Origin of the sequence: Sphaerotilus uruguayifluvii, from assembly GCF_013294065.1 — a bacterium.
Taxonomy (GTDB): Bacteria; Pseudomonadota; Gammaproteobacteria; order Burkholderiales; family Burkholderiaceae_C; genus Sphaerotilus; species Sphaerotilus uruguayifluvii.
The window spans coordinates 157,347-242,799 of sequence record NZ_JABSNM010000006.1 but is presented as its reverse complement, the minus strand read 5'-3'; the positions used below and the strand labels follow the sequence as shown (position 1 = coordinate 242,799).

The window sequence follows — 85,453 nt, the reverse complement described above, 5'->3', positions numbered from 1 at the left end:
CCAGTTCGTCGTGCGGTACTTCGTCCGCTTCTTCTTGGCTTCGCTCACCGCGTCAGTCTACGAGCGCTCGGACGCTCGCTTTGTGCAACAGAGCCGTTCCGCTGCACTCATTTCTTGATACTTCGCATCAAATGATAAGCGCAATATGGGCTGTCGATTTCAATGGCTGCGGCGCAATTGGAAATTCACAGCAATCTGCTGTAATTCATAACCCGTTTGCGCTGAATCCAATTCAAACAGGATTCCTTCCGTCTGATGAAGAATTTCGTGCAGTTGAATTTGACGAGAATACATGGAAAATTTCCATTGTTTGATTGGAAAACCATCGTATTCCGTCACACCTCCAGCCACTCCCGCCTCACCCCCGCATTGGCGCGCAGCTCCGCCGGCGTGCCCTCGAAGACGATGCAGCCGTGGCCCATCAGCAGGCAGCGCTGCGAGACTTCCAGCGCGATGGTGAGCTTCTGCTCGACCAGCAGCACCGCGACGCCGCGGCGCTGCAGTTCGCGCAGGTAGTCGGCCACCAGTTCGACGATCTTGGGCGCCAGGCCCTCGGTGGGCTCGTCGATCATGATCAGGTCGGGGTCGCCCATCAGCGTGCGGCACAGCGTCAGCATCTGCTGCTCGCCGCCGGAGAGCACGCCGGCCTCGGTGTGCTGGCGCTCCTTCAGCCGCGGGAACATCGCGTACATGTCGTCGAGCTGCCAGCGCACGCCGGGCGTGCCGCCGGCCTTCTTCTGGCCGAGCAGCAGGTTCTGGTGCACGGTGAGCCGGGGGAAGATGTCGCGGCTCTCGGGCACGTAGCCCAGGCCGTGGTGCGCGATCTGGTGCGCCTTCAGCCCGAGCAGCTCGCGGCCGCCCCAGCGCACCGAGCCGCTACCCTCGACCAGGCCCATGACGGCCTTGACGGTGGTGGAGCGCCCCGAGCCGTTGCGCCCGAGCAGCGCGACGATCTCGCCGGGCGCGATGCGCATCGTCACGCCGTGCAGGACGTGGCTCTTGCCGTAGTAGGCGTGGAGGTTGTCGATTTCCAGCATGGGGGGATGAGCGGGGGGTGGGTTCCCGCCTTCGCGGGAATGACGGCAGGTGGTCAGTGGCCCTGGGCGAGCACGGAGCCGAGGTAGGCTTCCTGCACCCGCGGGTCGGCGCGCACGCGCTCGGGCGTGTCGAAGGCGATGACCTCGCCGTAGACCAGCACCGCGATGCGGTCGGCCAGGCCGAAGACCACGCCCATGTCGTGCTCGACGGTCAGCAGCGTGCGGCCTTCGGTGACCTCGCGGATCAGGCCGATGAAGCGCGCGGTCTCGCTGCGGCTCATGCCGGCGGTCGGCTCGTCGAGCAGGATCACGCGCGCGCCGCCGGCGATCGTCAGGCCGATCTCGAGCGCGCGCTGCTCGGCGTAGGTCAGGTTCATCGCCAGCACGTCGCGGCGGCGCTCCAGGCCCAGGCGCGCCAGCAGCGCCTCGGCGCGTGCATTGGTGCCGCCCAGGTCGGCGAGGAACTTCCAGAAGGCGTAGCGGTGGCCCTCGCTCCAGAGCATCGCGCAGCGCAGGTTCTCGAACACGCTCAGCTTCGGGAACAGGTTGCTGACCTGGAAGCTGCGCGCCAGGCCGCGGCGGTTGATCTCGTGCGGCGCGCGGCCGTCGATGCGCTCGCCGAACAGGCGGATCTGCCCGGCCGAGGGCGCCAGCCGGCCGCTGATCAGGTTGAACAGCGTCGACTTGCCGGCGCCGTTGGGGCCGATGATCGCCACCCGCTCGCCCGGACGCACCTGCAGCCGCGCGCCGCGGATGATCTCGGTGCGCCCGAAGGACTTGCGAAGGTCCTCGATCTCGAGGGCGAAGCCCGTGGCCGGGGCGTGCCGGGGCGTGTCGCTCGTGTCGCTCATGTCGCGGTCTCCCGGCGGCGGATGTCCTTCTCGATCGCTTCCTGCGTCTCGTCCCACTGGCGGCGGAACTGGCGCCGCGCCAGCTCGAACAGGCCCGCGCCGGTCAGCAGCACCAGCACGGCGCCGGTCCAGGCGTCCGGCGAGGCGCTGTCGAGCGTCAGGCCGAGAAAGCGCAGCTCGCTGCCCATCGCCGCGTCGAGCTGGCGGTGGTAGAGCATCTCGATCATCGCGGCCAGCCCCGCCAGCCCCGCCAGCGCCGCCAGCGCGGTGCCGGCCAGGCCGATCCAGGCGGCACGCAGCGGCCGGAGCCGCCCGAAGGCCGCCACCCGCAGGTTCATCATGATCAGGCTGGCCAGACCGCCGGGCGCGCTCGTGACCATGAACATGAAGACCAGCCCGAGGTAGAGCAGCCAGGCGCGGGTCCATTCGGACAGCAGCACCAGCGCGATCACCATCAGCACCGCGCCCAGGATCGGCCCGAAGAAGAAGGTCGCGCCGCCGAGAAAGACGAACAGCAGGTAGGCGCCGGAGCGGTGCGCGCTGACCACCTCGGCGGTGACGATCTCGAAGTTCAGCGCGCCCAGGCCGCCGCCGACGCCGGCGAAGAAGCCCGCGACCATGAAGGCCAGCCAGCGGATGTGGCGCGCGCTGTAGCCGACGAACTCGACCCGCTCGGCGTTGTCGCGCACCGCGTTGAGCATGCGCCCCAGCGGCGTGCGGGTGAAGGCGAACATCAGCGCGGTGCAGACGAAGCAGTACAGCGCGATCAGGTAGTAGAGCTGGATCTGCGGCCCGAAGGTGATGCCCAGCACCGGCGCGCCGACGACGCGGTTCGACGAGATGCCGCCCTCGCCGCCGAAGAACTCCGGCAGCATCAGCGACATCGACCACACCAGCTCGCCCAGCCCCAGCGTGATCATCGCGAAGGTGGTGCCGGACTTGCGGGTGCTGGCCAGCCCGAACAGCGCCGCGCAGGCCAGGCCGCCGAGCCCGCCCACCAGCGGCACCAGGCTGACCGGCAGCGCCAGGGTGCCGGCGCCGACCTGGTTGAGCGTGTGGATGGCCGCGTAGGCGCCCAGGCCGCTGTAGACCGCGTGGCCGAAGCTGAGCATGCCGCCCTGGCCGAGCAGCAGGTTGTAGGACAGGCAGACGATGATCGCGATGCCCATCTGCGACAGCATCGTCAGCGCGAAGCTGCTGCGCCACAGCAGCGGCGCGAGCAGCAGCACCAGCGCGAAGCCGCCCCAGGTCAGCCAGCGGCCGAGGTTCCAGGGCCGGAAGCGGAAGCTGCGCGGCGGGCGCGAGGGGCTCGCCGACGGACGGGCCGGGCGGTCGGAGGAACGGGTGCGAGGCAGGGACACGACGGCCATGATGTCAGCTCTCCCGGGTGCCGAGCAGGCCGCGCGGGCGCAGGATCAGCATCAGCACCAGCAGCAGATAGGGCAGGATCGGCGCGGCCTGCGCCAGCGTGATGCGCAGCAGCGGCCAGCCGGGCGAGTCCGGGCCGATGCCCGCGCCCAGCAGCCGGTTCAGCAGCGTCGCCAGCGAGGCGTCGATGGTCAGCGGCAGCGTCTGCAGCAGCCCGACCAGGATGGAGCCGGCAAAGGCGCCGGCCAGCGAGCCGATGCCGCCGACCACCACCACCACGAAGATGATCGAGCCGACCACCGCCGCCATCGACGGCTCGGTGACGAAGGTGATGCCGCCGATCACCCCGGCCAGGCCGGCGAGCGCGCAGCCGCTGCCGAAGACCAGCATGAACACCCGCGGCACGTCGTGGCCGAGCGCCTCGGCCATCTCCGGATGCGTCAGCGCGGCCTGGATCACCAGGCCGATGCGGGTGCGCGTCAGCAGCAGCCACAGCGCCACGAGCATCAGCAGCGCCACCGCCATCATGAAGGCGCGCGTCAGCGGAAAGCGCGAGCAGGCCACCTGCACGCCCTCGGCGGCGCGGCACATCGCCTCGGGCGCGGCGCCCCAGACCAGCGAGAGCCCGTCGCGCGAGGACTGCACCAGCGTGAAGGCCGGCCCCTGCAGCTGCTGCGGCGGCGCGAACGGCACCGAGCTGCGGCCCCACACCAGCTGCACCAGCTCCAGGATCACGTAGGACAGCCCGAAGGTGATCAGCAGCTCGGGCACATGACCGTGATGGTGCACCCGGCGCAGCACGCCGCGCTCGAACAGCGCGCCCAGCCCGCCCACCGCCAGCGGCGCGAGCACCAGCGCCGGCCAGAAGCCGACCGCGCCGGAGATCATGAAGGCGATGTAGGCGCCCAGCATGTAGAAGCTGGCGTGGGCGAAGTTCAGCACGCCCATCATGCTGAAGATCAGCGTCAGGCCCGAGCTGAGCATGAACAGCAGCAGGCCGGAGCTCAGGCCGTTCAGGAGGTTGATGAGGATCTGGTCCACGTTGGGTCCACGGTGCGAGGGGGTGTTGCGTGCCAGGGATCATCGCGCAGGCGCGGCGTGGGCCCTCGCCTTCGCGAGGGTGACGGCATCCTTCGTGTGACGGCGCCCTGCTCCGTCATCCCCGCGCAGGCGGGGATCCACGCCGGGCACCGCCGGCCTTCACCCCGGCCGCTTCATCTGGCACGAGGTCGGCGTGCTGGCCACGTAGGCCTCGTAGGTGGCCACCGGCGCGAGCGTGTAGCCGGTGTTCTCCGGCGAGTACGGGAACTTCGCGTCGGCCTTCTGCCAGCGGGTGACGAAGAGCGTCTGCTGCAGCTGGTGGTCGGTGCGGCGCATCTCGACCTCGCCGTTGAAGCTCTTCGTCTTCAGCCCCTCCAGCGCCGCGGCCACCTTCACCGGGTCGGTCGACTTCGCCTTGGCCATCGCCTCGCCGAGCAGCGTGTAGATGTGGATGACGCTGCCGGTGTAGAAGTCGGCGTTGAACTTCTTCTGGAACTCGTCGCGCCACTTCATCATCTGGCCCGGCAGGTGATAGTGGTTGTAGGAGACCTGGAAGACGCGGCCGTCGCCCTGCCCGCCCAGCGCGGTGGGCGTGCCGGTCACGCCGGTGTAGTAGGTGTAGAACTTCGCCGTCAGGCCCGCCTCGTTGGCGGCCTTCAGCAGCAGCGACAGGTCCGAGCCCCAGTTGCCGGTGATGACGGTGTCGGCGCCGCTGGCCTTGATCTTGGCCACGTACGGCGCGAAGTCGCGCACCTGCGCCAGCGGGTGCAGGTCCTCGCCGACGAACTGCACGTCCGGGCGCTTGCGGCCCAGGATCTCCTTGGCGTACTTGGCGACCTGGTGGCCGTGCGCGTAGTTCTGGTTCAGCAGGAAGACCTTCTGGATGTCCTTCTGGTCCTTCATGAAGCTGGTCAGCGCCTCCATCTTCATGGAGGTGTCGGCGTCCATGCGGAAGTGCCAGTAGCTGCACTTGCCGTTGGTCAGGTCGGGGTCCACCGCCGAGTGGTTCAGGTAGACGACCTCCTTGCCGGGGTTGCGCTCGTTGTGCTTGTTGATCGCGTCGATCAGCGCGGCCGCCGCGCCCGAGCCGTTGCCCTGGGTCACGTAGCGGATGCCCTGGTCGATCGCGGCCTTGAGCTGCGTGAGCGACTCGGCCGGGCTGAGCTTGTTGTCGAAGGGCACGACCTCGAACTTCACGCCGGCCGGATTGCCCGCGCCGCTGAACTTCTCGGCGAAGAAGCGGAAGCTGTTGACCTGGTTCTGTCCGACCGGCGCCATCAGACCCGACAGCGGATCGATCCAGGCGATCTTCACCGTCTCGCCCTGCTGCGCATGCGCGCCGGGCGCGAGCAGGGCCAGCGCAAGCAGCGCGGCCCCTCCGGGAAGGACAGAGGAAGCGGATGAGCAAGAAGCGGGGCTGCGGACCATCTCGTCGTCTCCTTTCATGTCGCCGGTCGGGCCGGTCTGGAAGTGAAAGGATGGTGGGGCCGCGGCGCCGGCGCCGTGTGAGGGATGACCACTATCGGCTGTCGCCGCCGGGACAAGCCCGCCAGCCCGCCCGGTCCGGCCTGCGCTCAGCCGCCCGCGAAGGCCTGGCGCAGCGCCGCGCCCAGCGCCTGCTGCGCCCGCCGTGCCTCGGGAATCGCCCGGCCCATCTTGATGAAGTCGTGCGTGACGCCGCGCCAGATCTCCAGATCGACCGCCACGCCCGCCAGCCGCAGCCGGTCGCCGTAGGCCACGCCCTCGTCGACCAGCGGATCGCACTCGGCCAGGCCGATCCACGCCGGCGCCACGCCCTCCAGATCGTCCGCCTCCAGCGGCGCGAAGCGCCAGTCGCTGCGCTGCGCGCGGTCGATGTACTGGTCGAAGAACCAGTCGATGCCGGCCTTCTCGAGCAGGAAGCCCTCGGCGTAGACCGCGTGCGAGGCGGTGTCGGCGTGGGCGGTGGTGCCCGGCGTGATCAGCGCCTGCAGCGCGAGCTTCAGGCCGGCGTCGCGCGCCAGGATCGCCACCACCGCCGCCAGCGTGCCGCCGGCGCTGTCGCCGCCGACTGCCAGCCGGGTGCCGTCCAGACCCAGCGCCGCCGCGCCCGGCCCGGCCAGCCACTGCAGCCCGGCCCAGGCATCGTCCACCGCGGTCGGAAAGCGGTGCTCGGGCGCGAGCCGGTAGTCCAGCGCCACCACCGCCGCGCCGCTGTGCAGCGCGATCTGGCGGCACAGGCTGTCGTGCGTCTCCAGGCTGCCCACCGTGAAGCCGCCGCCGTGCAGGTAGAGCAGCACCGGCAGCCCGGTCTCGGTCGACGCGGCATAGAGCCGCGCCGCACGTGCCACGCCCGGTGCCACAGGAACATGCAGGTCCTCGACCCGCGCCAGCGGCGCGCGCGGCAGGTCCAGGATCTCGGCCGAGGCGTCGTAGTGGCGGCGCGCGTCGGCGGCGTCCATCAGGTGCATCGGCGTGCGGTTGGCGCGGCGGATGCGCTGCAGCAGGTCGCGCATCGCCGGGGTCAGGCGGTGAAAGGGCATGTCTGGGTGTCAGGGAGAGTCGGATTCCAGCGCCTCGACCCGGTCGGCCGGGCAGCCGTCGTCGAGCCATTGCGCGAACTCGTCGGCCAGGCGCCGGCTTTCGCCCACCGCGGTGCGCCAGGCGCACATGCGGCCGGCGACATCGTCGCGCCAGGCCTTGAAGTCCTGCCGGTCGGGCAGCTTCGCGCCGGGCAGCGTCGCGATCCAGGCGAGGCTCGGCGCCAGCACGATGACATTGTCCAGCGCCGGCGTCGGCCGGTGGCGCCAGCGCAGCGCCTTGTCCAGCCAGCCCGGCACCAGCCGCGACTGGAAATGCGGATAGAGCACCAGCCCGGCCGAGTCCGGCTGCGCGGCGATCTGCTGCCAGGGCCAGTGCAGGTGGTAGTCGGTGATGCCGCCGTCCCAGTAGGCGCCGCGCGGCGCGCCCTCGATGTCGTGCACCGCCTCGAGCCAGAACGGGATCGAGCCCGAGCCGATGATGCTCGGCTGCAGATTGGCCGGCGTCAGCGCCACCCGGCGCGTGGGCAGGTCGGACAGCGTCAGCGGCAGCGCCTCGCGCGGGTCCGAGAACACCACCCGCTCCAGCCACAGCCCGAGCGCGCGCCGGTGCAGCAGATTGCAGCCGAAGGCGGCCAGATAGCCCGCATGCGTGATCCCGGGTCGCTCGCGCCGCAGCAGGTGGCGGCCGCGGCTGGTCAGCACATGCAGCCGCAGCCGCGGGTGCGCCAGCAGCTCCGCCTGACGCCCGCCGAGCTGCGCCTCGAGCAGCAGGGCAAAGCGCTGGCTGATGTGGTGCGCCGACTGGCGCTCGCCGGTCGGCGGCGCGTAGCTCTCGGCGATGTAGTCCTCGGCCAGCCGCGCCAGCGCCGCATCCGCATCGGGCAGACAGGCGCAGGCCAGCCGCCACGCGCCGATGCTCGCCCCGGCCAGATGCACGCTCGGTCCCGGCCCGGTCAGCCAGTGGCCGAACAGGAAGCGGTCGAGCGGATTGAGGATCAGCCCCTTCGGGCCGCCCGCCGCGGCAGGAACGGCCCGGATGTCGGTCGCGCGCAGGCCGTGACGCGCCACATGCGCCCGGGCCCGCGGGCCGGCGAGGATTCTCAGCGCGGGCACGATCCGCCAGCCCCTGCGCTCAGTGCCCGCCCTGCGCGATCACGCCGCAGGCGATGCGGGCGCCCGAGTTGCCGGTCGGCTGCGTCTTGTAGTCGTCCGGGCCGGCGTGGACGATCAGGCCCTTGCCGATCAGGCTGGTCGGACCGTCCTTCAGCGTGACGCCGCTCAGGTGGAAGACGATGTCGGCGTTGCCGCTGGCGTCGGCCTTCAGCGCGGGCATGTCGCCGGCGTGGTGGTCGGCGTCCTGCGGGCCGTGCGGCTTGGCGGTCGGGTTGAAGTGGCCACCGGTGCCCATGCCGTCGCCGCTGGAGCAGTCGCCCTTCTCGTGCACATGGAAGCCGTGCTCGGCGCCCGGCTTCAGGCCGCTGACCTTGGCGTGGACCATCACATGGTCGCCGTGCTCATGGAACATCACCATGCCGCTGACGGCGTTGCCGCGGGTGGGTTCGAGCTTGGCCATGGCCATCGGGCCGTCGCCATGCCCTGCGTGGCTGCCATGACCGCCATGGCCCATCATGCCGGCGCAGCCGCCCAGCGCGAGGGTGGCGGCCGCCACGGCGATCAGCTTCGGAAGAGAGGAACGCATCATTCGAGGTCTCCAGGCAGGTTGAGGATCTTTCATCCTAAGCCCTGCCCGGAGGCTGCGCATCCCCGCGCGATCAACGCCCGGACTTCAGCTTCGCGAAGGCGGCGGCCATCGCGTTCTGCGAGGCGGGCGCCGGCGCCCCCCGACCGCCCTGCCCGCCGCGCTGCGGCTGCTCGCCCCGACCGGCCGGGCGGAAGCGGTTGTCGGCGCCCCGCTCGGCGCCGCCGCCCTTCTGGGCCGGCGCGTCGAGCTTCATCGTCAGCGAGATGCGCTTGCGCGCCACGTCGACCTCGATCACCCGCACCTTGACGATGTCGCCGGTGCGCACCACCTCGCGCGCGTCGCTGACGAACTTGTTGGAGAGCTGGCTGACATGCACCAGCCCGTCCTGGTGCACGCCCAGGTCGACGAAGGCGCCGAACTGCGCGACGTTGCTGACCGTGCCCTCCAGGACCATGCCTTCCTTCAGGTCCTTGATGTCCTCGACGCCGTCGTTGAAGCGCGCGACCTTGAAGTCGGGGCGCGGATCGCGCCCGGGCTTGTCCAGCTCGGCCAGGATGTCGCGCACCGTGATCGCGCCGAACTTCTCGTCGGCGAAGGCTTCGGGCTTCAGGCTTTTGAGCACGTCGCTGCGGCCCATCAGCTCGCCGATCGGGCGGTTGACCGCCTTGAGCATCTTCTCGACCACCGGATAGGTCTCGGGGTGCACGCCGGTGATGTCGAGCGGGTTGTCGCCGTCGCGGATGCGCAGGAAGCCGGCGGCCTGCTCGAAGGTCTTCGGCCCCAGGCCGGTGACATCGAGCAGCTGGCGGCGGTTGCTGAAGGCGCCGTGGGCGTCGCGCCAGCGCACCACGCTGGCCGCCACCGACGCGCTCAGGCCCGACACCCGCGACAAGAGCGGCGCCGACGCGGTGTTCAGGTCCACGCCGACCGAGTTCACGCAGTCCTCGACCACCGCGTCGAGCGTGCGCGCCAGCTCGCCCTGGTTGACGTCGTGCTGGTACTGGCCGACGCCGATGCTCTTCGGGTCGATCTTGACCAGCTCGGCCAGCGGATCCTGCAGCCGCCGCGCGATCGACACCGCGCCGCGCAGGCTGACATCCAGATCGGGCAGCTCCTTCGACGCGAATTCCGACGCCGAGTAGACCGAGGCGCCCGCCTCCGACACCACCACCTTCTCGATGGCACGGTCGGGCGCGAGCTGCTGCAGCCGCTTGATCAGGTCGCCGGCCAGGCGGTCGGTCTCGCGGCTGGCGGTGCCGTTGCCGATGGCGATCAGGTTCACGCCGTGCGCGGCGCAGAGCTTGGCCAGCGTGTGCAGCGCGCCTTCCCAGTCACGGCGCGGCTCGTGCGGGTAGACGGTCGAGGTGTCGAGCACCCGGCCGGTGTCGCTCACCACCGCGACCTTCACGCCGGTGCGGATGCCCGGGTCCAGCCCCATCACCACCCGCTTGCCGGCCGGCGCGGCCAGCAGCAGGTCGCGCAGGTTCTCGCCGAAGACCTTGATCGCGGTCGCCTCGGCCGCCTCGCGCAGCCGGGTGAACAGGTCGCGCTCCAGGCTCAGACTCAGCTTGACCTTCCAGGTCCAGGCGATCGTCTTGCGGATCAGGTCGTCGCTGGGGCGCTTGGCGTGGCTCCAGCCCAGGTGGACCGCGATGCGCCCTTCGGCGATCGTCGGCTGGCCCGGCACGACCTCCTCGTCGACGACGAGCTTGACGTCGAGCAGATCGAGCGTGCGCCCGCGGAACACCGCCAGCGCGCGGTGCGACGGCACCCGGCCGATCGGCTCGTCGTAGTCGAAGTAGTCGCGGAACTTGGCGGTGTCGGGGTGGTTGGCGTCCTTGCCGTCGAGCAGCTTGGAGCGCAGCAGGCCCTCGCCCCACAGCCATTCGCGCAGCAGGCCGACCAGCGCGGCGTCCTCGGCCCAGCGCTCGCTCAGGAGGTCGCGCACGCCGTCGAGCACCGCCAGCGCGTCGGCGAAGCCGGCCTCGGCGTTGATGAAGGCGGCCGCCTCGGCCTTGGGATCGAGCGTCGGGTCGGCGAAGAGCCTGTCGGCCAGCGGCTCCAGGCCGGCCTCGCGGGCGATCATGCCCTTGGTGCGACGCCTGGGCTTGTAGGGCAGGTAGAGGTCTTCCAGCTCCTGCTTGGTCGGCGCGGCCAGCACGGCGGCGCGCAGCTCGGGCGTGAGCTTGCCCTGCTCGTCGATGCTCTTGAGGATGGCGTCGCGCCGGCTCTCCAGCTCGCGCAGGTAGGCCAGGCGGCTTTCCAGCTCGCGCAGCTGGACATCGTCCAGGCCGCCGGTGGCTTCCTTGCGGTAGCGGGCGATGAAGGGGACGGTGGCGCCGCCGTCGAGCAGCTCGATGGCCGTCTGCACCTGGGCCGGGCGGACCTGCAGTTCCGCGGCGATCTGCTGGAGGATCTTCTGGGCGTGTTCCAAACCGGGGGACGCCGCAAGGGCGTGGCAGTTGCGGGAGGCGGCGGAGTTTGCCACAGACCCCGCGCGACTCCGCCCTGTACCGTGCCGGCCCTCAGCCGCGCATCTCCGGCACCGGCGTCATGGCGCCCTGACCGGTCGCCAGCAGGCCGATCAGGTTGTCGGCGGCCAGGTTGGCCATCGCGCGGCGGGTGGGCTCGCTGGCGCTGGCGATGTGCGGCGTGAGCACGGTGTTGGGCAGGTCCAGCAGCGCCGGGTGCACCGCCGGCTCGCCCTCGAACACGTCCAGGCCGGCCGCGCCGATGTGGCCCGAGCGCAGCGCCATCGCCAGCGCGGCGTCGTCCACCACGCCGCCGCGCGCGATGTTGACCAGCACCGCGCCACGCTTCATGCGCGCGAGCTGGGCCGCGCCGATCACATGGTGGGTCGCCGGGCTGTAGGGCACGACGATGATCAGGTGGTCGCTGCGCTCGAGCAGGGCGTCGAGCTCGACCCGCTCGGCCCCGCCCAGCGCGGCCTCGGTGTCCTGCGGCAGGCGCGAGCGGTTGTGGTAGATCACCTTCATGCCGAAGCCCAGCGCGCCGCGTCGGGCGATGGCCTGGCCGATGCGGCCCATGCCGAGGATGCCCAGCGTCGCGCCATGCACGTCGGCGCCGGCCATGAAGTCGACCGACCATTTCGTCCATTCGCCGCGGCGCAGCAGCCGCTCGGCCTCGCCGACGCGGCGCGCGGCCGCCAGCAGCAGCGCGAAGCCGAAGTCGGCGGTGGTCTCGGTCAGCACGTCGGGCGCGTGGGTCACCATCACGCCGCGCGCCTGGCAGGCGGCCACGTCGATGTTGTTGTAGCCCACCGCCATCGAGCAGACCGCGCGCAGCTCCGGGCAGGCCGCCAGCAGCGCCGCGTCGATCGGCTCGGCGGTGGTGACGAAGGCGCCGGCCTTGCCCTGCAGCCGCGCGATCAGCTCGTCGCGGCTCCAGACGGCGTCGGCCTCGTTGGTCTGCACCTCGAAATGCTCGCGCAGGCGCGCGACGACCTCGGGAAAGACGCGGCGGGTGATCAGCAGGGCTGGGCGTTGCTTCATGGCGTGGACGGTGTGGCGTGGACGACGGGCTCCGCGTGATGCGGCGTGATGCGCTCAGCGGAACCAGATGAAGGACATCAGCACGAACAGGGGCACCAGAATGCCCACGCTCCAGGCCATGTAGCCGAAGAAGCTGGGCATCTTCACGCCGCGATCTTCGGCGATCGCCTTGACCATCAGGTTGGGCGCGTTGCCGATGTAGCTGTTGGCGCCCATGAAGACCGAGCCGGCCGAGATCGCCGCCAGCACCGGCGCCAGCGTCGTCATCAGGGTCTGCGGATCGCCCCCGGCCAGGTTGAAGAAGACCAGGTAGGTCGGCGCGTTGTCCAGGAAGGACGACAGCAGGCCGGAGGCCCAGAAGTACATCACCGGCAGCGGCTGGCCGTCCGGCCCGGTAACGGCGCGCACCACGGCCGCGAAGGCGCCCTGCTCGCCCGCCTTGAGCATCGCCAGCACCGGCGCGATCGTCAGGAAGATGCCGGCGAAGAGCTTGGCCACCTCCTGCATCGGCGCCCAGTTGAACTGGTTGGCATGGCGCGCCGCCTGCGGCGTCAGCTGCACCGACAGCAGCGTCACGACCAGCAGGCCGGCATCGCGCGCGAGCTGCTCCAGGCCCAGATGCACGCCGGCCACGTCCAGGCCGGCGCCCGGCTTCCACAGGCCGCTCATCAGCACCAGCGCGACCACCGCGCCCAGCAGCGCCAGGTTGATGCCGCCCTCGACGCCGAAGCGGTGATCGTCCGGCGTCGGATCGGCGCGGGTCACGCCCTCGCGGCGGTAGATCACCGTGTCGACGGCCAGGAAGATCGCCAGCAGCGCGCCGATCAGGAACAGCGTTTCCGCGAAGACATGCGACAGCGTCCAGAAGAAGTCCACGCCCTTCAGGAAGCCCAGGAAGAGCGGCGGATCGCCCAGCGGCGTCAGCGAGCCGCCGGCATTGCTGACGATGAAGATGAAGAAGACGAAGACATGCGCGTTGTGGCGGCGGTTGTCGTTGGCGCGGATCAGCGGGCGGATCATCAGCATCGACGCGCCGGTGGTGCCCATGACGCTCGCCAGCACCGCGCCGATCAGCATCAGCAGCGCGTTGAAGCCCGGGCTGCCGTGGAAGTTGCCGCGGACGTGGATGCCCCCGGCCACGGTGTAGAGCGCCGTCAGCAGGATGATGAAGGGGATGTACTCGGCCACCAGCGCGTGCACCAGCGTCACGCCGGCCAGGCCCGGCCCGAAGACCGCCGCGAACGGCAGCAGGAAGGCCAGCGCCCAGCCCGCGGCGATCTTGCCGTAGTGGTGATGCCAGACCGAGGGCACGATCAGCGGACATAGCGCGATCGAAAGCAGCAGCCCGGCGAAGGGCACCGCCCAGGCCGAGGACAGCGCCGCGCCGTCGATCTCGGCGGCATGGCAGAGGCCCGGCAGCAGGGCCGCCAGGACGGACAGGAGCAGGCGCGGGACGCCGCGCGGCAGGGACGGAGGGCGCATGGTGGAATCGGATCCGAGGTCGCGGTGGCGCGCGATCGTAACGGTTCCACGCCTGCGGTCCGATCGGCTTCGTCCCCTACGTGTTGTTGCCGAGCCGCGGCGCCCGGCGCCTCATGCCCGGCGTCTCATTCGTGGAAGCGCGTGAACTCGGCCACCGGCGCACGCTCGGTCACCAGGCGGTTCTCGATCGCGTCCGGATCGGCCCGGCCCAGCGCCATGCCGCAGACCACCATCTCGCCCGCGTCCAGGCCGAGCTCCTCGGCGATCAGGCGGTGGTAGGGCGTGAAGGCGGCCTGCGCGCAGGTGTCGAGGCCGCGCCCGCGCGCGGCGATCATGATGTTCTCGAGGAACATGCCGTAGTCCAGCCACGAGCCCTGCGCCATCACCCGGTCGATGGTGAAGATCAGGCCGACCGGCGCGTCGAAGAAGGCGTAGTTGCGGCCGTGCTGTGCGTGCATGCGCGCCTTGTCGGTCCTGGCGATGTCGAGCAGACCGTAGAGATCCCAGCCGACCTTGCGGCGGCGGTCGATGTAGGGCGAGACCCACTGCGAGGGGTAGTAAGCGTATTCCTCGGTGTGCGGGCCGCTGGCCTGCGGGTCGTCGTGCGCGGCCAGCAGCCGCTCGCACAGGCGCTGGCGCGCCGCGCCGGTCAGCACATGCACCTTCCACGGCTGGGTGTTGGTGCCCGACGGAGCCCGCGCAGCCACCTGCAGGATGGCCTCGATCGTCTCGCGCGGCACCGGCTCGGGCAGGAAGGCACGGATCGAGCGGCGCGAGGTGATGGCCTGGTCGACCGCGGCGCGGCGTTCGTCGTCGGTGAGCATCGGGAACGGTCCTTTCCTGGATTCATTGAGGAAAACTCAGGATGCATCATTGACGCACCGCAGCATCATGGACAACTGGGGTTTGCAGGAATGGTCGAAGCCCGTTCCGAGGAAGGCTCAGATCAGACGGCTTGCCCGGTCTCCCAGGCCTGGAGCGCGGCGCGAAAGGTGCCCATCTGCACCTCGACCGTCTCGGCGATCACATGGCCGTAGCCGCCGCCCATCGTCAGCACCACCGGAATGCCGCGCTCGCGGCAGGCGGTGAAGACGCGGCGGTCGCGCTCGGCCAGGCCGGCGGCGCTGATCTTCAGCCGACCGAGCCGGTCGCCCTCGAACGGATCGGCACCGGCCTGGTAGAGCACCAGGCCCGGCGGCGTGTCGCCGTGCGCCTGCCACATCGCCTCCAGCGCGCGGTCGAGCGCCTCCAGGTAGGGCGCGTCGGTGCAGCCGTCGGGCAGGTCGATGTCGAGGCAGGAGGGCACCTTGCGGAAAGGGTAGTTCTTCTCGCCGTGCATCGACAGCGTCCAGACGCTGGCGTCGCCCCGGAAGATCGCCGCGGTGCCGTTGCCCTGGTGCACGTCCAGGTCGACCACCGCCACCCGCAGCGGCTGGCGCGGATGCTGGCGCAGCCACTCGGCCTGCATCAGCCGGGCGGTCACGGCCAGATCGTTGAAGACGCAGTAGCCGCCGCCGGCGTCCGCGCTGGCGTGGTGCGTGCCACCGGCGAGGTTGGCGGCGATGCCCTCGGCGAAGGCCGCGCGGGCGGCCTGGATCGTCGCGCCGACCGAGCGCCGGGCGCGCTCGGCCATCATCGGCGTCCAGGGAAATCCGATCTCGCGCTGCGCGGCGGCCGGCAGCGTGCCGTGGAAGATGCCGTCGATGTAGGCCGGCGCATGCGCCAGGGCCAGCTCGCCGCGGCTGGCGGGCAGTGCCTCGGCCAGCCGCACCTGCGGCAGCTCGGCGGCGATGCGGTCGCGAAGCAGGCGGTACTTCTCCATCGGGAAGCGGTGCCCGGCGGGCAGCGGCAGCACGAAGTGGTCGGCATAGAAGGCTTGCATGGGGCCGGATTGTCAGGTCTGTCACGCCCGGGTGTCGCTCGCGGGCTGATGCGGGTCATGACGGCATGTTGTCCGACTTGTCATCCGGCGCGCCTGCCTCTACAGTGCGCCGCAATCCGGCAGGATGCTGCACAGCAGCATGCCGGCGCCCTTCCCCCTCGCCCCCTCCATTCACATTTGCCCGTCCCTCGGCGCATGGACATGCGCCGCGACGGGCCTGACGGAGCGCATTGCCATGTTGACCCCCGAGCAGCTGGTTGCCGCGAACAAGGCCGGCCTCGACGCCCTCGTCGAGCTGACCCGCAAGAGCTTCGAAGGCATCGAGAAACTGGTCGAGCTGAACCTGCGCATGGTGCGGGTGACGCTCGGTGACGGCGCCGTGCAGGCGCGCGCGCTGATGACCGCGTCCGATGCCGCCTCGCTGGCCTCGGCCCAGGCCGGGCTGGTGCAGCCGGCCGCGGAGAAGGCCGGCGCCTACAGCCGCGAGCTCTGCGAGATCGCCGTCAGCACACAGCGCGAGGTCAACCGCCTGGTCGAGGCCCAGCTCGCCGCGGCGCAGCAGCGCATCCTGGCGATGGTCGACACCGCCGTGAAGAACGCGCCGGCCGATCCGGCCGATTCCGCCGAGGTGGTGCGCACCGCGGTCACTGCCGCCAGCAGCGCGATGGAGATCGTCCAGAAGGCCGCGCGCGAGGCGGTGGACCACACCGGCGCGCAGGTCGAGGCGATCATGAGCCCGCAGCACGACGAACGGCCGGCACGCCGCCGCGCGGCCGCCGCCTGATCCAGCTCAAGCCGACCGGACCCGGCGGCCCGGAAAATTCACCGCATCGGCCATTGAACTTTCCTGGAGCGGACCCATCTACCGATGGCACGCTTCCTCTCCGGGAACGTGCGACTGGTTGTCTCCTCGGTACCTCCAGGAACATGCGAACATGATCCAGGTACCTTCACTCCCGGTGGATCCGTCTCCACCGGGTTTTTTTTGTCCGCATGGCGCTGCCCGGGCGCCGGGGATCAGGCCTCGTCGCGGGTGCGGCTGCGCGTCATGCCACGCGGCATCTCGCCGGCGACATAGACCAGCTGCGCGCTCAGCCGCACCCGGCGGCCGGCCTCGCGGCTGATCAGGCCGGTGCGGCGCATGCTCGAGATCACCCGCGAGACCGTCTCGGGCGCGATGTCGGTCAGCGCGGCCATGTCCGACAGGCGCGGCAGCTCGCAGCTCATGCGGTCGTCCTCGGCGCCGACCGGGGCCTGCAGCGAGCGCAGCGGCCCGTAGGTCGCCCGACCGGCCAGCAGCAGCAGCAGCGCGCGGATGCGCTCCGGCGCCGGGCCATAGCGCAGGCGGCCGAGCTGGGCGGCATGCTCCTGGCGCACGATCAGCCGGTTGACCAGCAGCTCGCGCCAGGCCGAGTCCGGCATCGGGCCCAGCGGCGCGATGATCGTCTCGACGATCGCCCGGCCGAAGGTCGACTGCGGGCGCCCGTGCAGCTGCTCCAGGCCCAGCAGGTCGCCGGGCAGCGCGAGCAGCACCGTGCTGTCGTCGGCGGTCGGGTGATCGATGCGCACCGCACCGTCGACCACCAGGAAGGGCGTGACGAAGCGACCCGGGCGGAAGATCAGCGCGCCGCGTGCATGACGCTCGTGCGCCGGCGCGACCGCCTCGCGCAGAGCGCCTTCGACCGCCGGAGCGGGGGCCAGATCCAGAGCGTCGATCAGGTTCATCGTAGACTAGCGGAATACCCTAATCCGTCAATTCTAGCTTCCGTGACTTCAGAAATTTCTGAAATTCAGGTACACAATTGATGGGAATCAACCCATTCCTTGACGGATCGTGACATGTCTGCGCTGATGAGCCCGCTGGTCCGCAGCTTCGTTTCCCACTTCGGCGAGATGGGCAGCCGCTGGGGCATCAACCGCACCGTCGGCCAGATCTACGCGCTGATCTACGTCTCGCAGCGCCCGCTCAACGCCGACGACATCACCGAGGCGCTGCAGATCAGCCGCTCCAACGTCAGCATGAGCCTGAAGGAGCTGCAGTCCTGGCGCCTGGTGCAGCTGCGCCACCTGCCCGGCGACCGGCGCGACTATTTCGAGGCGCCGGCCGACACCTGGGAGATCTTCCGCCGCCTGGCCGAGGAGCGCCGCCGCCGCGAGGTCGAGCCGACGCTGACGATGCTGCGCAACGCGATGCTGGAGGTGCCGACCTGCGAGGAGGACCGCCACGCGCAGGAGCGCATGCGCGGCATGCACGAGCTGATCGACATGCTCAGCACCTGGTTCGACGAAGTGCAGCACCTCGATCCGCGCACGCTGTCGCAGCTGATGCGCATGGGATCGCGCGTGGGCCGGCTGCTCGAGATGGGCTCGGCGCTGCGCGCCCTGCCCGGCCTGTCGTCCAGCGAGACCGACCGGGACCGCGACTGACCCGAACCGGTACCGGCTCCATCGTGATGAAAGTTCAATTAGGGTTTGCAACCTAATGATGTTGCAGCGCAGCATCGATGCTTGAAATCGTCGCTGCCGCTCCTATACTGGAGTCATGCTGCAGCGCAACAAAGCGCGATGCGGCAAACCATGAGGCCAGCTTCGGCCCGCTCCGGTTTCCGACCGACTCATCACGACCAAGGAATCGCTCATCATGATCAACACCGAACAGTTCACCGCTGCTGGCAAGGCCAACCTGGACGCCGCCGTCGAGATCGGCCAGAAGGCCTTCGGTGGCGTCGAGAAGCTGGTCGAGCTGAACCTGCAAGTCACCCGCGCCGCGCTCGACGAGTCGGCCGCCCACGCCAAGGCGCTGCTGGCCGTCAAGGATCCGCAGGAACTGCTGGCCCTGCAGTCGGGCGCGCTGCAGCCGGCCGCCGAGAAGGCCACCGCCTACGGCCGTCAGGTCTATGAAATCGCCACCTCCACCCAGGCCGACATCAGCAAGCTGCTGGAAGCCCAGGTCGCCTCGGCCCAGGAGAAGTTCCAGGGCTTCGTCGAATCGGCGATGAAGAACGCCCCGGCCGGCAGCGAGAACGCCGTCGCGATGATGAAGCAGGCGATGAGCGCCACCACCGCCGTCGTCGAAAGCGCCCAGAAGGCCGCCAAGCAGGCCGTCAGCACTGCCGAAGCGAACATCCAGTCGATCACCAAGGCTGCCTCCAAGGCGGCCTGAGATCCCGTCGAGGGACCTCTCCAGGTTGTCTCCTCGGTACCTTCGCAGAGAAGTGGTCTTTCAGGTACCTTGACCCGGCGCTGACCCGCCGGGTCTTTTCTTTTTCGCGGCTCCTTTCAGCGCCGCTTCAGTCCGCGACCGACGACCGAGGCCGACACGATGCCCAGCACCATCGCCGCGGCGGCGCCGAAGAAGATCGCGCCGTCCAGATGGTGGTCGAGCAGCAGGCCGAAGACCGGCGCGGCCAGCGCGAAGCCGGTGTCCAGCCCCGAGTAGACGGTGCCGTAGACGCGGCCGGTCGCCCCGGGCGGCGCGGCGCGCTTGATCAGCATGTCGCGCGACGGGCCCGCCAGGCCGGTGCCGAAGCCGGCCAGCGCGACCGACGCCGCCGCCGCCATGCCCGGCAGCCAGCCGGTGCCCGCCAGCATCAGCAGCAGCCCGGCCAGCGCCATGGCCGCGGCGATGGTGCGCTCGAGCTGCTCGACGCGCGCCACCAAGAAGCCGCCGATCACCATGCCGCAGGCCCCGCACAGCATGTAGCCGGTCACGACGAAGGCCGTCAGCGTCTCGGGCAGGCCGTACATGCGGTTCAGCGCCGGGCTGGCGAAGCTCTGCACCGCGCTGAGCGCCGCGGTCGTCCAGAAGAAGAACGAGAAGCACAGCCAGACCGAAGGCAGCTTCAGGAAGGCCATCGGGTGCTCGTCGGCCACCCCGGCCGGCCGCGCGGCCGCCGACGCGCCGCTCGCGCGGTCGTCCAGGTCGGCGCGGCGCAGCCACAGCACGACCAGCACGACGACCGCCACCAGCGCCGAGCCGAGGTAGGCCGCGCGCCAGCTGCCGAACACGCCGCTCAGGCCGATCAGGAAGACCGGCGCCAGCGCCCAGCCCAGGTTGCCGCTGATGCCGTGCACCGAGAAGGCATGGCCGAGCCGCTGCGGCGAGACCCGCCGGTTCAGGATCGTGAAGTCGGCCGGATGGAAGGGCGCGTTGCCCAGGCCGGCCAGCGCCGCGGCCAGCACCAGCCCGCCATAGCCCTGCGCGCCGGCGTCCGCCAGCGAGGCCAGCAGGAAGCTGACGATCGCGCCGAACAGCACCGGCCGCGCCCCGACCCGGTCGACCAGAAAGCCCGACAGCGCCTGGCCGACGCCGGAGATCACGAAGAAGACCGTCACCAGCAGGCCCAGCTCCGAGTAGCTCAGCCCGAAGTCGCGGATGAAGGCCGGGAACAGCGGCGGCAGCAGCAGGTGGTGGAAATGAGAGGTGCCGTGCGCCAGGCCGATCAGGCCGATCGTGCTCACGTCGCGTCGCAACCGCGCGCGGTCCTCCTCGGGGCGGGCGGCGGTGGGGGGAAGCGTGGTCGAATTCATCCCGACACTGTACGAAGCGGGCGCGCGGCATACTTTCGGCAACCAGACAAGTTCTGTCGAGATCACGCCAACCCGCATCCCGTCTTCCTGCCTCCGTCCATGGTCACTGCCGCCTCGCCGTCCGTCCCGCCCCCCATTCCGCCGCTCGACCCCCAGCGCTTCGCGCCGCGCGCGGGCTGGCCGGTGCGTGCGAAGCTGCGCGTGCTGCGGGCGAGCTCGCGGGTCGAGTCCCACCGGCATGACTGGGCGCAGGTCTCGTTCTCGCTGACCGGGGTGTCGCGGGTGGTGACGGGGCAGATGACCTGCATCGTGCCGCCGACGCGCGCGGTCTGGATCCCGCCGCGCATCGAGCATTCGGTGGCGGTGCTGCGCGACGCGGAAATGCTGACGCTCTATCTGCACCGGCCGCCGGGCGACGAGCCGCACTGGCAGCGCTGCCGGGTCGTCGAGGTCTCGCGCCTGCTGGCCGAGCTGGTGCGCCAGACCGCGCAGGACGATCCGGCGCAGGCCGGGCCGGCCGCGCTGCCGGCCACCCTGCCGCCGCGCGCCCGTGCGATGGCCGATCTGATCGTCGACGAGCTGCTGCGCGCGCGCCCGCTGCCGCTGGGCATCGCGCTGCCGCAGGACAAGCGGCTGCGCGCGCTCTGCCAGGCGCTGCTCGACGAGCCGACCCGCCACGAGCGGCTCGAGGACTGGGCGACCGGCACCGGCGCCAGCCCGCGCACCATCGCGCGGCTGTTCCGCGAGGAGCTCGGCACCAGCTTCCAGCAGTGGCGTCAGCAGGTGCTGCTGGCGCGTGCGCTGGTGCTGGCGACCGAGGGCCGGCCGATGGGCGTGATCGCCGCCGAGCTGGGCTATGCCAGTCCGAGCGCCTTCAGCGCGATGGTCACCCGCACCGTCGGCATGGCGCCGGGCCGCTTCTTCGCGCCGGGCGGCGCCGCCGCCGGGGTCGGGCTCAGCGCAGCAGCCAGCCCGCCGCGGTGATCGCGCCGATCAGCACCGGCTGGTGCAGCATGTACCAGGACAGCGCGTGCCGGCCCATCCAGGCCAGCGTGCCGGTCGTCCGTCCGGCCATTCGTCCGGCCGGCAGCGGCCCCTGCAGCAGCGCGGGCCAGCGCGCCAGCAAGCCCAGCCCGATCGCCTGTCCCCAGGCGGCCACGCCCAGCCAGGGCAGCAGCGGCACATAGTCCTGCGTCACCGGCAGCCGCGTCACCAGACCGATCCAGTTCGTCCAGCGCCCGTCGAACCAGGGATGCGCGACAAAGGCCGGCAGCAGCAGCGCGACCGTGCCCAGCAGCGCCCAGCCGACGGGGCCCAGCCGCAGCCCGCGCAGCAGCGGCAGCATGACCGCGACCGCATGCAGCACGCCGAAGCTGATCCAGCTGCGCGGAAACATCCACATCGAGCCCAGGCTGACCAGCACCGCGCAGCCGGCGATCTGCAGCCAGCGGCGCAGGAAGCGCCGCGTCGGCACCCGGGCCTGACGCGCCACCGCCTGCGACAGCCCGACGCACAGCACAAAGGTGCTGACGATCACCAGCCGCTGCCCGGTCCAGAACGGATCGTCGACGAAGCTCTGGCGCGGCTGCAGCCAGCCGGCCTGGTTCAGGTCGAAGCAGAAATGGAAGACGGTCATCCAGACCATGGCCAGGCCGCGCAGCGCGTCGAGGCGGAGGAATCGGGGGGACGAAGTCATGGCGGGCAGGATTGTCGCCCGAGGTTGTCGCCCGAGGGCCGGCCGGCGCGGGCAAATGCCGATGGGCTGGCACCGCGGTGACAGGCAGGCTGGGGCGCACCTTCCGACAATCCGATCTCATGAGCCCTGCGCACGCCCCCTCCTCTCCCGCGGCCCGCCGCGATGCCGACGAACAGGCCCGGCTGCACCAGGCCGTCACCGAGCTGTGGGAACAGCGCCTGAGCTTCAATCAGCTGCTCGGCCTGAAGGTCGACTCGCTCGAGGCGGCCGCGCCGCGGCTGCGCTTCGACATGCGCCCCGAGCTGGTCGGCCACTATCTCTACGGCCGGCTGCACGGCGGCGTGATCTCGGCGGTGCTCGATGCCACCGGCGGCTTCGCGCTGACGCTGGCCCTCGCCGAGAAGCACGCCGACGAGAGCGCGACCCAGGTCATGCACCGCTTCGGCCGCATGGGCACGATCGACCTGCGCGTCGACTACCTGCGCCAGGGGCTGGGGCGGCATTTCGTCGCCTCGGCCGAGGTCACCCGGCTCGGCGGGCGGGTGGCCTCGACGCTGATGCGCCTGCACAACGACGAGGGCGTGCTGATCGCCACCGGCGCGGCGGCCTACATCGTCAGCTGAGCCGGCGCGCTGCGGCGCTTTCCGGCCGGATTGTGCTGGCGCAAGGCCGTCCCGGGGGAGCGGGCCGACGATGACGCCCAGGAGGACATGCCGTCATGACCCGCATCCTGCTGATCCAGGGCCACCCGGATCCGGCCCCGACCCATTTCGGCCATGCGCTGGCACACGCCTACCGCGACGGCGCGATCGAGGGCGGCCACGAGATCCGCCAGATCGAGGTCGCCGCGCTCGATTTCCCGCTGCTGCGCACGCAGCAGGAATGGATGAACGAGCCGGTGCCGCCGGCACTGCGGCCGGCGCAGCAGGACATCCTGTGGGCCGAGCATCTGGTGCTGTTCTTCCCGCTGTGGCTCGGAGACATGCCCGCGCTGCTGAAGGGCTTCCTGGAACAGGTGGCGCGCCCGGGCTTCGCGCTGGGCCGGGCCGCCGGGCATGACATGCCGGAAAAGCTGCTGGCCGGGCGCAGCGCGCGGGTGGTGGTCACCATGGGCATGCCGGCGCTGGTCTACCGCTACTACTTCCGCGCGCACAGCGTGAAGTCGCTCGAGCGCAACATCCTGGGCTTCGTCGGCATCGCGCCGGTGCACGAGACCCTGATCGGCCAGGTCGACGCGCCGGACGCGGCGCGCCGCGAGCAGCACCTGGCGCACCTGAAACGCCTGGGCCGGCGCGCGAACTGAGCATCGCGATGACGGGGGGCGCCGCCACCGCCATGAAATCCGTCACGCCGATGATGAAACAGGATGTATCCTTGCGGGCATCGGTGACATTGACGAAGATCGATGCGGGTCTCCATCCTGATCAGCAGCCATGACTACGGCCGGTTTCTCGGCGAGGCGATCGACAGCGCGCTGGCGCAGCACGACGGCGGGCCGGACGGCCTGCCGGTGCCCGAGGTGGAGGTGGTCGTCTGCGACGACGCCTCCGGCGACGGCTCCGACGAGGTGATCCGGCGCTACGGCACGCGCATCCGCCACTGGATCAGCCCGGACAACCGCGGCCAGGGCTCGATGATGAATGCCGCGATGGCGCTGGCCACCGGCGACTGGGTGCTCTTTCTCGATGCCGACGACCGGCTCGAGCCGCAGGCGCTGGCACGCTGCCTGGCACGCCTGCAGGCCGAGCCCGACGGCGGACGTGGCGTGGCCAAGATCCAGTTCCGGCTGCGCTGCATCGACCGCGAGGGCCGCTGCATGAGCCGCACCATTCCCTACCTGATGCATGACGGCGACGTGCGGCCGCTGATCCGGCGCTTCGGCAGCTATGGCGGGCCGCCCTCGAGCGGCAACCTCTACCGCCGCAGCGCGATCGCGCCCTTCTTCCCGCTGGTCGAGCGCGACTGGCGCCGCGCCGCCGACACGCCGCCCTTCCTGCTCGCGCCCTTCCAGGGCCGGGTGCTGGGCATCGCCGCGGCGCTGGGCGCCTACCGCATCCACTCCGGCAGCAACCGCGCGCGGGGCTGCTTCGGCAACATCGCCGCCCGCCATGCCGACACGCTGCGGGTGGACCAGCACCGCCGCGAGGCCTCGCTGGCGCTGCTGGCGCAGCACGGCGGCGAGCATGTCGAGGGCCCCTTCCTGCCGGCGCCGTGGAACCTGCGCACCCGCGCGCTGTCGCTGCGCACCGAGCCGCAGCGCCATCCCTACCGGCATGACGACGCGCTGCGGCTGCTGCGGCTGCAGGCGCGCGCGTTGCAGGCCTGTCCGGGCTACACCCGCCCGGAGCGCTATGCCTCGCAGCTGTGGCTGCTGGCAATGCTGGCGGCGCCGCGGCAGCTGGCCGGACGGCTGGCGGTGACCAACACCTCCGGACGGCTGCGGCGCTGGCTGCGCCAGCTGCGCACCGGGCCGGCGGCCGCATGAGCGCGGTCCCGGCCGCCGCGCCCGGTCCGCTCGACCGGCTGCGCCATCTGGGCCGGCGCCTGCGCGGCTGTCGCCGGCCGGACCTGTGGCTGGCGCGCCGGCTCGGCCGGGTGCTGCCCGACCGGCTCTATCTGGCCGTCGGCCATCTGATCTACTTCGGCCGCTGGCCCGACTACCGGCAGCCGCGCAGCTTCAACGAGCACATCCAGGCCTACATGCTGCGCTGCCGCTCGCCGCTGCTGCAGCTCGCCGCCGACAAGGCCGCCACCCGCGCGCATGTGCTGCAGGAGGCCGGGCCGGACCATGTGCTGGCGCAGCTCGGCCTGTGGAGCCGCGCCGACGCGGTGCCGCTGCGCACGCTGGCGCGTCCCTGCGTGCTCAAGCCGACGGTGGGCAGCGGCCGGGTGATCTTCCTGCGCGAGAACGATCCGCCGCTGGATGGCGCCGCCGAGGCCGCGCTGCGGCTGGAGATGCAGCGCTGGCTCGACACCGACTTCAGCCGCCAGAGCCGCGAGTGGTGCTACTCAGGCCTGCGCGGGCGCATCCTGGCCGAGCCGATGCTGAGCGATCCGCGCGAACCCGGCGGCATCCCGCCGGATCACAAGATCTACGTGATCGGCGGCGCGGTGCGCTTCATCCAGGTCGACCGCGGCCGCTTCGGGCGCCACACCCGCAATCTCTACGACACCGACTGGCGGCTGCTGCCGGCACGGCTGACGCTGGACAACCATGCGCCGGACCCCCGCCCGGCCGAGCTCGACGCGATGATCGCGCTGGCGCTGAAGCTGGCCGCGCCCTTCGAGTTCCTGCGCGTCGACCTGTACCTGTGCGACGGGCGGCTGATCGTCGGCGAGCTGACCAGCTATCCCGGCGCCGGCTTCGAGCGCTTCATCCCGTCGGACTTCGCGCTCGAGCTGGGCGCGCACTGGACCCGCTGGCGCTCGGCCGCTGGCCGGGCCGGAGCTCAGTCCGGCTGAACGGCCGCGGCCGGCACGATGACCGGGCGGGTGTGCCAGATCTCGTGCGCGTACTCGGCGATGGTGCGGTCCGACGAGAACAGGCCCATGCCGGCGATGTTCAGCACCGAGCGGCGGCTCCACTCGTCGGCGTTGCGGTAGAGCGTGTCGACCCGGTCCTGCGTGGCGACGTAGCTGGCGTAGTCGGCCAGCAGCAGGTAGTGGTCGCCCCAGTTCACCAGCGCGTCGAAGATCGGCTGATAGCGGCCGGGATCGTCGGGGCTGAAGACGCCGTCGCGGATCGCGTCGAGCACCGCACGCAGCTCGGCATCGGCCTCGTAGATCGCGCGCGGCTGGTAGCCCCGGGCGCGGATGTCGGCCACCTCGGGCGTGGTGTGGCCGAAGATGAAGATGTTCTCGTCGCCGACCTGCTCGCGGATCTCGACATTGGCGCCATCGAGCGTGCCGATGGTCAGCGCGCCGTTGAGCGCGAACTTCATGTTGCCGGTGCCCGAGGCCTCGGTGCCGGCGGTGGAGATCTGCTCGGAGAGATCCGCCGCCGGAATGATGACCTCGGCCAGGCTGACGCTGTAGTTCGGGATGAAGACCACCTTCAGCCGGCCGCCGACGCGCGGATCGTTGTTGATGACCTTGGCGATGTCGTTGGTCAGCTGGATCACCAGCTTGGCCATGCGGTAGGCCGAGGCCGCCTTGCCGGCGAAGACCACCACGCGCGGCACCCACTGCGCATCCGGATTGGCCAGGATGCGCTGGTAGCGGGTGACGACGTGCAGCAGGTTGAGCAGCTGGCGCTTGTACTCGTGGATGCGCTTGACCTGCACGTCGAACAGCGCATCCGGGTTCAGGTCGACGCCGAGCTGCTTGAGCACCAGGCGGCCGAGCCGCTCCTTGTTCTGGCGCTTGACCTTGCGCACCGCGCCCAGGAAGCCCGGCAGGTCCAGCGCATGGCGCAGGCCCTCGAGCTGGTCGAGGTGGCGCCGCCAGCCCCGGCCCAGGCGCTGGTCGAGCAGCGCCGCCAGCCCCGGGTTGGCCTGCGCCAGCCAGCGCCGCGGCGTGACGCCGTTGGTCTTGTTGTTGAAGCGCTCGGGCCAGAGCTGCGCGAAGTCGCGGAAGATCGAGGCCTTCATCAGGTCGGAGTGCAGCGCCGAAACGCCGTTGACCGAATGGCTGGCCACCACCGCCAGATAGCCCATGCGCACCCGGCGCTCGCCGGTCTCGTCGATCAGCGAGACGCGGCGCAGCAGGTCCGGATCGCCGCCGCCGCGCTGCGACACGCCGCCGAGGAAGTGCGCGTTGATGTCGAAGATGATGCGCAGGTGGCGCGGCAGCACCCGGCCGAGCATCTCGACCGGCCAGGTCTCCAGCGCCTCGTGCATCAGCGTGTGGTTGGTGTACGAGAACACCTTCTGGCAGAGCTGCCAGGCGTGCGTCCAGGGCACGCGGTGCTCGTCGACCAGCAGGCGCATCAGCTCGGGGATGGCCAGCACCGGGTGGGTGTCGTTCAGGTGGATGCTGACCTTGTCGGGCAGCGCCTCGAAGCCGGTGTGGGTGCGCAGGTAGCGGCGCAGCAGGTCCTGCAGGCTGGCCGAGACGAAGAAGTATTCCTGGCGCAGGCGCAGCTCGCGCCCGGAGGCGGTCGAGTCGTCCGGATAGAGCACCCGCGAGACGTTCTCGCTGTGGTTCTTGGTCTCGACCGCGCCGAAGTAGTTGCCCTGGTTGAAGGCGCGGAGGTTCATCTCCTCGGTGGCCTTGGCCGACCACAGCCGCAGCGTGTTGGTCGCCTCGGTGCCGTAGCCGGGAATGATGGTGTCGTAGGCCATCGCCAGCACGTCGTCGGTGCCGACCCAGCGCACCGTGTCGCCGTGCTGCTCCAGGTGGCCGCCGAAGCGCACGCGGTACTGCACCTCCGGGCGAGGGAATTCCCACGGGTTGCCGCCGGTCAGCCAGTAGTCGGGCACCTCGACCTGGCGGCCGTCGACGATGGTCTGGCGGAACATGCCGTAGTCGTAGCGGATGCCGTAGCCGAAGCCCGGCACGCCCAGCGTCGCCATCGAGTCCAGGAAGCAGGCCGCCAGCCGCCCCAGGCCGCCGTTGCCCAGCGCCGCGTCGGGCTCGAGGTCGAACACCTTGTCGACGTCGACATCGAGCTCGCCGAGGGCCTGGCGGATCACCGGCATCAGCTCGAGCGCCAGCACCGCATTGGTGAAGGTGCGCCCGATCAGGAACTCCATCGAGAGGTAGTAGACCCGCTTGACGTCCTGCGCGTACTGCGCGCGGGTCGTCTTCATCCAGCGCTCGACCAGGTGGTCGCGCACCGCGTGCGACACCGCGTGCAGCCAGTCCTCGGGACGGGCCGACACGGGATCCTTGCCGACGGTGTACATCAGCTTGGTCGAGATGGCGCGCTTGAAGGCGCCGACGTCACGGGCGAGCTGCTCGTACTGGTGCTCGAACTGGGTCAGGTCCATGGGAATGATCGGGCGAAGGGGTCGTTCTGGGGCGGTCGTCGGAGGCGGCGTCAGGCGCTGACCTGGCGGTACAGCGCCTGGTAGTGGCGCGCGGCGGCCGTCCAGCCGAAGTCCTGCCGCATCGCGCGCTGCTGCACGGTACGCCAGTCGGCCGGGCGGCGGAACAGCGCCGCGGCCCGCTCGGCGGCCCACAGCAGCGCGCCTGCGGAAAATTCGTCGAAGACGAAGCCGGTGGCGTCGCGGTCGAGCGTCTCGAGTCGCGTGTCGGCCACGGTGTCGGCGAGACCGCCGACGCGGCGCACCAGCGGCAGCGTGCCGTACTTCAGGCCGTAGAGCTGGGTCAGGCCGCAGGGCTCGAAGCGCGAGGGCACGGCGATCGCGTCGCTGCCGGCGATCAGCCGGTGCGCGAAGCGCTCGTCGTAGCCGATGCGCACCGCGACGTCGTCCGGATGGGCGGCCGCGGCCTCGGCGAACGCCGTCTCCATCCAGGCGTCGCCGCTGCCCAGCATCGCGAACTGCCAGCCCAGCGCGCGCAGGCCCGGCAGGGCGTCCAGCACCAGGTGCAGGCCCTTCTGCTCCGTCAGGCGGCTGACGATGCACAGCAGCGGCCGCGCCGGATCGACCGCCAGGCCGAGCTCCTGCTGCAGCGCCGCCTTGCAGGCGGCCTTGCCGTCGAGCGCGTCGACGTCGTAGCTGGCCGGCAGCAGCGCGTCGGTGGCCGGATGCCAGACCGCATCGTCGACGCCGTTGAGAATGCCCGAGAGGTCGACGCCGCGGGTGCGCAGCAGCCCGTCGAGGCCGCAGCCCTGCTCGGGGCCCTGGATCTCGCGCGCGTAGGTCGGGCTGACGGTGGTGATGCGGTCGGCGAAATACAGCCCGCCCTTCATGAAGCCGATCTGGCCGTGGAACTCGACGCCGTTGACGCCCCAGAAGCCGCTGGGCAGGCCCAGCTCCTGGAAGTGATGCCCGGCGAAGCCGCCCTGGTAGGCCAGGTTGTGCACCGTGAAGACGCTGCCGGCGAAATGCTGGTGGCGCGCCTGCTGCGCCGCACGCAGATAGACCGGCGCCAGGCCGGCATGCCAGTCATGCGCATGCAGCACCGTCGGATGCCAGAAGGGGTCGAGCCCCTGCGCCAGCTCCGCGGCGACCCAGCCCAGCAGCGCGAAGCGCAGATGGTTGTCGCCGTACGGGTGGCGGTTGGCGTCGGCATACGGCCCGCCCGGGCGGCGGTAGTAGCCGGGCGCGTCGATCACATAGGCGGTGACGCCCTCGCCCACCGCCGGCAGCCGGCCCCACAGCAGCCGCGTGCCGCCACTGCCCCAGTGCAGCGCCGGCGGCGGCTGCAGCTCGGCCACGACCACCGCCTCCTGCAGCCCGTCCAGGATGGCGTCGAAGCCCGGCAGCAGCACCCGCACCTCGTCGCCGAGCGCGGCCAGCGCCGGCGGCAGGGCGCCGGCGACATCGGCCAGACCGCCGGTCTTCAGCAGCGGGAAGATCTCGGCACAGACCTGCAGGACTCTCATAGCGCGGCCAGCATCCTGCGGGTCACCAGGACCACGCCGTTGTCGGTGCGGAAGAAGCGCTGGGCATCCAGTTCAGGATCCTCGCCGATGACCAGGCCGTCGGGCAGCCGGCAGCGCCGGTCGATCACCACCTTGCTCAGGCGGCAGCCGCGGCCGATCTGCACGTCGGGCAGCACCACCGCCTGGTTGATCTCCGAGAAGGAGCGCACCAGCACGTTGGAGAACAGCACCGAGTTGCGCACCGTCGCGCCCGAGACGATGCAGCCGCCCGAGACCAGGCTGTTGATCGCCTGGCCGCAGCGGCCCGGCTCGTCGTGCACGAACTTGGCCGGCGGCAGCTGTTCCTGGTAGGTCCAGATCGGCCAGTCCTTGTCGTACATGTTCAGCTCGGGCGTGGTCGAGGCCAGATCGAGGTTGGCCGCCCAGTACGCGTCGACCGTGCCGACGTCGCGCCAGTAGGCGCGCGAGTACGGCGGGTTGGCGATCGCCGACATCGAGAACGGATGCGCCAGCGCCTGGCCTTCGGACACCGCCTTCGGAATCAGGTTCTTGCCGAAGTCGTGCTCGGAATCCGGATCGGCCGCGTCCTCCTCCAGCAGCCGGTACAGGTAGTCGGCCGTGAAGATGTAGATGCCCATGCTCGCCAGCGAGGTGTCCGGGTCGCCGGGCATCGCGGGCGGATCGGCCGGCTTCTCGACGAACTCGATGATGGCGCGGCTCTCGTCGATCGCCATCACGCCGAAGCCCTTGGCTTCCTCGCGCGGCACCTCGATGCAGCCGACCGTGACGCCCCGGCCGCTGGCGGCATGGTCGGCCAGCATGATCGAGTAGTCCATCTTGTAGATGTGGTCGCCCGCGAGCACGACGATGTACTCGGGCGGGGTCGAGTTGCGGATGATGTCGAGGTTCTGGTAGATGGCGTCGGCGGTGCCGCGGTACCAGGATTCCTCGTCGACGCGCTGCTGCGCCGGCAGCAGGTCGACGAACTCGCCCATCTCGTTGCGCAGGAAGCTCCAGCCGCGCTGCAGGTGGCGCAGCAACGAGTGCGACTTGTACTGCGTGATGACGCCGATGCGGCGCATGCCGGAGTTCATGCAGTTCGACAGCGCGAAGTCGATGATGCGGAACTTGCCGCCGAAGTGCACCGCCGGCTTGGCGCGCCGGTCGGTCAGGTCCTTCAGGCGTGAGCCGCGGCCACCGGCCAGGACCAGGGCAAGCGTGCGACGTGCCAGCGTGCGGCTCTCTGTGTAGCGGGTGATGTCCATGAGGCAGGTCTCCTTGTGCTCTGCTTGCTGTGTGCGGGTGGGCGGGAATCTCAGGTGATGACGGTCGGCGCGGTCTGGCCGGAGAGCTCGCGGATGCGCGCCACCGTGTCGGCCAGCGCGATCAGGTCGGCCAGCGCGTCCTGGGTCGGGCGGTCGTGGTCGCCATCGGCCGGCTCGAAGCGCTCGAGGTAGACGCGCAGCGTCGCGCCCTCGGTGCCGGTGCCCGACAGGCGGAAGACCACCCGCGAGCCGCCGGCCAGGATCAGGCGCACGCCCTGACGGCTGGAGACGGAGCCGTCGACCGGATCGGTGTAGGAGAAATCGTCGGCCTGCGCGATCTCCAGCGCGCCGAAGCGCCGGCCCGCCAGCGTCGGCAGCTGCTCGCGCAGCGCCGCCATCAGCGCGTCGGCGCGCTCGGTCGGGATGCCCTCCCAGTCGTGGCGCGAGTAGTAGTGGCGGCCGAAGCGCTTCCAGTGCGCGCGCACCAGCGACTCGACCGACTCGCCGGTCGCCGCCAGCAGGTTCAGCCAGAACAGGATGGCCCACAGGCCGTCCTTCTCGCGCACATGGTTGGAGCCGGTGCCGTAGCTTTCCTCGCCGCAGAGCGTGGCCTTGCCGGCATCCAGCAGGTTGCCGAAGAACTTCCAGCCCGTCGGCGTCTCCCAGGCCGGAATGCCCAGCGCCTGCGCCACCACGTCGGCGGCCTGCGAGGTCGGCATCGAGCGGGCGATGCCGGCCAGGCCGTCGCGGTAGCCCGGCACCTTGGTGGCATGCGCGGCCAGCAGCGCCAGGCTGTCGGAGGGCGTCACGACGAAGTCGCGGCCCAGGATCATGTTGCGGTCGGCGTCGCCGTCCGAGGCGGCGCCGAAGTCCGGGGCGCCGGCGCCGCTCATCGCGGCGATCAGCTCGGTGGCATGGGCCGGGTTCGGATCGGGGTGATGGCCGCCGAAGTCCTCCAGCGGCTCGCCGTTGACCACCGTGCCGGCCGGCGCACCCAGCAGGCCTTCCAGCACCGCTCGGGCGTAGGGACCGCTGATCGCGCCCATCGAGTCCATGCGCATGCGCCCGCCCCGGGCGAACCAGGCGCGCATCGCGTCGAAGTCGAAGAGCTTCTGCATCAGCTCGGCGTAGTCGGCCACCGGGTCGATCACCTCGACCGTCATGCCGGCCAGCGTGGTGGTGCCGAGCCGGTCCAGGTCCAGATCGGCAGCACCGGCGAGCGTGCGGTACTCGGTGATGTCGCGGGTGCGGGCGTAGATGGCCTCGGTGATTTTCTCCGGGGCCGGGCCGCCGTTGGCGATGTTGTACTTGATGCCGAAGTCGCCGTCCGGGCCACCGGGGTTGTGGCTGGCCGACAGGATGATGCCGCCGTAGGCGCCGTGCTTGCGGATCACCGCGCTGGCCGCCGGCGTCGACAGCAGGCCGCCGCGGCCCACCATCACGCGGCCGACGCCGCCGGCCGCGGCCATCTTCAGGATGGTCTGCACCGCCACGCGGTTGTGGAAGCGGCCGTCGCCGCCCACCACCAGCGTCTGGCCGGCCAGGGGGCCGACCTGCTCGGGCAGGATGTCGAACAGCGCCTGGACGAAGTTCTCGAGGTAGTGCAGCTGCTGGAAGACGGTGACCTTCTTGCGCAGGCCGGAGGTGCCGGGGCGCTGGCCGTCGAACGGCCGGGTGGAGACGATCTGGACGGTCGGTGCGGTCGGAGCAGTCGAGGTCATGGGAGCGTTCGGACTCATGGAATGGAGCTGGAAAACATTGTGCGCGGAGGCTGTGCGCCGCGAACTGCGGCGATCCCCGATGCGTTCACCGATCTGCGGCCTCGCTGCGATGGATCAGCAGCGCGCGTGCCGGCAGCACCGCGACCGCGCCGGCAGCCAGCGCAGCGGCCTCGGGGTCGGGCGCGCCGCCCGGGCGGCTGCTGTCGAAGAGCGCGACCCAGCGCCGCCCCGGGCCCGGGTCGGGCAGCCGCGCCTCGCGGGCGATGTGCTGAGGATGCACCGACACCAGCACCGCGTCCTCGTCGGCCGCCGCCTGCAGGCGGATCAGCAGCGTGCGGTCCTGGGAATCGCCCCAGTCGCCGTCATGCATCGCCCGACCGGCCGGATGCCACCAGAGCACGTCGGTGCAGCCCTGCGCATCGGGCGTGCCGCGCAGCCAGCGGCCGATGCGCAGCGAGGCCAGCGTCTGGCGCCAGTGCCCGAGCCGGCGCGCGGTGGCCAGCAGGTCGTCGTCCTGCTGCGGCCAGTCCAGCCAGCTGATGGCGTTGTCCTGGCAGTAGGCGTTGTTGTTGCCCTGCTGGCTGTGGCCGATCTCGTCGCCGGCCAGCAGCATCGGCGTGCCCTGCGACAGCCACAGCGTCGCCAGCAGCGCCCGCTGCAGGCGCGCGCGCAGCGCGAGCACCGCGGCATCCTGCGTCGGCCCTTCCACGCCGCAGTTCCAGCTGCAGTTGTGGTGGTGGCCGTCTCGGTTGTGCTCGCCGTTGGCGTGGTTGTGCTTGTGGTCGAAGCTGACCAGATCGCGCAGCGTGAAGCCGTCGTGCGCGGTGATGAAGTTGATGCCGGCGGTCGGCGCGCGGTGCTCGTGGCGGAACTGCGCGCTCGAGCCGGCGAAGCGGTGCGCGAAGATGCCGCGGTCGCCCGCGCCCCGCAGCCACCAGCCCCGCATCGTGTCGCGGTACTGGTCGTTCCACTCGCTCCAGCCCGGCGGGAAGGCGCCGAGCTGGTAGCCGCCCGGGCCGATGTCCCAGGGCTCGGCGATCAGCCGCACCGAGGCCAGCACCGGATCGGCGCGCAGCGCGGCGAAGAAGCCGGCCTCGCGGCTGAAGGCGCCGTCGCGCCCGCGCGCCAGCACCGGCGCCAGATCGAAGCGGAAGCCGTCGACGCCATAGGCTTCGACCCAGTGGCGCAGCGAGCCGGCCACCAGCTCGACCATGCGCGGCTCGGCCAGATTCAGGCAGTTGCCGCAGCCGGTCCAGTTCTCGTAGAGATCGGCGCGACCCTCGGCCCGGCGCAGGTGGTAGGCGCGCGCATTGGCCAGCCCCCGCAGCGACAGCGTCGGGCCCAGCTCGTCGGTCTCGGCGCTGTGGTTGTAGACCACGTCCAGCACCACCTCCAGGCCGGCGGCGTGCAGGTCGCGCACCATCTGGCGGAACTCGCCCTCGGGCGTGGTGCCGGGGCGGCCGCTCCAGTAGCGCGGCTCCGGCGCCAGGAAGCCGATGCTGGAGTAGCCCCAGTGGTTGGACAGGCCCAGGCGCTGCAGCCGCTCCTCGTCGGCGCGTGCGTGCACCGGCAGCAGGCTCAGCGTGGTCACGCCCAGCGCCTGCCAGTGCGCGATCATCGCCGGATGTGCCATCGCGGCGTAGCTGCCGCGCAGCTCGGGGGGAATGCCGGGGTGGCGCATCGTCGTCGAGCGCACATGCGCCTCGGCGATCACCACCCGGTCGACCGGATGGCGCGGCCGCTCGGCCGGATCGACCTTCGGCGCCGGTGCGACCACCCGCGCCTTCAGCGCGACCGCGGCGTTGTCGCGCGGGTCCGGATGGCGCGTGTCGGCATCGGCATGGCCGTGGTAGAGGCTCAGGTCGACGCCCGCACCGCCATAGGTGCCGACCACCGCCTGCGCCCACGGGTCGAGCAGCACCCGGGCCGGATTGAAGCGGTGCCCCTCCTCCGGCGCCCAGGGCCCGTGCGCGCGCAGGCCGTAGACCGTGCCCGCGCCCAGACCCTCGCCCAGCAGCCGGCCATGCCAGACGCCGTCGGTGCAGCACGGCAGCCGCACCCGTGCCCGCTCCGCCTGGCCGTCCGCATCGAACAGGCCGACCTCGACCGCCGTCGCGTCCGGCGCCCACACCGCGATGTCCAGCCCGCCCGCGACCGGCGTCGCGCCCAGCGGCGCCGGCCGGCCCGCCTCGATCCTCACGACCTTCATCACCCGATCCGACCGATCCGTCAATCGATCACCAGCATCACGGTGGCCAGCGGCGGCAGCGTCATGACGATCGACTGCGCCTGGTCCTGCCACGGCAGGGCCTCGCTCTCGAGCAGGCCGTTGCCGACGCCCGAGCCGCCGTAGACCGCCTGGTCGGTGTTGATCAGCTCGCGCCAGGCGCCGGCCTGCGGCACGCCGATGCGCCAGCCGTGGCGCACCACCGGCGTCAGGTTGCAGATCACCAGCACCCGCGCGGCGTGGCCCGCCTCGTCGGGCGCGGCACGGCGCTCGAACACGATCACCGAATGCTGCGCATCCTCGTGGCTGACCCACGCGAAGCCCTCGGGCTGCACGTCGCGCTGGTGCAGCGCCGGGTAGTGACGCAGCACCGCGTTGAGATCGCGCACCAGGCGCTGAACGCCGGCATGCGGCGCCTGCTCGAGCAGCGGCCAGTCGAGCTGCGCGGCCTCGTTCCACTCGTTCCACTGCGCGAACTCGCAGCCCATGAACAGCAGCTTCTTGCCCGGATGCCCCCACATGAAGCCGAGGTAGGCGCGCAGGTTGGCGAACTTCTGCCAGTCGTCGCCGGGCATCTTGCGGATCAGCGAGCCCTTGCCGTGCACCACCTCGTCATGCGAGAGCGGCAGCACGAAGTTCTCGCTGAAGGCGTACATCAGCGAGAAGCGCAGCTGGTCGTGGTGGTGGCTGCGGTAGACCGGATCGCGCGAGAAGTAGGCCAGCGTGTCGTTCATCCAGCCCATGTTCCACTTGTAGTGGAAGCCCAGGCCGCCGGACTGCAGATCCTGCGAGGGCGGACGCGTCACCAGCGGGAAGGAGGTCGACTCCTCGGCGATCATCACCGCCTCGGGGCGCTGCGTGCCGACGATGAAGTTGGCGCGGCGCAGGAACTCGATGGCCTCGAGGTTCTCGCGGCCGCCGTGGCGGTTGGGGATCCACTCGCCGTCGCGGCGGCTGTAGTCGCGGTAGAGCATCGAGGCCACCGCGTCCACCCGCAGGCCGTCGATGCCGAAGCGCTCGATCCAGTACAGCGCGTTGCCGACCAGGAAGTTGCGCACCTCGGTGCGGCCGTAGTTGTAGATCAGCGTGTTCCAGTCCTGGTGGAAGCCCTCGCGCGGATCGGCGTGCTCGTAGAGGTGCGTGCCGTCGAACTCGGCCAGCGCGAAGGCGTCGGTCGGGAAGTGGCCCGGCACCCAGTCCAGGATCACGCCCAGCCCGGCCGCGTGCGCCGCGTCGACGAAGGCGCGGAAGTCCTCCGGCGTGCCGAAGCGCGAGGTCGGCGCGTACAGGCCGGTCGGCTGATAGCCCCAGGAGCCGTCGAAGGGATGCTCGTGCACCGGCAGCAGCTCGATGTGGGTGAAACCCAGGTCGCGCACATAGGGCACCAGCTGCTCGGCCAGCTCGCGGTAGGTCAGCCAGCGGCCGTCCTCGCCACGCCGCCACGAGCCCAGATGCACCTCGTAGATCGACACCGCTGCGTCCAGCGCATTGGCCTGGCGGCGCGTCTCGTCGATCGCCACGCCAGGCAGCAGGCGCTGCACCACCGAGGCGGTCTGCGGTCGCACCTCGGCGCGGAAGGCGTAGGGGTCGGCCTTGACCCGCACCACGCCGTCGGCGCCCAGCACCTCGAACTTGTAGAGATCGCCCTCGCCGACCTGCGGCACGAAGATCTCCCACAGCCCGCATTCATGGCGGCGGCGCATCAGGTGGCGCCGGCCGTCCCACTGGTTGAAGCTGCCGACCACCGAGACGCGGCGCGCGCTCGGCGCCCAGACCACGAAGCGGGTGCCGCCGGTGCCCTCGTGGATCTGCGGATGCGCGCCCATCCACTCGTAGGGCCGGTGGTGCGTGCCCTCGGCCAGCAGATAGAGGTCGGTGTCGCGGATCAGCGGCGCGAAGCGGTAGGCGTCGTCGACCACCACCGGCTCGAGCGCGCGTCCCTCGGCGTCGGTCCAGCGGATGCGCAGCCGGTACTCGAACGGATTGCGCCGGCGCGGCACCGCGCCGGTGAACAGCGCGCTGTCCTCCTGACGGGTCAGCGCGCACAGCCGCCGGCCCAGCGCGTCGAGCAGCTCGACCTCGGCCGCGCCGGGCAGCAGCGCACGCACCACCAGCGCGGTGCCGGTGTGATGCATGCCGAGCACCGAGAACGGGTCGCCGTGGTCGGCGCGCATCAGCGCGTCCAGCGTCGCGGCATCGACCCGGCCGGTCTCGGGCACGGCGACCGCCGTCGGGGAAGTCTTCTTCGCGGGGGCGGCCGGAGCCGGGGACGGAGCGGAGGTCTTGCGGGGCATGGGGCGAGAAGAAGACGGAAAGTCCGGAGTCCAGAAGAAGGGAGTCAGCGCGAGCGGATGCCGGAATCGGCGGCATGGCATGCAATCGCCGCGCCAAGCGGATCGAGCCGCAGGCTCAGCCCGTCGGCCGACAGGTGGGCGCCGCCGCCCAGCGGCGTGTCGGCGCGCAGCCTTGCGCCCTGCCAGGCGGGCGGCAGCGGCACCTCGACCGGACGGTCGGCGGTGTTGAAGGCCAGCAGCATGCACTCCAATGGTGCGTCTGCAGCCTCGGCCGGGCCCAGCCGGCGCTCGAACATCAGCACCGATTCGGGTGCATCGACGAAGCGGATCGAGCCCTCGCGCAGCAGCGGCGTGGCGCGGCGCCAGGCCAGCAGCGCCTGCGCGGTCTTCAGCACCGAGTCCGGCGTGGCCTGCTGGCGGTCGACCGCGCGCGCCTGCTGCGCCGCACTGACCGGCAGCCAGGGCTCGGCGGTCGAGAAACCGGCCTGTACCTCGTCGGCCTGCCAGGGCATCGGCGTGCGGCAGCCGTCGCGGCCCTTGAACTCCGGCCAGAAGGCCAGGCCGTAGGGATCCTGCAGCCGCTCGAAGGGCACGTCGGCCTCGGGCAGGCCGAGTTCCTCGCCCTGGTAGAGGCAGACGCTGCCGCGCAGCGTCAGCAGCATCGCCAGCTGCAGCTTCGAGCGGCGGTCGTCGGGCTGGCCGTCGCTCGACCAGCGGCTGGCCACCCGCGGCACGTCATGGTTGGAGAAGGCCCAGCAGCCCCAGCCGCCGGTGCGCGCGATCTCGCGCTCGAGCTTCTCGACTTCGCCGCGCACATGGGCGGGCGCCGAGTTGGCCGTCAGCAGGCTGAAGCTGTAGGCCATGTGCAGGCGACGTCCGGCTTCGGTGTAGTCGGCCATCAGCGGCGGCGCGTTCTCGTCGCCGACCTCGCCGATGCTGGTCGCGCCGAAGGCATCGAGCACGCCACGCAGCCGCTCGAGGAACACCAGGTTCTCCGGCCGGCTCTTGTCGTGCAGGTGCTGCTGCATCGCGTAGGGGTTGTCGGCCCGCACCGTCGAGACCTCGCCGCCCTGCGCCGGCGGGTTGTCGCGCAGCTGCGCGTCGTGGAACTGGTGGTTGCAGGCATCGAAGCGGAAGCCGTCGACGCCCTTCTCGCACCAGAAGCGCACCTCGCCGAGCAGCGCGTCCTGCACCGCCGGGTTGTGGAAGTTCAGGTCAGGCTGGCTGGAGAGAAAGCTGTGCAGGTAGTACTGGCGCCGGCGCGAGTCCCACTGCCAGGCGCTGCCGCCGAAGACGCTGAGCCAGTTGTTCGGCGGCGTGCCGTCGGCCCGGGCATCGGCCCAGACATACCAGTCGCTCTTCGGGTTGTCGCGGCTCAGGCGGCTCTCCTGGAACCAGGCATGCTGGTCGGAGGTGTGCGAGAGCACCTGGTCGATCATCACCTTCAGGCCCAGCTGGTGCGCGCGCGCCAGCAGCGCGTCGAAGTCGGCCAGCGTGCCGAAGATCGGGTCGACGTCGCGGTAGTCGGCCACGTCGTAGCCGAAGTCCTTCATCGGACTGCGGAAGAAGGGCGAGATCCAGATCGCGTCGACGCCGAGCGACGCCACATGGTCCAGCCGTGCGGTGATGCCGGGCAGGTCGCCGATGCCGTCGCCGTTGCTGTCCTGGAAGCTGCGCGGGTAGATCTGGTAGATCACCGCGCCGCGCCACCATGCGCTGTCGGCGTGATCCGGCGTGCTCTGGCTCTGCGTGTTCGGGGTCATGTCTTTCATCTTGCCATGTAACCGTGACGGAACCCATCCTGCGGAAGACCCGCTGCTCCTGTCTTGTCGCAGCGCAGTATCTGCAAGATCCGCACCATTTGCCTTGATGCGCTCCCGCACCCGCGGGCACCAGCCAGGGGAGACGTGATCCACGCCACGGGCCGGCCGCCTATGCTGAGCCCGGCCTCTCCTTCCATCTTCCCCTCCACCCACGATCGCCGCGGATCTCCCCATGACAGCCAAGAAGGACACGCCCGCCCGCCAGGACTGGGTCGACATCGCCAAGGGCCTGTGCATCCTGGCCGTCGTCGGCCTGTGGGGGGCACGCAGCCTGATCGCCAGCGACGGCTCGGCCAGCTGGCTGGGCTACCTGAGCGCCTTTGCCCAGCCCTTCCGGATGCCGGACTTCTTCCTGATCTCGGGTCTCTTTCTCGGCCGCGTGATCGACCGGCCCTGGCGCGACTTCGCCGACCGCCGGGTGCTGCACTACCTGCATTTCCTGGTGCTGTGGGCACCGATCCTGGTCGTCGGCCAGTGGCTGCTGGGGCTGCAGCACCCGCAGGGCCCGGCCGACGCGCTCGCGCAGCTGCTGCTGGCGCTGTGGAAGCCGCCGGCGATGCTGTGGTTCCTGCTGATGCTGCCGGTCTACGCGCTGGTCTCGCGGGCTCTGCGCGGCGTGCCGCCATGGCATGTCGGGCTGGCGGCGGCGGTCATGCACCTGTTCCCGCTGCACACCGGCGTGCCGGTGCTGGACTGGTTCGGCGAGTTCTTCGTCTTCTTCCACGCCGGACATCGGCTGGCGCCCTTCTTCCTCGCGCTGGCGCGCTGGACGAGCGAGCGGCCGCGCCGGGCGCTGGCGCTGCTGGCGCTGTGGGCGCCGGCCAACGCGGTGCTGGTGCATGTCCAGCCGGCGCCGTGGCCGCTGCTGGCGCTGCTGCTGGGCATGGTCGGCATCGGCGCGGTGGTGATGATCGCGGCGCTGCTGCAGACCCGGCGCCTCGGCGCCGGGCTGCAGGCCGCGGGCCGGGATTCCATCGTCATCTACCTGGGCTTCTGGCTGCCGATGCAGGCGCTGGCACCGCTGCTGGCCGCCACGGGCCTGCCGCTGGCGCTGCGCGCGCTGCTGCTGCCGGCCGGCGCGATCGCCGCCGCGCTGCTGCTGCACCGGCTGGCGCGGCGCCACGGCGCGGCCTGGCTCTACCGCCGCCCGCCCTCGATGCAACTGGCCGGCCGCTCCGGGGCTGATCGCAACGATGCGCCACCGGCGCGTGCCGCATGATCATCCCATGAGCGAAACCGATTCCAGCCCTCTGCGCATCACCGTGGCCGACAGCCCCGCGGCGCTCGAGGCCCATCGCGCCGCGTGGGAGCAGCTGCTCGAGGCGGTGCCCGACGGACGCGGCGTCTTCTTCTCGATCGGCCTGCTGCGCGCGATGGCACCGATCTACCTGCTGCCGGGCCGGCGCATGCATTTCCTGCTGGTGTGGGCCGGCGAGCGGCTGGTCGGCGCGGCACCGACCGTCATCGACCGGCGACCGGCCTGGCGCGGGGGCGTGCGCCGGCTCGAGTTCTGGGGCGCGGTGCCGGGATCGATGCGCTTCGACGGCGACCTGCTCGTCGCCCGCGCCGACGAGGCCCAGGCCTGCGCACAGGCGCTGGCGCGCCACCTGTCCGGGCCGCGCAGCCCGGTCGAGCTGATCGAGCTGCAGTATTTCCGCGACGTCTCGCCGATGCGCGCGGCCTTCGCGGCCGGACTGCGCGACGCGCGCCTGCAGCCCGAGCCGATGGTCTCGCACCGCGCGCGGCTGAGCGCCGACTGGGAGCGCCATGCCGCGACGCTGGGGCGCTCGATGCTGGGCAAGACGCTCAACCGCCAGCGCGCGATCGAGCGCGACCTGGGCGCGCGGCTGGTGCAGCGCGAGCGGCTCGACGAGGACGAGCTGGCCCAGATCGAGCGGCTGCACTCGCTGCGGCAGCAGACGCTGGAGCAGCGCGGTCGCAGCCGGCATGTGCTCTTCGGCCGCGAGCGCGACCGCCTGGCCTACCGGACGATGCTGGAGCAGCTCGCCGCCGAAGGCCATGCGCGCCATCACCTGCTCAAGGCCGGCGACCGGGTGATCGCCTTCGCGCTCGGCCTGCACCGCGGGCGCACCTTCTTCTACCAGCTCACCGCCTTCGACCCGGAGTTCTCGCGCCACGAGCCGGGTCGGGTGCTGGTCGCCGGCATGCTGCGCGCCGAGATCGACTCCGGCCGGACCGACCTGATCGACATGCTGCCCGGCACCACCAAGGTCAAGCAGGACTTCTGCAACGAGCATTTCGGCCACCAGCGGCTGCAGGCCGCAGGGGCGCCGGGTGTCATGGCCGAGCTGCGCCGCCTGCTGTGGCGGCTCAGCGGCTGGCGCCCCGGCCGGCGCTGAAGCCGGAGCGCTCAGTGCTCGTCGTCCGGCAGTTCCTCGTCGGGAACCATGCCGGCGTCGATGCTGCGGTCGAACAGCTCGATCTCGGTCAGCGCATGCGGGATCAGCGGGCGGTCGAGCGGGCGGCAGACGCGGCGCTGCAGCCGGCCCAGGCGCTCCGAGCGCTCGACGGCGGCGAGAATGTCCTGCGGATTCATCATCAGGGCGAACGGATCGGCGGGAAACGTCGTGTACTGCTGGGCGTTCATCGTGGCACTCCTGAAATCCATGGGTGCACTCTAGGCTCGGGCCCGCGCCCTGCCCATCGGCCACATGCCAGAACGCGTGTCGGAAGCTGTCCGACACGGCGTCCGGCCTCGTCCGTCAGCGCGCCCAGGCCGTGTCAGGCGGGCGTGACAGGCTGCGCATCGGCACCCGCAGCGCCGTCGCGGCGCGGCTTCACCCGCAGCGCGAGCAGCACGCCGGCCACCAGCAGCACGATGCCCGCCAGCGTCGTCGTGCCCGGCCAGCGCCCGCGCATCACCATCGCGTAGCCCAGCGCGGCCAGCGTCTCGAACACGATCAGCTGCCCGAGCAGCGCGGTGGGCAGGCGCTGGCTGGCGGCGTTCCAGCACAGCGTGCCGACCCAGGACGCCAGCAGGCCGACCGCCAGCATCATCAGCACGAAGCGCAGCGGCTCCGGCCCGAAGGGCATGGCCACGCCCAGCCCGGCGGCGCCGGCCGGCGTCAGCGAGACCAGCCCCAGCACGCCGTAGCCCAGCACCGCCAGCGGCAGCGTCATCAGTCCCTGCGCGGTGGCCCAGCTGCGCGGATGGCGGTCCGGGTGGGCGCGCATCCAGTCGGCATTGCGGATCGGGTACCAGGTCCAGCAGGCCACCGCGGCCAGGGCCAGCAGCGCACCGACCAGGTAGCGGCCGGCGTCCAGACCGCCCTCGGCGCGCAGCCGCTCCAGCTCGACCTGGTTGACGCAGGCGATGCCGGCGGCGATCAGCCCCAGCGGCGGCAGCAGCTCGCGCCACGGCAGGCGCTCGTGCGGATCGCGCAGGTTCGAGCAGACGGCGATCACCACCGGCAGCGTGCCGATGATCATCGTCGGCAGCGCACCGCCGGCGCGCTGGATCGCCGCGGCCAGGCAGAGGTAGTACAGCAGGTTGCCGATGGCCGAGAGCCTGAGCGCCTCGATCCAGTCGCTGCGCTCGAGCTCGCGCAGGCGCGCCCGGTCGAACCAGGCGATCGGCAGCGCGATCAGCCCGAAGGCCAGATAGCGGCCGCAGGACAGCAGCGCGGCCGGATAGTCCGGCAGCAGCAGCGGCGTGACGAAGACCAGGCCCCACATGAGACCGGCCACCAGGGCACAGAGAATTCCGATCGACATGCCGGGCAGTGTCGGTCAGGCGTGCCGGCGGGGTCTTGTACCGGATTGCTGCAGCTGCTGGCGGTAGCGCGCCGGCGTCACGCCGTAGCGGCGCGAGAAGGCGCGGGTCAGATGCGCCTGATCGGCCAGGCCGGTGGCCGCAGCCACCTGCGCCAGCGGCTCGCCGGCGGCGATGCGGCGCTTGGCCTCGAGCAGGCGCAGCGCCATCAGCATCTGCTGCGGCGTGGCGTGGTGCTCGCGGCGGAAGCTGCGCAGGAAATGGAAAGGGCTCAGGCCCGCGGCGGCAGCCAGCTCGTCGAGCGTCAGCGGCTCGTCCAGGCGTGCGCGCATCAGCTCCATCACCGGACGGAAGCGCGCCGCGGCGCCGGCCTCGCGCGGCACGGCCGCGTCGCGGGCATGCGGGCGCAGGTGCTCGACCAGCTCGACGAGCAGGCTGTCGAAGGCCAGCGGCTCGGCGCCCTGCGCGGCCGCGCGCCAGAGCCGGTGCATCAGCGCGCTGACCGGCGCGACGGTGCGCGGATCGCGGATCAGCGCCTCGTCGAAGCGCCAGGCCGCACCGCCGCCGAGGCTGCGCAGCAGGTCCTCGTCCAGATAGACCATCCGGTAGGACCAGCCCTGCGGCGTCTCGGCACGGCCGGTGTGCAGGTCCTCGGGCTGCATCGCCACCAGCGTGTCCACCGGCGCGAGGTGCTCGGCGCCGCGCAGCCGGAAGCGCTCGACGCCCTGGTCGATCACGCCGAAGCCGTAGGCGTCATGGCCGTGCGGCTCGAAGGCGCAGTCGACGATGGCGGCGCGGTAGAGCTCCACGCCGGCGCGGTGCGCCGGGCGCAGGAACTCGGCGCGGTCGCGCGGCGAGTCGAAGCGCTCCGGCACGCCTTCCATGGCCGATCCCGGCCGCTCAGGCCTTCACGCAGTCGATGAAGTAGCGCTTGCGCCCGCCGCCGATGTCCTCCTCGACCAGACCGTGCACGTCGGTGTGGAAGCCGGGGAAGCGCTCGTTGAAGTCGCGGGTGAAGCGCAGGTAGTCGACGATGCGCTTGTTGAAGCGCTCGCCCGGGATCAGCAGCGGAATGCCCGGCGGGTACGGCGTCAGCAGCGAGGTGGTGATGCGGCCCTCGAGCTGGTCGATCTCGACGCGCTCGGTGCGGCGGTGCGCGATGTGCGCGTAGGCGTCGCTGGGCTTCATCGCCGGCTCGACGTCCGACAGATAGACCTCGGTCGTCAGGCGCGCGATGTCGCCCTCGGCGTAGGCCTTGTGGATGAGCTGGCACAGGTCGCGCAGGCCCATGCGCTCGTACATCGGGAACTTGGCGGCGAACTCGGGCAGCACGCGCCAGATCGGCTGGTTGCGGTCGTAGTCGTCCTTGAACTGCTGCAGCGCGGTCAGCAGCGTGTTCCAGCGGCCCTTGGTGATGCCGATGGTGAACATGATGAAGAACGAGTAGAGGCCGGTCTTCTCGACCACCACGCCGTGCTCGGCCAGGTACTTCGAGACGATCGAGGCCGGGATGCCGGTCTCGGCGAAGTCGCCCGACACGTCCAGCCCGGGCGTGATCAGCGTCGACTTGATCGGGTCGAGCATGTTGAAGCCGGCGGCCAGGTCGCCGAAGCCGTGCCAGCCTTCGTTGGCATGCAGCACCCAGCCGTCGGCGCGGCCGATGCCCTCGGCGGCCAGCGCCGGCGGGCCCCAGACCTTGAACCACCAGTCGTGGCCGAAGTCGTCCTCGACCTTGCGCATCGCGCGGCGGAAGTCCAGCGCCTCCTTGATGCTTTCCTCGACCAGCGCGGTGCCGCCCGGGGGCTCCATCATCGCCGCGGCGACGTCGCACGAGGCGATGATCGCGTACTGCGGCGAGGTGCTGGTGTGCATCAGGTAGGCCTCGTTGAAGAGGTGGCGGTCGAGCTTCTGCTCCTGCGCGTCCTGCACCAGCACCTGCGAGGCCTGGCTGATGCCGGCCAGCAGCTTGTGCGTCGACTGCGTGGCGTAGACCATCGCCTGCTTCGGGCGCGGGCGGTTCTTGCCCATCGCGTGGTAGCTGCCGTAGAACTTGTGGAAGGCGGCGTGCGGCAGCCAGGCCTCGTCGAAGTGCAGCGTGTCGATCCAGCCGTCCATCATCTGCTTGATGGTCTCGGTGTTGTAGAGCACGCCGTCGTAGGTGCTCTGCGTCAGCGTCATGATCCGCGGCTTGATGCCGCTGGTGTCGACGCCGGCCAGCAGCGGGTTCTTCGCGATCTTGGCCTCGATGGCCTCGCGGGTGAACTCGGCCTGCGGGATCGGGCCGATGATGCCGAAGTGGTTGCGCGTCGGCGTCATGAACACGGGGATCGCCCCGGTCATGATGATCGAGTGCAGGATCGACTTGTGGCAGTTGCGGTCCACCACCACCACGTCGCCCGGCGCCACCGTGTGGTGCCAGACCATCTTGTTGGAGGTCGAGGTGCCGTTGGTGACGAAGAAGCAGTGGTCGGCGTTGAAGATGCGCGCGGCGTTGCGCTCGCTCTGCGCCACCGGCCCGGTGTGGTCGAGCAGCTGGCCGAGCTCCTCCACCGCGTTGCACACGTCGGCGCGCAGCATGTTCTCGCCGAAGAACTGGTGGAACATCTGGCCGACCGGGCTCTTCAGGAAGGCCACGCCGCCGGAGTGGCCCGGGCAGTGCCAAGAATACGAGCCGTCCTGCGCGTAGTCCATCAGCTGCTTGAAGAAGGGCGGCGCCAGGCCGTCGAGGTAGCTCTTGGCCTCGCGGATGATGTGGCGCGCCACGAACTCCGGCGTGTCCTCGAACATGTGGATGAAGCCGTGCAGCTCGCGCAGGATGTCGTTCGGGATGTGCTGGCTGGTGCGCGTCTCGCCGTAGATGTAGATCGGGATGTCCGGGTTGCGGAAGCGGATCTCCTCGATGAATTTGCGCAGGTTCAGCACCGCCGGATCGAGCTCGGGGCCGGGCGTGAACTCCTCGTCGTCGATCGACAGGATGAAGGCCGAGGCACGGCTCTGCTGCTGCGCGAACTGGCTCAGGTCGCCGTAGCTGGTCACGCCCAGCACCTCGAAGCCTTCCTTCTCGATGGCCTGCGCCAGCGCGCGAATGCCCAGACCGGAGGTGTTCTCCGAGCGGAAGTCCTCGTCGATGATGACGATCGGGAAATGGAAGCGCTGCATGGCGGGAGGGTCTCCGAAGACCAGGGGGCGGTGGGACGGGAAAAAAGCGAAGGGCGAAGTGTAGGGCCAGCGCGTGACGGTGCGATGCACCGATGTCAATGCGCTGTCGTGATCGCGGTCCTACACTGTCCGGCACGGGAGGCCCGAGATGCAGTCCGATGTCCTGACCTCATGGTGGATCGCCGCGGCGCTGGTGCTGGCGCTCGAGCTGTTCACCGGCACCTTCTTCCTGCTGCTGCTGGCGCTCGGTCTGGCCGCGGCCGGCGTGGCGGCGCTGCTGGGCGCCGGCAGCGCGGCACAGACGCTCACGGCGGCCCTCGTCGGCGGCGGCGCGATGCTGGCGCTGCGCGCCTGGCGGCTGCGGCGACGCACGGCGCCCGGGTCGGCGACCGATCCGGCCCAGCATCTCGATCTCGGCCTGCAGGTGCGCGTCGAGCGCTGGCGCGACGACGGCCTGGCCGAGGTGTCGCACCGCGGCTGCACCTGGACGGCACGCCTGGACGCGGCGGAGCCGCCCGGCCGCCCCGGCCTGCATGTCATCGTCGGCGTCGACGGCACGACGCTGCGGCTGCGCGCGCTGCGATGAGCGGCCCGCGCCCGGCCTCTTTCCTCCACCGGAGTCCCGCATGGACCTTCTCGCGCTGATCCTTCTCGCCGTCGCGGCGCTGTTCGTCGCCCGCTCGGTCCAGGTCGTGCCGCAGCAGCACGCCTGGATCGTTGAGCGGCTCGGCCGCTACCACGCCACGCTCTCGCCGGGGCTGAACTTCCTGATCCCCTTCATCGAGCGCGTCGCCTACCGCCACTCGCTCAAGGAGATTCCGCTCGACGTGCCCAGCCAGGTCTGCATCACCCGCGACAACACCCAGCTCAAGGTCGACGGCATCCTGTACTTCCAGGTCACCGACCCGATGCGCGCCAGCTACGGCTCGTCGGACTACGTGATGGCCATCACCCAGCTCGCGCAGACCACGCTGCGCTCGGTGATCGGCAAGATGGAACTCGACCGCACCTTCGAGGAGCGCGAGCTGATCAACGCCTCGGTGGTCAACGCGCTCGACGAGGCGGCGCTGACCTGGGGCGTGAAGGTGCTGCGCTACGAGATCAAGGACCTGACGCCGCCGGCGGAGATCCTGCACGCGATGCAGCAGCAGATCACCGCCGAGCGCGAGAAGCGCGCGCTGATCGCCGCCTCCGAGGGCCGCAAGCAGGAGCAGATCAACATCGCCACCGGCGAGCGGGCCTCCTTCATCGCCCGCTCCGAAGGCGAGAAGCAGGCGCAGATCAACCAGGCCGAGGGCCAGGCGGCGGCGATCTCGGCGGTGGCGACCGCCTCGGCCGACGCGATCCGGCGCATCGCCGCGGCGATCCGCGAGCCCGGCGGCGAACAGGCGGTGCAGCTGCAGGTGGCCGAGAAGGCGGTCGATGCCTACGCGGAGCTGGCCCGCACGAACAACACGATGATCGTGCCAGCGCACATGGGCGAGGTCGCCGGCCTGATCGGCTCGGCGATGGCGCTGATGCGCGCGCCGGCCGCACCTCAGTCGTCGTCGCGCGACGCGTCCAGCCCGGGAAAGAGCACCTCGGTGTAGCCGAAGCGGCGGAAGTCGCGCACCCGCATCGGGTAGAGCGTGCCGATCAGGTGGTCGCACTCGTGCTGCACCACCCGGGCGTGAAAGCCCTCGGCGACGCGGTCGATCGGCTGGCCGCGCTCGTCGCGCCCGGTGTAGCGGATGCGCGACCAGCGCGGCACCACGCCGCGCAGCCCCGGCACCGACAGGCAGCCTTCCCAGCCGTCCTCCTCCTCGTCCGAGAGCGGCTCGATCACCGGGTTGATCAGCACGGTGGGCGGCACCGGCGGCGCGTCCGGATAGCGCAGGCTGCGGCCGAAGCCGAAGATCACCAGCGCCAGGTCGACGCCGATCTGCGGCGCGGCCAGGCCGGCGCCCTGCACCGCCTGCATGGTCTCGACCATGTCGGCGATCAGCGCGTGCAGCTCGGACGTGCCGAACTCGGCTTCGGCGAGCGGGCGGGCGGTGCGCAGCAGGCGTGCGTCACCCATCTTGAGAATCTCGCGCAGCGGCATGGCGTGGGAGGCGTCCTGGGGTTCGTGGGCGGGGAAAGCGGAAGGCGGGGTTTCAGGCCGGCCGGCATCGTGCCGACATGCAGGGGAATTGTCACCCGACTCACCCGACCGGTGTCCCTTGCCGATGAGCGCCCGCCCTCTTCCGCCGCCTCCCCGCTCCTTCCGCATCATGCGCGGCCTGCATGGCTGGATGGCCCTGCGCCCGCGCTGGCAGGCCATGCTCGACGCCCGCATGGAGCCCGACTGCATCTTCCGCCAGCCGGCCTGGTACGGCGCGCGGCTGCAGCACCTGTGCGACAGCCCGGACGAGCTGGCCTTCGTCTGCGCGCAGCGCGGCGACCGGCTGGAGGCGGTGCTGCCGCTGACGGTCGACCAGCGCCCCTTCGGCGCCGGCCTGATGACGCTGCGCGAGGCCCGAACGCCGGTGCATGCGCACCAGCTCATCAGCGACCTGGCGCTGGCCCCCGACATGGACGCGGACGATCTCTGGCCCGAGCTCTTCGACTGGCTGCAGGGCTCGGTGGCGGCGCGCGAGATCGGCTGGGACCTGCTGCGCCTCGACGGGGTCATCGCCGGCTCGGGCCTGGACCGCGCGGCCCGCTCGGAGCGCCGGCCGGCCGAATGCTCGATGCCGCTGCGCGAGAGCGCCTGGCTGGACTGCAGCGGCACGCCCGAGCAGGCGCTCGCGCCGGTCAGCCGCAGCCATCACGGCAACGTGCGCCGGCTGATGCGGCGGGCGCAGTCGCGCGGCGCGCTGCGCTTCGAGGTCGTCGAGTCCGGCCCGGCGCTGGAGGCCGCGCTCGAGCAGTTCCTGCAGCTCGAAGCCTCGGGCTGGAAGGCCGAGACCGGCAGCGCGATCGCCCGCAGCGACTCGCTCAGCGGCTTCTACCGCGCGCTGGCGCGCCAGTTCGCCGACCAGCGCACCTGCCGCATCCACCTGCTGCGCCTGGACGGCCAGGCCATCGCGGCGCAGTTCGCGCTGCTGGGCGCACGCACGCTGCACCTGGTCAAGATCGCCTACCTCGAATCGGAGGCCGACCTCGCGCCCGGCCATCTGATCATGCGCGAGGCGATCGAGTCGGCCTGCGCCGACGCGCGCATCGACCGGCTGAGCTTCGTCACGCATCCGCCCTGGGCGCATCTGTGGAAGCCCCACATCGCGCCGGTGTCGCAGCACCTGCTCTTTCACCGCTCGCTGCGCGGCTGGGCGATCGGACAGCTGCGACGCTGGCGACCGGCCGGTCCGGCCGTGCTGCCCCGGCGCTGAGCGCTGCCCCGGCCCTGGCGCCGATGTGAGATATTCGCATCTTCTCGCGCCCCTGCCCTGCCGCCCTTGCTGTCCCGCTGGATCCATCGACGCGCCGTCCTGGCCTTTCTTCTTCTGCCCTGGCTGACGCTGCTGCTGGCGCTGGCCGGACTGGCGCTGCTCGACCACCTGCTCGGTGATCAGGTGATCTCGCAGCAGTGGGCGCTGGAGCCGCACCGCGAGCTGCTGCGCCAGCTGGGCCTGGACCTGCTGTGGCTGGTCGGGGCGCTGTACCTGCTCGGCACGCTGCCGTGGCTCGGCGGTCTGCTGCTCGGCGGCGGGGCGCTGGTCTGGGCCGCGGTGCTGCTGGTCGTGCTGTGCGGCACCGCCGGCATCGGCCTGGGCCTGTTCGCCGGGCTGAAGGCAATGCAGCCGCAGTCGCTGCTGCTCGGCGCGGTCTGCGCGCTGTCGGGCCTGCTGTATGCGCTGGCCACCCACCGCGAGCCGCCGCCCCCGCCGCGCGGGCTGCCGCGCTCGCGCTTCGACCTGCCCGACGACGGCCTGCCGCCGGCCCCGCCCCCCACGACCCGCCCGAGCAGGGTTCCTCCCCCGCTGCCCGTCCTGACCGATCGACATGAAGCTCCGACCACCATTCCCGCAGAGCACTGAGCACGCGCCGGCCCGATGGCGTTCGGCCATCGCGCGCCGCCTGTGCAGTCTCGCGGCGATGGCGCTGGTGGCCTGGCCGGGCAGCGCGGTGCATGCGCAGGCGGCAGGCGCGCCCTCGGCCGGCCGCTCGCATGTCTGGCTGGTCGGCGGCGGCCCGGACCCCGAGGCCTCGCAGGGCCAGATCGAGCTCAACGTGCTGTGGGTGGCCGACATCGTGCGCTCGCTGGCGCCGCAGGCGGACCTGCGCATCTTCTTCGCAGACGCCTCGCCCGAAGTGCGCGACGTGCGCATCTGGAGCCGGCCGGCCGAGGGCCAGGCGACGCTGCAGCCGCTGGCGCGCGTCTTCGGCCAGCAGGAATTCAACGGCAACCAGTACCGCAAGCACCACATCGGCGGCACCGTGCACGGCACCCGCGTCGATCAGCTCGGCGCGACGCTGGCACGCGACTTCTCGGCGCTGCGGCCGGGCGACCGCGGCCTGTTCGTGTTCAACGGCCACGGCCTGCGCGACCTCTCCGACCGGGCCGGCAACACGCTGCGCCTGTGGGACGACACCCGGCTGTCGGTGCGCGAGCTCGAGCGCCTGGCCGGCAGCGCGCCGCCGGCCGTGCCGATGCGCTTCGTCTTCACGCAGTGCTACTCGGGCGGCTTCATGCGCCTGATCCGCCCGCAGGCGCGCGACACGCGCACGCTGGCTGCCTACAACCGCTGCGGCTTCGCCGCCGAGTCTGCCGACCGGCTCTCCGAGGGCTGCTCGGCCAGCATCGACTCGGGCGACTACCGCGACTACACCACCTACTTCTTCGCCGCGCTCAGCGGCATGACCCGCGCCGGCCAGCGCCTGCCGCGCTCGCCCGACCGTGACGGCGACGGCACGGTCACGCTGCACGAGGCGCACCTGTACGCGCTGCTGGAGGGCCACAACGCCGATCTGCCGCGCGCCACCAGCGAGGTCTACCTGGAGCGCTGGCAGCCGGCCTGGCTGCGCTACATCGACACGACCAGCGAACCCGACAACGAGTACGGCCGGCTGGCGGCCGAGCTGGCGCAGCGGCTGGGCCTGCCGCCGCGCGGTCGTGCGCTGCAGCGCGCGCTGCAGACGCGCCACCAGGCGCTGGAGCAGCGGCTCGAGGCGATCGACCGGCAGTCGCACCGGCTCGACGACGAGATCACGCAGCTGCAGCAGCGGCTGCAGCGCGGCCTGGTGCAGCGCTGGCCCGAGGCGGCCCATCCCCACACCGCTGCCTATGCACGCTTCCTGGCCACCGAGCTGGGCGCGGCGCAGTCCTATCTGACGGCGCAGAAGGACTACCCGGCGCTGGCCGAGCGCCAGGACCGCCGGGCTGCCCTCGATCTCGAGCAGGTCGGCGTCGACCGCGACATCACCCAGCTCGACAAGGTGCTGCGGCTGCGCCAGCTCGCGCGCCTGAGCGAGCAGTTCGAGCGCTTCGCCACGCCGTCGGCGCGGCGCGAGTACCAGCAGCTCGACCGCTGCGAGCGCACGCCGCTCTGACTCGGCGCGGCACCGACCGGCCTCAGGCCACCCCGCGCTCCGGCGCGGTCAGCACATGGCGGTATCGCTTCATCGGGCCGGTGTCGACATAGCCCATCCAGCGCGCGACCTCCTCCTCGGCATGGCCGCTGCGCAGCTGGCGCACCGCGAAGGTGTGCCTCAGCCGGAACGGCGAGCCGCCCTCGATGCCCAGCGCGGCCATCAGCGTGACCGCGGCGCGGTGGCAGGCCGGATGCGACCACGGCTTGCCCGCCAGCGTCGACGGAAACACCCAGGGCTCGCGCACGACCGCCTCGCCGAGCCGCGCCCGCACGGTCAGCCAGAAACCCAGCTGGCGCGCCGCCCAGGCGGCGATCGGCACCTGGTGCTCCGGACAACTGCCGTCGGCGACGACCGTCAGCCGCCAGGGCACGCCAGGCTCGTGGCCGCCGTCGATCGTCACGTCGCCCAGGCGCAAGGCCCGCACCTGCCCCGGCGCCAGCCCGGCGCCGAGCATCAGCGCAAGCGCGCAGCGGTCGCGCAGCACCTTCCAGGTGATGCCGCGCGCCAGGTCGAGCGCCTGGAATTCGGTGGCGTGAGCGACCAGCGCCTCGGCCTGGGCATCGGTCAGCACATCCGGCACCGGCGTCAGAGCCGCCGCATTGGCGTAGCGATAGGGCGCTTCCTGCATCAGCGCCTGCGCGGCCTCGAAGGGCTCGCGCCCCTGCTGCTCGCGGGCATGGTTGAGCACCCGGTCGAGCAGCTGCAGCAGCCGCCAGGCGTAGCGCAGCGTCAGCTCGGCGCGCGCCTGCCCGGTGCGGACCCGGCGCAGCGGCCGGGTCGCGGCATGTTCCAGGAACTCGACCAGGTGCTCGCGGTCGAGCGCGCCGTCGCTGTCCGGATCGAGCCGCAGCGTGCGCCCTGCGGCGGTCTCGTCCGCGCTGCCGGCAGGAGCGCAGTAGGCGATGAAGGCGTTCCACATGTCGGCGTAGATCTGCGCCGACTCCTCGCGCAGGCGGCCCTTCTGGCGCGGACCGCGCGCCGGCGCGGAATCGAGCCAGGCCTGGAACTGCTGCTGCAGCCGCTCGGCCAGCGCATCGCCCGGCGAGGGATCGAACAGGGAGAGAGTCGCGGTGTCCATGGAAAGATACTAACGAAAACAGCTTTCCTCGTGCACGTTTCCGAGGGCGTTCCGGGCTTCGTTCAATTAGCTGTTAGTATCTTAAAAGACCTGAGTCACTCTCTTCAGCCGACGGCATCGGCAACAGGACGGCACTTCTCGCAGCAGACGCCCCGATCAGGCCTCAGAATCTCGCATTTCGTCGAACAACACGGAACAAGGTTCAATGAACACCGTCAGCCCGCCCGCCGACCTGCAACTGTGCGTCGAGAACGCCCTGGCCGAAGACATCGGCAGTGGCGACGTGACCTCGGTGCTGCTGTCCCGGGCCCAGCAGGTCACCGCCCGGGTCATGACGCGGGAGGCCGCGGTGCTGTGCGGCCAGCCCTGGTTCGACGCGGTCTTCCGCACGCTCGACCCGACGATCTCGATCGAATGGGCGGTGCCGGAAGGCGCCTCGGTGCAGCCCGACGACCTGCTGTGCACGCTCTCGGGCGGCGCGCGCACGATCTTCACCGGCGAGCGCACCGCGCTGAATTTCCTGCAGACGCTCACCGGCACCGCGACCTCGGTGCGCCGCTATGTCGACGCGGTCGCCGGGACGGGTGCGCGCATCGTCGACACCCGCCAGACCCTGCCCGGCCTGCGCAGCGCGCAGAAGTACGCGGTGCTGGCCGGCGGCGGCCTGAACCACCGCATGGGCCTGCACGACGGCTTCCTGATCGAGGACGTGCACATCGCCTCGGCCGGCGGCCTGCGCGAGGCGATCAGCTACGCACGCGCGCTCGGCCTGAACGTGCCGATCATGGCGGAGATCCGCACCCGCGAGGACACGCTGATCGCGCTCGACGAGGACATCGAGCTGGTCCTGGTCGAGAGCCTGCCGCTCGAGCTGGTCAGGACGGTCGCGCGCATGGTGCGCGAGCACCGCGAATGCGGCGGCCGCACGCTGGTCGAGTATTCCGGCGGCGCCTCGCTGGAGACGGTGCGCACGCTGGCCGAGACCGGGGTCGACCGGGTCGCGGTCGGCTCGATCACCAAGCACCTGCGCGCGGTCGACGTCACGATGCGCATCAGCCGCGAGGCGCAGGCGACGGAGCCGGCCTCGACCTGAGGCCGGACGCGCGGCACAGGCCTGACGGCCGGTCAGGGCCGCTGCAGCGGCCCCTCGGCGGCGAGCTGCGCGGATTCCTCGTCGGTGAACAGGCGCGAGCGGCTCAGGAAGGCCTTGCCCAGCGGGCCCTCCAGGCTGAAGTTGTCGCCGCCCAGCGGCGCGTCGACCGCGTCGATGATCAGCTGGGTGTGCTGCCAGTACGCGTACTGCGAGCCGCTCATGTAGAAGGGCACGCCGCCGACCTGCCCCAGGAACACGTCGGCCGGGCTCAGGGCCATCTCGCCGGGCAGGTAGCAGTTGGGCGCGCTGTTGTCGCAGCAGCCGCTCGACTGGTAGAACATCAGCGTGCCGTGGCGCGCCTTGAGCTGCTCGACCAGCGCCAGCGCGCTGGTGGTGGCGGTCACTCGATCGATCGTCGTCATCGTGCGGTCTCCCGTGCTCCGGAATGCTGGGAGCGGAAAGCAAAACGCAAAAAGGGGTGACCGAAGTCACCCCCAGGACATGGCAGATGTCCGAAACCCGAGGCTGCAGCCACCCCTGGCCGCAGCCCGACCCCGTCGGGGCCAGGATCAGAAGAAGCCCAGCTTGTTCTCGCTGTAGGAGACGAGCAGGTTCTTGGTCTGCTGGTAGTGGTCCAGCATGACCTTGTGGGTCTCGCGGCCGATGCCCGATTCCTTGTAGCCACCGAAGGCGGCGTGCGCCGGGTAGGCGTGGTAGCAGTTGGTCCACACGCGGCCGGCCTTGATCGCGCGGCCCATGCGGTAGGCAGTGTTGCCGTTGCGGCTCCACACGCCCGCGCCCAGACCGTAGACGGTGTCGTTGGCGATCGCCAGCGCGTCGGCCTCGTCCTTGAAGGTGGTCACGGCCAGCACCGGGCCGAAGATCTCCTCCTGGAAGATGCGCATCTTGTTGTGGCCCTTGAACAGGGTCGGCTGGATGTAGTAGCCGCCGGCCAGCTCGCCGCCGAGCTGGGCGCGGTCGCCGCCGATCAGCACCTGCGCGCCTTCCTGCTTGCCCAGTTCGAGGTAGCTGCTGATCTTGTCGATCTGCATCTGCGAGGCCTGCGCGCCGATCATGGTGTCGGTGTCGAGCGGGCTGCCCTGCTTGATGGCGGCCACGCGCGGCAGCACGCGCGCCATGAACTCGTCGTAGATCGATTCCTGGATGACGGCACGCGACGGGCAGGTGCAGACCTCGCCCTGGTTGAACGCGAACAGCACCAGACCTTCGATCGCCTTGTCCAGGAAGGAGTCATCCTTGTCCATGACGTCGGCGAAGAAGATGTTGGGCGACTTGCCGCCCAGCTCCAGCGTGGCCGGGATCAGGTTCGACGCGGCGGCCTGGGCGATGACCTTGCCGGTGGCGGTCGAACCGGTGAAGGCGATCTTGGCGATGCGCTTCGAGGTGGCCAGCGGCATGCCGGCTTCGCGGCCGAAACCGTTGACGATGTTCAGCACGCCCGGCGGCAGCAGGTCGGCGATCAGCTCGGTCAGCACCAGGATCGAGATCGGGGTCGACTCGGCCGGCTTCAGGACCACGCAGTTGCCCGCGCCCAGCGCCGGAGCCAGCTTCCACGCGGCCATCAGGATCGGGAAGTTCCACGGAATGATCTGGCCGACCACGCCCAGCGGCTCGTGGTAGTGGTAGGCGACCGTGTTCTCGTCGACTTCCGACAGCGAGCCTTCCTGGCCACGCAGGCAGCCGGCGAAGTAGCGGAAATGGTCGACCGCCAGCGGGATGTCGGCGTTGAGCGTCTCGCGGATCGGCTTGCCGTTGTCGACGGTCTCGGCGTAGGCCAGCATCTCGAGGTTCTGCTCGAGGCGGTCGGCGATCTTCAGCAGGATGTTGGAGCGCTCGGTGACCGAGGTCTTGGCCCACTTGTCGGCCGCGGCGTGCGCGGCGTCCAGCGCCAGCTCGACGTCCGCTTCGTTCGAGCGGGCGGCCTGGGTGTAGACCTGGCCGTTGACCGGCGTGACGACGTCGAAGTACTGGCCGGTCACCGGCGCAACCCACTTGCCGCCGATGAAGTTGTCGTAGCGCGACTTGTACTGGACCTTGGCGCCCGGGGTGTTCGGATTCGCGTAGAGCATCGATGTCTCCTTCAGTGTTGATGCCAGGGGTTGAGATGCCAGCTCCATTGCGAAGGTCGTGCCAGCCCTGCGCCATCCCGGCCCTCCCCCCGTTTTCAGGGACCGGGACGGACATTCCGACAGGAATGGCCTGTTTCCTGCTGGAAACCTGTTCATTGAGCAACCCACGGGGATGCGGTGTCATCCATCGAGACAGTACATACCCGGTATCGCCGCACACCGAAAAACTTGTCACGGATCGACTCACTGCCGGCTGGCCCTTGTTGAAGCAATTGGCACCGGAAGACATAAGGGTAAACACCAAATGAACGATTCCAGTCGCCCCGGGGGGGGGCGGTCCTCGCGGCTGCGGGGTCTCAGGCACGCGCTGGGCAGCGGCGAGCCGCTGCCGGCGGACATCCCGGTCGAGCCGCTGCTGCAGCGCTCGTGGCAGCGCAGCCGCGCGGCCGGTCTGACCCCGGCCGGCCTGGGCAGCAGCGCGCCGCACGCCTCGGCCGTGCAGCTCGCGCGTGCACGCGAGCGCCATCGCGAACTGATCGACCATGCCCGGCCGGTGCTGGAGTTCCTGTTCGAGCAGACCTGCGGCACCGACAGCGTCGTGCTGCTGGCCGACGCGCAGGGCATGGTGCTCGACGCGATCGGCGACACCGGCTTCAGCCAGCGCGCGGCCCGGGTGGCCCTGCGCCCCGGCGCGATCTGGCACGAGCAGTGGCGCGGCACCAACGCGATCGGCACCTGCCTGGTCGAGGAGCAGGCGCTGGTCATCCATGGCGACGAGCACTATCTGGACCGCAACGGCTTCCTGACCTGCGCGGCCTCGCCCATCGTCGATCCGGCCGGGCAGATCATCGGCGCGATCGACATCAGCGGCGACCACCGCCAGGCCCATCCGCACACGCTCGGCCTGGTGCGCTCGGCCTCGCGCATGATCGAGCAGCGCCTGTTCGAGACCCGCCACGCGCAGGGGCTGCGGCTGCGCTTCCACGCCCGGCGCGAGGGCATCGCCAGCCTGACCGAAGGCCTGATGGCGCTGTCGGACGACGGCTGGCTCATCGGCGCGAACGCCGCAGCACTGTCGATGCTGGGGCTGGAGCGCGGCCACATCGGCGCGCTGCGCGTCGACGCGCTCTTCGGCCTGGACGTGCACAGCGTCGAGGCGATGGCGCGGCTGATGCCGCCCGAGCCACGCCAGGTGCGCTGCGCCGACGGCACGATGCTGTGGATGCGGGTCGACAGCAGCCCCTCGGGCATCGAGGTGATGGCGCGCCGCACCGACTGCGTCGACCCGGCCGCGCTGTCCGCGTCCGAGGCCGCCGGCGCGGACGCCACGCCGGACGCGCCGAGGGCGATGGCGGTGCCTGTGCCGCCGCGGGATCGCCTGCCGGATGCGCTGGACGGCTTCGAGCTGGGCGACCCGACGATGCGCCAGGTGGTGGCGCGGCTAAGGCGGCTCGGCGAGCCGCCGATCGGGCTGGTGCTGCAGGGCGAGTCCGGCACCGGCAAGACCGCGCTGGCGCAGGCGGTGCATCGCAGCGGCGTCCGGCGCGCCGGGCCGCTGCAGACGCTGCACTGTGCCAGCCTCGACGAGATGCATCTGGACGACGCGCTGTTCGGCCGCCCGCTGGAGCGCCCGCCGGCACCGGGCCTGCTGCGCCGCGCGCGCGGCGGCACGCTGGTGCTCGACGAAGTGGCCGATCTGCCGCTGACGCTGCAGGCGCGGCTGCTGAGGGTGCTGCAGGACGACCTGCTCGCGCCGCTGCCCGGCGAGCCGGTGCTGCCGCTCGATGTCGCGCTGGTGTGCACCAGCCGGCGCCGCCTGATCGACGAGGTCGCCTGCGGCCGGCTGCGCGAGGACCTGTACTACCGGCTCAACGGCCTGACGCTGATCCTGCCACCGCTGCACGAGCGCGGCGACCTGGCGGCGCTGTGCCGGCAGCTGCTGGACGCGGCCGGATCCGCAGCGGCGGTCGAGCCGGCGCTGCTGGCGCGCCTGGCCGACTACCGCTGGCCGGGCAATGTGCGCCAGCTCGCCAACGCGCTGCGCGCGGCCTGCGCGCAGCTCGAACCCGGCGAGCGCATGATCCGCCGCGAGCACCTGCCCGACGACCTGATCGAGGAGCTCGCCGCGCTCGATCCGCCCCCGGCCGCGGCGGGCAGCCCGGCCGGCACGGCGCCGACCCGCGCCGAGGTCTCGTCCGACGAGGCGTCACGCATGCTCGCGCAGTGCGGCGGCAACCTGTCGGAGACGGCTCGCCGGCTCGGCATCAGCCGCAACACGCTCTACCGGCGGCTGCGCGAGGCGTCGGCAGGATCGGCGGGGCCTGGAGAGGCCGGCGGCAGCGCCAGCAGGTGACCCATCTTCTCGCGCTTGGTCGCGAGATAGGCGGCGTTCTCGGGGTTGGCGTCGATCTCGTGCGGCTCGCGCTGCACCACCTCGATGCCCTGCTGCTGCAGCGCCAGCAGCTTGATCGGGTTGTTGCTCATCAGGCTGACCGAGGCGATGCCCAGGTCCTGCAGGATCTCGGCGGCGGCCTCGAAGCGGCGGCTGTCGGGCGGATGGCCCAGCGCCAGATTCGCCTCGACGGTGTCCAGGCCCTGGTCCTGCAGCGTGTAGGCGCGCAGCTTCTCGTCGATGCCGATGCCGCGGCCCTCGTGGCCGCGCATGTAGACCACCACGCCGCGCCCGGCCTCGCGGATGCGCTCGAGCGCCAGACGCAGCTGCGGGCCGCAGTCGCAGCGCAGCGAGCCGAAGATGTCGCCGGTCAGGCACTCGGAATGCACCCGCACCAGCACCTCGCGCGCGCCGGCCAGCTCGCCGCGGTGCACCGCCATGTGCTCGATGCCGGTGCTGCGGTCGTAGTAGGAACTGATGGTGAAGTCGCCATGCTCGGTGGGCAGGCGCGCGCTCGGACCGCGCCGGACATGGGCATGGACGCCGGGCGCAGGTCGGGCGTCGGAGGCATCGGCGGCCGGATCGGCCGCCGGCCGGAAGATCGTTTCGGGCTTCATCGCAACATCGTCGGTCTGGAGCGGCATTGTCGCCGCATCCGCGCCGGCGTGCAGGCGAGCGCCCTCAGCCGCGCGCCTCGCGCAGCGCCGCGCGCCGGCCGATCTCGATCTTCGCGATGGCGTTGCGGTGCACCTCGTCGGGACCGTCGACCAGGCGCACGGTGCGCTGGTGCGCGTACATCTCCGACAGCCAGCTGTCCTGACTGAGACCCGCCGCGCCATGGGCCTGGATCGCCCAGTCCACCACCTGGCAGGACACCTTGGGCGCCACCACCTTGATCATCGCGATCTCGGCGCGGGCGACCTTGTTGCCGACGGTGTCCATCATGTGCGCCGCGTTCATCGTCAGCAGCCGCGCCTGGTCGATCATGCAGCGCGACTCGGCGATGCGCTCGTGCCAGATCGACTGCGCCGACAGCGGCTTGCCGAAGGCGACGCGGGTGTTCAGGCGGTCGATCATCAGCTCCAGCGCGCGCTCGGCCGCGCCGATCGAACGCATGCAGTGGTGGATGCGCCCCGGGCCCAGGCGCCCCTGCGCGATCTCGAAGCCGCGCCCCTCGCCGAGCAGGATGTTGCCGGCCGGCACCCGCACGTCCTCCAGCAGCACCTCCATGTGGCCGTGCGGCGCGTCGTCGTAGCCGAAGACGCTCAAGGGGCGCAGCACCGTCACGCCCGGCGTGTCGCGCGGCACCAGCACCATCGACTGCTGCAGGTGGCGCGGTCCCTCGGGATCGGTCTTGCCCATCACGATGAAGATCTCGCACTTCGGATGCCCGGCCCCGGACGAGAACCACTTGCGGCCGTTGATGACGTACTCGTCGCCGTCGCGCCGGATCGAGCATTCGATGTTGGTCGCGTCCGACGAGGCCACCGCCGGCTCGGTCATCAGGAAGGCCGAGCGGATCCGGCCGTCGAGCAGCGGCTCGAGCCAGCGCGTCTTCTGGGCCTCGGTGCCGTAGCGCTCGAGCGTCTCCATGTTGCCGGTGTCGGGCGCCGAGCAGTTGAAGACCTCGCCGGACCAGATCACCCGGCCCATCAGCTCGCACAGCGGCGCGTAGTCGAGGTTGGACACCCCGCCCTCGCCCTTGTGCGCATGCGGCAGGAACAGGTTCCACAGGCCGGCCTCGCGGGCGAGCGGCTTGAGCTCCTCGACCAGCGGCACCGGCTGCCACGGATTGCCCGCGGCCCGCAGCGCATGCATCTGCTGCTCGTAGAGGGCCTCGTTCGGCAGGATGTGGCGATCGAAGAAGGCCTGCAGGCGCTCGAGCAGCGCGCGGCCGTGCTCGGAAGGGGTGATCAGGGGCATGGGGCGGTCTCCTTGGAGAGAACCGATTGAATCACTGCCCTGCCCGGCCTCCCGTCGCGCAGGCGACGGCCCCTCAGTCGCCGTGGCGCCAGCCCGGCTGCCAGTCACGGCGCCAGCCGCGACGGTCGCCATCGCCGTCGCCGCGCCAGTCGTCGTCATCGCGCCAGTGGCGCGGACCGTGGCGATGGCGCGGCCAGGGACGCTCGGGCTGGACATAGATCACCTGCGGCTGCGGCTGAACGTAGACCGGCGCCGGCGCGTAGACACGGGGAACCGGCGCGGGCGCCGGGTAGACCACCACCGGGGGCGCGGGCAGCTGGATGCCGACCGACCATTGCACGCCGCCGGCGCGGGCGGACGGCACGGCAGCCGCACCGGCCAGCACCAGCAGCGCCAGCAGGCGCGGCAGGGCGGGCGTCGGGATCAGGGGGAGGCGAATCGTCACGGCAGTCTCCATCGGTGAATTCGCCCACAACGCCCGCGTCAACCCTCCCGAGGACAGCCTCGGCCGCCTCTTCAGGAAATTCGAAGGTGGCGGCAGGCCGGATTGAACTTTCATCGGCCGCCCCGCATCTCATGCGCGGGCCGCTGCCGATGGCCGGATGCCTGCCGGAGCTGCGGCCCGATTCCCTCCCCTCTTCACCCCCAAGGAGCCAAACGCATGGGTCTGTTCGACATGTTCAAGAGCGATTCCGGCGACAAGATGACGCCGCACCTCGCGTTCACCACCGCGCTGATCTACATGATGAGCGCGGACGGCGAGATGGACAGCGAGGAGGTGGGCCACCTGCTGTCGGTGCTCGGCGGCAAGGACGACGGACGCGGCACGATCGGCGTGGGCGCGCAGAACCAGGCGCTGCTGGACTCGGCGCTGAAGTACCGCCGCAAGAACTCGCTCGACACCTTCCTGGCCGAGGCCGCCCCGCTGCTGACCGACGCGCAGAAGATGTGCATCCTGGTCAACCTGATCGACTCCTCGCTGGCCGACGGCCAGCCCGAGCCGGAGGAGCAGCAGATGTTCGGCAAGTTCCTGCAGGCCTTCGGCGTCACCGAGGAGCGCTTCCGCCCCTTCTTCGAGGTCATCGTGCTGAAGAACGACCGCTCGGTCTTCACCAACCAGAGTCATCCGAAGAACGCCCCGGGCTATCAGGTCAAGCTGTCGATGTGATCATCGCCCCGGGGCCGTGCCTGGCCCCGGCGCAGCAAGAGGGGCGGCCTGCGGGCCGCCTCTGTCGTTTCAGGCCGAATTCAGGCCGAGAACTCTTCCGTGTCGATCTCGGTCTGGGTGGCGCCGTTGTAGCGCGCGCCGGCCACGTTGCCCTGATGGATCGCCGCCTCCAGGCGGGCCCTCTGTGCGGGCGTCAGCGTCACGGCGGCCGCACCCAGGTTCTCTTCCAGATGGGCCACGCTCGTGGTGCCCGGGATCGGAAGGATGTGGTCGCCGCGGTGCAGCAGCCAGGCCAGCGCCAGCTGCGCCAGCGTGCAGCCGGCCTCCTCGGCCACGGCCCGCAGCGGCTCGAGCCGCTGCAGGTTGGCGGCGTAGTTGGCCGGAGCGAAGCGTGGCATCGCGCGGCGGATGTCCTTCGCATCGAAGCCGGAGACATCGCGCAGCGTGCCCGGCAGGAAGCCGCGCGCCAGCGGGCTGAACGCGACGAAGGCCACGTCCAGCTCGCGGCAGGCCTCCAGCACCGCGATCTCCGGGTTGCGCGTCCACAGCGAATACTCGGTCTGCAGCGCGGCGATCGGGTGCACCGCATGCGCGCGGCGCAGCGTCGATGCCGACACCTCCGACAGGCCGATCGCGCGGATCTTGCCCTCGCGCACCAGATCGGCCAGCGCGCCCACCGACTCCTCGATCGGCACCGCCTTGTCCCAGCGGTGCAGGTAGTACAGGTCGATGACGTCGGTGCGCAGGCGGCGCAGCGCCGCCTCGCAGGTGGCCTTGAGCGTGGCCGGGCGGCCGTCGATCACGCGCCTGCCGTCGACGCCGGTCATGCCGCACTTGCTCGCGAGCGTGAAGCGGTGGCGGTGCGGTGCCAGCACCCGGCCGACCAGCTCCTCGTTGGCACCGAAGCCGTAGAGCGCCGCAGTATCGAAGTGCGTCACGCCCAGCTCCAGCGCGCGCAGCAGCACGCCGGCGGCCTCCTCGGGCGCCGGCGGCACCCCATAGGCATGGCTGAGATTCATGCAGCCCAGCCCGATCGGGGCCACGTCGAAGGGGCCGAGGCGGCGTGTCGCGAGGGTCATCAGGGTCTCCTTCCGGTTTCAGGCATCCGGTTTCAGGCATCCGGTTTCCGCGCATTTTGCGCAGCCCGGGCGATGCCGGCCAGAGCATGGACCGCCTAGCAGCTATGCCTCGACGACATCGCGAGATGCGAGATCCTCCACCCTCTTCGCGCGGGACTCAGCGCGGCGGCGCCGGATGGGCGGCCGGCGGCTGGTTCAGCAGGCACCAGTAGAGCTTGATCTGCGAGGTCACCTCGAGGAACTTGTCGAAGTCGACCGGCTTGACGATGTAGGAGTTGGCCCCGTCGCGGTAGGCGGTGGCGATGTCGCAGTCCTCGATCGAGGAGGTCAGCACGACGATCGGCACCGAGCAGGCCAGCGGATGCTCGCGGAAGCGCCGCAGCACCTCCAGGCCGTCGACCTTGGGCAGCTTCAGGTCGAGCAGCACCACCAGCGGCAGCGGCTCGCCGGCCTCCCAGCGCGGCAGCCAGGCCAGCGCCTCGGCGCCATCGCGCGCGACCTCCAGCGGATTGATCAGCTGGCTGCGCGCGAAGGCGCGCCGCGTCAGGTCGAGGTCGATCGGGTTGTCCTCGACCAGCAGGATCGCGCGGCGCACCGGCTCGGTCGTGATCATCGCGGCAGCTCCAGGAAGAAGGTGGCGCCCCGGCCCGGCGTGCCCTCGGCCCACACGCGGCCGCCCATGCGCTGCATGGCCTTGCGCACGATCGCCAGACCGATGCCCGTGCCGGGATAGGCCTCGACGCGCTCGAGCCGCTGGAAGATCTCGAAGATCCGGTCGTGATACTGCATGTCGAAGCCGATGCCGTTGTCCTCGACGGACAGAATAGCGCAGTCCCCCGGCGTGGAGCTGACGCGCACCGTGACCCGGGGCGACGCACTGCGCGCGCTGAACTTCAGCGCGTTGTCGAGCAGGTTGCGCAGCGCCATGGCCAAGCCGTCGGCGTCGGCGCGCACGCTCAGGACCCCGGCCGCCTCGACCTCGGGGGCGACCTGCAGATCGATGCGCGAGCGCACCAGCGGCTCGTCGGCGCAGCGCAGCTCGATGGTGCGCCGCGCCAGGTCGAGCAGGTCGACAGGCACCGGCCGCACCTGGCGCTGCTCGAGATGGCAGTAGGCCAGCAGGTCGTGGATCAGCTGGTTCATCTGGCCGACGCCGTGGCGGATGCGCGCCACCAGATCGCGCGCGCCGTCGTCGAGCAGGTCGCCATGCACGAGCTGCAGCATGCGGCTGTAGCCGTCGATGCCGCGCAGCGGTGCCTTCAGGTCATGCGAGACGCTGTAGGTGAAGGTGGCCAGCTCGCGATTGGCCGCGGCGAGATCGGCGGTGCGCTCGGCCACGCGGCGCTCGAGCTCGGCATGGAAGCGGCGCATGCGGAACTCGTTCTCCTTCATGTCCGAGATGTCGTAGCAGTAGCCGATGAAGCCGATGAAGCCGCCCTGGCTGTCATGGCGCGGCGAGCCGTCGTCGCGGATCCAGCGGTAGCGGCCGTCGGCGGCACGCAGCCGGTACTCCATGCTGAAGCTGCGCCGCGCGGCGAACGCCGCCTTGTAGGTCAGCAGGCAGCGCTCGATGTCCTCGGAATGCACCCCTTCGGTCCAGCCGCTGCCCAGCTCCTGGTCGAGGGTGCGGCCGGTGAAGTTCAGCCAGGGCAGGTTGAAGTAGTCGCAGCCCATGTCGAGCCCGGCGGTCCAGATCAGCGCCGTGCCCTGGTCGGCCAGGGTGCGGAAATGCTGCTCGCGCTCGCGCAGCTCGCGCTCGAGCTGCTGCTGGGACTCCAGCAGGTCGACCAGCGCCAGCCTCGCCTGCTCGGCCGCGGCCAGCAGCCGGCGCGACTCGTCGACCCTCGCGGCCTGGGCCTCGACGCGCCGGTCGCTGCCGAGCAGCGCCTCGGCCTGCCGGCTGGCGACGATGCGCTGGTCGAGCAGACGCGAGACATGCCGGCCGAGCGACTCCAGCATCTCGAGCTGGGCCGGCTCGAGCCGGCGCGGCCGGTGATCGAGCACGCACAGCGCGCCAAGCCGCTCGCCGCCGGACAGGCGCAGCGGCACGCCGGCATAGAAGCGGTTGCGCTGCTCGCCGACCAGCGGGTTGCCCTGGAAGCGCTCGTCCTGCAGCGCGTCCTCGCAGACCAGCGGCCCGTCGCCGAGCATCGTGTGCGCGCAGGCCGAGATCGAGCGCGGCGTCTCCGGCACCGGCACATTGATGCGCGACTTGAACCACTGGCGATGGCGGTCGACCAGCGTGATCGCGGCCACCGGCGCCGTGCAGATGCGCGCGGCCAGCGCGGTCAGCTCGTCGTAGAGCGGCTCGGCGGCGGTGTCGAGAATGGCGCAGCGCGCCAGCGCCTGCAGCCGGGCGTCCTCGTCATCCGGAATCGGGGCAGCGATCATGGGCAAGCTCCTCGAAGATCCGTCAGCCCGGCCATCAGCCCGGCAGCGAGCTGGCGGCCGCGGCCTGGGGCAGGCCGCGCGCCAGCTCGGACAGCAGTCGGGTGGCCTGGCGCAGCAGCGGCGTGGCACGCTGGCGCGACGACACCACCCGGCACAGCACGGTGCGCAGCCCCGGGTCCAGGATCGGCCGCACCGCCAGCAGGTCGGCCCGGCCCGAGGCCGCCACCGCGCTGGCCGTCAGCACCGCCTGGCCGTAGCCGGCGCAGACCAGATCGATGATCGCCGCGACGCTGGAGACCTCCCAGGCGATGTCGAGCCGCAGCCCGGCGTGCATCGCTCGCGTCTCGAGCAGCCGGCGCAGCACATGCGCCCGCTCGGGCAGCACCAGGCGGCGCTGCGGCAGCTCGCCGATCGGCAGCGGCGCGCGGTCCTGCGCGTCCGCGTCACCGGCACGCTGCACCAGGCACAGCGGCTCCTCCAGCAGCGGCGTGAACTCCAGACCCGGCTGCATGTCCGGGTTGTAGAGCAGCCCGAGGTCGACGCGCCCGGAGGCGATCCACTCCGCCACATGCGAGGACAGGCCCTCGACGATGGCCAGCTGCGCGAGCGGCATGCGCCGGCGAAAGCCGTCGATCAGCGGCAGCGTGAGCTGGCGGCCGATCGTCGGCGGCAGGCCGATGGTGATGCGGCCGACCGGCTCGTCGCGGCTGGCCGCCATGTCGGCACGCGCCTCGCCGACGCGCTGCAGGATCGCCAGGCTGTGCTCGAGCAGGCGCCGGCCCGGCTCGGTCAGCGTCACGCCGCGGCCGTTGCGCAGCAGCAGCGTCTCGCGCAGCTCGATCTCGAGCGCGCGCACCTGCCGGCTCAGCGCCGACTGCGCGATGCCCAGCACCACCGCCGCGCGGCTGAAGCTGCGCAGCTCGGCGACATGCACGAAGTAGTCGAGTTGTTTCAGATCCATCGGATGCGCAGTATGCCGCCGGCATCGTCCGCGCGCAGCGCGCGCAGAGGGATCGGTCAGTGGGAGCGCACGAACATGTAGACGGCGAAGATCGTCATGCCCATCAGCCGCAGCGTGTCCTTCTGCCAGTCGATGCGCAGCAGCGGCGCGGGCACCTGGCTGGCCGGCATCGAGCGCACCGCGCAGTGCCAGGCGCCGATGCCCAGCGCCATCAGGAAGAACAGCGCCGGCCCGTAGGTGCGCGACAGGAACCAGGCGCAGGTCAGGTAGCCGACCATCGACGAGCGCAGCAGCGAGGCGGTCTTCCAGGCCGGCGAGCCTTCGGGCAGCTGGTCGAGCGTGCGGCTCAGGCCCTTGTAGGTCAGCACGATCATGCCCATCCAGACGAAGTAGCCCACCAGCCCCAGCTCGGCGAAGCACAGCACGAAGGAGTTGTGCGCCGTCAGGTAGTTGTACTCGAGGTAGTTGCCGTAGCCGGCGCCGAAGATCGGATGGCCCTTGAGCAGGTCCAGCCCGATCGTCCAGGACTCGATGCGCTCCTCGGCCGAGCGCTCCTTGCCGGAGAACTCGCGTCCGCCCGACATGTTGCCCACCAGCTGCGCGCCGGCCATCACGCCCAGCAGCAGCACCGTCTTGGTCGTGCCCAGCGCCTTGCGCACGCCGAAGAACAGCAGCGAGGCCAGCCCGATCAGCGCGCCGCGCGACTGCGACAGGAAGATCGCGTAGATCATCGCCGCCCCGGGCGCGATCACCATCACCAGATTGCGCAGGCGCTGGCCGGCGCGCCAGCCCGCCCACAGCATCGGCATCGACATCACCAGCACCTGGGCGAAGTCGTTCGGGTCGGCCAGGAAGCCCACGCTCTTCAGCCGCCACAGGAACCAGCCGGAATCGTCGTGCGCCGGAATGACCGTCTTCAGGTCGGGCATCGTCGCCGGATCGTCGTTGTCGTGCGCGGGCGCGGTCTGGTACAGCACCAGCTGCTCCCTGTACTGGCCGGTGTGGTAGGCGTTGATGCCGATGACCGAGTTCAGCACCATCGCCAGCACCACCGCGTTCATCGTGCTCTTCAGGCGGTCGAGCGTCGTCAGGTTCAGCGCCGCCAGCAGGAAGAGCATCGACGAGGTGCTGAAGTCGCTGATCGCCTCCATCGTGCCGCCGGCCCAGGGCGACAGCAGCTTGGACACGCCGATCAGCGCCCACAGCCAGAAGAGCAGCTTGAAATGGATCGGGCGCGCGCCGGCCTCCTTCTTCGCTGCCGCGGCGACCACCGAGGTGATGACCGCCAGCAGCCACAGCCACAGCATCGGGCGCAGCTCGCCCAGCTCCGGCGCGAACAGCTCCACCGGGCGAAAGAAGGTCAGCAGGATATAGGCCTGGAACAGCTTGAAGCTCATGGTCGGGCGATCTTAGGAAGCCCGCCGCGGGGTACTTTCGGGTATTGGGCGACGCCCCGACAAAGCGCCGACAAAAGTGATTTCTCGATTCAAGTGACGATTTCGAACAACCGTAAATGAAACAGTTGAAACCTGATCCGTCACGGGATCCGGCACGGTCTGCGTGCGAGTTCCGCCCGCAGGACGTGCCGCCGCGGACGCGGACCTGCTACGCTTGCCGCCCCGGCGGCCCGCTGCGCGGCCGGGCTGTGCGATCCCACCATGACGACCCCATGCACTTCGAAGACGACGAGACCCTGGAAGCCGCCCGCGCACGCAACATCCGCGACGCGCTGTATGAAGACATCGGCCGCTGCGACTGGACGGCCGAACTGGTGCCAGCCGACCGCCGCGTGCAGGCCCGCGTGGTCGCCAAGGAGGACGGCGTGCTGTGCGGCCGCGACTGGTTCGACGGCTGCATGCACGGCTGCGATGCCTCGATCCGCGTCGACTGGGCGGTGGCCGAGGGTGCGCGCTTCACGGCCGGCACCGAGCTGTGCCGCATCGACGCGCCGGCGCGCGCGCTGCTCAGCGCCGAGCGCTCGTCGCTGAACTTCCTGCAGATGCTCTCGGCGGTGGCCACCGTGACCCGCCAGCATGTCGACGCGATCGCCGGACTGAGCCCGAACCCGAACGGCTGCGTGGTGCTCGACACCCGCAAGACGCTGCCCGGCCTGCGCCAGGCGCAGAAGTACGCGGTGCGCGTCGGCGGCGGCGCCAACCAGCGCCTGGCGCTGTGGCACGGCATCCTGATCAAGGAAAACCACATCGCCGCGGCCGGCGGCATCACCGCGGCGCTGAAGGCCGCGCAGGCCCTGGACTCGGGCGTGAGCATCCAGATCGAGGTCGAGAGCCTGGTCGAGCTGGAGGAGGCGCTGGACGCCGGCGCCACCAGCGTGCTGATCGACGACTTCTCCTTCGACGACATGCGCGCGGCCGTGGCGCTGAACCGGGGGCGCGCGCTGCTGGAGGTCTCCGGCGGCGTCGACATGACGACCATCCGCGAGATCGCCGCCACCGGCGTCGACCGCGTCTCGATCGGCCGCCTCACCAAGGACGTGCGTGCCATCGACCTGTCGATGCGGGTGCTGCCGGCCGCGCGCGAGATCGCGCCGGGCCTGGTGGTGCGCGGCTTCGAGCCGCCGCTGCGGCTGGCCGACTTCCGCCTGATCGCGTTCGACATGGACTCGACGCTGATCAACATCGAGTGCATCGACGAGATCGCCGACGCGGTCGGCCGCAAGGCCGAGGTCGCCGCGATCACCGCCGCGGCGATGCGCGGCGAGATCACCGACTTCAAGGACAGCCTGCGCCGTCGCGTGGCGCTGCTGGCCGGCGTGCCGGTGTCGGCGCTGGAGGCGGTCTGGACCGAGCGGCTGCGCCTGAACCCCGGCGCCGAGACGCTGGTGCGCACCTGCCAGGCCGCCGGCCTGAAGATCGTGCTGGTCTCGGGCGGCTTCACCTTCTTCACCGACCGGCTGCGCGATCTGCTGCAGATCGACCACACCCGCAGCAACCTGCTGGAGGTCGACGCCGACGGCCGCCTCACCGGCCGGGTGCTCGACCAGGACTGGGGCGACATCTGCGACGGCGAGGAAAAGCGCCGCACGGTGCTGGCCCTGTGCGCGCAGCACGGCATCGACCCGCGCCAGGCCATCGCGATGGGCGACGGCGCCAACGACCTGCCGATGATGGGCGCGGTCGGCCTGTCGGTGGCGCATCACGCCAAGCCGGCGGTGCGCGAGCGCGCGATGGTGGCGATCGAGTCCGGCGGCCTGGACCGGCTGCTGGAGGTGGTGCGGCCCTGAACGGCGCCGGCGCTCAGCCGCGCCCGCCCGGCGTCGCCTGCACGCCGATCTCGTCGAGCCAGTCGTCGTAGTCCTGCAGGCTCAGGCCGAGCGCGTGCAGCGCCAGCGCGCCGCCGCGCTGCCATTCGACATGCTGGCGGTGCCGCGCGGCCGGGCGCACCGTCATGCGGTCGGCCACCAGCCCGAGGGCGACCAGCGTGCGCACCTGCGGCTGGCCCGGCGCGCTCAGCACCCGGTCGTCATGGTGGCGACCGACCGCGGCGGCCAGCTCCGCATCGAGCCCCCAGCCGCGCGCGATCGCGCAGGCCACCTCGGCATGATCGGTGCCGTGGCGCCCGCGCTCGACCTCGGTGACCGGCCGGTGGCCGAGATTGGCCTCGGCCAGCGTGACGCGGTAGCTCGGCGCCTGCAGCTCGAGCATCATCAGCGCCACCGCGCTGTCGCACAGCAGCCCGAAGGCCAGCGCCAGATCGGCGGGCACGCCACCGTGGCGGCGCGCCAGCCAGGCCAGCACGCGCGCGCGGTGCAGGCCGTGTTCCCAGAATCCGGCCCATGACGCGCAGGGGCCGCCGGCGCCATCGCGCTGCTGCGCCAGCGCCCGCATCTGCCCGACCAGCGCCAGCACGCCGAACAGGTCGACCGCCCGGTGCGCGCCGAAGCCGTCGATCGCCGCCTCGAAGGTCGAGCGGCGCCCGCCCGGCGGCCCCAGGCCGAGCGCGACCGAGCACTGCATCAGCGTCGCGCAGCTCGGCGCATCCAGACAGGCCGCCAGCCGCGACAGCGCCGCCGCCGGCTCGCCGCGCAGCTGCGTCAGCAGCAGCGGCGGCTGCGGCAGCGCCAGCCCGCCCGGCGCGGGCAGCCCCGGGCCCTGCGAGGGCGGCGCCGCACCGTCGGCCGCCTCGGCGGGCACGGGCAGGGCGTTGCACAGCAGGGTTTCGGTCATGAGCATATTTCGGCCCGGACCGACGGGGGCTGTAAGGACGGAGCGTGCAATCTGCACGGCCGCGGTGCCGACGCGGGCGGCGGCAGGACGGCGATCCGTCCGGAATCAGATCGGAATCAGGCCGGACGCGCCGCCATCACGACGATGCCGTCGGCATCGGCGCAGATCCAGTCGCCGGGGCGCACCGTCACGCCCTGGATCTGCACCGGCTGGTCGAGCAGGCCGGGCTGGCGCCGCTCGGTGGGCAGCGGCATCGGCGCCAGCGCGCGAATGCCGACATCGCAGGCCGCCAGCTCGGCCACGTCGCGCACGCAGCCGTCGACGATGACGCCGGCCCAGCCGTTGCGCGCGGCCGCCGCTCCGATGTTGCCGCCCACCAGCGCGCGGCGCAGCGAGCCCGCGCCGTCGACCACCAGCACCCGGCCCTCGCCCGGCCCCTCCAGCAGCGCCTTGACCGAGGTGTTGTCCTCGAAGCACTTGACGGTGACCGCGGGGCCGCTGAACGCGGCGCGGCCGCCGAACTCGCGGAACACCGGCGGCAGCACGCGGAAGTCGCCGCTGGTGTCGCCCTTGAAGCGGTCGCACAGGTCGCAGGTCGGGATCAGGTCGGTCGTCACGGAAGCTCTCCTCTCGAGTCTCGAGGCCAGGGGTGAAAAGGTCCGCGACGATGCCACGCCGGGCTGACGTCACCCTGGCGCGGCGTCAGCCCGGCGTCAGCGTATGCCGGCGGCCGCCAGGCTGGCGAGGAAGTCGTCGGCCGGCTGGAAGCCGATGACGCGCCGGTCGGCCAGCTCGCGCCCGGAGGCGTCGAAGAACAGGATCGCCGGCGGCCCGAAGAGCTGGAAGCGCCGCAGCAGCGCCCGGTCGTCGGCGCTGTTGGCGGTCACGTCGACCTGCAGCAGCAGCACGCCGGCCAGGCGCTCGCGCACCCGCGGGTCGCTGAAGGTGTAGCGCTCCATCTCCTTGCAGGACACGCACCAGTCGGCGTAGAAGTCGAACATCACCGGCCGGCCGGCCTCGCGCACCGCCGCCTCCAGCTCGGCCAGCGTGCGCACCCGGCGCCAGGCCAGCGGCTCGCCGACGGCCACCGTGGCGCGACCGAGATGCGCCAGCGGCCGCAGCACGTCGCGGCCGCCGCTCAGCGCCCCGCCCCACTGCGCCAGCGCCAGCGCCGCACCCAGCAGCGCCAGCCCGCGCAGCAGCGCACGCCCCGCACCACCGGCCGGTGCCGCGCGCCACAGCACGACGGCCGCCGCCAGCGCCAGCGCCCCCCAGGCCGCCATCAGCAGCGCCACCGGCAGCAGCGGCGTGACCATCCACACCGCCACGCCCAGCAGCAGCACGCCGAAGACGCGCTTGACCGTCTCCATCCAGCGGCCGGCCCGCGGCAGCAGCGATCCGGCCGACAGCCCGACCAGCACCAGCGGCACGCTCATGCCCAGCGCCATCGAGAACAGCGCCGTGCCGCCGAGCACCACGTCGCGCGTCTGGCTGATGTAGAGCAGCGCGCCGGCCAGCGGCGCGGCCACGCAGGGTCCGACGATCAGCGCCGACAGCCCGCCCATCAGGAAGACCGCGCCGTGGCGGCCGCCCTGCAGCCCCGAGCCGGCCGTGCTCAGCCACGACTGCAGCGAGGCCGGCAGCTGCAGCTCGTACAGCCCGAACATCGACAGCGACAGCCCCGCCAGCAGCAGCGCGAAGCCCGCCAGCACCCAGGGCGTCTGCAGCGCCGCGGCCAGGCCCTCGCCGGCCAGGCCGGCGGCCACGCCGAAGCCGGTGTAGACCAGCGCCATGCCCAGCGCATAGGCCAGCGACAGGCCGAGCCCGCGAGCCCGCGACACCGGCGCGCCCTGCCCGACGATGATCGACGACAGGATCGGCACCATCGGCAGCATGCAGGGCGTGAAGGACAGCAGCACCCCGGCCAGCGCGAAGGCCGCCGCGACCTTGAGCAGGCTGCCCGAGCCCAGCACCGAGGCGAAGCGGTCCCCGCCGGGCAGCGGCGAGGCCGGCGCGGCCGCGGCGCCCCCCGCGTCCTGCGGCGCCTCGTCGCCCAGCACCCGCGCCGAGGCGATCGCGCCGCCGGCGACCTGCAGCGCGATGCGCTGCGCACGCGGCGGATAGCACAGGCCTTTCTCGGCGCAGCCCTGGCTGGTCAGCACCAGCTCGCGCGGGCCGTCGGCACCGGCCACCAGCGCCTGCAGGTCCAGGTCGATGTCGAGCCGCTCGTGGTAGACCTCGAGGTCCTTCTGGAAGGTCTCGTCATGCTTGACCTGGCCGTCGGGCAGCCGGGCCTGCGCCAGCGTCACGCCTTCGGGACGCGAGCGCAGCTCGAGCCGCTCGCGGTACAGGTAGTAGCCCGGCGCGATGTCGAAATGCAGCCGCAGCGCGGCCCCCTGGTGCGCGGTCACGCCGAGCCGGAAGGCCTGGCCGGGCTCGAGGAAATCCTCGGCCCGCGCGGGCGGCGACAGCGCCAGCAGGACCACCGGCAGGAAAGGCAGCAGCACCAGCCACCGGCGCAGCAGGTGCATCACCTGCAACGGCAGAGCCCACGGAAGGATTCTTGATCTTTTCATGACAGACACACGGACACGACGGCAGCAGTGTGCCGCGAAACCGACAGGACAACCGGCCCACGCCTCGTTACAGCTCGCGCGGTACGGACACACCCGGCTTCAAGCTCATACAAAGCGACCGGACATTCGATGAATACTTCACGTCGCCATATTGTTTTTTCAATTCAGGAATCACCAGAAAGTCAAGCCCCGCGCTGCACGCAGACGTTTGCAGCATGAACTTTCACGCGGAATCTGCCCGCAGTGCACGCGAGCGACTAAAGTACGGCATCCGTACAGATTTTCATCGGACCGCGACGACCCCCGAGAAGAACATGCTCAAGAGCCTCTTTGGCGATCTCACCCCGCTCCGGGAGGCGGTGAACCGCTCGAATCGGAAGGAAGACCGCGAGCGCGAGCTGCAGGAAGCGGACTTCGCGACCACCACGATCATGGGCGTGGCCGGCGAGGAAGACTACGCCCAGGCCGCCGAGCCCGCGGCCGATCCGCACCGCGACGAGCTGCTGGTCAACGGCTCGCCGGCCCAGGCGATGCGCGCGCATTTCGCCAGCAGCCGCAAGGACACCTTCGTCCGGCAGAAGCTGATCACGATCTGCGACCCCTCGCACATGTGGGCCGCCTCGGTGATCCGCGCGCTGGCCGACGCCAGCGGCCAGCCGATCGAGCGGCTGCACCTGCGCGACCAGACCAGCCTGGCGCCGCTGGCCGACATCGAGCGCACGATGCTGCCGCGTCGCACCGACGACACGCTGAAGATCTACTACGCCGACATCCAGGCCGAGGGCCGCGATGCCGCCGAGGTGCAGATCGCGCTGATGGAGCGCTCCGACCTGTCGGTGGTGATCGTCGGGCCGATGGCGCCGGCCGACGTCGAGTCGATGCTCGAGGACATCCACCAGGCCGCGCACAGCCTGCAGTGGCAGTGCCGCAACCTGCTGTTCATGCTGCCGATCAACGCCGCGGCGCTGATGACGCGCATCCGCCAGATGGAATGGCCGGACCAGGTGCGCGTCGAGGCGATCTGCGAGTCGCTCACCAGCGCCAGCGCGGTCTGGAACCGCATGCTCGCGCACTGGCAGAAGCTGCGCACCGAGCAGGCCACGCCGAGCGCGCCCGCGCCGCTGCAGAGCGGCAGCGCGCCGATGCCGCTGACCGAGAGCCAGCTGCAGCGCGCCCAGGCCGCGGCGCTGCCGACGCGCCAGGCGACCGTCTTCGTCGGTCACCCGGCCGCGGCGCTGCCCGAGAACGCACCGGCGCCGCTGGGCGAGATCGTCACCGGCGGCGAGCCGCGCATCGACACCCGGCGCGCGCAGGCGGTGCTCGACGAGCTGACGGTGCTCGACGGACTGATCTTCGTCGCGCTGGTCAACGGCATGACCGGCGCGATCGTCGCCTGTCCGGCGCGCGGCCCCGACATCGACCGCGCCGCGCTGGCCGCCTCCGAGATCTGGAAGACGCACCGGCGCACGCTGCGCCAGCTCGGCCACTCGCGCCCCGGCGACCCGCTCGAGGAGATCCTCGTGACCGCCGGCAGCCGATACCACATCCTGCGCACGCTGCGCGCGCATCCGGACCTGTTCATCCTGTCGGTGCTCGACAAGCTGCGCAGCAACCTCGCGATGACACGCTACCGCATCATGGAAGCGCAGCAGGTGCTGATCTGATCCGGGCCCCGCGCCGGACCTCTCCCGACCCCATGCCGAAGCAGACGACCCAGGACGCCTGGGCCGGCCCGAGCGGCCTGCCCCCCGATGCCGCCGATGCGGTCCCTTTCACCACCCGGGAGCTGCGCACCCGCGCCGAGCGGCCGGACGCGCCGCCGCTCGGGATGCTGTTCCCGCGCGACGCGGCGCCTCCCGGGCAGCACATCGTCGTCTGGGATCCGCAGGCGAGCTGGCCGGCCTTCTCGCTGCGACCGCTGGCCCAGGCCGCGCATGGCGCGATCGGCGAGATCGTGCTGGTGCAGGAACAGCGCCCCGACACGCCGGTGGCACGGCTGCGCAGCACGCTGGTGCCGACGCCCTCCGGCCAGACGCTCGGCGTGATCCAGGTCGAGGCCGCGCCCGGCGACGATCTGGCGCTGCCGGTGGCGCTGTCGCTGCTGGCGCAGGCCGACCGCGCGGTCGTGCTGGCCGGCTCCGGGCAGGACAAGGAGCTGGTGCGCCGCATCGGCGAGCGCGTGCGCCCCGACAGCTGGCAGGGCCCGCCGCTGCTGCTGGTCTCGCCGGCCGACAAGCCCAGCCGCGCCGACCGGCTGCGCCGCTCGCACTGGCCGCGCGGCCTGCGCATCCATGTACTCGAACTGTTCCAGTCCGGCGCGCCGGACTGGAGCCAGCAGCTCGTCGCGATGGTCTGCGGCCAGGGCGAGGCCCCGGCCGCGCCTGCTGCGCCCGTGCCCGTGCCCGTGCCCGTGACCGCCTCTGCACCCGCAGCCCCGACCCTCCCCCCCCCTGCTTCGCCACCCGCCTTCCCGTCCCCGATGCCGACGACGCCCCTTCACGCCCACGCCGCCCACGACCTGCCCTCTCCGTCGCCATCGCCCGCCCCACGGGCCGCCGCCGGCGCGGACCTGGACGAGACCCGGGTCGCCCGCATGCTCGGCGTGCTGGCGATGGGGCCGGGCGTGGTCGGTGCCGCGCTGGTGAGCGTCGACGGCGCCGAGCTGCTGGCGATCGACGCCGCCACCGAGACCGCGCAGGCCGAGATCGAGCGCGCGGCGCGCCGCACCTGCGCGATGTGGCGCGCGCAGCAGGCGACGGGCGACGACGCGGTCGAGGCGCCCCCGGCCGAGCTGATGTGGACCGCCGCCGGCCGCCACCACCTCGCCCTGCCGCTGCCGCGTCAGCCCGGGCTGCTGCTGCTGGCCTGCATCGACCGCGACTTCGGCGACCTGTCGGCCGCACGCTGGCAGGCGGCGGTGGCGCGCAACCAGTGGCGCTGACGCCTCCGGCCGGCCCGCAGGCGCGACTCGGCCAGGCGACTCGGCTAGGATCGCGCCCTCATCCCCGCGATCCCGCACGACGACCATGACCGAACTCCAATTCGACTACACCCGCCAGGACGCCAGCGGGCAGAGCTGCACCGCGCTGGCCTGGGCGAAGGTGCCCAAGCCGCTGACCCGCGACGAGCGCCTGGCGCTGAAGGAGCGCGCCCGCACGCTGCTGAAGGAGCGCGGCGCGGTGCTGGTGGCCCACTACTACGTCGACGGCGACCTGCAGGACCTGGCGATCGAGACCGGCGGCTGCGTCTCCGACTCGCTCGAGATGGCACGCTTCGGCCGCGACCACGCCGCGCAGACCCTGGTCGTGGCCGGCGTGCGCTTCATGGGCGAGAGCGCCAAGATCCTCAGCCCCGAGAAGCGCGTGCTGATGCCCGACCTGGACGCGACCTGCTCGCTCGACCTGGGCTGCCCGGCCGAGCAGTTCGCCGCCTTCTGCGACGCGCACCCGGACCGCACCGTCGTCGTCTACGCCAACACCAGCGCCGCGGTGAAGGCGCGCGCCGACTGGATGGTCACCAGCTCCTGCGCGCTGTCGATCGTCGGCCACCTGCATGCGCAGGGCAAGAAGATCCTGTGGGCGCCGGACCGCCACCTGGGCAGCTACGTGCAGCGCCAGACCGGCGCCGACATGCTGATGTGGACCGGCGACTGCATCGTGCACAACGAGTTCAAGGGCACCGAGCTGGAGCTGCTGCGCCGGGAGCATCCGCTGGCCAAGGTGCTGGTGCACCCCGAGTCGCCGCAGAGCGTCGTCGAGCAGGCCGATGTCGTCGGCTCGACCGCGCAGCTGCTCAAGGCGGTCATCGAGATGGACGCGCCCGAGTTCATCGTCGCCACCGACAACGGCATGTTCCACCGCATGAAGCAGGCCGCGCCGAACAAGCGGCTGATCGAGGCGCCGACCGCCGGCAACAGCGCCACCTGCAAGAGCTGCGCGCACTGCCCGTGGATGGCGATGAACGCGCTGCAGGGCGTGATCGACTGCCTGGAGAAGGGCAGCGGCGAGATCCATGTCGAGGAGCCGGTGCGCTCGCAGGCGCTGGGCTGCATCGACCGCATGCTCGACTTCGTCAAGGCCAACCCGGCGGCGATCGCCAGGCCGGCCCAGGGCTTCGTGCCCAACATCGGCGCGGCCTGAGACGGCGGCACGGACCCGCGGTTCAAGTCGGGTCCCGGCCGGGCCGATGAAGACGGATCACGACGATCCCACTCACCGCCCGGCCATGAACATCGACTTCACCTCGGTCCACAACCACTACGAGCGCCCGGTCTTCGACGCGGTCACCCGGCTGGCGCCGAACTATCCCTACCTCGAGGCCGACGCGCTGCCCGACGTGGCCTGCGTCGCGCTCAACCGGCTGGGCTCGCGCTACATCCGCCACACGGTGGACCTGAACTTCTACCTGACCGAAAAGGAACGCCTCGCGATCGAGCAGACGATCGGCGAGGCGGTGACCTACGCGTTCGAGTTCGTGCAGGCGCGCATCGCGATGCGCGCCCGCCGCTGAACGGCCGAGCGTCGGCCGCGCGTCCAGCGTTCAGGCTGCGGCGCCCAGCGCCCCGGCCGGGGCACCGGCCTCCTCCTCGACCGCCACCGGACGGTGGCCGGCCGCGCCGTAGTGCGTGATGCAGACATAGCACACCAGCGGCACCAGGAAGGACACCAGCAGACCGGCCCGGTCGGCGACCGCCGCCTGCAGCAGTGGCACGATCGCGCCGCCGACGATGGCCATGCACAGCAGGCCCGAGCCGCGGCTGGTGAGCGCCCCCAGGCCTTCCAGCGCCAGCGAGAAGATGGTCGGGAACATCACCGAGTTCATCAGGCCGGTGGCCAGCAGCAGCCACATCGCCGCCGGACCGCCCAGCGCGATGGCCGCGCCGATCAGCAGCACGTTGGCCGCGGCCACCACCGTCAGCACGCGGCTGGCGCGGACGCGGCGCATGATCGCGCTGCCGGCGAAGCGGCCCACCATCGCCGCCCCCCAGTACATCGCCAGGTACTGGCCCGCCTTGGCATGGTCCAGTCCGGCGATCGAGGGCTCGGCCATCAGGTTGATCAGGAAGCTGCCGATGCCGACCTCCGCGCCGACATAGGCGAAGATCGCCACCGCGCCCAGCACCAGATGGCGGTGCGCCGTCAGGCGGCCGCGCCGGCCGGCGGGCACCTCCCCGGCCGAGGTGGCCGCGGCACGCTCGATGGCGCGTGCGTCCGGCAGGCGGAACATCGCCATCACCGCCGCCAGCACGAACAGCGTCGCCGCCAGCGCCTGGTACGGCCCCTGCACGCTGTCGCCGCCCTGCGCCGCCGAGGCGGCCTGGTCGGCCGCCCCCAGGATCAGCACCGACCCCAGCAGCGGCCCGGCGGTCGCGCCCAGCGAGTTGAAGGCCTGCGTCAGGTTCAGCCGGCTCGACGCCGTGTCCGGATGGCCCAGCAGCGTCACGTACGGGTTGGCCGCCACCTGCAGCAGCGTGATGCCCGCGGCCAGCACGAACAGCGCGCCCAGAAACAGCGGGTACGAGCGTAGGCTCTCGGCCGGGCCGAACATCAGGCAGCCCACGCCGACGATGCACAGGCCGACGACGATGCCGCGCTGGTAGCCCAGGCGCTGCAGCAGCCGCCCCGCCGGCAGCGAGACGATGAAGTAGGCGGTGAAGAAGCAGAACTGGATCAGCATCGCCTGCACGTAGCTCAGCGAGAACATCGCCTTCAGGTGCGGGATGAGGATGTCGTTCAGCGAGGTGATCAGACCCCACATGAAGAACAGCGAGGTCAGGACCGTCAGCGGACGGGAGTGCGATCGGGACATGTTGTCGTTCCGGCCCGGCACGGGCGTGCCGGGGCCTCAAGCGGTCGGAAAGAAGGAATTAAGATTCTAGCCGCTTGTTGAACGAAAAATTAATATGGATTGAAAGCTTTATTTCACCCTTTCAGCCACACAGCCCGGTCGACGACGGCGGCCGCGACACCGGCGCCGACGGCGAGGCCAGCCCCATGCCCAGCCCCGCCAGGCCGGCGCCGCGCCGGCTGCGCGCCGGGCGCACCAGCACGGTGGGGAAGCTCACCGGCAGCGGATCGGGAAAGTCGCGGCTGTAGTGCAGGCCGCGGCTTTCCTGGCGCATCAGGGCCGAGCGCACGATCAGCTCGGCGCAGTCGACCAGGTTGCGCAGCTCCAGCAGGTCGCGGTCGACGCGGAAGTTGGCGTAGTAGTCGTCGATCTCGTCGCGCAGCAGCTGGATGCGATGCAGCGCACGCTCCAGGCGCTTGGTGGTGCGCACGATGCCGACGTAGTTCCACATCAGCAGGCGCAGCTCGTCCCAGTTGTGGGCGATGACCACCTGCTCGTCGGCGTTGTGCACCTGGCTCTCGTCCCAGGCCGGCAGCAGCGGCTGATCGGCGCGCGGCGCGGCGACGATGGTCTCGGCGCAGGTCTTGCCCAGCACCACGCACTCCAGCAGCGAGTTGCTCGCCAGCCGGTTGGCGCCGTGCAGGCCGGTGTAGGTGGTCTCGCCGACCGCGTAGAGGCCCGGCAGGTCGGTGCGGCCCAGCAGGTCGGTGACCACGCCGCCGCAGGTGTAGTGCGCCGCCGGCACCACCGGGATGGGCTGACGCGCGATGTCGATGCCCAGGGCCAGGCAGCGCGCGTGGATGGTCGGGAAGTGCTCCTTCAGGAACGCCTCGCCTAGATGGGTCGCGTCCAGCCAGACGTGGTCCAGGCCGTGCTTCTTCATCTCGAAGTCGATCGCGCGGGCGACGATGTCGCGCGGTGCCAGCTCGCCGCGCGGATCGTGCGCCGGCATGAAGCGGGTGCCGTCGGGCAGCTTCAGGTGGCCGCCCTCGCCGCGCAGCGCCTCGGTGATCAGGAAGCTGCGGTCCTGCGGGTGATACAGGCAGGTCGGGTGGAACTGGATGAACTCCATGTTGCCCACCCGGCAGCCCGCGCGCCAGGCCATCGCGATGCCGTCGCCGGTGGCGGTGTCGGGATTGCTGGTGTAGCGGTAGACCTTGCCCACGCCGCCGCTGGCCAGCACCACCGCGCTGGTGGCGATCGTCTCGACGCGCTGGTGGTCGAGGTCGAGCACGTACACGCCGTGGCAGCGCGGCGCCGCGTCGCTGTGCAGGTGGCGCGGGGTGATCACGTCGATCGCCATCCAGCGCTCGCGCAGCTCGATGTTGGGGTGGCGCGCCACCTCGGCCAGCAGCGCCTGGTGGATGGCGTAGCCGGTGGCATCGGCCGCATGCGCGATGCGGCGCACCGCGTGGCCGCCCTCGCGCGTCAGGTGCAGGCCCAGCGGGCCGTCCGGGTCGGGCGAGAACGGCACGCCGCGCTCGACCAGCCACTCGATGGCCTCGGCGCTGCGCTCGGCGATGAAGCGCGCGGTGTGCTCGTCGACCAGGCCGGCGCCGGCCTCCTGCGTGTCGCGCACATGGCTCTCGATGCTGTCGTCGCGCCCCAGCACGCCGACGATGCCGCCCTGGGCCCAGGCCGTGGCCGCCTCGCCGAGCTGGCGCTTGGCCAGCACGATCACCCGCCGGGTGGACGCAAGCTCCAGGGCCACGGTCAGGCCGGCCAGACCGGCACCGATGATGACGACAGGCAGCGCGTCGTGGTCAGAAGTGGAAGAATTGAAAGACATGCTGGCGCACGATATGAAATCAAGGCCCGGATGATAGGATGATACGGTCCAGTTTTCGTGCCGGTGCCGTCTCTCTCGTCGACCTCTCTTGACCTCTTCGAGCCCTGCAGCGATTCCCCAGGAGACACCGGCCATGACCACCCTTTCGGGTCCGAGCTCGCGACCGCCCGTGCACGACGGCGACGAGGACCACTACGAGACGCAGATCCAGCGCAGCGTGCGCGACTACCTCGACGAGCCGGCCGACATCGGCCGGCCGGTCGGCAACAACACGCGCGAGCTCTTCGTGTCCTGCGAGCCGGCCGAGGCGCTGCAGCAGCAGTTCGAGTTCCTGCGCCCGAGCTACATCGTGCTGCACGACATCGCCAGCCGCGGCGCGCGGCGCATGCTGCACGCGGTGGCCGCCGCGGCCGGACGGCCGGTCGAGCGCCTGAACATCCGCCGCCAGAGCTACGGCACGACGCTGGCGGCGATCGACCATGTCGACTGCCCGGCTCGCCACGGCCACCGGGTGCGCATCTACAGCACCGACATCGACGCCGACAGCCCCAAGCGCAGCGCGCTGGCGCGGGTGCTGCTGTCGCAGGCGGCGCTGGCGGTGGTGCTGGTGGGCGACCTGCCGCAGCACGCCATCGGCGACGCGCTGCAGCCGCTGCGCGAGATGCTCTTCCATCCGGGCTGGCAGTGCCGCCACCTGCAGCTGATGCCGCTGTCGAACGGCAGCCACGCGGCGATGAACGGCCTGATCCAGGCGCTCGGCCTGGGCAGCGGGCTGGACTGCCGGCTGGCCGCGCCGGTCACCCGCCCGGCCGAGGCCTGGGCGATGGTCAGCGCGCGCTGGAACGAGATCGAGCACCTGCGCCGCCCCGACGGCCAGGGCGCGCTGCTGGCGCCCTTCGCGCCGGCCGGCGGCGAGGCCATGCAGCCGATGCCGCCGACCTCCGGCACGGCCGGCGGCGAACGCGCGCCGCTGGCGGCGCAGTCCACGCCGATGGAGCGCTTCGCGCTGGAGCTGCACGCGCTCAACGGCGTGCAGGCCGCCTGCGTGTTCGACATCGCCACCAGCCGCGTCATCGCGCATGCCGGCGCGGCCGCGCGCGGCGCCGACCTGGCGCGGCGCGGCTCGCTGCTGCTGGCCGCCGGCAACAGCACCCGGCGCCAGCTGCAGATCCCGGGCCAGGCCGACGAGGTGCTGGTCATGGGCGGCACCGATGCGCTGGGCGTGCGCACGCTGGTGTCGCAGCCGGGCCTGGCGATGCATCTGGTGTACCGGCCGACGCAGACGAGCTGGATGCAGCTGCGGCCGCGGCTGATGGCGCTGGACGCGGCGCTGCCGCGCACGCCGGTGCTCTGAGCGGGCGGCGGCGTCCGGCCGTGGCAGGAATGTCGCAAAGCCGACCCCGGGCGGCCCGCACCGCATGGCACGAAGGCTGCGTGGAAGAGACGGAACACGACACTCCTGCCACGGACACTGCCGCGATGCCGAACGACGCCGACGCTCCGCCGACCGCCCGCCACCGGGTCATTCTCTGCCACTTCGACGGCTACAGCACCGCGCTGCTGTTCGCGCGCTGGCCCTCGGGCAGCCTGCTGTGGCCGGCGCCGCTGGCCGAGGGCGCCCGGGCCTTCGCGGCGACCGATGCCGCACTGCCGGCGGCCGAGGAGGGTGCCGCCGTGCGCGAGGCCGCCATCGCGCAGCTCGGCCTGAACCCGGCCGAGGTGGTGCGCGTGGCCGAATTCGACGAGGGCCTGACCGAGGCCGACGGCAGCACGGTGCGGGTGCACCTGCTGCGCTTCGACACCTTCGAGGCGCCCGGCGCGGCGATCGAGCCCGCCGGCGGCGTCTTCCGCCACCTGCCCGCGCTGCGGGGCAGCTCGCCGGTCGAGCTGGGCCTGCTGCGGGTGGTGTTCAACCTGATGATCGGTGGCGGCGGCCGCGCCTGAGCACGTTCAGGCCAGCGAACGCACGTCGGGCTCGCGCGCCCAGCGACGCTGGATGCCGGCCGCCATCAGCCCGTCGAGCGCGACGATGCCGTCATCGTCGACATCGATGCCGGCGTGGTCGAGCAGGCGCTGCGTGGCCGGGCAGTGCGCGATGACCTTGCAGTGCGCATGGGCGTCCATGAACCACTGCACCGCCGCGCTCTCGCGCACCAGGCGATAGGCCGCATCCGGCGACAGCACGCCGACCACCGCGTCGAACAGCACCGAAGGCGAGCCGGCGAGCTGGCCGTCGGCCTTGAGCGTGCCGCCCTTGAGCCGGAGCTCTCCCACCTTCGGCGCGACGAGGAAGACGCTGCCGCCCGCGCCCTTGATGTCGGTGCACAGCTTGCGGATGCTCGCCAGGTTCGACCCTTCGTCGAACAGGATCGCGACCTTGCGCCCGGCAAAGCCGTGCGGGGCACGCGCCTGCATCGACAGCGCGGCCGACGGCGCCATCTCGACCGGCTCGCGCGCCACCGGCGCGGCGTCCAGCAAGGGCATCGCCAGACCGCGGGCCACGCGCGAGGCGAGGTCCTCGTCGACGCGGCGCAGGCGCGAGAGCACCCGGGTGCGGATCGCCTCGATCTTCACCTTGGACAGCTCGAACACCAGCGCCGAGGCGATGTGCGCCTGCTCGCTGGCGGTCTGCGAGCGCCAGAACATCGTGGCCTGGCTGTAGTGGTCGGCGAAGAGCTCGGCGCGCACGCGCAGCTTGCTGGTGGCCGGCGCCCCGATGCCGGAGAAGGAGCGGAAGCCCTCGCCCGGCGCCTCGCGCGGGCCCGGGTCCTCGCCGGCCTCGGCCAGCGTGTTGGGCTCGTAGCTGGCACGCCCGCGCGGCACCTTCGTCTGCATCATCCCGTCACGCAGGAAGTTGTGGAACGGGCACTTCGGCGCGTTGACCGGGATCTGGTGGAAGTTGGTCGTGCCCAGGCGCGACTTCTGCGTGTCCAGGTAGGAGAACAGCCGCCCCTGCAGCAGCGGATCGTCGCTGAAGTCGATGCCCGGAATCAGGTTCGAGGGCAGGAAGGCCACCTGCTCGGTCTCGGCGAAGAAGTTGTCCGGGTTGCGGTTCAGCGTCATGCGGCCGACGATCCGCACCGGAATCTCCTCCTCGGGAATGAGCTTGGTGGCATCGAGCACGTCATAGGGCTGCTTCGCGGCCCAGGCCTCGTCGAAGACCTGGATGCCCAGGTCCCAGGCCGGGAAGTCGCCCGCCTCGATCGATTCGAACAGGTCGCGGCGGTGGAAGTCGGGGTCGGCCCCGGCGATCTTCACCGCCTCGTCCCAGCAGGTGGCCTCCAGGCCCAGCACCGGCTTCCAGTGGAACTTGACGAAGCGGCTCTCGCCCTCGGCGTCGACCAGACGGAAGGTGTGCACGCCGAAGCCCTCCATCATGCGCAGGCTGCGCGGCAGGGCCCGGTCCGACATCGCCCACATCACCATGTGCATGGCCTCGGGCATCAGGCCGATGAAATCCCAGAAGGTGTCGTGCGCCGAGGCGGCCTGCGGGTAGCCGCGGTCGGCCTCCATCTTCACGCTGTGGATCAGGTCGGGAAACTTGATCGCGTCCTGGATGAAGAAGACCGGGATGTTGTTGCCGACCAGGTCCCAGTTGCCGCTGTCGGTGTAGAACTTGACGGCGAAGCCGCGCACGTCGCGCGGCGTGTCGGCCGAGCCTGCGCCGCCGGCCACGGTCGAGAAGCGAGCGAAGACCGGGCAGGTCGTGCCGGCCTTCTGGAAGATCGAGGCGCGGGTCAGCTCGGGAATGGCCTGGGTGCACTCGAAGACGCCGTGCGCGCCGGAGCCGCGGGCGTGCACGATGCGCTCAGGGATGCGCTCGTGGTCGAAGTGGAAGATCTTCTCGCGCAGCACGAAGTCCTCGAGCAGCGTCGGCCCGCGCTCGTGCGCCCGCAGCGAGTTCTGGTTGTCGCTGACCGGCACCCCGTGGTTCGTGGTCAGCACCGGCACGCCGGCGCCGGCGCTCTGGTGGGTTTCGCCGGCCTGGCCGGTGCTCAGGGCGGGAACATCGGGACGCGGGGTCTTCTTGGGCATGGGCACCTCGTGGGAGCGGTGGAACATCGATCCCGCCACTCTAGGAAGCGCCCGGCCCCGCCCCTGTAGGACAGGGACGAGACCGCCGTCGGAAGAACCCGCGCGTGCCGGACCCCGTTCAGTGCACCGTCCGCCCGAAGCTGAAGCCGCCGTCGGCGCCGACCTCGATCGGGATGACGTCCTTCGGCCCGAACCGGCCTTCGAGGATCAGCTTGGCGACCGGGTTCTCGATGCGCTGCTGGATCGCGCGCTTCAGGGGCCGCGCGCCGAACACCGGATCGAAGCCGACCTTGGCCAGCTCGGCCAGCGCCGCCGGCGACACCTCGAGCTGCATCTCCATCTTCGCCAGCCGCGCCTCCAGGCCCTTGAGCTGGATCTTCGCGATCGACTCGATGTGCGTCTGGTCGAGCGCGTGGAACACCACCGTCTCGTCGATGCGGTTCAGGAACTCCGGGCGGAAGTGCTGCTTGACCTCGCCCCAGACCGCGTCCTTGATGTCCTCCGGCGGCTGGCCGGCCATCGACATGATCAGGTGCGAGCCCAGGTTGCTGGTCATGACGATCACGGTGTTCTTGAAGTCCACCGTGCGGCCCTGGCCATCGGTCAGGCGCCCGTCGTCGAGCACCTGCAGCAGCACGTTGAAGACATCCGGGTGCGCCTTCTCGACCTCGTCGAGCAGCACCACGCTGTAGGGCTTGCGCCGCACGGCCTCGGTCAAGTAGCCGCCCTCGTCATAGCCCACATAGCCCGGCGGCGCGCCGATCAGGCGGCTGACGGTGTGCTTCTCCATGAACTCGCTCATGTCGATGCGGATCATGTGGTCTTCCGAGTCGAACAGGAAGCCGGCCAGCGCCTTGCACAGCTCGGTCTTGCCCACGCCCGTGGGGCCCAGGAACAGGAAGCTGCCCAGCGGCCGGTTCGGGTCGGACAGACCCGCGCGGCTGCGCCGGATCGCGTCCGACACCGCGACGATAGCCTCGTCCTGACCGACCACGCGCTCGTGCAGGCGGCCTTCCATCTTCAGCAGCTTGTCGCGCTCGCCCTGCATCAGCTTCGAGACCGGGATGCCGGTGGCGCGGCTGACCACCTCGGCGATCTCCTCGGCGCCCACCATCGTGCGCAGCAGCTGCGGGCCCTTGCCGCCGGCGGCCTTGCCAGCCTCCTTGGCCTGCGCCTCCTTCAGGCGCTTCTCCAGGTCGGGCAGCTTGCCGTACTGCAGCTCGGCGACCTTGTCGAAATTTCCCTTGCGCTTCAAGTCCTCGATCTGCACGCGGATGCGGTCGATCTCCTCCTTGACCTGGGCCGAGCCCTGGGCCTGCGCCTTCTCGGCCTTCCAGATCTCCTCGAGGTCGGCGTACTCGCGGCCCAGGCGCTCGATCTCCTCCTCGAGCAGGCCCAGGCGCTTGATCGACGCCTCGTCCTTCTCGCGCCGGACCGCCTCGCGCTCGATCTTCAGCTGGATCATGCGGCGGTCGAGCTTGTCCATCACCTCGGGCTTGGAGTCGATCTCGATCTTGATCTTGGCCGCGGCCTCGTCGATCAGGTCGATGGCCTTGTCGGGCAGGAAGCGGTCGGTGATGTAGCGGTGCGAGAGCTCGGCCGCGGCGACGATGGCCGGGTCGGTGATCTCCACGCCGTGGTGCACCTCGTACTTCTCCTGCAGGCCGCGCAGGATGGCGATCGTGGCCTCGACGCTGGGCTCGTCGACCAGCACCTTCTGGAAGCGGCGCTCCAGCGCGGCGTCCTTCTCGACGTACTTGCGGTACTCGTCCAGCGTGGTGGCGCCGATGCAGTGCAGCTCGCCGCGTGCCAGCGCGGGCTTGAGCATGTTGCCGGCGTCGATGGCGCCTTCGGCCTTGCCGGCGCCGACCATGGTGTGCAGCTCGTCGATGAAGAGGATGATGCGGCCCTCGTCCTGGGCGACTTCCTTCAGCACCGACTTCAGACGCTCCTCGAACTCGCCGCGGAACTTGGCGCCGGCCAGCAGGCCCGC

The 85,453-nt window shown here is 71.2% G+C and carries 72 protein-coding genes and 1 pseudogene (1 of these 73 running past the window's edge); 26 read left to right on the top strand and 47 right to left on the bottom strand.

What is annotated here, in order from left to right; genetic code table 11:
* Nucleotides 1-159: 159 nt before the first annotated feature.
* The 14 genes from HNQ01_RS22390 to HNQ01_RS09165 form a co-directional block, all read right to left on the bottom strand.
* The gene (locus HNQ01_RS22390) at nucleotides 160-294 is read right to left on the bottom strand and encodes a hypothetical protein (protein WP_286180626.1); all 135 of its coding nucleotides are present in this window, start codon (nucleotides 292-294) and stop codon (nucleotides 160-162) included.
* 41 nt (nucleotides 295-335) lie between these two features.
* On the bottom strand, nucleotides 336-1,037 hold the full coding sequence (locus HNQ01_RS09225) for an ABC transporter ATP-binding protein (RefSeq protein ID WP_173805075.1): 702 nt from the start codon (nucleotides 1,035-1,037) through the stop codon (nucleotides 336-338).
* 53 nt (nucleotides 1,038-1,090) lie between these two features.
* Nucleotides 1,091-1,888, bottom strand: a complete 798-nt coding sequence (locus HNQ01_RS09220) for an ABC transporter ATP-binding protein (RefSeq protein WP_173805074.1) — start codon at nucleotides 1,886-1,888, stop codon at nucleotides 1,091-1,093.
* On the bottom strand, nucleotides 1,885-3,261 hold the full coding sequence (locus HNQ01_RS09215) for a branched-chain amino acid ABC transporter permease (protein ID WP_434801495.1): 1,377 nt from the start codon (nucleotides 3,259-3,261) through the stop codon (nucleotides 1,885-1,887). Before HNQ01_RS09215 ends, HNQ01_RS09220 begins: the two co-directional genes overlap by 4 nt.
* A 1-nt stretch (nucleotide 3,262) precedes the next feature.
* Nucleotides 3,263-4,240: a branched-chain amino acid ABC transporter permease gene (locus HNQ01_RS09210; protein ID WP_217427475.1), complete on the bottom strand. Its 978-nt coding sequence runs from the start codon at nucleotides 4,238-4,240 to the stop codon at nucleotides 3,263-3,265.
* Nucleotides 4,241-4,456: 216 nt separating this feature from the next.
* Nucleotides 4,457-5,725 (bottom strand): branched-chain amino acid ABC transporter substrate-binding protein, encoded by a 1,269-nt coding sequence (locus HNQ01_RS09205; RefSeq protein ID WP_173805071.1) that lies wholly within the window; start codon nucleotides 5,723-5,725, stop codon nucleotides 4,457-4,459.
* Between the two features lie 146 nt (nucleotides 5,726-5,871).
* Nucleotides 5,872-6,819 (bottom strand): alpha/beta hydrolase, encoded by a 948-nt coding sequence (locus tag HNQ01_RS09200; protein ID WP_286180625.1) that lies wholly within the window; start codon nucleotides 6,817-6,819, stop codon nucleotides 5,872-5,874.
* Nucleotides 6,820-6,828: 9 nt separating this feature from the next.
* Complete coding sequence (locus HNQ01_RS09195) at nucleotides 6,829-7,932, bottom strand: patatin-like phospholipase family protein (protein WP_173805070.1); 1,104 nt, start codon at nucleotides 7,930-7,932, stop codon at nucleotides 6,829-6,831.
* Between the two features lie 19 nt (nucleotides 7,933-7,951).
* Nucleotides 7,952-8,518: a superoxide dismutase family protein gene (locus HNQ01_RS09190; protein ID WP_434801493.1), complete on the bottom strand. Its 567-nt coding sequence runs from the start codon at nucleotides 8,516-8,518 to the stop codon at nucleotides 7,952-7,954.
* Between the two features lie 73 nt (nucleotides 8,519-8,591).
* On the bottom strand, nucleotides 8,592-10,955 hold the full coding sequence (locus tag HNQ01_RS09185; RefSeq protein ID WP_217427464.1) for a Tex family protein: 2,364 nt from the start codon (nucleotides 10,953-10,955) through the stop codon (nucleotides 8,592-8,594).
* A 91-nt stretch (nucleotides 10,956-11,046) separates the two neighbouring features.
* A complete protein-coding gene (locus HNQ01_RS09180; protein WP_173805068.1) occupies nucleotides 11,047-12,033 on the bottom strand; it encodes a 2-hydroxyacid dehydrogenase in 987 nt (328 codons plus the stop codon).
* Between the two features lie 54 nt (nucleotides 12,034-12,087).
* Nucleotides 12,088-13,515 carry a sodium:proton antiporter gene (locus tag HNQ01_RS09175; protein WP_173805067.1) on the bottom strand — a complete coding sequence of 476 codons (1,428 nt, stop codon included), beginning with the start codon at nucleotides 13,513-13,515 and terminating at the stop codon, nucleotides 12,088-12,090.
* Between the two features lie 125 nt (nucleotides 13,516-13,640).
* Nucleotides 13,641-14,339 carry a nitroreductase gene (locus HNQ01_RS09170; RefSeq protein WP_173805066.1) on the bottom strand — a complete coding sequence of 233 codons (699 nt, stop codon included), beginning with the start codon at nucleotides 14,337-14,339 and terminating at the stop codon, nucleotides 13,641-13,643.
* Between the two features lie 122 nt (nucleotides 14,340-14,461).
* Nucleotides 14,462-15,397, bottom strand: coding sequence for a histone deacetylase family protein (locus HNQ01_RS09165; RefSeq protein WP_173805065.1), 936 nt, complete (start codon nucleotides 15,395-15,397; stop codon nucleotides 14,462-14,464).
* 235 nt (nucleotides 15,398-15,632) lie between these two features.
* On the opposite strand from HNQ01_RS09165, the gene HNQ01_RS09160 reads away from it, so the two are divergent.
* Nucleotides 15,633-16,181, top strand: coding sequence for a phasin family protein (locus HNQ01_RS09160; protein WP_173805064.1), 549 nt, complete (start codon nucleotides 15,633-15,635; stop codon nucleotides 16,179-16,181).
* Nucleotides 16,182-16,414: 233 nt separating this feature from the next.
* Here the strand turns inward: HNQ01_RS09160 and HNQ01_RS09155 are convergent, their stop codons facing one another.
* Nucleotides 16,415-17,122, bottom strand: a complete 708-nt coding sequence (locus HNQ01_RS09155; protein ID WP_173805063.1) for a Crp/Fnr family transcriptional regulator — start codon at nucleotides 17,120-17,122, stop codon at nucleotides 16,415-16,417.
* Nucleotides 17,123-17,236: 114 nt separating this feature from the next.
* On the opposite strand from HNQ01_RS09155, the gene HNQ01_RS09150 reads away from it, so the two are divergent.
* A complete protein-coding gene (locus HNQ01_RS09150; RefSeq protein WP_217427463.1) occupies nucleotides 17,237-17,824 on the top strand; it encodes a GbsR/MarR family transcriptional regulator in 588 nt (195 codons plus the stop codon).
* A 214-nt stretch (nucleotides 17,825-18,038) separates the two neighbouring features.
* Nucleotides 18,039-18,560, top strand: coding sequence for a TIGR01841 family phasin (gene phaP / locus HNQ01_RS09145; RefSeq protein WP_217427462.1), 522 nt, complete (start codon nucleotides 18,039-18,041; stop codon nucleotides 18,558-18,560).
* Between the two features lie 116 nt (nucleotides 18,561-18,676).
* On the opposite strand, the gene HNQ01_RS09140 is transcribed toward phaP, so the two are convergent.
* The gene (locus tag HNQ01_RS09140) at nucleotides 18,677-19,927 is read right to left on the bottom strand and encodes an MFS transporter (protein ID WP_173805062.1); all 1,251 of its coding nucleotides are present in this window, start codon (nucleotides 19,925-19,927) and stop codon (nucleotides 18,677-18,679) included.
* 99 nt (nucleotides 19,928-20,026) lie between these two features.
* Between HNQ01_RS09140 and HNQ01_RS09135 the strand changes: the two genes are divergently transcribed.
* Nucleotides 20,027-20,911 (top strand): AraC family transcriptional regulator, encoded by an 885-nt coding sequence (locus HNQ01_RS09135; protein ID WP_173805061.1) that lies wholly within the window; start codon nucleotides 20,027-20,029, stop codon nucleotides 20,909-20,911.
* Here HNQ01_RS09135 and HNQ01_RS09130 read toward each other — a convergent pair.
* The gene (locus HNQ01_RS09130; RefSeq protein ID WP_173805060.1) at nucleotides 20,883-21,623 is read right to left on the bottom strand and encodes an acetyltransferase domain-containing protein; all 741 of its coding nucleotides are present in this window, start codon (nucleotides 21,621-21,623) and stop codon (nucleotides 20,883-20,885) included. The two genes, HNQ01_RS09135 and HNQ01_RS09130, sit on opposite strands and share 29 nt — an antisense overlap.
* Nucleotides 21,624-21,742: 119 nt before the next feature.
* Between HNQ01_RS09130 and HNQ01_RS09125 the strand changes: the two genes are divergently transcribed.
* From HNQ01_RS09125 to HNQ01_RS09110, 4 genes are all read left to right on the top strand, one after another.
* Nucleotides 21,743-22,246, top strand: a complete 504-nt coding sequence (locus HNQ01_RS09125; protein WP_173805059.1) for a thioesterase family protein — start codon at nucleotides 21,743-21,745, stop codon at nucleotides 22,244-22,246.
* A 95-nt stretch (nucleotides 22,247-22,341) separates the two neighbouring features.
* A complete protein-coding gene (locus tag HNQ01_RS09120) occupies nucleotides 22,342-22,926 on the top strand; it encodes an NAD(P)H-dependent oxidoreductase (protein WP_173805058.1) in 585 nt (194 codons plus the stop codon).
* A 102-nt stretch (nucleotides 22,927-23,028) separates the two neighbouring features.
* Nucleotides 23,029-24,108 carry a glycosyltransferase family 2 protein gene (locus HNQ01_RS09115; protein ID WP_173805057.1) on the top strand — a complete coding sequence of 360 codons (1,080 nt, stop codon included), beginning with the start codon at nucleotides 23,029-23,031 and terminating at the stop codon, nucleotides 24,106-24,108.
* Nucleotides 24,105-25,085, top strand: a complete 981-nt coding sequence (locus tag HNQ01_RS09110; protein WP_173805056.1) for an ATP-grasp fold amidoligase family protein — start codon at nucleotides 24,105-24,107, stop codon at nucleotides 25,083-25,085. The genes HNQ01_RS09115 and HNQ01_RS09110 overlap by 4 nt, the downstream gene beginning before the upstream one ends.
* Here HNQ01_RS09110 and HNQ01_RS09105 read toward each other — a convergent pair.
* The 7 genes from HNQ01_RS09105 to HNQ01_RS09075 form a co-directional block, all read right to left on the bottom strand.
* On the bottom strand, nucleotides 25,073-27,553 hold the full coding sequence (locus tag HNQ01_RS09105; protein WP_173805055.1) for a glycogen/starch/alpha-glucan phosphorylase: 2,481 nt from the start codon (nucleotides 27,551-27,553) through the stop codon (nucleotides 25,073-25,075). The two genes, HNQ01_RS09110 and HNQ01_RS09105, sit on opposite strands and share 13 nt — an antisense overlap.
* Nucleotides 27,554-27,603: 50 nt before the next feature.
* Nucleotides 27,604-29,076: a glycogen synthase GlgA gene (gene glgA / locus HNQ01_RS09100; RefSeq protein WP_173805054.1), complete on the bottom strand. Its 1,473-nt coding sequence runs from the start codon at nucleotides 29,074-29,076 to the stop codon at nucleotides 27,604-27,606.
* Complete coding sequence (gene glgC, locus HNQ01_RS09095; RefSeq protein ID WP_173805053.1) at nucleotides 29,073-30,341, bottom strand: glucose-1-phosphate adenylyltransferase; 1,269 nt, start codon at nucleotides 30,339-30,341, stop codon at nucleotides 29,073-29,075. The genes glgA and glgC overlap by 4 nt, the downstream gene beginning before the upstream one ends.
* A 50-nt stretch (nucleotides 30,342-30,391) precedes the next feature.
* Nucleotides 30,392-32,062, bottom strand: coding sequence for an alpha-D-glucose phosphate-specific phosphoglucomutase (locus HNQ01_RS09090; protein ID WP_173805052.1), 1,671 nt, complete (start codon nucleotides 32,060-32,062; stop codon nucleotides 30,392-30,394).
* A gap of 85 nt (nucleotides 32,063-32,147) precedes the next feature.
* Entirely contained in the window at nucleotides 32,148-34,271 is a 2,124-nt protein-coding gene (glgX, locus tag HNQ01_RS09085; protein WP_173805051.1) for a glycogen debranching protein GlgX, read from the bottom strand.
* Nucleotides 34,272-34,291: 20 nt separating this feature from the next.
* Nucleotides 34,292-36,583, bottom strand: a complete 2,292-nt coding sequence (gene glgB, locus HNQ01_RS09080; RefSeq protein WP_173805050.1) for a 1,4-alpha-glucan branching protein GlgB — start codon at nucleotides 36,581-36,583, stop codon at nucleotides 34,292-34,294.
* Between the two features lie 44 nt (nucleotides 36,584-36,627).
* Entirely contained in the window at nucleotides 36,628-38,346 is a 1,719-nt protein-coding gene (locus HNQ01_RS09075) for an alpha-glucosidase (RefSeq protein ID WP_173805049.1), read from the bottom strand.
* A gap of 232 nt (nucleotides 38,347-38,578) precedes the next feature.
* Between HNQ01_RS09075 and HNQ01_RS09070 the strand changes: the two genes are divergently transcribed.
* Both HNQ01_RS09070 and HNQ01_RS09065 read left to right on the top strand, forming a co-directional pair.
* Nucleotides 38,579-39,625 (top strand): acyltransferase family protein, encoded by a 1,047-nt coding sequence (locus HNQ01_RS09070; protein WP_173805048.1) that lies wholly within the window; start codon nucleotides 38,579-38,581, stop codon nucleotides 39,623-39,625.
* A 7-nt stretch (nucleotides 39,626-39,632) separates the two neighbouring features.
* On the top strand, nucleotides 39,633-40,766 hold the full coding sequence (locus HNQ01_RS09065) for a GNAT family N-acetyltransferase (RefSeq protein ID WP_173805047.1): 1,134 nt from the start codon (nucleotides 39,633-39,635) through the stop codon (nucleotides 40,764-40,766).
* An 11-nt stretch (nucleotides 40,767-40,777) separates the two neighbouring features.
* Here HNQ01_RS09065 and HNQ01_RS09060 read toward each other — a convergent pair whose 3' ends face one another.
* The 4 genes from HNQ01_RS09060 to HNQ01_RS09045 form a co-directional block, all read right to left on the bottom strand.
* Nucleotides 40,778-41,014: a hypothetical protein gene (locus tag HNQ01_RS09060; protein WP_286180624.1), complete on the bottom strand. Its 237-nt coding sequence runs from the start codon at nucleotides 41,012-41,014 to the stop codon at nucleotides 40,778-40,780.
* A gap of 134 nt (nucleotides 41,015-41,148) precedes the next feature.
* The gene (locus tag HNQ01_RS09055) at nucleotides 41,149-42,141 is read right to left on the bottom strand and encodes a DMT family transporter (RefSeq protein ID WP_173805046.1); all 993 of its coding nucleotides are present in this window, start codon (nucleotides 42,139-42,141) and stop codon (nucleotides 41,149-41,151) included.
* A gap of 15 nt (nucleotides 42,142-42,156) precedes the next feature.
* Entirely contained in the window at nucleotides 42,157-43,023 is an 867-nt protein-coding gene (locus HNQ01_RS09050; protein WP_173805045.1) for an AraC family transcriptional regulator, read from the bottom strand.
* A 16-nt stretch (nucleotides 43,024-43,039) separates the two neighbouring features.
* Nucleotides 43,040-45,298 (bottom strand): arginine/lysine/ornithine decarboxylase, encoded by a 2,259-nt coding sequence (locus HNQ01_RS09045; protein ID WP_173805044.1) that lies wholly within the window; start codon nucleotides 45,296-45,298, stop codon nucleotides 43,040-43,042.
* 148 nt (nucleotides 45,299-45,446) lie between these two features.
* On the opposite strand from HNQ01_RS09045, the gene HNQ01_RS09040 reads away from it, so the two are divergent.
* Both HNQ01_RS09040 and HNQ01_RS09035 read left to right on the top strand, forming a co-directional pair.
* A complete protein-coding gene (locus HNQ01_RS09040) occupies nucleotides 45,447-45,884 on the top strand; it encodes an NfeD family protein (RefSeq protein ID WP_173805043.1) in 438 nt (145 codons plus the stop codon).
* 40 nt (nucleotides 45,885-45,924) lie between these two features.
* Complete coding sequence (locus tag HNQ01_RS09035) at nucleotides 45,925-46,887, top strand: SPFH domain-containing protein (RefSeq protein ID WP_173805042.1); 963 nt, start codon at nucleotides 45,925-45,927, stop codon at nucleotides 46,885-46,887.
* Here HNQ01_RS09035 and def read toward each other — a convergent pair.
* Nucleotides 46,836-47,381: a peptide deformylase gene (def, locus tag HNQ01_RS09030; RefSeq protein ID WP_173805041.1), complete on the bottom strand. Its 546-nt coding sequence runs from the start codon at nucleotides 47,379-47,381 to the stop codon at nucleotides 46,836-46,838. The genes HNQ01_RS09035 and def overlap by 52 nt on opposite strands.
* A gap of 169 nt (nucleotides 47,382-47,550) precedes the next feature.
* On the opposite strand from def, the gene HNQ01_RS09025 reads away from it, so the two are divergent.
* The 3 genes from HNQ01_RS09025 (at nucleotide 47,551) to HNQ01_RS09015 (ending at nucleotide 50,809) form a co-directional block, all read left to right on the top strand.
* Nucleotides 47,551-48,648, top strand: a complete 1,098-nt coding sequence (locus HNQ01_RS09025; protein ID WP_173805040.1) for a GNAT family N-acetyltransferase — start codon at nucleotides 47,551-47,553, stop codon at nucleotides 48,646-48,648.
* A gap of 66 nt (nucleotides 48,649-48,714) precedes the next feature.
* On the top strand, nucleotides 48,715-49,296 hold the full coding sequence (locus HNQ01_RS09020; protein ID WP_173805039.1) for a hypothetical protein: 582 nt from the start codon (nucleotides 48,715-48,717) through the stop codon (nucleotides 49,294-49,296).
* Nucleotides 49,262-50,809, top strand: a complete 1,548-nt coding sequence (locus tag HNQ01_RS09015; protein ID WP_173805038.1) for a hypothetical protein — start codon at nucleotides 49,262-49,264, stop codon at nucleotides 50,807-50,809. The genes HNQ01_RS09020 and HNQ01_RS09015 overlap by 35 nt, the downstream gene beginning before the upstream one ends.
* Nucleotides 50,810-50,831: 22 nt before the next feature.
* Here HNQ01_RS09015 and HNQ01_RS09010 read toward each other — a convergent pair whose 3' ends face one another.
* Nucleotides 50,832-51,929: a tyrosine-type recombinase/integrase gene (locus HNQ01_RS09010; protein ID WP_173805037.1), complete on the bottom strand. Its 1,098-nt coding sequence runs from the start codon at nucleotides 51,927-51,929 to the stop codon at nucleotides 50,832-50,834.
* Between the two features lie 205 nt (nucleotides 51,930-52,134).
* Here HNQ01_RS09010 and nadC (HNQ01_RS09005) point away from each other — a divergent pair, with 205 nt between their 5' ends.
* The gene (gene nadC, locus HNQ01_RS09005) at nucleotides 52,135-53,022 is read left to right on the top strand and encodes a carboxylating nicotinate-nucleotide diphosphorylase (RefSeq protein ID WP_173805036.1); all 888 of its coding nucleotides are present in this window, start codon (nucleotides 52,135-52,137) and stop codon (nucleotides 53,020-53,022) included.
* Between the two features lie 32 nt (nucleotides 53,023-53,054).
* Here the strand turns inward: nadC (HNQ01_RS09005) and HNQ01_RS09000 are convergent, their stop codons facing one another.
* The gene (locus tag HNQ01_RS09000; protein WP_173805035.1) at nucleotides 53,055-53,444 is read right to left on the bottom strand and encodes a DUF779 domain-containing protein; all 390 of its coding nucleotides are present in this window, start codon (nucleotides 53,442-53,444) and stop codon (nucleotides 53,055-53,057) included.
* A 147-nt stretch (nucleotides 53,445-53,591) separates the two neighbouring features.
* Nucleotides 53,592-55,112: an acetaldehyde dehydrogenase ExaC gene (gene exaC / locus HNQ01_RS08995; RefSeq protein ID WP_173805034.1), complete on the bottom strand. Its 1,521-nt coding sequence runs from the start codon at nucleotides 55,110-55,112 to the stop codon at nucleotides 53,592-53,594.
* 304 nt (nucleotides 55,113-55,416) lie between these two features.
* On the opposite strand from exaC, the gene HNQ01_RS08990 reads away from it, so the two are divergent.
* Nucleotides 55,417-57,465 carry a sigma-54-dependent Fis family transcriptional regulator gene (locus HNQ01_RS08990; RefSeq protein WP_173805033.1) on the top strand — a complete coding sequence of 683 codons (2,049 nt, stop codon included), beginning with the start codon at nucleotides 55,417-55,419 and terminating at the stop codon, nucleotides 57,463-57,465.
* Here HNQ01_RS08990 and ribA read toward each other — a convergent pair.
* The 3 genes from ribA to HNQ01_RS08975 all read right to left on the bottom strand — a co-directional run bounded on the left by ribA (nucleotide 57,393) and on the right by HNQ01_RS08975 (nucleotide 59,872).
* Complete coding sequence (gene ribA / locus HNQ01_RS08985; RefSeq protein WP_217427461.1) at nucleotides 57,393-58,121, bottom strand: GTP cyclohydrolase II; 729 nt, start codon at nucleotides 58,119-58,121, stop codon at nucleotides 57,393-57,395. The genes HNQ01_RS08990 and ribA overlap by 73 nt on opposite strands.
* A gap of 64 nt (nucleotides 58,122-58,185) precedes the next feature.
* The gene (locus HNQ01_RS08980) at nucleotides 58,186-59,427 is read right to left on the bottom strand and encodes an acyl-CoA dehydrogenase family protein (protein WP_173805031.1); all 1,242 of its coding nucleotides are present in this window, start codon (nucleotides 59,425-59,427) and stop codon (nucleotides 58,186-58,188) included.
* A gap of 73 nt (nucleotides 59,428-59,500) precedes the next feature.
* Nucleotides 59,501-59,872 (bottom strand): hypothetical protein, encoded by a 372-nt coding sequence (locus HNQ01_RS08975; RefSeq protein WP_353621672.1) that lies wholly within the window; start codon nucleotides 59,870-59,872, stop codon nucleotides 59,501-59,503.
* Nucleotides 59,873-60,088: 216 nt separating this feature from the next.
* Here HNQ01_RS08975 and HNQ01_RS08970 point away from each other — a divergent pair, with 216 nt between their 5' ends.
* A complete protein-coding gene (locus HNQ01_RS08970) occupies nucleotides 60,089-60,595 on the top strand; it encodes a tellurite resistance TerB family protein (RefSeq protein WP_173805030.1) in 507 nt (168 codons plus the stop codon).
* 80 nt (nucleotides 60,596-60,675) lie between these two features.
* Here HNQ01_RS08970 and HNQ01_RS08965 read toward each other — a convergent pair whose 3' ends face one another.
* The 5 genes from HNQ01_RS08965 to HNQ01_RS08945 form a co-directional block, all read right to left on the bottom strand.
* Nucleotides 60,676-61,674 (bottom strand): aldo/keto reductase, encoded by a 999-nt coding sequence (locus HNQ01_RS08965; RefSeq protein WP_173805029.1) that lies wholly within the window; start codon nucleotides 61,672-61,674, stop codon nucleotides 60,676-60,678.
* A gap of 157 nt (nucleotides 61,675-61,831) precedes the next feature.
* Nucleotides 61,832-62,287, bottom strand: a complete 456-nt coding sequence (locus HNQ01_RS08960) for a response regulator (protein WP_173805028.1) — start codon at nucleotides 62,285-62,287, stop codon at nucleotides 61,832-61,834.
* Nucleotides 62,284-64,065 carry a GAF domain-containing sensor histidine kinase gene (locus HNQ01_RS08955; protein WP_173805027.1) on the bottom strand — a complete coding sequence of 594 codons (1,782 nt, stop codon included), beginning with the start codon at nucleotides 64,063-64,065 and terminating at the stop codon, nucleotides 62,284-62,286. The genes HNQ01_RS08960 and HNQ01_RS08955 overlap by 4 nt, the downstream gene beginning before the upstream one ends.
* A gap of 34 nt (nucleotides 64,066-64,099) precedes the next feature.
* A complete protein-coding gene (locus HNQ01_RS08950) occupies nucleotides 64,100-65,026 on the bottom strand; it encodes a LysR family transcriptional regulator (RefSeq protein WP_173805026.1) in 927 nt (308 codons plus the stop codon).
* A gap of 56 nt (nucleotides 65,027-65,082) precedes the next feature.
* Nucleotides 65,083-66,423 carry an O-antigen ligase family protein gene (locus HNQ01_RS08945; RefSeq protein WP_173805025.1) on the bottom strand — a complete coding sequence of 447 codons (1,341 nt, stop codon included), beginning with the start codon at nucleotides 66,421-66,423 and terminating at the stop codon, nucleotides 65,083-65,085.
* A gap of 272 nt (nucleotides 66,424-66,695) precedes the next feature.
* Here HNQ01_RS08945 and nadC (HNQ01_RS08940) point away from each other — a divergent pair.
* Nucleotides 66,696-67,553 (top strand): annotated as a pseudogene (gene nadC / locus HNQ01_RS08940) (carboxylating nicotinate-nucleotide diphosphorylase); the annotation flags it as partial.
* Nucleotides 67,542-68,270, top strand: coding sequence for a phosphoserine phosphatase SerB (gene serB / locus HNQ01_RS08935; protein ID WP_173805089.1), 729 nt, complete (start codon nucleotides 67,542-67,544; stop codon nucleotides 68,268-68,270). The pseudogene nadC (HNQ01_RS08940) and the gene serB, both read left to right, overlap by 12 nt.
* A 13-nt stretch (nucleotides 68,271-68,283) precedes the next feature.
* On the opposite strand, the gene HNQ01_RS08930 is transcribed toward serB, so the two are convergent.
* The 3 genes from HNQ01_RS08930 to dsbD all read right to left on the bottom strand — a co-directional run bounded on the left by HNQ01_RS08930 (nucleotide 68,284) and on the right by dsbD (nucleotide 71,744).
* Nucleotides 68,284-69,213, bottom strand: coding sequence for an HDOD domain-containing protein (locus tag HNQ01_RS08930; RefSeq protein ID WP_173805024.1), 930 nt, complete (start codon nucleotides 69,211-69,213; stop codon nucleotides 68,284-68,286).
* A 116-nt stretch (nucleotides 69,214-69,329) separates the two neighbouring features.
* Entirely contained in the window at nucleotides 69,330-69,830 is a 501-nt protein-coding gene (gene rraA, locus HNQ01_RS08925) for a ribonuclease E activity regulator RraA (RefSeq protein ID WP_173805023.1), read from the bottom strand.
* A gap of 96 nt (nucleotides 69,831-69,926) precedes the next feature.
* A complete protein-coding gene (gene dsbD / locus HNQ01_RS08920; protein ID WP_286180622.1) occupies nucleotides 69,927-71,744 on the bottom strand; it encodes a protein-disulfide reductase DsbD in 1,818 nt (605 codons plus the stop codon).
* A 359-nt stretch (nucleotides 71,745-72,103) separates the two neighbouring features.
* On the opposite strand from dsbD, the gene HNQ01_RS08915 reads away from it, so the two are divergent.
* The 4 genes from HNQ01_RS08915 (at nucleotide 72,104) to HNQ01_RS08900 (ending at nucleotide 76,298) form a co-directional block, all read left to right on the top strand.
* Complete coding sequence (locus tag HNQ01_RS08915) at nucleotides 72,104-73,453, top strand: hypothetical protein (protein ID WP_217427460.1); 1,350 nt, start codon at nucleotides 72,104-72,106, stop codon at nucleotides 73,451-73,453.
* 32 nt (nucleotides 73,454-73,485) lie between these two features.
* Nucleotides 73,486-74,730, top strand: a complete 1,245-nt coding sequence (locus tag HNQ01_RS08910; RefSeq protein WP_173805020.1) for a hypothetical protein — start codon at nucleotides 73,486-73,488, stop codon at nucleotides 74,728-74,730.
* An 85-nt stretch (nucleotides 74,731-74,815) separates the two neighbouring features.
* Nucleotides 74,816-75,928, top strand: a complete 1,113-nt coding sequence (nadA, locus tag HNQ01_RS08905) for a quinolinate synthase NadA (protein WP_173805019.1) — start codon at nucleotides 74,816-74,818, stop codon at nucleotides 75,926-75,928.
* Nucleotides 75,929-76,013: 85 nt separating this feature from the next.
* On the top strand, nucleotides 76,014-76,298 hold the full coding sequence (locus HNQ01_RS08900; RefSeq protein WP_173805018.1) for a late competence development ComFB family protein: 285 nt from the start codon (nucleotides 76,014-76,016) through the stop codon (nucleotides 76,296-76,298).
* Between the two features lie 30 nt (nucleotides 76,299-76,328).
* Here HNQ01_RS08900 and HNQ01_RS08895 read toward each other — a convergent pair whose 3' ends face one another.
* Together HNQ01_RS08895 and nadB are read right to left on the bottom strand one after the other, a co-directional pair.
* A complete protein-coding gene (locus HNQ01_RS08895; protein WP_173805017.1) occupies nucleotides 76,329-77,597 on the bottom strand; it encodes a sugar MFS transporter in 1,269 nt (422 codons plus the stop codon).
* Nucleotides 77,598-77,718: 121 nt separating this feature from the next.
* Nucleotides 77,719-79,425, bottom strand: coding sequence for an L-aspartate oxidase (gene nadB / locus HNQ01_RS08890; protein WP_173805016.1), 1,707 nt, complete (start codon nucleotides 79,423-79,425; stop codon nucleotides 77,719-77,721).
* A 133-nt stretch (nucleotides 79,426-79,558) separates the two neighbouring features.
* Here nadB and HNQ01_RS08885 point away from each other — a divergent pair, with 133 nt between their 5' ends.
* Together HNQ01_RS08885 and HNQ01_RS08880 are read left to right on the top strand one after the other, a co-directional pair.
* Nucleotides 79,559-80,779 carry a hypothetical protein gene (locus HNQ01_RS08885; protein WP_173805015.1) on the top strand — a complete coding sequence of 407 codons (1,221 nt, stop codon included), beginning with the start codon at nucleotides 79,559-79,561 and terminating at the stop codon, nucleotides 80,777-80,779.
* Nucleotides 80,780-80,904: 125 nt separating this feature from the next.
* Entirely contained in the window at nucleotides 80,905-81,369 is a 465-nt protein-coding gene (locus tag HNQ01_RS08880; protein WP_173805014.1) for a hypothetical protein, read from the top strand.
* A 6-nt stretch (nucleotides 81,370-81,375) separates the two neighbouring features.
* Here HNQ01_RS08880 and HNQ01_RS08875 read toward each other — a convergent pair whose 3' ends face one another.
* Nucleotides 81,376-83,460: a catalase gene (locus HNQ01_RS08875; protein WP_217427459.1), complete on the bottom strand. Its 2,085-nt coding sequence runs from the start codon at nucleotides 83,458-83,460 to the stop codon at nucleotides 81,376-81,378.
* 118 nt (nucleotides 83,461-83,578) lie between these two features.
* Nucleotides 83,579-85,453, bottom strand: partial view of an ATP-dependent chaperone ClpB gene (gene clpB, locus HNQ01_RS08870; RefSeq protein WP_173805012.1) — the 3' portion only. Its footprint extends 717 nt past the window's final position; 1,875 of the gene's 2,592 nt are visible here — the last part of the coding sequence; its start codon lies beyond the right edge, outside the window; it ends in the stop codon at nucleotides 83,579-83,581.

Excerpts from the sequence above, each read along its gene's own strand:
- HNQ01_RS09200 (WP_286180625.1), bottom strand. The coding sequence starts at position 6,819 with ATGCCCTTTCACCGCCTGACCCCGGCGATGCGCGACCTGCTGCAGCGC.
- HNQ01_RS09090 (WP_173805052.1), bottom strand. The coding sequence starts at position 32,062 with ATGACCTCGACTGCTCCGACCGCACCGACCGTCCAGATCGTCTCCACC.
- HNQ01_RS09115 (WP_173805057.1), top strand. The coding sequence starts at position 23,029 with ATGCGGGTCTCCATCCTGATCAGCAGCCATGACTACGGCCGGTTTCTC.
- HNQ01_RS08885 (WP_173805015.1), top strand. The coding sequence starts at position 79,559 with ATGACCACCCTTTCGGGTCCGAGCTCGCGACCGCCCGTGCACGACGGC.
- HNQ01_RS08970 (WP_173805030.1), top strand. The coding sequence starts at position 60,089 with ATGGGTCTGTTCGACATGTTCAAGAGCGATTCCGGCGACAAGATGACG.
- HNQ01_RS08960 (WP_173805028.1), bottom strand. The coding sequence starts at position 62,287 with ATGATCACGACCGAGCCGGTGCGCCGCGCGATCCTGCTGGTCGAGGAC.
- HNQ01_RS08930 (WP_173805024.1), bottom strand. The coding sequence starts at position 69,213 with ATGACCGAAACCCTGCTGTGCAACGCCCTGCCCGTGCCCGCCGAGGCG.
- dsbD (WP_286180622.1), bottom strand. The coding sequence starts at position 71,744 with ATGCACCTGCTGCGCCGGTGGCTGGTGCTGCTGCCTTTCCTGCCGGTG.
- HNQ01_RS08980 (WP_173805031.1), bottom strand. The coding sequence starts at position 59,427 with ATGCCCCTGATCACCCCTTCCGAGCACGGCCGCGCGCTGCTCGAGCGC.
- HNQ01_RS09060 (WP_286180624.1), bottom strand. The coding sequence starts at position 41,014 with ATGAACGCCCAGCAGTACACGACGTTTCCCGCCGATCCGTTCGCCCTG.
- HNQ01_RS08965 (WP_173805029.1), bottom strand. The coding sequence starts at position 61,674 with ATGACCCTCGCGACACGCCGCCTCGGCCCCTTCGACGTGGCCCCGATC.
- HNQ01_RS09155 (WP_173805063.1), bottom strand. The coding sequence starts at position 17,122 with ATGAACCTGATCGACGCTCTGGATCTGGCCCCCGCTCCGGCGGTCGAA.
- HNQ01_RS08895 (WP_173805017.1), bottom strand. The coding sequence starts at position 77,597 with ATGTCCCGATCGCACTCCCGTCCGCTGACGGTCCTGACCTCGCTGTTC.
- HNQ01_RS09075 (WP_173805049.1), bottom strand. The coding sequence starts at position 38,346 with ATGACCCCGAACACGCAGAGCCAGAGCACGCCGGATCACGCCGACAGC.
- HNQ01_RS09050 (WP_173805045.1), bottom strand. The coding sequence starts at position 43,023 with ATGGAAGGCGTGCCGGAGCGCTTCGACTCGCCGCGCGACCGCGCCGAG.
- HNQ01_RS08915 (WP_217427460.1), top strand. The coding sequence starts at position 72,104 with ATGCTCAAGAGCCTCTTTGGCGATCTCACCCCGCTCCGGGAGGCGGTG.
- HNQ01_RS09210 (WP_217427475.1), bottom strand. The coding sequence starts at position 4,240 with ATGCTCAGCTCGGGCCTGACGCTGATCTTCAGCATGATGGGCGTGCTG.
- HNQ01_RS09130 (WP_173805060.1), bottom strand. The coding sequence starts at position 21,623 with ATGACTTCGTCCCCCCGATTCCTCCGCCTCGACGCGCTGCGCGGCCTG.
- HNQ01_RS09070 (WP_173805048.1), top strand. The coding sequence starts at position 38,579 with ATGACAGCCAAGAAGGACACGCCCGCCCGCCAGGACTGGGTCGACATC.
- HNQ01_RS09165 (WP_173805065.1), bottom strand. The coding sequence starts at position 15,397 with ATGCAAGCCTTCTATGCCGACCACTTCGTGCTGCCGCTGCCCGCCGGG.
- HNQ01_RS09140 (WP_173805062.1), bottom strand. The coding sequence starts at position 19,927 with ATGAATTCGACCACGCTTCCCCCCACCGCCGCCCGCCCCGAGGAGGAC.
- HNQ01_RS08950 (WP_173805026.1), bottom strand. The coding sequence starts at position 65,026 with ATGGATCTGAAACAACTCGACTACTTCGTGCATGTCGCCGAGCTGCGC.
- HNQ01_RS08910 (WP_173805020.1), top strand. The coding sequence starts at position 73,486 with ATGCCGAAGCAGACGACCCAGGACGCCTGGGCCGGCCCGAGCGGCCTG.
- HNQ01_RS08955 (WP_173805027.1), bottom strand. The coding sequence starts at position 64,065 with ATGATCGCTGCCCCGATTCCGGATGACGAGGACGCCCGGCTGCAGGCG.
- HNQ01_RS08900 (WP_173805018.1), top strand. The coding sequence starts at position 76,014 with ATGAACATCGACTTCACCTCGGTCCACAACCACTACGAGCGCCCGGTC.
- HNQ01_RS09150 (WP_217427463.1), top strand. The coding sequence starts at position 17,237 with ATGTCTGCGCTGATGAGCCCGCTGGTCCGCAGCTTCGTTTCCCACTTC.
- exaC (WP_173805034.1), bottom strand. The coding sequence starts at position 55,112 with ATGCTCTACGCGAATCCGAACACCCCGGGCGCCAAGGTCCAGTACAAG.
- HNQ01_RS09025 (WP_173805040.1), top strand. The coding sequence starts at position 47,551 with ATGCGCGGCCTGCATGGCTGGATGGCCCTGCGCCCGCGCTGGCAGGCC.
- HNQ01_RS09125 (WP_173805059.1), top strand. The coding sequence starts at position 21,743 with ATGAGCCCTGCGCACGCCCCCTCCTCTCCCGCGGCCCGCCGCGATGCC.
- nadC (WP_173805036.1), top strand. The coding sequence starts at position 52,135 with ATGAACACCGTCAGCCCGCCCGCCGACCTGCAACTGTGCGTCGAGAAC.
- HNQ01_RS09135 (WP_173805061.1), top strand. The coding sequence starts at position 20,027 with ATGGTCACTGCCGCCTCGCCGTCCGTCCCGCCCCCCATTCCGCCGCTC.
- HNQ01_RS09190 (WP_434801493.1), bottom strand. The coding sequence starts at position 8,518 with ATGCGTTCCTCTCTTCCGAAGCTGATCGCCGTGGCGGCCGCCACCCTC.
- HNQ01_RS09205 (WP_173805071.1), bottom strand. The coding sequence starts at position 5,725 with ATGGTCCGCAGCCCCGCTTCTTGCTCATCCGCTTCCTCTGTCCTTCCC.
- HNQ01_RS09180 (WP_173805068.1), bottom strand. The coding sequence starts at position 12,033 with ATGAAGCAACGCCCAGCCCTGCTGATCACCCGCCGCGTCTTTCCCGAG.
- phaP (WP_217427462.1), top strand. The coding sequence starts at position 18,039 with ATGATCAACACCGAACAGTTCACCGCTGCTGGCAAGGCCAACCTGGAC.
- HNQ01_RS09055 (WP_173805046.1), bottom strand. The coding sequence starts at position 42,141 with ATGTCGATCGGAATTCTCTGTGCCCTGGTGGCCGGTCTCATGTGGGGC.
- HNQ01_RS09040 (WP_173805043.1), top strand. The coding sequence starts at position 45,447 with ATGCAGTCCGATGTCCTGACCTCATGGTGGATCGCCGCGGCGCTGGTG.
- HNQ01_RS08990 (WP_173805033.1), top strand. The coding sequence starts at position 55,417 with ATGAACGATTCCAGTCGCCCCGGGGGGGGGCGGTCCTCGCGGCTGCGG.
- nadB (WP_173805016.1), bottom strand. The coding sequence starts at position 79,425 with ATGTCTTTCAATTCTTCCACTTCTGACCACGACGCGCTGCCTGTCGTC.
- HNQ01_RS09220 (WP_173805074.1), bottom strand. The coding sequence starts at position 1,888 with ATGAGCGACACGAGCGACACGCCCCGGCACGCCCCGGCCACGGGCTTC.
- glgB (WP_173805050.1), bottom strand. The coding sequence starts at position 36,583 with ATGCCCCGCAAGACCTCCGCTCCGTCCCCGGCTCCGGCCGCCCCCGCG.
- ribA (WP_217427461.1), bottom strand. The coding sequence starts at position 58,121 with ATGAAGCCCGAAACGATCTTCCGGCCGGCGGCCGATCCGGCCGCCGAT.
- HNQ01_RS09175 (WP_173805067.1), bottom strand. The coding sequence starts at position 13,515 with ATGCGCCCTCCGTCCCTGCCGCGCGGCGTCCCGCGCCTGCTCCTGTCC.
- HNQ01_RS08945 (WP_173805025.1), bottom strand. The coding sequence starts at position 66,423 with ATGAGCTTCAAGCTGTTCCAGGCCTATATCCTGCTGACCTTCTTTCGC.
- HNQ01_RS09170 (WP_173805066.1), bottom strand. The coding sequence starts at position 14,339 with ATGCTCACCGACGACGAACGCCGCGCCGCGGTCGACCAGGCCATCACC.
- HNQ01_RS09160 (WP_173805064.1), top strand. The coding sequence starts at position 15,633 with ATGTTGACCCCCGAGCAGCTGGTTGCCGCGAACAAGGCCGGCCTCGAC.
- glgC (WP_173805053.1), bottom strand. The coding sequence starts at position 30,341 with ATGGACATCACCCGCTACACAGAGAGCCGCACGCTGGCACGTCGCACG.
- HNQ01_RS09015 (WP_173805038.1), top strand. The coding sequence starts at position 49,262 with ATGAAGCTCCGACCACCATTCCCGCAGAGCACTGAGCACGCGCCGGCC.
- HNQ01_RS08875 (WP_217427459.1), bottom strand. The coding sequence starts at position 83,460 with ATGCCCAAGAAGACCCCGCGTCCCGATGTTCCCGCCCTGAGCACCGGC.
- def (WP_173805041.1), bottom strand. The coding sequence starts at position 47,381 with ATGCCGCTGCGCGAGATTCTCAAGATGGGTGACGCACGCCTGCTGCGC.
- HNQ01_RS22390 (WP_286180626.1), bottom strand. The coding sequence starts at position 294 with ATGTATTCTCGTCAAATTCAACTGCACGAAATTCTTCATCAGACGGAA.
- HNQ01_RS09035 (WP_173805042.1), top strand. The coding sequence starts at position 45,925 with ATGGACCTTCTCGCGCTGATCCTTCTCGCCGTCGCGGCGCTGTTCGTC.
- HNQ01_RS09225 (WP_173805075.1), bottom strand. The coding sequence starts at position 1,037 with ATGCTGGAAATCGACAACCTCCACGCCTACTACGGCAAGAGCCACGTC.
- glgX (WP_173805051.1), bottom strand. The coding sequence starts at position 34,271 with ATGAAGGTCGTGAGGATCGAGGCGGGCCGGCCGGCGCCGCTGGGCGCG.
- HNQ01_RS09065 (WP_173805047.1), top strand. The coding sequence starts at position 39,633 with ATGAGCGAAACCGATTCCAGCCCTCTGCGCATCACCGTGGCCGACAGC.
- HNQ01_RS09010 (WP_173805037.1), bottom strand. The coding sequence starts at position 51,929 with ATGGACACCGCGACTCTCTCCCTGTTCGATCCCTCGCCGGGCGATGCG.
- glgA (WP_173805054.1), bottom strand. The coding sequence starts at position 29,076 with ATGAGAGTCCTGCAGGTCTGTGCCGAGATCTTCCCGCTGCTGAAGACC.
- nadA (WP_173805019.1), top strand. The coding sequence starts at position 74,816 with ATGACCGAACTCCAATTCGACTACACCCGCCAGGACGCCAGCGGGCAG.
- HNQ01_RS09045 (WP_173805044.1), bottom strand. The coding sequence starts at position 45,298 with ATGCAGCGCTTCCATTTCCCGATCGTCATCATCGACGAGGACTTCCGC.
- serB (WP_173805089.1), top strand. The coding sequence starts at position 67,542 with ATGCGGGTGCTGCCGGCCGCGCGCGAGATCGCGCCGGGCCTGGTGGTG.
- HNQ01_RS09120 (WP_173805058.1), top strand. The coding sequence starts at position 22,342 with ATGACCCGCATCCTGCTGATCCAGGGCCACCCGGATCCGGCCCCGACC.
- HNQ01_RS08880 (WP_173805014.1), top strand. The coding sequence starts at position 80,905 with ATGCCGAACGACGCCGACGCTCCGCCGACCGCCCGCCACCGGGTCATT.
- HNQ01_RS09105 (WP_173805055.1), bottom strand. The coding sequence starts at position 27,553 with ATGGACCTGACCCAGTTCGAGCACCAGTACGAGCAGCTCGCCCGTGAC.
- HNQ01_RS09110 (WP_173805056.1), top strand. The coding sequence starts at position 24,105 with ATGAGCGCGGTCCCGGCCGCCGCGCCCGGTCCGCTCGACCGGCTGCGC.
- HNQ01_RS09000 (WP_173805035.1), bottom strand. The coding sequence starts at position 53,444 with ATGACGACGATCGATCGAGTGACCGCCACCACCAGCGCGCTGGCGCTG.